This is a genomic window from Paraburkholderia sp. SECH4 (assembly GCF_030511745.1).
GTDB lineage: Bacteria > Pseudomonadota > Gammaproteobacteria > Burkholderiales > Burkholderiaceae > Paraburkholderia > Paraburkholderia madseniana.
On record NZ_JALOCP010000001.1, the window covers coordinates 230687 to 346029 of the forward strand.

Sequence of the window (115343 nt, forward strand, 5' to 3'; positions counted from 1 at the left end):
ATCGAGGCCGCCGGCGCCAGTCACGTAGAGGCGATGATGCAGCGCGTCGAACGTCATGTCATCCGAAATGTCTACGATATCGAGAGACTGTATGACCGAGCCGTTACTCGCGTCCATGACGAACAGCTTGCCGGGGTTACGTGACCCGATGAACAGGCGCCTCGTTTTCGGATCGAATGCCATGGCCGAATTGAGGCTTGGACCGGGAACATGCCAGATACTCGCCAACTTGCGGGTATTCAGATCGATAACGCCGATTTCGTTTTTTTCGCGCATGTTCACGAACAGGCGGTGGGTGGAACGGTCGATGACCATCGCCTTCAGTTGTCCCGCAGGAACATCGATTCTCCCGACGACGGAATCGTGGGCAAGCGAAATCAAGCTGATGTAGGCGTTGCCCTTATGCGATTGCACACCTCCGTTGCCGACGTAGAAAATGCCGCCCGGTCGATCCGCGATGCCGGAATCCGGCTGCGGCTCGAGCGGAACGACTTTCTTGACCTTGAAGGTTTTCGTGTCGACAACCTTGACGTTCGCATCGCCCGCATCCGCTATAAGCAGTTCCTTACCGTCGTTCGCCAATACTATCTTGTGCGGAGCCCTCGCGACCGTCTTTACACTTGCAAGGTGCTGGCCGTCCGGCAATCCGAAAACCTCGATGGACCCATACTTCTCAGCTGACACGTACAGACGGGAATGAGCCAGATCGACTGCAAAGTGGTCGAAGTCGCCGCCGGTGACGTCTGGTAGCGGCGTGGTCGAGAGAACCGCCAGGGGGCTGGCCGACGGTCTTGCTGCAAAGGATATCGACGCAAAGCTGAGGCATGCAAGGGCAAGTAGACGGGCGGTGATCGGCATCATTTTTGTCGGGTAGGTAGGGAGCGGAATTCAAAATGACACGCTACCGCATAGATCCCAACCACACGATAACGAATGGATTACCAACTTGAAATATTGGTCCGCCTTTTGTTCCTTAGCTAAGTCTTAACCAGGAAAATGACAATCCTGTAATCTGCAGGACGGCTTTGGGTAACGAAGTGGCCGTTATGCTGAGAACTAACCTCCCGCGATTAGGCGCGCGCGTACCCACGCGATTCCAGCCTCGCGAGGAGTTCGACGTCTAGCAGATGGAGTGCCCACCCATGGTTTCTCGCCCACTCACACCGCCGTATTGCGTCCGAAGCTTGTCATCCGGCATGCGCCAGGGAACACGATGAACCAGTTGGCGTCGATACGCATCTTCGCCAAAGTCGCGGAGTACCTGAATTTCGCCGAAGCCGCCAAGCAATTGGGTATTTCCAATTCGGTTGTCACGCGCAGTGTCGCGACGCTCGAGGAACACTTAGGCGTTCGGCTAGTCAACCGGACTACGCGGCGCGTATCGTTGACGGTGACAGGCCAACTGTATTGGGAGCGCTGCATCGAGTTACTCAGGCAGCTCGATGACATGGACGAATGTATTGCCTCCGCGGTGGAACAGCCGACCGGTTCGCTGCGGATCGCGGCGTCGTCGCTGTACGCGACTACGGATCTACCGGACGTGCTTGCCGCTTACCGTGCCCAGGAACCCCGCATGAGTTTCGACCTGACAGTGTTCGACAATATGAGCGACGTCGCGGCCAGCGAGTTCGATGTCTGCTTCAGTGCGGAGCGTCACCTGCGTGATTCGTCGCTGGTGTGCCGACCGCTCGCGCAAACACGCGACGTGATTGTTGCAAGCCCAGACTATCTGGCGCGTCGCCCGGCGCCAAGTACGCCGGGTGAACTGGCCTCGCACGACGTGCTCGTCGCGTCGGATGCGCCGAGCCGCTACTGGGAGTTTCGCGACGCCCACGGCACACAACGCGTCGTCGTGCGGCCGATCCTGAACATACAAAGTCCTCAGGTCGTCAAGCGTGCGGTGCAGGCGGGACTCGGAATCGCGCGCTTATCACGTTCGTTCGTGCAGAACGAACTGGCCAACGGCAGCTTGCGTGCGTTGCTCGGCGACGTGACGCTATGCGGCGACGAACGCACTGTGTGGCTGCTGTATTTCGGGCAGCCGCACATGGCGGTTGCCTTGCGCAGTTTCGTCGATTTCGTCGTGGAGCGCTATCGTCTGAAACCGCTCGAAAGCAAGGCCCGAAGCGACGTACGCGTGGGCCCCGCACAACACCAATCGAGCAATACTGAATTGCTGTGGGGCGAGATTTTGTAGGTCCTAAAGTGCGAACACCTGACGTCGGCTGCACCTGGACGCCGCGCGAAAAGCGCGGGCGATGCACCGGCGCGGCGTTCTTACCCACAAGGATCCGCATTGATGAAAAAACTCCTGATTGCCGCGGTTGCCAATACCGCGCTCGGCTGTACGTTTGCCCCTATCAGCGCGATGGCGCAAAGCAGCGTGACGCTTTACGGTCTGATCGACGAGGGCCTGAATTACACCAACAATACCGGCGGCCATTCGAACATACAGATGGAAAGCGGTTTTGCGCAAGGCAGCCGCTGGGGCCTGAAGGGCTCGGAGGATCTGGGCGGTGGAAACAAGGCTATCTTCCAGTTGGAAAACGGATTCGACGTCAACTCAGGCAAGCTCGGGCAGGGCGGCCGGATGTTCGGGCGTCAGGCCTACGTCGGCCTGAGCTCGGCGCAATTCGGCACGCTGACGATGGGCCGGCAATATGACTCCGTCGTCGACTTCCTCGCGCCGCTGACGGCAAACGGCAACTGGGCGGGCTATCTGATGTCGCATCCGTACGATAACGACAACACCGACAACTCCTTCCGTTTGAACAACAGCGTGAAGTACACGAGCAATACGTACGGCGGCTTTACGTTCGGCGGTCTGTACGGCTTCAGCAACCAGGCAGGTGGCTTCGCGAACAATCGGTCTTACAGCCTCGGCGCGCAGTACGTGGGCAGCAATGTGACGGTGGCCGCGGCTTATATGCAGATCAACAATCCGGGCGGCACGACAGGCGGTTCGCTCGCAACCGACGACACCGACTTTTTTGCGGGCCGTCAACAAGTCTGGGGCGCGGGCATTAACTACACGATCGGACCGACGATGCTCGGCTTCGTGTATAGCCATACGAGCCTGAACGACGCGACCGGCTCGGTCTACGTCGGCAACTTCGCGAACACCGCAAGCAGCCTGAAATTCGACAACTTCGAACTCAACGCCAAGTATCAATTGACGAAGGCCGCGTATGTCGGCGCGATGTACAACTACACGATTGCCCATTTCAACAGCAATGCAGGCAATTCAAAGCCGAAATACCAGCAGTTCGGCTTGATGGCGGACTACAACCTGTCAGTGCGCACCGACGTCTATGTGCAGGGCTTGTACCAGCACGCATCGGGTGGCGGCACGGTGTCGGCCCCGTTGAATACCGCGTTTATAACGGGCGCGGATGCACCGTCGTCGAGCGCGAATCAGGTCCTCGCGCGCGTCGGTATCCGGCACGCGTTCTAAGCGCTTGCGCTTTGCGGTCATCGGGCAGTGTTGGCCCGATGACCTTGCGCCACGCATTGCTTCGCTGGATCAGTTCGACGCCGATTCTGCTCTGCACGGCCGAAATGGGCCGCCTGATCGCTACCGCCGGTTCGGTCGCCATAAGATTGGCGCGACGCAAGTTCGACCAAGGTGAAAAGCGGGTCGATCGCCTACTTCCGCGTGATGTGCCCATCGCCTGGCGAGGCCGCCAGCGCGTCAGGCTCAGGAGCCAGCGCCGGAAGCAGCGCTGGCGCACTCGTGAGGAAGGCGCGCACGTGCATCGCAATCACCGCGTCGCTGGGCGTGGTGTTGTCGTTCGAATAAATACGGCGGCGAATCGCAAGGTGGGATACCGCGCCGTGCAGCAACCAACCCACCTCGGTCAGATGAGCCGGATCGGCCGGTACGCCGCGTCCCAATTCGTGCGCCGTCTCAGTGACAATGATCTCAAGCGCATGCGTCACGACGGCATTCGTGTACGTCGGCGCCATTTGCAGATCTTCAAGCGAAGAGTACAGGAACAGGCGAAGCCACTGCCGCGTCAGCAGGGTGTCATAGTACTCGCGATAAAAAGTATTGAGCCTGCTTTCAAGGGGCACACTGCGGTCTTTCAGTTGCACAAACCACATCGCCTTGAAGGTTCCCACAATTTCGCGCTTATAAACTTCGTCGATCAACGCGGCCTTGCTAGGGAAAAGGCTATACAGCAAACGTTGCGACACGCCACAAGCCTCTGCAATCGCGCGAGTCTGCGCGGTCAAGCCGTGCTCGGCGAAATATTCGGCGGCCTTCTCCAGCACGCGCGCCTGACGCTCGGCGCGTGGCAGACGCTGCGGTGCTTTCTTCATCGGCCGCTTGATCGGCGCGCGACCCGCTACGGTCTTGCTGCCCGGCTCTGCAACATCCCTGGGTTTGGCCTTCATAACGCTCCCGTGTCCATCGTTTTTAAAAATAAGTCTTCACATGACGACTTATGGTTTGGTAGAGTATATCGTCCGGGTACGCGGAAAAGTCTCGCCAGCCACCCGGACGCAGCCATTCATTATCTCAGGCTGCCGCGAAGCGAGCCCCAACTTTGATTGCCACCGACCGCAAACGGCTCAATCTGAAGCGTTTGAGGGCCTGTCGCACAGACCGGATTCCGTTTTCCGCCCATGTCTTTGTCAAGCCGCCAGCCGGTCATCATCGCGCTGATCGTCGCCAGTGCCTATTTCATGGAGAATCTGGATGCGACGGTGATCGCAACTACCGCGCTGATCTGCGGCTTTGTCGCTGCAGTCCTGGCCATACGGCATTTCGGACGCGCCGAACATCCCCTGATCGATCTTTCGCCCTGGCGAATTCCGACGTTCCGCGTGACCCTCGACGGCGGTTCGTTATATGTCGTATCGGTTAGCGTCTCACCCTTCCTGTTACCACTGCTGTTCCAGTTGGGCTTCGGGTTGAATGCATTCGCTGCGGGTTTGCTGGTGCTCGCGTACGCGGCCGGCAATCTGGGCATGAAGACCGTCACCACGCCAATAGTGTCTGCGCTGGTGCTGTTCTCGGTCCTCTACTTTATCGGCATAGAACCGGATGCAGGTCGGGAGGTGAGCGGCCATACGCGGACCGCACCGCGATAGCGCGGAATTAAACCGGGTGAATCCGCATGTCCTGATGGGCATAACCGTGGAAGTTGAACAGAGAGATCGTCCGTGCAGGAAAAAAGCGTTACCCCGTCCGCCTCGGTTAGTGTTATGCCAGTAGCTGACGTAGCAGTCCCCCGTAGCGCCTCGCAACAGATGCTGATCCTCGTGGGCATTTGCATCGCCGTGCTCGTGCTGCCGCTGAATTTCGGCGGTGCGGCCGTGTCCGCGCCGGCCATCGGCACCGCCTTGGGAGGCAGCCCAGTGGCGATCAACTGGATTCTCAACGCCTTCATGCTGAGCTTCGGCAGCAGTCTGATGGCCTCTGGAGCGCTTGCCGATCTGTTCGGACGAAAGCGTGTATTCGCCATAGGCGTGGTGCTCTTCGCGTTGACATCACTTGGGATCGCCGCGGCGCCGACTCTGTTGTGGGTCGATTTTCAGCGCGCGCTACAGGGCATTGCCGCCGCGTTGGTCCTGGCCGGCGCGTCGGCAGCGCTCGCACAGGAGTTCGACGGACATGGGCGCGCCCGCGCGTTCAGCATGCTCGGCACCACCTTCGGCATCGGCTTGGCGCTTGGCCCACTACTCGCCGGGTTTCTCACGGAGACGTTCAGTTGGCGTTCGTTCTTCCTCGCGGATGCCGCAATCGGCTTGACCGGATTTGCACTCGGCGTTCCGAAGCTAAGAGAATCGTACGACCCCAATGCCACGGGTCTCGATTGGCCTGGCGCCGCCAGCTTCACCGCCGCGCTGACACTCTTCACATTCGGGCTGTTGCAAGGGCCGGAAAGCGGCTGGAGCAGCCCTCTTATCATTGGACTGTTCTCAGGCGCCGTGGCGATGTTCATCGCGTTCGTCTGGATCGAAAAGCGTGCTTCCCGGCCAATGCTCGACCTGTCGCTGTTTCGCTATCCGCGCTTCGTAGGTGTGCAGGCGCTCCCGCTAGCGACGGCATTTTGTTACGTTACGCTGCTTCTAGTCTTGCCCACGCGATTTATCGGCATTGAAGGACATTCTGCGATCGACGCCGGCTTGATGATGCTTTCGCTATCGGCGCCGATGCTCTTTGTGCCTATCACGGCTGCATTTCTCACGCGATGGATGTCGGCCGGTGTCATTTCAGCGGCCGGCCTCGTCATAGCGGCGGTCGGTATGCTTTGGTTCGGTGGCATCGCGCCTGACGCGCCATCCGGTGCCCTGACGCTTCCGCTGTTCATCATCGGAGTCGGCGCCGGCCTGCCGTGGGGTCTGATGGATGGCTTGTCAGTCAGCGTCGTTCCAAAGGAACGCGCGGGCATGGCAACCGGCATCTTCAGCACGACGCGTGTCGCGGGAGAGGGCATGACGCTCGCAATCGCCGGTGCGATATTGGCGGTCCTCACACGTCTAAGGCTATCCGATGCACTCGCAGCGTTCCCGCCCGTTTCGCGCGATGCCGCCGCGCAAGCCGCCCAGCGCGTGGCAACCGGCGATCTGCCCCATGCCGTCGCTCTTCTGCCCGCGCTGGGGCAGCCCATTCTCGCGCAGGCATACGATGGCGCGTTCCGCATCCTGCTCCACATTCTCGTTGCAATCACACTGGCCTCCGCGCTCGTCGTGCTGGGATTTCTCGGCCGCACGCCAGCCACTGCCAGCCCGACCGATACCGGCCGCACGCTTTTGGGCGGCGAAGGGGCGGTTGACTGAGAACACGTCCGGAGCGAATGGGTGATCTGTCATGCGCCCGCCTCGATCTGTGACGTTTCCTCACAAAGTCAATATTTTTCGTGCATTGTCGTACCTTCGGTCAGGGCGCCTAATCATCCTCGATGAGCATTCCGTAACGCGTAAATCTGGAGGAAGCCATGGATCTCGGGCCGCGCACACCTGCGATTTCCGATCGGTTGATGAAACGGATCGCCTGGCGGCTCGCGCCGCTGATGATTGTGATGTACATCGCGAACCAGCTTGACCGCGCGAACATTGGCTATGCGGCGCTGACCATGAACGCCGAACTCCACATGACGACGGCGCAGTTCGGTTTCGCCGCAAGCCTGTTTTTTCTCGGCTATATTCTGTTCGAAGTGCCGAGCAATCTGTGCATGCATCGGTTTGGCGCGCGGCTGTGGATGACGCGCATTCTGCTGAGTTGGGGTCTGCTCTCCTCGCTGACGAGCTTCGTCCCCGACTCCCGCTGGCTCTATATCGCCCGCTTCTTTCTTGGCGCGTTCGAAGCCGGGCTGTTTCCGGGCATGGTGTATTACCTCACACTGTGGATGCCGGCGCGCAATCGCGTATGGATGATGTCTCTGTTCGTGACGGCAATCCCGCTGACCGGCGTGCTCGGGGCACCGGTGTCCACCTGGCTGATGACGCATGCGAACGTGTTCGGCATCACCGGCTGGCGCGCAATGATTCTGCTGGAGGGGGTCCCCGCTATCATCCTGGCCGGGATTGCCTATTTCTGGCTGACGGACGACCCGTCCCGCTCCCGCTGGCTTTCCGCTGCGGAAAAGAGTGAAATCGCTGCGGCGCTGGCTGCCGAACGGGCCCAGGCGGTGGCCGCCACCTCGCCGTCCAGCGCCTGGAAGGCGCTCGGAAATCCGAAAGTCTGGGCGCTCGGTGTCGTCTACTTCGGCACCAACGCCGGCATCATCGGCTTGCTCTATTTCCTGCCGCAAGTCATCAAAACGTTTGAAAGCACTTTTGGGGTGAAGTACAGCCTCATGGATATCGGGCTGATCACGGCGATTCCATTCGGCGTTGCCGTTGTCGCGACGCTGATCTGGGGCCGTGTGGTTAGCCGCCACCAAGTCGGTGCCCGGCATGTGGCAGGCCCCCTGCTGGTGTGCGCGGCCGCGCTCTCGGTGGCCCTGCTGCTGAAGTCTCCCTACCAGTCGATCATCGCCCTATCGATCGGCTCCGCGGCCTGCTTCTGCAGCATCACGACCTTCTGGCAGTTGCCTAGCCGCATCCTCACCGATCGCGCCGCAGCGGCCGGCATCGCGCTGATCACGAGCATCGGGGTATCGTCAGGATTCTTGCTGCCCTATTTTATCGGTTGGGTGAAGGATACGACCGGCACGTTTGTTCTCGCATTTGTCGGCATTGCCGCGACGATGGTGCTCGCCTCGATCACGGTCACGCTGCTCGAAACCCGCTGGCGAAAAATTGGCCAGCCACAGCTTGCCAGTGAATAAGCGTGGCCAGCGCCTCGCCGTGCCAAGGACTATTATCGATGAATCCATTGCCCATTTCTTTTCGCCAGCAAGGATTCTCGATGCGCCGCGGTGTCCCTAGTCTCAGTGCGCTGCAAGCTTTTGAAGCCGCCGCGCGACATGAAAGTTTTTCGAAAGCTGCGGTCGAGCTATCGCAAACGCATGGTGCTGTCTGCAAAAAGGTCAACGAGCTCGAGGCTCATCTGGGCATCCCCCTGTTCGAGCGGGTACGCCAGCGCCTGGTATTGTCCGCGGCGGGCGCAGAGTACGCGCGGCGAATTCGCGTCCATCTCGACCAGATTCGCCGCGATACGCTCGAGCTGATGCGCCAGCAAAGCGAAGTGAAGATCCAGTTGGCCGTCGGCGTGACGTTCGCGTCTCAATGGCTGATTCCGCGTCTGCATGACTTCTACGAGTTCAACCCGGACCTGCAACTTCACATCATGGGACGCGATCAGCCGACGTTCTTCGACAATTCAAGCTTCGATGCCGCGATCTATTTCGGACAGAGCCTCTGGCCCGCGATGCCAGGACAGCCGCTCGTGAGCGACGACAGGATTCTGGCTGTCTGTGCGCCCGGGTTGATCGGCGGGCGCGAAAGCTTGAGTAGCGAAAGGATCAGCGCGCTGCCTTGGATTCACACCCGCGATCTCCCGCGCGCGTGGCTTGCATGGTCCGAAAGCGCGTCCACGCAGGTCACCGAACATAGTGCGGCGAACCAGCACTACGACATGTTCATCATGGCAATCAACGCCGCGATTTCCGGACTGGGCGTGGCCTTGCTTCCGCGTATCCTGATTGAACGGGAGTTGCGCAGCGGTGCACTCGTCCAGGTGCATCCTCATTCGATCCCGAATCCGGAGACTGTCTACTACTCGTTTCCCGAGCAGAAACGTGACTGGGAGCCGCTTAAACGCTTCGATCAATGGCTATGCGCGGCCGTGCGCGACTATCGTGAAGGCTGCCAACGCGACCGCACGGCAGCCTTCGAAGCAACGCTTGCGCCAAACTGAGGACGTCCAAACGAGGACGTCCGTGTTCACGCGAGTTCACGCAGATCAGGGCTGTCGCGCAGGAGTTGCTGGTAGAGCCCCTGGAAGTTGAGCCATGCGACGTAGTCGGACCCGAGTTGCGCGCGCGTTGCCCGCGCGTCCTCGTCCGATAACGGCTCAATGGGACCTGCCGCCTCGGCCAGCAACTGCACCTGACAGCAACGTTCCATTGCGATGAAGCGGTACGCCGCGGCGTCGACCGATGAACCGACGGTCAGCAGGCCATGATTGAGCAGAACGGCGGCGCGCTTTGTGCCCATCGTCTCCGCGATTCGGCGCCCCTCTTCGGTGGCGAGTACGACTACGTCGCCGCGAAAAAGCACGTGATCGTCATAGAAGAGACAGGCTTCCTGATTGAGCGGAGCAAGGAGCCGTGCGCGCGCTGAAAATGCCCGGCCGGAAGGCGTATGTGTATGGGCTGCTGCAACGACATCGGGATTCGCGCCGTGGATACCGCAGTGAATCGCCGCAGCAGCGGCGTTGACGGGTCCGGTACCATGATAAACGTTGGCCTCCTCGTCGATGCAAACGAGATCGTCGGGATGGATTGACGAAAAATGCTGCGCGTACGGGTTGACCCAAAACCGGTCGTGAAACTCCGGGTCGCGGACCGTGATATGCCCGGCTATGCCTTCGGCCAGCCCGAATCGCGCAAAGATGCGAAATGCCGCTGCGAGTTTGAGCTTGCGATGTTGCCGTTCATCGTCGAAGCTGGCGAATACCGGCGGCTCCGGCAAGCGTCCGCCGATTGGTTTCGGAATCTGCAACTCGCGGACTTCCGCATGGCCCATGACATACTCCTTCGTGCTGGTCGGAGTCTTAATTTTCGTCTGCACAGAGGAGACAGTCCATCGACGATTTGTCACAAGATCGCTTCTTGCGCTCACAACGCGCGGCCAGGTAATTCGACCGTGGTATCCAGATACGCAAGGACGCGTCCGAAGCCGAAGCTTGAAACAGGCGTACGTAAAAATTCAATCGCAAGTGATTCGATAGTCATGCGATACTCGTTATTTGAAAGACCGCACCCGTGTCGGATGCTGTCCAATTAACTGAGGCATGCTGATTAACAAGGCAGGCCAACGATCATGTCAGCCACATCAGGCAACCACAAAATACCTCGCGGCCCCATACTTTCCCCATGGAAACAAATTGCGACGATGCGCTTTGCGCCGACGACAACGCGCAAAAGAAAACCGATGATCTTGCGCGCGACATCATTGAGCAGATCGCCGATAAGTGGACGATCCTGGTGATCGATGCACTTGGGACTGACGGCGAGATGCGTTTTTCGCGCCTACGCGAACACATCGGTGGCGTCAGTCAGAAGATGCTCACGAAGACGTTGCGCCAACTTGAGCGCGACGGCCTGGTTTCACGCCACGTGCATCCGGTGATACCGCCGCGCGTCGACTATCGGCTGACGCCGCTCGGAAGCAGCCTTCTGGACAAAATCTGCGGCATTTGGGATTGGGCCGAAAGTCACATGATCGAAATGGAAGCGGCGCGGCTGCAGTTCGATCGCGGAGAAAAGCTGGCCCCCACCTCGCGGTCACCCGACGGTGTGACGCTTTAGCCGGCAAGGTTGAGATCATGGCCGAGATCGCCGCGGCGTCGGAAGAGCAGAGCATCGGCATCGAACCGAACGACTGCAGCCTCGTGCGCAACATATGACAACAATGATTCAGGCGGTGCGCTTGCGTCGTGCCGGCGGGAGCGTCCATTCACCGCCCTCCTCAACGTGTTCCGTCAGCTTGTCGACGCAGTGAAAAAGCACTCGCTTTTCCTCCGCCGACAGAACGGACATGAGCTGCTCGTCGAAGATCTTGCCGATCCGATCGCACTTGCGGACAATTGTCTTGCCCTTCCTGGTCAAGTGCAGGTTGATGACACGTGCGTCCGTCGTGCCGGTAGAGCGCGTCAGCAAGCCGCGATTGGCTAGCGTGGTGACCAGCTTTGAAACCAGCGTCTTTTCAAGGTATGTCAGCTCGATCAGCGGACCGAGGGAGATACCCGGCTGCATATCGACGAAACGCAGCACGCGCAGGTCGCGCAGGGTGACATCGCATTCGGCTTCGTAGAGGCCAGACGCCACGCCCTTGGCCAACTCGCTTAGTACGTCGAGGCGGAAATTCAAATGCTCCAATCTTGGATACGGCGCCTTCGACATGTTGTTCTCCCATTCACGTACTCTGATTCAGTTGCACACTACAACATTTAAATTTTACGCGTTCCTTGCACGAAACATACCATCGTATAGTAACTCCCCGTACGTGCAGCCAAGCCGGGCGCTTGCCACACGGCACGAGCATGCCGCAATGCGCGCAACGCGGCAAGCGCGCACGATGACTGTGCAGCGAGCGGATCAATGCTGATTAGCCCGTCGCGCCTTCGTCAATCGCCTTGAGCACCAAACCGAAAAATTCGTCGGCATGCGCCGGGTTGAGCCAGCGCACCACCACCGCAAGTTCGCGTTCCGGTTCGATCCAGGTGAACGAACCGCCCGCACCGATTGCGAAATAGCTGGAGGCCGGTACGCTCGGAAAGACACTGCGCTCGTGGTTGAGCCAGACCAGGTAGCCATAGAACGGTGCGATCGCACACGGTGTCAGCATGCGCTCCAGCCACTCGCTGGAGACGATCCGCTCACCGTTGACGCTGCCCTGACCCAGGAAAAATTGGGCCACCTTGATCTGGTCCTGGGCGCTGATCGACAGGCCGCCACCCCAATGCGTGCCGCCCGGAACCGACTGCACGCGCTGCCCGCCCACCTCCACCCAGGCATTGTCGTAGCCGACCCATTGCCAGTTCCCGCTCGCGCCGAGTGGCCGCATGATCGCTTCGCGAAACACCTCTGGCAACGGGCGGCGGAACAGGTGCAGCAGCGCCAGCGAAAACTGGTTAATGCGCACGTCGTTGTATTCCCAGTAGGTGCCAGGAGCCCGTAACGGCCGTCGATCTCCCTTCTTGCCGTCGGGCTCCTTCCCGAATTTCACGTATCGGTAGTGGTCGGCCTCGTCGGGTAAGCCGAAACACACACCTTGCCATTCGCTCGTCTGCTGCAGCAGATGCGCCCAGGTCACGCTCGCGTTGTGCTCGCCGTCAAAGCCGATACCAGGCACGCGCACGTGCACCGGCTCATCGACATTGGGCATCAAGCCGCGATCGTGCGCAACGCCGGCGAGCAGTGCGAGATAGGTCTTGGCGATGCTAAAGGTCAGGTCGGCACGATCAGATTCGCCCCAAGAAGTGAGCGGCCGGCCGGCCCGCGTGATGACGCCGGACACGGGGCCACGCCCATGCACCGGTCCGAGCAGCCGGTTCCAGGGTGGCGGGTCGTCCGGATGTACGCCCCATACGCCATCGACCTCGCGGTCCCAAGGCGTTTCATGATCGATCGCGAATTGCACAGCATGCTGGAGATTGGCAGGTTGCATGAGGGTCCTTTACCGGGCGCAAAACAGCTTGACGAGGTTCACCCAATAACTCGCACCGATCGCAAGCGCGGCATCGTTGAAATCGTAGTGCGGATTGTGGAGCGGTGCTGCCGGCGTCGCCTCATCAACGCCCATCCAGATGTACGCGCCGGGCTTTGCGTGCAGCATGAACGCAAAATCTTCCGAGGCCATCGAAGGCACACAACCTCGCCGCACGCCGGAAGCGCCGACGGTCGCTTCGGCAGCCGCAGCTGCAAGATCGGCTTGAGCGGCAGTGTTGATGGTGGCCGGATACGCGTAGCGATAGTCAAGCGTCGCGTTTGCGCCCAGGGCGCGCGCAATACCCGTGGAGACTTCGCCGATCGACGAGCGGATTCGTTCCTGAACGTCGCTCGAAAAACAGCGCACAGTGCCGCGAATGACCGCACGGTCAGGTAGTACGTTCCACGCCTCGCCACCGTGAATTTGCGTGACGCTAACGACGCCTGACTCCTTCGGGGAAATTCGTCGGCTTATGATCGTCTGCAATGCGGTGACGATCTGGCTAGCGCACACCAGCACGTCGCTCCCCTCCTCCGGCATCGCTGCATGTGAACCCTTGCCGTCGACAACAATTTCGAACGTATCGAACGATGCCATCATCGGACCGTCGTTGATCGCAAAATGTCCGCGTGGGATGCCCGGCCAGTTGTGCAAACCAAACACGGCGTCGCACGCAAAGCGCTCGAAGAGTCCCTCTTCGACCATCATCCTGCCACCGCCCGCCGGACCTTCTTCTGCCGGCTGAAAAATCACATGTACCGTGCCGCGCCAACTGGGGTCGCGGCTCAACGCGACAGCGGCGCCGAGCAGCATTGCAGTGTGGCCGTCATGACCACACGCATGCATCTTGCCTTCATGTTGCGACCGATGCGCGAAGCGATTGGCTTCAGCGATCGGCAGCGCGTCCATGTCGGCACGCAAGCCGATGGCGGGTCCCGCGCTTCGGTTCATGGTGCCCACCACACCGGTTCGTCCGATGCCGCCATGTACCTCGAAGCCATACTGTCGCAATACGCCGGCGACGAGGTCTGCGGTTGCGACCTCCTCGAACGCAGTTTCCGGACAGGCGTGCAGTGCGTGCCGCCACTTCATCATCAGGTCGATCAGGTCGCTATCCATCGGAATTTAATCCCTTTCAGTGAAAAATTGAGGAGACAAGAAAACAGAGAATCGACGAAGCGGTGCAGCATCCGCGCAGATTCGAGTGGGCGAGGTTCCTGGCAAGCTGGCCGTGGCCGATTGCATTACGAGCGCCTGGATGCGCGGGCAAACCACGCGCGGCGCATCGGCTTTAGTGCGGCGATCGCGAGCACAGCGGTACAACTATCCAACGCGATAGCCGTGCCGAACACCGCGTCCCAACCGCCCGTACGCTGGTGGAGTAGCGCGGCCACCGGTCCGCCCAGGATCGAACCGACACCTTGCGCATAAGATAGGCACGCGTAGTTGACGATCGCATGTTTGCTGCCAAAGGTGTCCGTGAGCGTCGAAGGGAAAAGCGAAAAAATCTCGCCCCAGCCGAGAAAGACGACGCCCGACAGCAGCACGAACAACAATGGGTCGTGCCGCAACGTGAGCCACAAGGTCATCGCTATCGCTTCCATTCCGAATGCGACCAGCATCGTGTGCTCGCGCCCGATCAGATCGGAGACCCATCCGAACATCGGCCGCGTCACGCCGTTCGCTATGCGATCAATCGTCAACGCAAGCGGCAAGGCTGCGAGGCCGAACACGGTGACACCCGCCATGCCGAAATCTCGCGTGAAGACTGCCATTTGCGAAGTCACCATCAGGCCGGAGGTCGCCATCATCGACATCATCACAAACATCAGCCAGAACAACGGCGTGCGCAGCATGTTGCCGGGCCGCGTGTCGGGTACAACGGCGGCGGCTCTCTGCGGCCGCCAGTCCGCCATGTAGCCAGGCGGCGGCAGCCTCATGCCGAGCGCGGCAAGTATGCCGATCACGCCGAGGATCACGCCATAGACGGCCAGCGTATGTTGATAGCCGTACCTGGCGATGCTATGGGTGATCGGAAACGTCGTGAGCATCGCGCCCATGCCGAAGCCCGCCATCACTACGCCTATCGCAAAACCGCGACGGTCTGGGAACCAGCGTGCCATCAGCCCGATCGTGCCGACCACGACAATACCTACGCCGATTCCCCCGAGAACGCCATAGCAGAGGTAAACGGACAGCAGAGACTCCGCGCGGCTCGTCAGTACCCAACTGAGCCCCGTGATCGCGCCACCTGCGGCGAGCAACCAGCGCGGCCCAAAGCGCTCGATCAAATAGCCCTCAAGCGGCGACAGAAACGTCTGGCAGACAATGAGAATGGAGAAGGTGACCTGCAGACCCGGCAGCGACACGCCGAGCTGCGCTGTCAGCGGGCGCGTCAGCAAAGTCCAGATGTATTGGGGATTGGACGCGACCATCGCACATACGAGGCCGCACAATAATTGCCACCAGCGGCTGTGTAGTGAGAGTGCAAGCGGCGCGCGGGTGCGGGCGCCGAAATCCTGGGTGCTCATGCTTCAACTCCGTACGAATAAGTGACACGAAATGACCCAGGCCGCGCGCTTCTATGGAGGCTCGACACCACGCTCCTCGACAACGCGCTCAGTACATCGAAGGGTAAGGAAGAGAGAGACGAGACGCAGCCGCGGCATGTCCAGCACGTTAGTCCTCAAGATGCCGGGTGATCGCAGCGGAAATAAATGCGGCATCGTCCAGATTGGCTGTCGGCAGCCCGGCGCGATGCCCCCATATCGACGAAATAGGAAGGAGCCTGGCGTTTGGCATTTGCTCGACCTCGAGACGGTTGTCTTCCACCTGGAAATACAGGTCGGTTTCGCTTGGCATGATCAACGCCTTCGCCGTAATCGCTTTCAGCGCCGCGTGAAAATCGCCGTTATATTTGGAATTGGCTGCGATGTTTGCGTGTTGCCATGTCCATAGTTGAGCCAACAGGTTGTTGCCGTCGCGCTTCAGGAAATTCTGTTCCCACGACATCACCAGATAATCCTCGAGCGAGGAAAAACCGGCCTGCCGCCACGCCTCGTCACGATAAAACGTCTGCGACATCGCCATGGCGGCGTAATTGCGGCCCATGGCCCGCAGACCGCGTTCGGGACGTTCGACGAACGTTCCGTTTTGAAAACCGGGATCCGTCGTCAGGGTCGCGCGCACACCCTCGATGAATACCTGATTGTGCGGCGAGGTCTTTGCCGCGCCGCAGAGCACGACTAGCCGCCTGACCATCTGCGGATACATCGCTGCCCATTGATACGCCTGCAGCCCGCCCATCGACCACCCGCACGCCAGTTGCAAAACTTCGATGCCGAGTTCTTGCGTCAGGAGTTGGTGTTGAATCGCGACGTTATCGGCGATCGTAAGATTCGGCCAGCGGCTTCCGCTAAAGGGCTCAGTTGCGTTGCTGGGCGAGGACGACAGTCCATTGCCGAACAGATTCGGAATAACAACAAAGTACCTGTCGGTGTCCAGCGCCTTGCCCGGACCGACCATCCACTCGATGTCATAGTGGTGCGCGGAAAACGGCGTCATATACAGAATGACATTCGATTTTTCTGCGTTCAACTTTCCGTAGGTTTGATAGGCGAGCCAGGCATCTCTGAACGTGATACTCGATTGCAACACCACGTTTCCGGCATTAAATACAAAATGGTCTTCCATTGGTAGGTATCCTTATTGAATATAGTCGATAGCATGAGTGCCAGCGGCGCCGGCGCCCGTCATACTGCGGGCCGCACCGCGCGGGCGTCCGCTTCGGCGGACATCCCCGTCAACGGCGGGTCGGTGACGATGGACTTGAGCGCGGCGACCGGCTGCAACAGTTTCGTCAGATCGGGTCGCGGGCGCCGCAGCGCTTCATCGTGCCGCCAGGCCGTCTCGAATGCCTGGGCGATGTCGAGCAGGCGACGATCACCGCGAAACGGCCCGACCAGTTGCAGGCCGAACGGCATGCCGGCCTGGTCGAGGCCGCACGGCAGCGACAAAGCCGGATTGGTCGTCAGCGTGATCACATAGGTAAGCGCCAGCCAGCGGTAATAGTTCGCGAGCGGCCGCCCGTTGATCTCGGCCAGATAAGTTTGCGACCATGGAAAGGGCGAAATTGGCGAAGTTGGCGAGACGATCAGGTCGTAATCCTGGAACTTTCCCTGGAAACGGCGAAACAGGCGGGTCTGTTCGGCATGCGCCCAGACCACGTCGGCGAGGGACATTGATTGCCCCATTTCGTAGTTGCTTCGCGTGTTCGGCCCGAGCGAAGCGGGATCGCGCTGGTAGGCATCCTGAAAACCGGCGACGAAGTTCTGCGCGCGGATCACGTCGAAGCAGCGGTCGATTTCACCCACATCGATCTCGAGCGGCTCGCAGACCTTCACGTAGCGGGACAGCCCGGCAATCTTGGCACGGAAGGTCGAGCGCAGCGCTTCGTCGACCTCGCAGACGCCGAAGTCCTCCGTGTAGGCAACGCGCAGCGTGCAGAGGTCGACCCGTTCACGCTGTGCGAAGGCGGAAGGATCAGCATCCTCGCCCAACGGATCGCTAGCGTCGAGACCGACACTCGCCGCCAGCAGCAGGCGTATGTCGGCGATTTCGCGCCCCATCGGGCCGATCACCGAGATCGGCGTCCAGCCAAGCGGTTTGCTGTCGTTCGGCACCAGTCCAGGCGAAGGACGGAAGCCAACCACGCCGCACAGCGCCGCGGGGATACGCAGCGAGCCGCCCATGTCGGAGCCGGTACAAAGCGGCAGCATATCGGTGGCGAGCGCGGCGGCCGAACCGCCCGAGGAACCGCCAGCGTTCATCATTGGATTGAAGGGATTGCCGGTCGCGCCCCACACGACATTACGTGTGTTGGCGCCCGCGCCCATTTCCGGCACATTGGTCTTCGCCGCGACGATCGCGCCCGCAGCGCGCAAGCGGGCCACCATCACGCTATCGCGCTGCGGCACGTTCGAGCGAAACAGCGGCGAGCCATAGGTGGTGAGTAGGCCGGCCGTCTCCTCGAGATCTTTCACGCCAAGCGGCAGGCCATGCAGCAGGCCCAGTGGCTCACCGCGCAACACGGCCTCCTCCGCGCGCTTCGCCTCGGTGCGCGCACGCTCGAAGCAGGTCGCAGCGATCGCATTGACAGCGGGGTTCAGCGCTTCGATCCGCGCGATGCATGCCTCCAGCAATTCGACGGGCGACACCTGCCGGCTACCTATCAGGCGCCGCGCCGCGTCCGCGGAGAGCGAAACCAGTGAGTTGTCCATACTTGCCCTATTCCTTTACTCGTTGTCAAGCGGCGCCGAACGCGAAGCCACGCCCTGGCGCTGCCGCGAGCAAGGCCCGCGTATATTCGTGGCGCGGCGCAAGGAACACGTCCTGGATCGCCCCTTCCTCAACAATCTCGCCGCGCCGCATCACGATGACCCGATCGCAGATCTGGCTGGCCACCCGCAGATCGTGTGTAATGAACAGAATGCCGATCCGCAGACGCTGCTGAATGTCATCCAGCAGTTCGAGAATTTGCGCCTGGACCGAGACGTCGAGTGCGGAGACCGCCTCGTCGGCGATCAACACTTGTGGCTCGCATGCCAGCGCCCGCGCAATCGAGATGCGTTGCCGCTGGCCGCCGGAGAATTCGCTAGGGTAGCGATTCAGCGCATCGGGCCTGAGCCGTACCAGCGTCATGAGTTCTTCAGCACGTTGCCACGCCTGAGCGTACGGCACACCGAAATTCAACGGCCCTTCGACGATCGAGGCACCCACTGTCTGGCGCGGATCCAGCGACCGGTAAGGATCCTGGAACACAACCTGTACGCCGCGCCGGAACGGATATAGCGCGCGGCCGCGCGCTTTGGCCACCGATCGGCCCCCGGCGAAAATATCGCCGGCGCTCGGCTCGATCAGCCGCGCAATGCAGCGCGCGACAGTCGATTTTCCCGAACCGGACTCGCCCACGATACCGACCGTTTCGCCCGGATGCACCGTCAGCGAGACATCACGGGCCGCCCGCACCTCGCGCTTGCGGCTGGGCCAGGAACCCGTCACATACGTCTTCCCGATCCCACGCGCGTCTAGCAGCGGATAGGCTTTCTCCACCGGGGCGCGCGTACGCGGCACCAGCGTGGGGACGGCTGCCAGCAACATACGGGTATAGGGCTCGCGCGGCTGCTGCAACACCTGCAACCTGGCGCCCTGCTCGACCATGTCACCCAACCGCAACACAACGACACGGTCAGCAATTTCGGCGACGACGCCGAAATCGTGGGTGATGAACAGCACGGCTGTTCCGCTCTCAGTCTGCAATTCACGAATCAGCTTGAGAATCTCGGCCTGGGTCGTGACGTCGAGCGCCGTGGTGGGCTCGTCGCAGATCAGCAGCGACGGCTTCAGGATCAGCGCCATTGCAATCACGATGCGCTGGCGCTGTCCACCCGACAACTGATGCGGGTAAGACGCGTAGATACGCTCCGGTTCCGGCAGCCTGACGTGAGCGAATATCTCGAGAATGCGCCGGCGCCTCTCGCCGACGCCGGCACGGCTATGCTGTGCCAGCATCTCGTCGACCTGCGCGCCGCACGTCATGATCGGATTGAGGGCCGTCATCGGCTCCTGGAAAACCATCGCCATCTTTTCGCCACGCAATTGGCGGATGCGGTCCGGGCTTGCTGTGAGCACGTCTTCGCCGAGCAGTTCGATGCTGCCGTCCACCGCCTTGAGCGCCGCCGGCAGCAAGCCCATCACGGCCTGCGCGATCACCGATTTGCCCGAGCCCGACTCGCCCAGCAGGCAGACAATCTCCCCCTGCCGCACGTCGAGCGAGACATGCCGGATCGCATGGGGCCGGTCGGCTCCGGCCGGCAGGGAAATGGTCAGGTTATTCACGGCGAGGACGGTTGTGGCCGGCCCGGCGGCGGAGGGTGCTGCCGTTTTGAAGTCGAAGTCGCGCATCGCGTCAGCCCCCCCGTTTGTTGAATTTCGGATCGAGCGTGTCGCGCAATCCGTCGCCCATGATGTTGACGGCCAGCACCGTCAGCGCCAGGAAAACACCTGGGAACAACACGGTCTGAGGATATTGGTTGAACTGCATGCGGCCGTCGGCCATGACGTTGCCCCACGTCGGAATATCCGGTGGCAGGCCAACGCCGAGAAACGACAGGATCGCTTCCACCAGGATCGCCGACGCGCACACGTAGGTTCCCTGCACGATCAGCGGCGCGATTGCATTCGGCAGAATATGACGCCACAGAATCTTGACGGTCGGCGTGGCCAACGAAATGGCGGCCTCGATGTAGGGTTCCTCGCGAATGCTCAGTACGATCGAGCGCACCAGCCGTGCGACGCGCGGAATTTCGGGAATCGTGATCGCGACGATCACCGTGACCAGCGTCGGCCGCCAGAGCGCCATCAGCGTAATCGCGAACAGGATGCTGGGAATCGCCATCAAGCTGTCCATGGCGCGCATGATGACGTCGTCGAGGCGGCGAAAATACCCCGCCGCCACGCCGACCAGTGCGCCGAAGGTGAGCGCCAGCAGTGCCACCGTGATGCCGACCGACAGGGACACGCGCGCACCATAGGCGACCCGGCTCCAGGTATCCCGGCCGAGACTGTCGGTGCCCATCGGGAAGAAGTGCTGGAACGTCGCGCCTGACAGATCACTGAATTCGGCTGTCGCGCCCGGTAAGAGGTTGGCGCTCGCGGGATCCATCGCGGTCGGGTCGATCGTGCCAAGCCACGGTGCGGCGACGGCTACGAAGACCAGAAGCGCCAGTGCGCCGCATCCCAGGCGCACCGACCAGTTCCGCAGCACGCGGCGCCACAGTGGTGTGCGCGAGCGTATAGCAGGCGCCACCTCCACGTTGGCAAGAATGGCGGCCGGTGCGGCAATGGTCGTCGGATCGTGATCGTCGCTCATGTCCAATCGTCCTTTCACTCAATAGCGGATACGCGGGTCGAGCAGCAGATAGCTCATATCGACCAGCAGGTTGATAAGCACGTAAACAAAGGAAAAGAACAGCGTGATGCCCTGTACCAGCGGGAAGTCGCGCGCCAGTACCGCGTCGACCGTGAGTTGCCCGAGCCCGGGGATCGCGTAGACGGTTTCGGTGACCACCACGCCACCGATCAGCAAGCCGACGCCAATGCCGATTACCGTGACGATCGGTACCGCGGCATTGGCCAGCGCATGGCGAATCAGCACGCGTGCTTCGGAGATACCTTTGGCGCGGGCGGTGCGGATGTAGTCTTCAGTCAGCGCCTCGGCAACCGCAGCGCGCGTCACGCGGGCAATCAGCGCAAGGTAGACGATCGACAGCGTAATGGCGGGCAGGATCAGGTGCGTGAGCCACGGACCGATGCCCGCGCTCAGTGGAGCGTACCCCTGCACCGGCAGCAGCTTCGCATGCAAGGCGACCGCCCATATGAGGATATAGCCGACCACGAACGACGGCACCGAGAATCCCATCACCGAAAGTCCCATCAGCATCCGGTCCAGCCAGCCTCCGTGCCGCGAAGCCGCGATCACGCCGAGCGGCACCGCGAGCAGGAGCGTCATCACCAGTGTCAGGGCGGACAAGGACACGGTCGGTGCGATGCGTTGCGCAATCAACCGGGTAATCGGCTGCTTCATGTAGTACGAGTCGCCAAGGTTGCCCTGCAGCAACTGCCCGGTCCATTTGACGAACTGCACCGGCAGCGGCCGGTCGAGCCCGAGGCTCGCGTGGATCCGCGCGATGTCGGCACTAGTGCCGTTGTCACCAACAAGCGCCGCAGCCGGATCGCCCGGCGTCAGGCGCAGAATCATGAACACGATAAGGGCGACAATGACCAGCACTGGCGCCGTCGACAATACGCGCCGGAAAAGAAAGAAAGCCATGTCGATTACGCTCCAAAGCCGGTTTGTGGATAGACGGGCTCGCGTTGCCCTGCGAGACGGCAGCCGGCCGGCAAACAGCCAGCCGCCGACACGGGTTAGCTCTTGCGAATGTTCCAGAACACGTTGACCGGAGCTGGGACCACGCCGCTGACGACGCCCTTGCGGATCACCGAGTAGAAATCGAAGTCGCCTAAGGGCGCCAGGATGCCGCTCTGGTACGTTTCCAGTTGGATCGCCGCGGCGATCTTCTTGCGCTGCACAGGATCGTTGGTGACGAGGTAATCGTTCTTGAGCTGCTCAATCTTGTCGTCAGTCGCCCAGCCAAACCAGCCCTTTTCGCCATTGCCCGTCAGCGGAGTGAAGAACAATGGATTCATCGTGTCGCCGGGCGCCCATCCGGTAATGAACAGGTTCCAGCCCCCCTTGTCGGCGAGCGCCTTGCTGGTTCGGCGCGTCACGAGCGTAGACCAGTCCATGGCCTGCAGGTCGACATTGAAACCGGCCTGCTTCAACAGTTGCGCCATGACGGGTGGAAACTTGTTGAGTACTGCGTAATCAGACGGATACATCAATACCACCGGCTTGCCATCGTAGCCCGCTTCCTTCAGCAGATTGCGCGCCGCCGCGAACTGAGGCTTGCCGGTGAAATAGGCAGTCTCGGTCGACGCCAACGGCGAATCGCATGGGTAAATCGACGAACACGTCCGGTACAGATCCTTGTTCACCAGTTGGGCACGCATCAACGCTTCCTGGTTGATCGCCATGATTGCCGCCTGGGCAATCTTCGGGTTGTTGAACGGTGGCACGAGATGATTCAGGTGCAGGTCGAAGAGCCCGGCGGGAGTCGGCTTTACCAATTCCAGCTTCGGATTGCCCTTGAACGCGGCGTACTGCTCGGCGGGCATCCATTCGATCATGTCCACTTCACCGTTCGCAATCGCATTGGCCTGCGTCTGTGCGTCCTTGAGCACGATCCATTCGACCCGGTCGACATAAACATGCTTGCCGCCTGCGGTACCGGAAGCCGGCTCAGGCCTCGGCACATAGTTCGGGTTCTTGATGTACACAATTTTCGCGCCCGGGCGATACTCGTCCTGTTTGAAGATGTAGGGGCCGGACCCGGTGTAGTCAGAGATCTGTTGGTCCGCCGGCGTATCGGCGACCCGCTTCGGCATGATGAATGCGGCGCTGCCCGACGGCTTGCCGAGCGCGTCGAGGACCATCGGAAAGGGTTGCCTGAAGGTCATGCGGAAGGACTTGGCATCGACCGCATCGAACGACTGCAGTGCCGCGAACATTCTCTCGCCGAACACGTCGCGCTTGCCCCAGCGCGTGATCGACGCGATAACGTCAGCTGAGGTGACCGGCTTGCCGTCGCTGAACGCGAGCCCCTTGCGCAGCGTGAACGTCCAGGTCTTGCCGTCCGGCGAGCTCGTATACGTGTCCACCATCTCCGGTTGCACCACGCCCTTGGCATCCACGCCGAACAGCGTGTCGTAGATCATGTAGCCGTGGTCGCGCGTGATAAATGCAGTAGTCCAGATCGGATCGAGAATCTTCAGATCCGCTTGCGGCACGATTCGTAACACCTTCGATGCTTCCTGCGCACACGCCGTCGTCGCAGCGCTCGCAATCAGCACCCCAGCCACGCACCGAGCAAACATTCGCTTCAACATGCTGCACCTCATAAGAAGAAATGACACAAAATGATTCCGGCTGCACGCGTGCGTCGGATTAGCGGCCGTGCTCGTTCAGATGCTCCAACCCCGGATATGGCGCCTGCGACAGGTTGATCTCCGATTCAACCGTGCTACATTAATTGCAACTTGCAACAATTGAAATTTACGCATTTATAGGCACGAAGCATGCCATCGCGCGGCAAATCCAGTAGGTATCGGCAAGTCGGGCACTTGCCCGAGCGGCAAGAGCACACTGCAATGCGCGGGACTTGTGCAAGTGCGCGCGAGCACGGTGCATCGCGCAGTGCAAGATCGCTGTCGCACCGATTCCGGGCGCGACAACGGTGCTCCTCGCCGGTGGCGAGTTTTTGCAGGCTATTTGAGGTACGGTTTAAGCCGATATTTTCAACGCACTCGAAAGGAACGCGTCAATGAACTATCCGAGGATCGCTGTCGGTGCATTAGGCGGCACGATATGCATGACCGCCGACAATGCCGACGCTGGCGCGTTGCCACGTCTTTCCGCTCAACAATTGGTGACTGCGGTCCCAGGTCTGGCTGATATCGCGCAGATTCACGCCGAGACGCTTTTGCAGTTACCCAGCCCTTCGCTGAACTTTGCGCATGTGCTGGACAGTCTGGTGTGGGCAGAGTGCATGGTGGCTGCCGGCGCCGCCGGGATCGTGCTGACCCAGGGGACCGACACGCTTGAGGAAACCGCCTTCCTGCTCGATCTTCTGTGGACGCATCCGCAGCCGCTGGTGGTCACAGGCGCGATGCGCACGCCGCTGGCCGCGGGGGCGGATGGGCCCGCCAACATTCTTGCCGCAGTGGCCTGCGCAGCGTACGGCGCCAGTCGCGGGCGCGGTGTAGCCGTAGTCATGAACAACACGATCCACGAGGCGCGCTGGGTGCGCAAAGCGAACTCGATGTCCGTCGAAACTTTCGAGTCACCGGTCGTGGGGCCGGCGGGCATGGTGCTCGAGGGTCTGCCCCAATATTTCCGTCCACCGTCCAGGCGCTATTCGCAGCGCTTTACAAAGCCCGACCTGTCGGTTCGAGTGGCACTCGTGGAAACATGTCTGGGCGAGACGGGTGAGATGCTCGACGCGGTCGCCCACGCGGGATATCACGGGATCGTCATCGCGGCCTACGGTGCAGGTCATGTTTCGGATGACGAAGCACAGCGCATCGAGGCGTTGGTGCCGCGACTGCCGATCGTCGTCTCCAGCCGCACGGGATCGGGATCGACGGCAGCGCGTACTTATGGCTTTTCTGGTTCCGAAATCGACCTGGCCCGCCGCGGTGCGTTGTTTTCCGGGTGGCTCGGGCCACGCAAGGCGCGCCTGCTTCTCTGGCTGCTGCTCGCCACGGGCGCGCCGCGCAACGCATGCGCCACCGCGTTCGAATTCTGGAAGCGTGTCGACGATACCGACTAGACGTTCTGATGTAACCGCGTTGGTACGGCGCCTCAATTCTGGAGGCGGCTCTCGCACCGATTCACAATCCCGAATTTCTTGCAATGGTCTTTCGCCGTCGACCGTTCGCGTTTCGCCCTGAGGCGGTGCGTCGCCGATCTAGTTGTGCCTGATGCACCTTCCTTGCGCGCATTTGCACACTTTCCGAACATGGCAGTGTGCTCACCTCCACTTGAAAATACCCACTTCGCACTTGTATATGGGGCTCTCGCACGATGGCACGCTTTGTGCGAATCGAATCAATATGGATATTTCAATTGTTGTGTTTTGCACCTATATTCCGCCGACAACCGACGAAAACAGCAATTAAGTGCTCCCCAGTCAGACACTTCACAACCGTCAACCAACCGTGTACCGACTCTGCGCGGAGCGGGCACGCAAGCGAAGCGCGAAGTGATTCAAGTTCAGCACGAGGATCAGCATGTCAGTACAACTAGCGTTGCGAAACATTCGAAAATCCTTTTCCAGTAAGCAGGGCTCGGTCGATGTGCTGGGTGGATTGTCGTTCGACATCAACGAACGAGATTTCGTCAGCATCATCGGCCCGTCGGGCTGCGGGAAGACGACCGTGTTCAACGTAATCGCCGGCCTCCTGGAACCCGACAGCGGCGAGATCGTCTATCGAGGGCAGGCGGTCACCGGCTTGCGCGGAAAAGTCGGCTACATGATGCAGCGTGACCTGCTGTTGCCGTGGCGCACCGTATTGCAGAACGTCCTGATTGGGCCCGAGTTGTCCCGCATGCCGGTTGCGCAAGCGCGCGAAATGGCGATGGAATACCTGAACACCTACGGCCTTGCGGGTTTCGAGAACGCCTATCCCCGCATGCTGTCCGGTGGCATGCGCCAGCGCGTCGCACTGATCCGCACCTTGATCAACGACCCCGACATCATCCTGCTCGATGAGCCGTTTTCAGCGCTCGACTATCAGACCCGGTTGTATCTGGAAGGCGTGCTGATGGAAGCGGTCGAGACGTTCCACAAAACGGTCGTGCTGGTCACACACGACATCGACGAAGCAGTCGCGTTGTCCAAGCGTGTGGTGGTGCTAGGCGGCCGGCCTTCGCAAGTCAAAAAGGTCTATGACATCGAGATCGGCGCGCGCACGCCGATCGGTGCGCGCAGCGATTCGAACTTTCCCGGCTACTTTCACGCGCTGTGCGCGGAACTCGATATTCAGACCGAGGTAAAGGCGGCATGAACCATTCCGCATCCGTCAATAACGCGAAAGTCTCCGCGACACGCAGCCAGACGCGTTCAGGCCCCGCGCTGAATACCGGATGGGGGCGCACAGCCCTGCAGCTCGTCGCGGTGATTGCATTCTTTGCGATATGGGAAGGCGCTGCGCGGCTTGGCTGGGTATCGAACTTCCTGGTCGGCTCGCCGACAAAAATCTACGACGCCCTGGCTCGCTCCGCCGAATCAGGCGACCTTTTCGTCGATATCGGCTACACCATGTTCGAAGCCATGCTCGGCTTTCTGTTCGGCACGGCGGTCGGCTCGGTCTGCGGCCTCGCGCTGTGGTATTCGCCGTTCGTGGCGCGACTGATCGAGCCGTTTATCGTCGCGATCAACAGCGTCCCGAAGATCGCTTTCGCCCCGATTGTGATTCTCTGGTTCGGCACCGGGCTCGTTTCGAAAGTCGCGCTGGCGATTTCGCTCACTGCGATCGTCGCGCTGATAGCCGCTTACGAGGCAGCGAAAGAGGCCGATCCTGATCTTCAGGCACTCCTCGTCACGCTTGGCGCGAACAAAAACGATGTGTTCCTGAAAGTCGTTATTCCGTTCACGCTGCCATATGTGATCTCGACATTCCGCATCAACATCGGCTTTGGTCTGGTAGGCGCAGTGGTGGGCGAATTCATTTCGTCGGAGAAAGGGCTTGGCCACATGATCTTTACCGCCTCAAGTCTTTACGACCTGAACACCGTGTGGGCCGGCCTCTTCGTGCTGATGGCGATTGGCTTCGTGTTGTATTTCCTGATCGACCTGGTCGAACGCAAGCTGCTGCCGTGGCGGCAGGTATCGAATGCACCGACGCTACGGGTTTGACGCCGTTGCCACTCGAGGTCGAATTGTTTGCTTTTCGCCCGTCAATCTAACCTTTCTCTGGACCTGAAGATGGCACTCATTGCAAAAAGAATGCTGGCTGCACTGACAACAGCAGTCGCTGTTTCTGCCGTTAGCATCGCAACGCCCGCCTTGGCCGCCGACAAAAAAGCTGTTATTTCGCAGGCTTTTCAGTCGATGCTATATCTGCCGCTCTACGTCGCTATCGACGGCGGCTTCTTTACCAAGGAGGGGCTAGAGGTGACAAAGCAGACCGCGGGCAGTCCGAGCGCGGCATTGTCGGCCGTGTTGTCGGGAAGTGCGGACTTCTCGCTGCATGGTCCCGAATGGACCGCGGTCGCCGCCGAAAAAGGCGCGGATGTCGATGTGATCGCCAACGTTGTGAACGGTGCGGCGGTGTGGATCGTCACCTCGCCGGACAGCAAATTCACCGGCATCAAGGACGTGAAGGGCCAGACGGTCGTGTCGGGTCAGATGCCGACTACCAGCACGTCGCTGTTCTTCAAGTTGCTAAAAGAGAACGGCATGTCGCCAGCCGACGTGAAACTAACCCAGGTACCGCTCGGCTCCGAGATCGGCCCACTGGTTGCAGGCCAGTCCAAGGTTGCGGTGATGTATGAACCCGGCCTTGATCAGGCCGTTGCCAGAGGCATGAAGGTAGTGCTCGGCTTTCCGAAGTTATATGGCGAATACGCATTCTCATCGATCTCGGCGAAAAGGAGCGTGGACCCCGATGTGGCGGCACGGTTCGTGAAAGGTATGGAGCAGGCACTCGTCTTCATGCAGACCAATCCCACGGAAACCCTGGCGATCGCCCGCCGCGAGTTTCCAGGCCTTGATCCGGAGATCGTGAACGCTGCGGTAAAACGCATGCTGAACGAAGGCGTGTATCCCAGGAACGTCGACATCACCCCGCAGGCGCTGACGGTTGCAATGGATACGCAGATCTCACTCGGTAATTTGAAGCAGCAGCCGAATTACAGCACCTTCATCGTGCAGAACTACATTCATCAAGCACTAGCCGCGAAATGAGCCATTCTTCCCCCTCCCCCACCATCCGCGAAATCCGTGACGCGATTCGCGCGGGAACGCGCACCATCGATCAGACTGTGCAACAGGCATTTGATGCGGCGCAACGACTGCAGCCTGAGTTGCAAGCTTTCATCCATCTGCCGGCGGCGCCGATAGTCAATCGCGCCGCTCCCCACGCGCCGCTCGCGGGCGTCCCTGTCGGCATAAAAGACCTGATCGATACGGCCGATATGCCCACCGCGTACGGATCGCCGGCCTACGAAGGGCGCAGGCCCGACAAGGACGCATGGGTGGTCGCCCGTTTGCGCGAAGCCGGTGCCACGGTACTCGGTAAAACGGTCACCACCGAGTTCGCCTGGCGTCAGCCTGGCGCTACGACCAACCCGTGGAATAGCGATCACACGCCTGGCGGCTCGTCGAGCGGCTCGGCTGCCGCCGTTGCGGCAGGCATCGTGCCGCTCGCGCTCGGCACACAGACGTTCGGATCCGTCATCCGTCCCGCCGCGTATTGCGGTGTGGTCGGGGTAAAGCCGAGTTACGGCACGATTGCGCGGACCGGCGTGTTGCCGTTGTCAGGGTCGCTCGATCACCTTGGCGTTTTCACCACCAATGTCGCTGATGCCGTTCATGCGCTATCGATTCTGGCGGGGAGCGATGCGGACGATCCACATGCCTCGCATAACAGTCGCAAGAGGAAAGACCCAGGCGATGCGGCAAAACGGCCACCACGCATCGGCGTGTTGCGCGAGCAGATCGGTGGACCAATCGACAAAGCGCAGCAGCATGTGCTGAATCAACTTGCCCTACGTTTGCGTGCCGATGGTGCGGAAATCGTCGCTGCCGACTTGCCTGCCGAACTGGCCGACGCTGCGCGGCATGCTTCAATCCTGCTCGCAGTTGAAGCCGCATTGACACACGGCGAACTGGTAGACCGTTCGCCGGATCTTGTCAGCGCACCGATCACAGCTCTGGTCGAGGAAGGCCGGGCTGTGCGCGCGACCGAATATGCGAAAGCGAAGGCTGTGCAGGTACAGATGGCGGTTCGCTTCGACCAGTGGCTCACCGAATCAGCGGGACTGGACGCGCTGCTGGTAGCGCCCGCATCGGGCGAGGCGCCCCGCGGGCTTGACTATACGGGCGATGCGGCGTTCTGCACGCCCTGGACCTTCCTCGGCGTGCCGGCGGTGACGTTACCGGTTGGCTTCGGTCCGGAGGGGTTGCCGCTTGGGGTGCAACTGGTCGGTGCGAGTCAGCACGATGCCACGTTGCTGTCGCTTGCCGAGTGGGTGGAAGGGAGAACCGGCTGGAACATCGCAGTTGCTTCCCGCTGATGCCGGCTTCGTTGTGTATAGGAAGTATCACGTGATCATGCGAACCCGTAGCGGCTGAGCGGGTAGCGAAGATCGATTGATTGTTTGAGGAAACATGTCAGCAGAATTTTTAAATCCTGTGCGGGGCATCCGCGGGATGGCGGTCACACCCCATGCACTGGCGTCGCAAAGCGCGCTCGCGATCCTGCGTGACGGCGGCAATGCCATCGAGGCGATGATTGCCGCCGCGGCGACCATCGCAGCGGTGTATCCGCATATGAACAGCATCGGCGGCGACGGCTTCTGGTTGATTTCGCGGCCGGGCGAAGAGCCCGTCGGCATCGAGGCATGTGGAGCGGCGGCATCGGCGGCGACGATCGACGCCTATCGCGCACGCGGCCTGCAATCGATCCCGTTTCGTGGACCGCTGGCGGCGAATACGGTGGCCGGCACCGTGTCCGGTTGGGCGTTGGCGCATCGTTGGTCCACTGACACCCTCGGTGGCAAGCTCCCGGTCGCGCGCCTGCTGGAAGATGCGATCGCCTACGCGGGAGGCGGTATTCCGGTCACGCGCAGCCAGTCCGAATGCGTCGCGCTCAAGCGGCACGAACTCGGATCGGTCGCGGGATTCGCCGAGACGTTTCTGACGGGCGACAACCCGCTGCGCGTGCCGGCTGTCGGCGAGCGTTTTGTGCAGCCACGCCTCGCCGCGACGCTCGAGCGTCTCGCCCACGCGGGTCTCGACGACTTCTACCGGGGCGATCTCGCACGCAGCATCGCGGCCGACCTGCGTGCCCTCGAAAGTCCATTGTCGCTCGCCGACCTCGAACAGCATCGCGCAAGGCTGCGCACGCCGCTGGCACTCACGCATTCGCTTGGCACGATCTACAACATGCCGCCGCCTACACAAGGGCTTGTCTCACTGCAGATTCTCGGTGTGCTCGACCGTGTCTTGCGCGACGATATGGATCCGCTCGGGCCCGAGTACGTCCACGCATGCGTGGAGGCGACCAAGCTCGCGTTCGCCGTCCGCGACAAGCACATCACCGACCCGGATTACATGGACATCGATCCGCAGGCGCTGCTCGCGCCGCCGGTCCTCGACGCGATGGCCGAGCAGATTTCGATGTCGGCGGCGGCCCCGTGGGGCCGCGGTCTCGGACCGGCCGACACAGTATGGCTCGGCGTGATCGACGCCGATGGCGTGGCCGTCAGCTTCATCCAGAGCATTTATCACGAGTTCGGCAGCGGCCTCGTGCTTGCAGATTCGGGCATCAACTGGCAAAACCGCGGCTGTAGCTTCTCGCTCGATCCCTCTGCGCGCAATCCGCTTACGCCGGGGCGACGGCCGTTTCACACGCTGAACCCGGCACTCGCGCGTTTCGATGACGGACGCACGATGGTGTACGGAAACATGGGCGGCGACGGCCAGCCGCAATCGCAAAGCGCCGTGTTTTCGCGGATCGCGCACTTTGGCTGGAATCCGCAAGCCGCTATCGATGCGCCTCGCTGGCTGCTAGGCCGGACTTGGGGGCGATCCAATGAATCACTCAAGCTTGAAGCTCGGTTTCCCGCCGACACGTTCGATGCGCTGCGCCGTCTCGGCCATGACGTCGAGCAGATGCTGCCATACGACGAAGCAATGGGCCACGCCGGCGCAATCGTCCGGCACGGCAACGGATGTCTGGAGGCAGGCTATGACCCGCGCAGCGACGGGGCCGCGGCTGGCTGGTAAGCGCGCCGGCTAAACAGCGGGCGGCCGCGCCGCCTGCACCCTTTTGAATCGACCACCCGCGAGCGTTCGCGCCGACGGCAAGGACGGCGCACGTCCTCCATCTGTTGATATTTCAATCCGAAACGGAGAAGCACTTTGAACACCCGCACGCAATCATTGAAAGGCGCCGCCTCGCCCGTCGCGCAAACAGCCGCGCATACCCGCTGGATCCAGCTCGGACTCGGCCTCATTTGCATGATGACGATTTCGAGTCCGCAATATGTATGGACTCTGATGACGAAGCCGCTCATGGCGAAGCTCGGCATCGCGCTGCCGGAACTGCAAGTGACCTTCTCACTGCTGGTGCTGCTGCAGGCATTTTTCTCACCGTTCCAGGGTGCGCCGATCGACCGTTTCGGGCCGCGCATGCTGATCTCGATTGGTACGTTGCTGGCAGGCGTGAGCTGGGTGTTAGCCTCGTATGCGCACAGTGTGTCGATGCTGTACCTCACGTATGGCTGCATCGGCGGTCTCGGTACCGGCATCGTCTACGTCGGCGTGGTGGGATTCGTGGTTCGCTGGTTCCCCGATCGACGCGGCTTCGCCGCCGGCGTAGCGGCCGCAGGCTACGGCATGGGCGCAATTGTCACCACCTTTCCAATTTCTGCATCACTGGCAACGCACGGTGTCGAATCCACGTTGTGGCTGTACGGCATCATCTTCGCAGTGGTCGGCCTCCTCGCCTCGCAGGGCCTGCGGGTACCGCCTGCGGCGGACAGTATCGGCTCGGCAGTCTCCCGGACAGCGGTCGCGACGCGCGACTTCCGCCCGTCCGAGATGCTCAAGACGCCGCTGTTCTGGCTGATGTTCGTGATGATGACGATGATGTCCACCTCGGGCCTCATGGTCACGTCGCAGATGGCAAGCTTCGCCGCTGACTTCGGCGTCAGCAAGGTACTGGTCTTCGGGCTCGCCGCGTTGCCGCTGGCACTGACGATCGACCGCTTCACGAACGGTCTGACCCGTCCGCTGTTCGGCTGGATATCGGATCGTCTGGGGCGCGAAAACACGATGTGTTTCGCGTTCGCACTGGAAGGTGTGGCGATGGCACTCTGGCTAATGACGCGCGACAACGCGGTCCTGTTCGTCTTGCTGTCCGGCGTGGTGTTCTTCGGCTGGGGCGAAATTTTTTCGCTGTTCCCTTCGACCCTGACCGATACGTTTGGTACCCGATATGCCACCGCCAACTATGGCTGGCTTTACATCTCGTTCGGGATCGGCTCGATCTTCGGCGGCCCGCTGGCCGCGCTGCTGCATCAGCACACCGGCAGCTGGGTGCCGGTGTTCGGCTGCGCGATTGTGCTCGATCTGAGTACCGCCGCGCTTGCCATGTTCGTGTTGAAGCCGGTGCGCGCGCGTTTTGTCGGGGCTCGTGGATAGCGTATCTCTTCGCGCCGAATGACGGCCCTGCGCGACACGGTCGGCACGCTCCGACCTGGCTCGTGGGCAGTCTCGGCGACGATCTCAAGTGCATGTGTAGCGATACCGATCGCATAGGTCGGCGCCATCCTCAAGTCTTCATACGAAGAGTATAAGAAGAGCCGCAGCTACCGGCGCGTCGTAGTACTCGCAATAAAACGTACTGAGCCTCCTTTCAATCGACTATCTGCGGTCTTTCAACTAAAAAAACCGTATTTCCGCTTGACCGCCGACAGAGCCCTCCCGTCCCGTCAAATCGCTTTTTGACATCGTTGGGTTTGACCTTCATGACTCTCCGACCCCCAATAATTATCAGATAAGTCTTCACATGAAGACTTGTGATTTGATAGAGTATATCGTCCGTGGGCGCGATCCGCTGACTCGCCCCAATCCGCTTATCGAGACGTCCTGATCTTCATGGCCGCGTCACGCCAGATTTCTGGAATGGCCCGAGATCCACTCAAGTTACAGGAGCAAGTCTGACCGCGGACGACGCCCCTTCTACAAAACGGCATGTCACAACACCTGAAAACAGTACGACCGCTCGTTATTGCATCGGTCATGGCGTCAATGGCAATGGTCGCTATCGAAGCGACCATTGTGTCTACAGCGATGCCACAGATCGTGACTCAATTGGGCGGGCTGCATCTTTATAGCTGGGTCTTCTCCTCGTTTCTGCTCACGCAGACCGCGATGACGGTCGTATTCGGCAAGCTCGCTGACCTGTACGGTCGTAAGCCCACCATGCTCGTTGGCATCGCGATCTTTCTGGTGGGATCAGTGCTCGCGGGTTTTGCACGGTCCATGCCCGCAATGATCGCGTTTCGAATGATTCAAGGTGTCGGCGCTGGAGCGATCCAGCCTGTTGCGCTCACTATCGTGGGCGACCTGTATCCAGCACGCGAACGAGGGAAAATTCAGGGTTATCTCGCCAGTGTCTGGGCCATCGCTGCGGTCGTCGGACCGATGGCAGGTGGCATTCTCATTCGCGACCTTTCATGGGCCTGGATCTTCTGGATCAATATCCCAATTGGCCTCGCCTCCGCCGCCGGCTTCATCGTCTTTCTACATGAAGAGGAAAGGCGCGAACGCCCTTCGATCGATATCCTCGGTGCAACGCTCTTCGCTGCATGCATCGGCGCTCTCATGGTGGCGCTGACGAATGCCGGGACATTCGTCAGTACTTGGACCATCCTCGAGTTCGCTCTGTTCGTGATATGCGGCGCACTCTTCATTCTCCAGGAGCAACGGGCCGCCGACCCCATGATTTCGTTTTCCTTGTGGGGGCACCGGCCAATCGCGGCCTGCAATGCAGCTACTGTCCTTTCGGGAATGGCGCTAATGGGGCTGACCAGCTTCCTTCCCATGTATGTACAGGGCGTCTTGGGCAGGTCCCCGGTGGTGGCAGGCCTCGCGTTGACTATGATAATGGTCGGTTGGCCAACCGGCGCTACCATTGCAGCACGCTCCTTCCATCGGCTCGGACTGCGGCGCACCCTCATCGGCGGCAGCGTGTTCTTGCCGATTGGCGCCATGGTCTTCGCGGCCCTGACCCCACAGAGCACACCGCTGTTTGCAGGAATCGGCTCGTTGATTATGGGCTTTGGAATGGGAGTAGTTAGCGTGAGCTCGCTTATTCTGATCCAGGAAATCGTCAAGCCGTCGGAACGCGGCAGCGCGACGGCGTCCAACCTCTTCTCCCGTAACCTCGGCAGTACGCTTGGTGCAGCCGTGTTTGGTGCGGTTCTGAATTATGGGCTTGCTCATTCGACCGGCACCGCAGCGGTTACCTCCGATCAGTTGCGACAGCTTCTTGGCTCGGTACCGGCCGACGCTATCGTCAACGCTGCGGTGAGACTTGCGCTCCACCAGTCCCTCCATCTCACGTTCTCTTCCATCCTGATGATATCGATCGGTGCGGTCGTCTCCCTGATGCTTGTACCCACCATCAATCTCGTGCGAAGGAGCGAACCCGCAACCAATTGATACGCAGGCCTGTTCCTCACCCAATCCCCTTTGACCCAGCGCATGATCGTCGTCTGTGCGAACAACAGACCGCTCCCGGCCATCATTTCGACGAGCTCTCGAACGCGGAACCTGTAACGCGCAATGCCACGTGAAAAAGAAACCTGCACGAGGCGTGCACCCGTGATCAGCGATTTCTATCGATTGCCCGGGCCACTTTCGATTATCTGCACTCGGAACCACGCACCTATACTCAATTTCAAGCAGCACGGAACGGGCGCCTGCGGCGTGGCAGATGACCGGTCCATACATCGCCGATGCGCAACGCGCCGGGCGTGTATCTGACATTCAAACAGCGAATCAGGAGAACAGGCATGAGCAGAGCACCTGCAGCGGTCGTGGCGTACGCCCAGCCGAAGACATCAGTTCGCTGGAAGATTTTTCTCATCATGTTGCTGCTGGTCACGGTCAACTACATCGATCGTGCATCCCTGTCCGTCGCAATGCCGATGATCGCAAGCGAGTTCACGCTTACGCCGGTCATGCAAGGCATCATTATGAGTTCGTTCTTCTGGTCGTACACGCTGATGCAGATTCCAGGCGGCATGGCGGTCGACCGCTTCAAGCCGCGCCTGGTCCTCGCGCTGTGCACTTTGCTCTGGGGTGCCTTCCAAGGCCTCGGTGCATTGACGACCAATGCGATGTCCTTGCTCGCTACGAGGCTCGGACTCGGTGTCGCAGAAGCGCCCGTGGCCTCAGCGGGAGGTGCGCTCAATGCAATGTGGCTCACGCAGCATGAGCGGGTCCGTGGCGCATCGCTGATGGATGGCGGCTCGCCGCTCGGCGCAGCGCTTGGATCGGTGCTGATCACCTGGCTGATCGTGGTCGCGCACTCATGGCGAACCGCATTCGCGATCGCCGGCGTCGGCACGATCCTGTGCGGCGTCGGCGCCTGGTACTACATCAAGAATCAACCGCACGAACATCCCGGCGTCAATGAAGCCGAAGCGGAACACATCGAACTATCCCGGCGCAAGGAAGATGAAAAGGAAGCGAAAAACCTGTCAGGCAACTCGCTCGATTTCTTCAGGTATCGCTCAGTGTTGCTGATGTTCGTCGGCTTCATGTGTTGCACGACGCTTTACTACGGCCTGTTGACATGGATGCCCACCTATCTGCAGAAGGTGCAGGGCTTCAATATTCAGCAGATGGGCGGCGCCAGCTTCGTGATCTTCTTCTGCGGGTTTATCGGCGAACTCTGCGGTGCCTATGTTGCCGACAAGTGGCTCGCCAGCGGCGCCGCGCCGAACCGCGTCATGCGCACGATTTTCGGCATCGCCGGCGTGGTTGCCACGATTGCGGTGTTTTCGGTGGCACATGCGACAAGCCCCACGATGGTTGTGATCCTGCTGTCCATCACGCTCTTCTTTCTGCGGTGGGGCGGTCTGTACTGGTCGATCCCCGCGATGCTCGCCTCACGCAACAAGGTGGGCACGCTTGGCGGACTGCTTAACTTCGGCGGGAATATCGGCGGCATGGTGATCCCGATTGCGATCGGCGCAATCGTTCAATTCACCGGCTCCTATTTCCTCGCGCTGATGTGTTTCGCCGCAATGGGCGTCGGCCTGCTGCTCTGTTCGATCGGAATCGACTATGAAACGAAGATTCCGGTCTGAACGATCGTCGCGCCTCGCATGAACAACGTTGCTACTGAGATTGGATAATGGGAATAGCAAAAGTCGAAGACATCATTGGCCAAACCGTCCGGCGCGACATTGGCCGCATGAAGCGGTTCGTTGAAGGTCAGCTGGAAGCGGCCGCGCGTTCGATCATGAGCACGCCGAACGCCCACGTCGGTATCGTGACCGGTTTCTTCATACGCAATGCCGTCCCGCCCTCGCCGGAGACGGACGGACTGGGCGGCATGGCCCACCTGGCCGCCGCACTTTCGAACCTCGGCATACCGGTGACAGTGATCTCGGACGCGCCATGCTGCAAGGCCGTCTGGGCGGTCACCACGGAATTGCCGAAAGACGTGGCGTTCGAGATCACCTCGGTGAGCGCGGCATCGGTCAAGTCGCTGAGAGCCAGGCTAAGCGAGGCCGAACGTCCGATCACGCATATGGTCGCGATCGAGCGGGTGTCGCCCGCGAGCGACGGCAAGCCGCATCGCGAGTACGGCGCGGACATGTCCGACGATACCGCTCCGCTGCACCTTCTGTTCGAGGATCCCGAGTGGCCGCGTCCGTGGGTCACGATCGGCATCGGCGACGGCGGCAATGAAATCGGCATGGGCGTGCTACCCGAGGAAATCGTCCACGACGACATTCCCAACGGCCCGTTGATCAGCGCAGCCATTCCCGCGGACTATCTGATTGTTTCCAGCGTCTCGAACTGGGGCGGCTGGGGATTGGTATCCGCAATGGCGATGGTCGCGCCGCGAGAGGCAGCGGCGCGACTGCTCACCGACTTCACACCGGAGCGCGACCGGGCGTATCTCGCCGCGGCCGTCGACCTCGGGCAGGCGGTTGACGATAGCCGCGTCGACCGCCCCGCGACGCCGAAGATGAGCGTCGACCGGCTGTCGTGGGAACAGCATGCAGAAGTGCTCAGTCAGCTCAGAGCGCACGTCGACGGATACCTCGCAGCGCCGTCGCACGCGTGAGCGCGACGCCCTTTTTATTTCTTAACGTCCCAACCATGTCCGACCTTTCGAGCACCACTCTCCAACGTGCGCCGTCGTGGGCAGTCAGCTTGCCAGATGAATTGCAGACACCGTGTTTCATCGTATCCGAGCGCGGCATCGTCGATAACCTGTATGCGACTGCCCGTGCGTGTGGAGGGGTTGAGCGGCTCATGCCGCATGTGAAGACGCATCGCGCCGGATGGGTCGTCAAGCGGTTGATTCGCGAAGGCGTAACCGCGTTCAAGGCCGCTACCGTGGCGGAAGTGGCGATGGTGCTCGAGGCCGGCGCGAAACACGTCGTCTGGGCGTATCCGACCGTGAACCGCGCTCATATCCGTACCTTGCTCGCGCTGGCGCACGCTCATCCGGACGCACGGGTCGACGCGCTCGTCGACTCGGCGGCTGGCGTAGCCGCGTGGCGTCTCGCGACGAACGGGGCGCCGTTGACCAATCTCGCCCTGCTCATCGATCTGGATGCCGGCATGGGCAGAACTGGCGCGCCGATAGCAGCGGCGACGCTGCAATTGGCCCGCGAACTGGCCACAATCGGCTGCTTTGGAGGATGGCATGTCTACGACGGCCACATCCATGATCTCGACAGTGCCGCACGCCGCACGCGGGTGGCCGCCATCGTGGAGAAAGTGGCGGCGCTGACGCGCGCAGCCGATGCAGACGGACTGTCGACGAAACTCATCGCCGGGGGCAGCTATACGTTCGATCTGTGGCCGCGCACGCTCGCCGACTTCGTATCCCCGGGCAGTTGGACCTATTCGAGCGCTCAACACGACCTGGAGTTGCCCGCGCTCGGCTGGACGCCAAGCGCATATGTACTGGCAACGGTGATTTCACGCAACAGCACAACCGCCACGCTCGATGCGGGCTCGAAGGCCATCTCGCCGGACAAGCCGCTGGCCGAGCGCTTTCGCTGGGACGGCAAGATCGTCATGATGAGCGAAGAGCACGTTGTGGTCGAAGACACCGATCTGGCTGTCGGCGACCGGGTGATGCTGCTGCCGCGCCACGCTTGCACGACTGCCTATCTCTACCCTAGCGCGATGGTGCTTAACACCGAAGGGTCGTGGGAAGTGCGTGAGCAACTCGGGAGCCGTCGCTAGGCCGCGAGACCCGCAGCGGGTAGGCGTCGATTGACGTGATACAACGCGATTTGCCGCGCACGTCATGCGGCAAGTCGGAAAAACGCCACATCAAGGCGATGGGAAAAACATGAACGACAGTGGCACGCGCCGCGCATTGCGTGGTGTCAATCCAACCGACCTCAAACCAGGCGGGCACTATTCTTCAGCGATGGTCGCGGGCGACTTCGTCTTCCTGTCTGGCCAGACGCCGCGCGACGCCGACCGGAAGGTGATCGGCGACTCGATCGAAGAGCAGACCCGTGCGACGCTCGCCAATGTCGAGCGGGTACTGGCCGCCGCCGGCGCCGGACTGGATGACGTCGTCAAGGTCACAGTCTATCTAACCGACTTAACGCTTTTTAGCCGCTTCAACGCACTCTATGCAAGCTGGTTTGCCCAGCACAAACCGGCGCGAACGACGGTGGAAGCCGGTCTGCAGGGTGTGCTCGTGGAGATCGACGTGGTTGCCTACATCGGCACGCGCTGAAGCAGGCGGCGCACCGTACGCACGCACGTTAGAAGCCGTAGAGCCTTGCAGGATTTTCGACGAGGATTCGATGCCGCGTCGATTCGTCAGGTATCCACAGCGTCAGATCGTCCAGCAAGCGGGCGGCGTCCGGCTTGTTATCGGCCGCTTGCGTCGGATGAGGCCAGTCCGATCCCCACAGCATCCTGTCCGCGGCAAGCTGGGCAAACCTGAGCGCGACCCTTCCGGCGTCGGCGTAGACCGGCGCTCCGCTTCGCGACACGAGATAGGGTCCGCTCAATTTGACCCAGGTACGGCCGTTGGCCAGCAGCGCCTCGACCATCCGGAACGCGGCATGCTCCGCGCCGCCCGGTTGCGGAATCTGCCCCATATGATCGATCACGAGCGGCGACGACAGATTAGCAAGCAACTGTCGGTGCGCGAGTAGCTGTGCAGCGGTGGCATTGACCTGAATGTGCCAGCCGAGCGGTTCGATCCGCTTCGAGAGCGGCTCCATCATCGATACCGTGACGCCAACCAGGTATTCGAGGTTAAACCGCAGCCCGCGTACGCCCGTATCGTGAAGACCGGCCAGCTCACCATCCGTCACGGTGACGGGCACGGTCGCGATGCCGCGTGCGGTCTTTCCGAACTGCGACAGGGCATCGAGCAGGCAACGATTGTCGGTTCCATACGTAGACGGTTGAACGACGACATGTCGCTCGACGCCCAGCCTCCGCTGCAGCGCGCGATAGTCGGCGACCGTTGCGTCAGGCGGCTGCAATTGCGCAGACGGATCGACTGGATACCGCGCATCGTAGATATGGTGATGACTGTCGGTCGCCTTCGGCGGAACCGGAAAGCATGGCTGCCCGGTACCGGCGACGCGCGCCCGCTCCTCGAGGAAAGAAGATTCGCCGGATGAGGCCGGCGTAGTCGCGAGGTCGGTCGCCCAGTTGCTGCGGCCAGGGTCTATGCCGTCTTGGGGTCTATCACGGTGGCCTTGCTTCTTTTGCTTCAAACGGCATCTCCTTTAGCCGGCGGGTCGATCGGAGCTACGGACTGCCCTGCTGCAAAATGACCAACGACGCACTACGTTACGGTGCAACGAAAAGAGTGGACCACTATACGCATGCAATTTTTCCGGGAGATAATCAAAGTTAGCGAGACCATCTGATAGAAACCTTCGATCATGCGCATTTCTCTTCAGCAAATTGAGACCTTTTATTGGGTGGCGCGGTTAGGTGGATTTCATGCGGCGGCGCGTCATCAGCACCTCACGCAGCCGACCATTTCGGCACGCATCCAGGAGTTCGAAGAACATCTCGGCGTGCAGCTCTTCACGCGCAGTCGGACCCGCTCCGAACTCACGCTCGCAGGCCGCGATGCGCTCGCCAATGCGGAACAGGTGCTAAAGCTCGCCGAAAAGCTCGAACAGATAGCGAAGCGTACCGACCCCATGTACGGGCTTCTACGGCTCGGCGCGATTGAGTCCATCGCCCACGCGGGGCTTGCAGATCTACTGACGCAACTCAAGACGCGATATCCGCACATGAAGATCGAACTCACGATCGATGTGGGTGTCACACTCGGACGCAAGCTTGGCGCGCACGAACTGGACATAGCGATACTGAACGATTCCACCGATGCGCCTCACGTGGTCGAGACCGCCATCGGCTACACCGATCTGCATTGGGTTGCGTCGCCGCAACTCGTGCCCAACCGCAATGTCGCGCCTCATGATCTTGCGTCGGTACCGATCATCACCGTCTCGCAACCGTCATCGAACCATTCGCTTGTAATGAACTGGTTCCGCAGCGCCGGTTGCAATCCGGACAACATCAGCTCATGCAATTCCCTGACGATGATGTCGCGGCTGGTCGCGGCCGGACATGCGGCGGCCGTGCTGTCGCCCGCAATCATGCTCGCGGAGATCGATGCCGGGCTGATTCACGTGCTGAACACTGAACGGCCGATCACTCAGCAGGGGTTTTTTGTCGCCTATCAGGAAGAGTGTCTTAGCGGCGCGGATACCATCGTGGAGCTGGCAAAAGAGGTGCTCACACGCAGTCGCGTGCTGATTCCGGGGTAGTCGGCGCAAGGGCGCCGTTAAGAATTCAACGCACCGGCAAGCATGAATCAATCGGAGTACACAGTCATGAACGCATCACCGGTGGTGGTATCACGCACCTATGCGATGCCTGAGCGAAGCGATCGTCTGGATTTCTACATACGCGACCAAGCGTCGCGCCCCGCGATTGAAGAGCCGCACAAGCACGAATATTTTCAAATTCAGATCAACCTCGGCGGGGACACCGAACAGCATATTGGCGGAGTGCGCAGGCCCTTTCCTGCGGGTGCGGTCGCCTTTATCCTGCCGCATCGCTTGCATCTGATACCGCACCCCGCGCATTCGCGCTTCATTGTCATCAACTTTACGCAAGCGTTTCTACGCGCCAATACGGACGGAATCGCGGATCCCCTTGACCTCGAGGATGTGTCGATCACGCAGGCTCCCGAACTCGCCCCATTCAGGCTTCAGGAGTACATCGACTTCATTCTGGAGGACGCCGATCTCGCCGAAATCGAGCCGGTTCTGTCACGCATGCTGGAGGTCAATGAGATGCGGCGCTTCGGTTCAACCGCTCTTCTGCGCGGATACCTTCTTCAGCTTATCGGGATCGTATGCCAACGACATGCGGATCAGTTGCTTCGGCTCTCCTCGCGTAATGCCCAAAGACTCGGCCGACGAGACGCTCTGATCCGCGTGGACCGTCATGTCAATGCACATCTCGCGAGCGACGCACTGTCTCTGACCTCTGCCGCCGCCGCTGCGTTTCTATCGCCGAACTACCTTACGCATCTGATCAAGAAGGAGACAGGCAGGACATTTGTCGAGTGGGTGACCGAGCGACGCATCGCACGCGCAAAGGATCTGTTGGCAAACGACAACCGGCGCATCAAGGACATTGCGTTTCTGGTCGGCTATCGCGACGAAGCCTATTTTTCGAGGCGGTTTCGTCAATCAGTCGGTCAATCGCCGAGCGACTTTCGCGACATGCACCGGCGTGCGGTTCAACGAGACGGTGGCGCAACCGCGCGCGAAGGAGCACCGTAAGATCGTCCTGGTGTTCAGCGGATTTGTCCTGCACGGCGCGTTCGCAGGGCGATATCGTCGGTAGGCCAATACTACTCGCGAGGCTTACCATGACCGAATATTCAGTGACACCACCCACGATTACCTCCGTTGCTGTCAGCGGCTCGACGAGCCGCTTTCCCGTGCGCCGCGTGTTCTGTGTCGGGCGTAACTACGCAGAGCATGCGCGCGAAATGGGTGCCAACCCGGACCGGGATCCTCCGTTCTTTTTTTCCAAGCCTGCCGATGCCGTCGTGCCAGCGACCGGCGTGCTTCCGTACCCTCCCCTTACTTCCGACTTGCACCATGAGATTGAACTCGTCATTGCGCTCGGCAGGGAGGGAAAGGCCATCGCCCCCGAAAACGCGCTCGATTTTGTCTGGGGTTATGGAGTCGGAGTCGATCTGACACGCCGGGATCTCCAGGCGACGGCGAAGAAACTGAGCCGTCCGTGGGACTGGGCGAAAGGCTTTGACGCGTCTGCGCCGGTGAGCGAGATCAAACCGGCGTCGGAGTTAGGACATCCGTCCAGCGGACGGATATGGTTGTCCGTGAATGGCGAAGTCCGCCAGCAAGGCGATCTCAGCGAGATGATCTGGCCTGTCGCGGACATCATCAGTTACGTATCTCAGGCCGTGACTGTGAAGCCGGGAGACCTGATTTTCAGCGGAACACCCGCTGGCGTCGGCGCACTCCGCCCAGGCGACAAGGTCGCAGGCGGAGTGGATGGCGTTGCGAACTTCAGTTTCGAGGTGGGCCCGCTAGTCGGTTGAGCCTGCTTTAACGCGACGCAATCGTCCGACGGGGTCCGCCATGCTCAATCGATCCGGAGCGGATCCCCGTCGAATTCGACAAGGCAGCCGAAGCCGCCATGAAACAGCGCTTCACGCGCATCTTCCACCTTTCCCATCGCCTCGATCTCAGCCGCGTGCAGTTCGGCATCGTCTTGCGGCACGAACCCGAGATAGCGCACGTTGGCATTGTCCCAGCGATTGCGCGCGTTATTGGATACGCCATACACGACCGCGAAGTGAAAGTCCGGATAGTCGATACAGCGGCGCGCCACCTGCACCATGTCGCGATGGCTGATCCATGTGAAGAGGTGCCGCGGCGCGGTTGGCCGGTCGTCCGGACGGAACGAGCCGATCCGGATGCATGCAACCGACATGCCATGCTTGTCGGCGTACATCCGGCCAAGCGCCTCGCCGAACACCTTCGAGATGCCGTAGCGGCTATCGGGGCGCGGCTCGACGCTGTTATCGATCATCCGGTCGCGACGATGAAAACCCACTGCATGGTTCGAACTCGCGAACACCACGCGCTTGACGCCCGCTTGCCGCGCCGCTTCGAACACGTTGTAGCATCCCTCGATGTTCATATCACGGATGCGCTCCCAGCGATCCTCGTCAGGAATGCCCGCAAGATGCACGACAACATCGACACCCTTCATGGCCGGCAGAAGATCCTCGAGCCGCGTGATGTCCGCGGTCACGATTTCCTCGCCTGCCTGCGCCTCCGCCTGCGGCGCAATGTCGGCGAGGCGCAGTGCATAGTGGCCCTGGAAACCGGCGCGGAGCACGCGTCCAATGTGACCGGCCGCGCCGGTAATCAGTACTCGAGTCATTGATACCCTCTCTGTGATTCAGGTAAATACGGTTAATCGGTTTCGCCTTTCTGTACGGCGTAGCCGGCCGAGCGGCGGTGATGCGCTTCAAGATATGCATCGCGCGATGGCACCAGGTGCTCCCGGCATAACTTGATCAACGATTCCCGGTCGCCGGTTCGGAGCGCCTCGATCATCTGGTGATGCTCGGCGCGAGCCTTCTCCAGATACTGAGGAAACACGATCGATACCGAACGGATGGCATGCGTACGGCGCTCATACTCGTGAATCGCCTCGGTTAGAACCTGGCTTTCCGACAACGCAAAGAACGCATGGTGAAAGGCCATGTTCGCGCGGAACACACGCCGCAGATCTCCGGCGACGGCTGCTTCGTCGTGCTCCGCCTGTATTGCCGTTAACGCATCGAGCGCTTCGCTAGTGACCGGAAAAACGATGCGCCTCGCCGCGTCTGCTTCCAGCAGTTCGCGTAGCGCATACAGTTCGGTAACCTCGCGCGGCGTAAACGACTTGACCACCGCGCCCACATTCTTGCGGCGCTCCACCAGGCCGCGCCGCTCCACCTCCGCCAGCACCTGGCGTGCGACGTGGCGCTTCAGGTTGAAGCGCTCGCACAGATCGTCTTCCACAAGCCGTTCCCGTGGATGCAGAACGCCAAGGACGATCTGCTCCTCGAGCTCGTCTGAGACGCTGCGCAGCGTCTCGTCGACATTGCGGTCGCGTTCGACCGTCTTCGCAGTGGGTGCATCGGAGCGTTTGGGCTTGGCAGCGTTGCTCATAAAAGGGTCCGCAAAATGATCTAACCCGCGAGCCTATACGAAAATATGACCTTTATCCCTTGTTTCCGCTGCCGGGAACGGTCGCGTTAATCCGGGTAGCTTGCAAAAAGTCAAAGTCGCAGCCCTCGTCGGCCTGAGTGATCGTCGTCAGGAAGAGTTTGCGATACCCACGCTCCTCGGGATCGACCTGGCGGGCCGGCAACGCGGCCAGACGAGCTGCAATTTCCTCGTCGCTGAGGGCAAGTTCGATAGACCGTTCCGCCACGCTCAGGCGAATCCGGTCGCCCGTTTGTACGATCGCAAGCGGACCGCCGATCGCCGCTTCGGGTGTGACGTGCAGGACCACTGTCCCGGACGCCGTGCCGCTCATGCGTCCATCCGAAATGCGCACCATGTCTTTGACACCCAGGCGGCCGAGCTTGCGCGGGATCGGAATGTAGCCCGCTTCCGGCATTCCGGGTGCACCGACCGGACCGATCCGCTTGAGCACGAGTACGTCGTGCGCTTCCACGTCCAGTTCCGGATCGTCGATACGGCGAGCCAGATCCTCCGCGTCCTCGAAGACGACTGCCCGCCCTTCGTGCTCCATCAGGCTGGCGCTTGCCGCTGACTGCTTGATGATCGCGCCGCCCGGCGCGAGATTGCCACGCAACACCGCGATACCGCCTTGCGGAAAGATCGGGCGGTCAAACGGGCGGATTACGTCTTGCGGGAAGCTCGCGGGGGCGAGATCCAGCTCCTCACCGAGCGTACGGCCCGTCACAGTGAGCGCGTCGAGATGCAGCAGGTCTTTCATCTCGCGCATGACCGTGGTCAAGCCGCCGGCGCGATGCAGGTCTTCCATGTAGTGCTGTCCGGACGGTTTCAGATCGACGAGGACCGGCGTCTCGCGCGCCATCCGGTCGAGCTGCTCAAGGTCGATGCGAATCCCGAGCCGGCCCGCAATTGCCGTGAGGTGAATGATGCCGTTGGTCGAGCCGCCGATTGCGAGCAGCACCCGCAACGCATTTTCGATCGCCTTGGGCGTCAGGATGGCCGCCGGACTCAGGTCCCGCCCGATCATCGCCACGGCCTGCGCGCCGGTGCGCTCCGCAATGCGGATGCGATCGGCAGTCACGGCAGGCGCAGACGCGCCACCCGGCAGCATGATGCCCAAGGCTTCCGCAATACAGGCCATCGTGCTGGCCGTTCCCATCACCGAACAGGTCCCGACCGTCGCGACGAGCTGATTGTTGACCGCTTCGATCTCGGCTTCGTCGATCTGGTCGCCGCGAAAACTCGCCCAGAAACGACGGCAGTCCGTACATGCCCCCACCCGTTCACCGCGATGCGAGCCCGTGAGCATGGCGCCCGTCACCAGTTGAATAGCGGGCACGCCCGCCGCCGCCGCACCCATCAACTGGGCCGGGACGGTTTTGTCGCAGCCGCCGATCAGCACCACCGCATCCATCGGCTGGGCCCGGATCATCTCCTCCGTGTCCATCGACATCAGGTTGCGCAGGTACATGCTGGTCGGATGCGAAAAGCTCTCGGCGATCGAAATCGTCGGGAATTCGACAGGCAGCCCGCCAGCCAGCATCACGCCGCGCTTGACCGCCTCGATCAACTGCGGCGCGTTGCCGTGGCATGGGTTGTAGGCACTGCCCGTGTTCGCGATAGCCACGATCGGACGCGACAGCGCGTCGTCGGTATAGCCCGCGCCCTTGATGAACGCCTTGCGCAGAAAAAGCGAGAAACCTTCATCGCCGTAGTTCGTCAGGCCCTGCCGCAAGCCGCTTTTCTTCTCGCCCATTTTCGCTCCAAAATCTTCGATGAGATTATCAATAATCTTGACGGGAATCTTACCGATACTTATAGTCTGTCCGCAAGCGATTCTTTTTTGTGGCGGTCGATGCCGCCTGGCAACTCTCTCTAACAGCATTCCGCCGAGGTCTTCATGAAGCGTGTCGTGGCCTATCGTTCGTTGCCTCCTGCCGTGCTGGGGCTTCTTCGTGAGCACTGTTCCGTCGAGCTGGTCGACGTTTCCTCCGGCGATCTCGCGCCATTCAGGCGCGCCCTGGGCACGGCTCATGGCATGGTCGGCAACAATCTCAAGATAACGCCTGAGATTCTTGATGCGGCGCCCTTGCTTGAGGTCGCGTCCACCATTTCGGCCGGCTTCGATGCGTTCGATGTCCCCGAACTCTCGCGCCGCGGCATCGTTCTGACGAACACGCCTGAAGAAGTCACCGAAACCACTGCTGACCTTGTGTTCAGCCTGATCCTCGCGACCGCCCGGCGCATTTCCGAACTCGCCGACTGGACGCGGCGCGGCCGGTGGACGCGTACTGTCGGCGAGGCGCAATTCGGTGTCGACGTGCATCACAAAACCCTCGGAATCGTCGGGCTTGGGCGCATTGGCAGCGCGGTCGCCAAGCGCGCCGCCCTCGGCTTCGGCATGGACGTGATTTATTCCAATCGCTCCCGCAACCCCGAAGCCGAGGAGCGCTACGGCGCGCAATGGCGGCCGCTTCCCGAACTGCTCGCGACTGCGGATTTCGTCTGCGTGCTCGTTCCGCTATCGCCCGCCACCGAGCGCCTGATCGGCAGCGCCGAGCTCGGGACCATGAAGCCGTCGGCCATTCTCATCAACTGTGCTCGCGGACAGGTCGTCGACGAGGCCGCCCTCATCGCGCATCTCCGTGAAGGCCGCATTCTCGGCGCCGGTCTCGATGTGTTCGAACGCGAACCGGTGTCGCCGGACTCGCTGCTGCTCGAGTTACCGAACGTGGTAGCGGTGCCGCATATCGGTTCCGCTACGCAACAGACGCGCGAGAACATGGCCATGCGTGCGGTGCGCAATCTCATCGACGCACTCGACGGCCAGCTCTCGTCGACCTGTGTCAATCCCGAAGCACGCCAAGCCCGCTTGTCCGCTCAACAGATCGCCAACTGAATGGCGCGAAGCACCCTCTCCCCCATCAAAAGGAACACGCGATGACCTCAGTCAACCGGCCCCGCGGCGTTTACTCGCCCGTGGTCACGCCGTTCACAAACGACCTTCTTCCCGATCACGACCGCTATGTCCGTCATTGCCGATGGCTTATCGAACAGGACGTCGGACTCGCTGTTTTCGGCACCAACTCAGAAGCGAATTCGCTCGCAGTCAGCGAGAAAATGAAGCTGCTCGAAACGCTGGTTGGCGCAGACATTCCGGTGGATCGCCTGATGCCGGGCACCGGCTGCTCGGCACTCACCGACACAGTCGAACTGACACGCCATGCGCTTTCGCTGGGCGTAAACAATGTGCTGACGCTGCCGCCGTTCTTCTACAAGGGTGTCACCGACGAAGGCTTGTTCCGCAGCTATGCGCAGATCATCGAGCGCGTGGGTTCCGACGCACTGCGTATTTATCTGTATCACATCCCGCCCGTGTCCCAGGTGCCGCTCAGCCTCGCGCTCATCGAGCGGCTGTTAGCTGCTTTCCCGGGCGTGATCGCCGGCGTGAAGGACAGCTCGGGCGACTGGAGCAACACGCAGGCGATGCTCGAGCGCTTCCAGCCGCATGGCTTCGATGTGTTCGCCGGCAGCGAGACCTTCCTGCTGGCCACCATGCGCGCGGGCGGCGTCGGCTGCATCACGGCAACCGGAAACGTCAATCCGGCGGCTATCGTGCAGTTGTATCGTCACTGGCAATCGGCCGACGCCGATGCCCGTCAGGCAGCACTGGATGCCACGCGTGCGGTGTTCGCCAAGCTCCCGATGATCCCTGCGCTCAAGGCAGCGATAGGCGTCTATTCGAACGACCCCGAGTGGGGCGTCGTACGTCCTCCTCTCGTCGATCTGACGCCAGTGCAATGCGATGCGCTCGCCGCCGCACTCAGCGAAATCGGCTTTTCGATGCCGGGAATCGAAGTCACCGCCTGATGCCCTGAAGAAACACCCGCCGGCTGCATGCGCAACCGGCGGTCTTTTTCTAGCTATTCATTGCTTCGGCTTCACGCCCAATCGTCCAGCGCGTATTCGTTCAGCGCGGCTTCATCGAAGTCGAATCCGAGGCCTGGACGAGTCGGCACGGTCAGCTTGCCGTCTGCGAACGACAGTTGCGTATCCACCAGCCGACGGAAATTCAGCACCTGATCGTCAGGAAAAAATTCGACATAACGCGCATTGCTCGTCGACGCCACCAGATGCACGTGCAGATCGTGGAACCAGTGCGGGCACATCGTCACGCCCACGGCCGCGGCCGACGCCGCAATCCGCCGCCATTCGCTGATCCCGCCGCATACCGCCGCGTCCGACTGAAGGATCATGGCCGCGCGTTTGTCGAGCAGCTCCTGATGCCGCCAGCGCCCTGCTTCTATCTCACCGGTCGCAACGGTCACCGGCGTGCGCCGGCTCAGTTGCGCATGGCTCTCGATGTCGTCCGGACTGAACGGCTCTTCTATCCAGTACGGGTTGAACGGTTCGTACCGGCGCATGTATTCGAGCGCGGTCGGAACGTCGGCCCAGGCGTTGTTGGCATCGAGCATCAGCAGCACGTCGTCGCCGATCGCTTCTCGTGCTGCCCTGATCCGCGCTTCCTCGCTGCGCGGATCGAGCCGCCCCACTTTCATCTTCACGGCGCGAAACCCCTGTGCCACGTATCCCGCCATCTCCTCGCCGAGACGCTCGGGCGTCTTGCCTTCGAGGTAGTAACCGCCGCTGGCATAGGCCGGCACGGTGGCGCTGCATGTGCCGCCGAGATAGCGGCTCAACGGCAGGCCCGCAGCGCGCGCATTCCGGTCCCACAAGGCGATGTCGATGATGGACAGCGCCCGCATGACCGAGCCGGCACGCCCTTGCAGCAGTGACTCGTCGTACATGGCGCACCAGGAGCCTTCGACATCGAGCGCGGAGCGCCCGCGCAACAGCGGCGCAAACAATTCGCGCACGGCATACGTGACCAGCATGCCGGCGCGGTTGCCGCTGTAGCAAAAGCCGATGCCGTAATGGTCATCGGCTGTTGTGACGCGCACGACCGTGTAGTCGCGGGCAGTGACGAGCCGGGTCGAGAATGCAGTGTGGCGGTCAAGCGGCACGCGGATGGTGCGCGCCTCCACCGAAACGATCCGCGAACGTGTCTGATAATCGGTTTGCTCAGGTTCAACGATGACGTGTTTCATAACAGTAGATCGACTCGAAAAAGATAACGATGCTCACGGGACCGATCGTGCGGCCGCGCGCACCGTCCCGCCTGCGCCGACCTGACGGCTTGCGTGGCAGGACGGAGCTTATGTGGCGGTCGTATGCGTCTCGGCTGTTTCGGCTGTCTCGCCTGCCGCGCGCCGGCCGATGACCAGCAGCATCGCCAGCACGCCGACCAGATCGACCGCCGCGCCGAGCATGAAGCCGCTGCTGTAACCGCCAAAGTACTGGACCGCAAAACCCATCATGGTCGGACCGACGATGCCCGAAATGTTGCTCATCAGGTGAACAAAGCCGCTTACGCCCCCGAGATGCCTGCCTGGCACTAGTTCGTGCATGGTGGCCCAGCACGCTTGCGACGAAGCCGTCAGGAACAGCACGGCGAACGCGACAAGCAGGACTGCGGGCATCACGGAATCGACCATGCTAACGCCCACCAGGGCGAGACCCGACAGCGCGAGCGGCACGATCGCCGAGACCTTGCGCGCCATCAGCTTGTTGCTCATGCGCTTGAAAAATGCGTCGGCGACCAGCCCGCCGCCGAAGTATCCGATTCCGCCGCATGCCCATGGCACCGCGCTCAGAAAGCTCATGTGCTTCATGTCGAGATGCAGCGCGTTGGTGAAATAGCTCGGCATCCACGAGATGAACACGAACAGCGTGTAGTTCACCGCGAACAGGCCGACGCCAAGCGCGAGCGTGCTCGGACGAAACAGGTAGCTGCGCAGCGGTGTGCTTTCGTCGCCGCCTTCTGCCGGGTGTGCCGCGCTGCGGCTCGCTTCGACCATCTCGCGTTCGGCCTCACCGACCCGCGTGCTTTGCGCCGGCTTGTCGGTCGCGAAGATACGCCAGGCGACGATCCACACCAGCCCGAACGCCGCGATGATCACAAACGACGTGCGCCAGCCGTAGGCAATGGCGATCAGCCCGACCACCGGTCCAGCAATCGCGCTGCCTACCGTCTGGCCCGAAAACGTAAAGCCGACCATGGTCGCGGTTTCATGCCGGGGAAACCAATTGGTGATGGTCCGGTTGGTCGTCGAATTCATCGGACCTTCGCCGAAGCCGAACAGCGCCCGTGAGATCAGCAGCGTGCCGAATCCAGTCGCGGCCGCAGTCAACCCGCAGAGAATGGACCACGCCCCCATCGCCCAGGAGAAGACCCGACGCGGTCCATACTTGTCGGCGAGTTGTCCGCCGACGAATGCGAAGATGGAATAGCCGAAGAAAAAACTGCTGAACACGACGCCGAGTTGCGACGGTGAAAGGTTCAGCTCCTTGTTGAGAACAGGCGCGACCACGCCGAGCGCCGCGCGGTCCATGTAATTGATCGCGCCCGCAATAAACAGCAGCAAGGCGACGACGTAGCGATACTTCCCAGTCTTCATGTTGTCTCTATTCCGTGTAATTAACGATACCGAACGTTGCTATCTGGCACTTCTTTCGAGTGCCATCAAGGTGCTACCTGTTGACAAGTCTGGCGGGAAGCTGCGTCAAGATGAGGCATGCGGAGACAATCAGCGACCCCGCAATCAGGAACAGGCTCGAATCGAGTGAGTGCGTGACCGTCTTTAGCCACCCCACAAGCGTGGGGCTTACGAAGCCTGCGAGATTGCCCGTCGAATTGATCAATGCGATGCCGGCGGCCGCACCGGTGCCGCCGAGAAAGGACGTGGGCAGTGCCCAGAACATGGGTAAAGCCGTAATCACGCCCGAAGCAGCAAGCGTCAGGCCAAGCAACGCAATATACGTATTGCTGCCCGCGTAGGCGCACATCACGAAACCTACAGCCGCCATGCATTGCGGCAACACGACGTGCCAGCGGCGTTCACGCGTGCGGTCCGCGTGGCGGCCGACCACAATCATCAGAATCAGGGCGGCAAGATAAGGCACGACAGTGAGCAGGCCGATGGTGAAGGCGTCCGTGATGCCCGAACTCTTTATGATGGTCGGCTGCCAGAAGCCAACGGCATAAGAGCCCATCACGATACCGAACAGAATCGCGCACAAGGTCCAGACTTTGAGCGACGTGAAGACCTCGCGCACGGAACCGTGGCTTTTGGTGCGTGCTTCCGCATCGATTTCCGATGCAATGAAGTCGCGATCCTCAACCGGCAGCCACTTTGCGTCCTTCACCCGGTCGTCGAGGAACCAGAAAATGACGGCTGCCAGGATCAGCGCGGGGACGGCTTCCAGAATGAACAGCCACTGCCAGCCGGCAAGCCCCGCGTTCCCCGCCAGGCGCTGCATGATGAAGCCCGATATCGGGCCGCCGACAATGCCCGCCACCGGATTGCCCGCCATCAGAAAAGCGATCATCTTGCCGCGCCGGTGCGATGGAAACCAGTAGGTGAGATACAGCACCAGTCCCGGGAAAAAGCCCGCTTCGGCCACACCCAGAAAGAAACGCAATACGTAGAACATCGTGGGCGTGGTGACCCACGCGGTCGCGGCCGAGAGCACGGCCCACGTAAGCATGATCCGGGCGATCCAGCGGCGCGCGCCGAGCCGGTGCAGCAGCAAGTTGCTCGGGACCTCGAAGAAGAAATACCCGATGAAAAAGATACCGGCGCCGAAGCCGTACATCGCCTCGCTGAAGTTCAGATCGCTGAGCATCTGGAGCTTGGCGAAGCCCACGTTGACCCGATCCAGATAGGCCACCACGTAGCAGACGAACAGCAAGGGCATGAAGCGCCAGGTCACTCGCGTGTAGATCGAGTTGCTTGCCGCGCTGTCAGGTATGTGTATTGCCGGGGTTTGGGTACTCAAGGGCTGTCTCCGCTAATTTTGTTCGACTAGCTACAGGGCGGCGGTTTTACTTATGGGTGTAAATGGCCGTTCGCCCTCGCGATGCGCTGCGCCACTGCGGACTCAACTCATGATGCCGATCTGCCATGGCACGAATTCGTGATCACCCAGCCCGAGCATTTCGCTTTTTGTGCGCTCGCCCGACGCGGCCGCAAGAATCGCGTCGAAGATTCTCTGGCCCGTACTCTGGACCGACGCAATGCCATCCAGGATTCCGCCGCAGTTCAGATCCATGTCTTCAGTCAGACGGGTGTACATCGGCGTGTTGGTGGCGAGCTTCAGCGATGGCACGGGCTTGGCGCCGAACATCGAACCGCGCCCTGTGGTGAAGGCAATAAGATTTGCGCCGCCTGCAATCTGACCCGTCGCGGAGACGGGGTCGAAGCCGGGCGTGTCCATGAAAACGAGTCCAGGTTGCTTCACCCGCTCGGCGTATCGATACACTTCCATCAGCGGGCCGGTGCCGCCTTTCATCGATGATCCAATCGACTTTTCGAAGATGTTCGCCAGTCCGCCCACCTGATTGCCAGGGCTGACCTGGCCATTGATCTGAACGTCTCGACCGACCGAATACTCGTCTTTCCACCAGCGGATCCGCTCAACGAGCTTCTCGCCGACTTCGCGGCTGACCGCACGCCGCGTGAGCGTATGTTCCACGCCGTAGATCTCGGGTGTTTCGGAGAGGATGGCCGTGCCGCCATGACGGACCAGCAAGTCCATCGCCGCGCCAAGCGAAGGATTGGCGGTGATCGACGAAAAGCCGTCCGAGCCACCGCATTGCAGACCGATCTTCAGGTGGCTTGCGGAAACCGTCGTGCGCTTCGCGCGATTGGCATCGGGTAACAGCGCCTTTACCGCAGCCACGCCGGCCTCGATGGTCCGGCGGGTGCCGCCGCTCTCCTGCATGATGAACGTGTGCAGTCGCGAACCAGCCTCCAGACCTTCCTGATCCATCAGTCCGGCCAGTTGATTGCGCTCGCATCCCAGCCCGACAATCAGCGCTGCGGCGAGATTGGGATGGCGCGCGTAACCCGCCATCGTTCGGCGCAGCAGCGCCATCGGCTCGCCGCTCATCTCCATACCGCAACCGATCGAATGCGTGAACGCAACCACGCCATCTACATTGGGGTAGTCGGCCAGCCGTTCGGGCGTGAACCATTCGGCGATCCTGTGTGCGACCGTGGCCGAACAATTGACTGTCGACAACACGCCGATGTAGTTGCGCGTGGCAACCTCGCCGTTATCGCGCACGATGCCCTGGAACGTGGCGCGCTCGGCTTCGGGCACCATCTCGACGGGCCGATAATCCGCGCCAAATGCGTAGTCGCGGTCGAACTCGCGGAACTCGACGTTATGGCTATGGACCATCGTGCCTGGCGCAATATCCGTCGCGGCGAAACCGATCACCACGTTGTATTTGCGAACCGGCTCGCCTTTTTTGATGGGCGTCGCCGCGATCTTATAGCCTGCGGCCACCTGGCTGCGGCAAACAAAATCTTCGGCTGGAACCGGCGTACCGATCGCGACGTCGATGCGCGCAATCACCACATTGTCAGCGGGATGCAACCGGATCACTGGCCCGGTTGCGCTCTTGCTCGTCACCTCAGTCATCAGGCATTGCCCTTCTAAAAATTTTGCGCCGGGCGGTTAAAAAAAAGAGGGCGAGAGTAATCGCTTTCTTACATAACCACTACGGCCGATGCGCCGCTGCTTGAAACTCAACAATTTCAAGCATCTTATGGCACTTCATTTCCAAATTCAAGAGAAAGCGCTTACTCGATTTCCTTTATACTACCGGTCGCGCCTCCGCATAGGCGGAAATGCCGGGCACCCGAACAGGAGACTGAGATGTGGCAACAAGCTGAGCGATACCCCGACCCCCGGGTGATTTCGCTAGACCCTTCCTTCGATAAATACCGCGTGGCCTTTTCGGCTGTCGAACGGCTGGCTACCGGCTACCGGTGGACCGAAGGTCCGGTATGGTTCGGCGATGGACGCTACCTGCTCTGGAGCGACATTCCGAACAACCAGATGCTGAAATGGGAGGAGGAAACGGGCGTGGTCAGCGTGTTCCGGAAACCTTCCAACTACGCGAACGGCAACACCCGCGACAGGCAGGGGCGACTCGTTACGTGCGAGCACGGCCGCCGCGTCACACGCACCGAGTACGACGGCAGCATCACCGTCCTTCTCGATTCCTTTGAAGGCAAGCCGCTCAACTCCCCCAACGATCTGGTGGTGAAATCGGACGGCTCGATCTGGTTCACTGATCCGCCGATGGGCATTTCTGGGCACTACGAAGGAATCAAGGCGGAGCAGGAACTCCCGCACTCCGTATATCGGATCGATGGCGTGACAGGTATTGCGTCCGTAGTCACGCGCGACTTGAAAGGGCCGAACGGCCTGTGCTTTTCACCCGACGAGAAGCTGCTCTACATCATCGAATCGCGCGGTGTTCCCAACCGGATGATTCACGTTTATGAAATGGACGCGGACGGTCGCGGCATCGGTAAAGGCCGGATGTTCTACGACGCGGGAGTCGGCACAATCGACGGAATGCGCGCGGACATCGACGGTAATTTGTGGTGCGGCTGGGGCATGGGCAATGACGAACTCGATGGCGTCATGGTCATTTCGCCACAAGGAAAGATGATTGGCCGGATCGCCCTGCCCGAGCGCTGCGCGAATTTGTGTTTTGGCGGACGCGCACGTAACCGGCTGTTCATGGCGTCGTCGCAGTCCATTTATGCAGTGCACGTCAACACGCAGGGCGCGCTGGGTGGATAACCCGGTCCGCCGCGAAACGTATCCCGGCCACCGGCATGCGCCGGTGGCGACACTTCACTTCGAAACACAGACTTGATAACCCTGACATGCAAAGCAAACCCGTATTGACCGTTGTAGAAGCTACCCGAATCCTCGAAGCTGCGCGCGCGGAAGCAGAGAAAAACCAGTGGGCAGTCACCATCGCGGTCGTGGATGACGGAGGCCATCTGCTGGCCCTGCTCCGCCTCGACGGCTGTGCGCCGATAGGCGCTTACATCGCGACCGAAAAGGCCCGTACGTCAGCGCTCGGCCGACGTGAATCGAAGCAGTACGAAGACATGATCAACGGCGGTCGAACCGCATTCCTGAGCGCACCGCTGGCCGGTACCCTGGAAGGCGGTGTCCCCGTCATGGTCGACGGGCACGTTGTGGGCGCAGTCGGCGTGTCCGGTGTCAAGCCGGATCAGGATTCGCAAGTGGCCCGAACCGCAGCAAACAGCCTCAACGGCTGATTGATTGATACTTGAAACTGTTGGAGCACATGATGGGTGAAATGATCGAGCGCAACGGGCTGCGTGTTGCGGCTGTTCTGAGCAAATTTGTAGACGACGAGGCGTTGAGCGGGACTGGCATCGACAGCGAAGCCTTCTGGAAAGGCTTCGCTGCCCTCGTCCACGACCTCGCCCCGAAGAACCGCGCGCTGCTCGCAGAACGCGATCGTCTGCAGACGGAGCTGGACCAGTGGCACCGCGCAAATCCGGGGCCGGTGCGCGATCTGAAGGCATACCGCGCATTTCTCGAGGGCATCGGCTATATCGTGCCGGCGAGCGCAGCCGTTAAGGCGACCACCGAGAACGTCGACACCGAAATCGCCGGGCAAGCCGGCCCGCAACTCGTCGTGCCGCTCTCGAACCAGCGCTACGCGCTCAACGCCGCGAATGCGCGCTGGGGCAGCCTGTACGACGCGCTTTACGGCACCGACGCTATCCCCGAAACCGACGGCGCGGAGCGCACCGCTTACTTCAACCCGGTCCGCGGTGAGCGCGTGATCGCGCGCGCCCGCGCATTCCTCGATGAAGCGGCGCCGCTCGCCAACGGCTCGCACGTCGACGCCATCGCGTACCGCGTGGAATGCGCCAAGCTCGCCGTCACGCTCAAGAACGGCTCGTCGGCATTGAAGGTTCCCGCACAGTTCATTGGCTATCAGGGCGACGCAGGCTCCCCTTCCGCCGTCCTGCTCAAGCATCACGGCCTGCACTTCGAGATCCAGATCGACGCAACGGACGCCATCGGCAAGACCGACGCGGCGCGCGTGAAAGACGTGCTGATGGAAGCGGCTGTCTCGACGATTATCGATTGCGAAGACTCGGTTGCCGCCGTCGACGCCGCCGACAAGGTCCAGCTTTACCGCAACTGGACCGGCCTTGCGAAAGGCGATCTGACCGAGCAGGTCACGAAGAACGGGAAGACCTTCACGCGCCGCCTGAACGCCGATCGCAAATACACCGCGCCCGATGGCTCGACCGTGAAACTGCATGGCCGCTCGTTGCTGTTCATCCGCAATGTCGGGCATTTGATGACGAATCCGGCGATCGTCGATCACGACGGTCGCGAGATTCCCGAAGGCATTCTGGATGCCGTGATGACATCGCTGGGCGCGATGCACGACCTGCAAAACAAGCTCAATTCGCGGACCGGATCGATTTACATCGTCAAGCCGAAGATGCACGGCCCGGCCGAAGTCGCGTTCTCCAATGAGCTGTTCGGCCGCGTCGAAGATCTGCTGGGGCTGCCGCGCCATACCATCAAGATGGGCATCATGGACGAGGAGCGCCGCACGAGCGTCAACTTGCAGGCGTGCATTGCGGTGGCATCGGCGCGCGTGGCGTTCATCAATACGGGCTTCCTGGATCGCACCGGCGATGAGATGCACAGCGCAATGGAAGCCGGTCCGATGATGCGCAAGGGCGACATGAAATCGTCGGCGTGGATCGCCGCTTACGAGCGTAATAACGTGCTGGCCGGCTTAAGCTCGGGATTGCGCGGACGCGCGCAGATCGGCAAGGGCATGTGGGCAATGCCCGACCTGATGCACGCAATGCTTGAACAGAAAATCGCGCATCCGAAGGCGGGCGCGAACACGGCTTGGGTGCCGTCGCCGACTGCCGCGACGCTGCACGCGCTGCACTACCATCAAGTTGACGTTCAGGCCGTGCAGCAAGAGTTGGAAAGGACCGGCTACGACAGCGTACGCGATGAACTGCTCGATGGCCTGCTGACGATTCCTGTCGTCGAAAAGGCGCAGTGGTCGGATGAGGAAATCCGCGAGGAAATCGAGAACAACGCGCAAGGGATTCTGGGTTACGTGGTTCGCTGGATCGATCAGGGCGTCGGATGTTCGAAGGTGCCGGATATTCACGATATCGGTTTGATGGAAGACCGCGCGACGCTGCGCATTTCGAGCCAGCACATTGCAAACTGGCTGCGTCACGGGGTGGTGTCGGAAGCGCTGGTGAACGAAACGTTCAAGCGCATGGCGAAGGTGGTGGATGCGCAGAACGCCGACGACCCGCAGTACCAGCCCATGAGCGGTCACCTGGATACATCGCTCGCGTTCAAGGCGGCGAAGGCGCTGGTTTTTGAAGGACGGTCGCAGCCCAGCGGGTATACGGAGCCATTGCTGCACAAGTTCCGACTTGGCGCGAAGTGGTAGGCGCAAATCGCAGTCGAAACCGTGGGCCGCCGACCTAGGTGCTGCGAGGACGCGCCGTCGTACCACGCACAATCAGGTCGGTCGGCACGATGTACTGCGAACTGACGGGCCGTCCTTCGATCCGGGCGAGCAGATACTCGGCGCTGCGCGCGCCGATTTCATCGGCGGCAAGCCGCATGGTCGTCAGCGGCGGCGACGTGAAGCTGGAAAACTCGATGTCGTTGATGCCCGCGATCGACAGGTCGCCCGGCACGTCGATACCCGACTCGCGCGCCTCGGCCAGCGCGCCGATTGCAAGCAGATCGGTGCCGCAGATTACGGCCGTTGGACGCTCGGGACCGTTCATCAGCGCCTTCATCGCCATCTGGCCTTCAATGATCCTATGTGGCATCTCGATCAGATGCTCGTGGCGCAACTGCAGCCCGCGCGACTGCAGCGCCGCGCGCACGCCGATGATGCGATCAGCCGCGCGATCGCTGTGCTGCGTCATCTGGGTAATCATGCCGAAGCGCACGTGCCCGAGTTCGAGCAGATACTCGGCAAGGCGCCGGCCCACTGCGACATTGTCGAACCCGACATAGGGGTGATCGTGATCGACGGTCCAGCCGTTGACGAGCGGAATCTGCTCCTTCTCGATCAGTTCATAAAGCGCGGGCGAGTGGTTACGGCCCACAAGCATCAGACCGGCAATGCCGTCCGCGATAAGCGCGCGCACCTGCTTCAGCTCGTCCTCCTGGTCGTAGTACGAACAGCCAAGCAGCAACGTATAGCCGGCTTCTCCGATGCGCTTTTGCAGCGCGAACACACCAATCGCGAAGTTCTGGTTTTCCAGCGACGGAATCACCGCGCCGATCGTCTTCGAGCGCTGCGACGCCAGCGCGCGTGCCGCCGCGTGCGGCGTGTAGCCGAGGGTCTGCGCGATCTCACGCACGCGGTTCTGCAGTTCGGCCGCTACCGTCGCGTTGCCGTTCAACACGCGCGAAACGGTCGCAGTCGATACGCCCGCTGCGCGTGCCACGTCCATCACGGAAATTGCATTCGATTTGCGACGCGGCGCTCTTTTCTTTGTTTCTGTGGTCAACTTGCACCCTGCCCGATGTCGAGGCGCACCATCGCGCCTTCCCTGTGCCGCATACTATAACGCGGAGCATCGGGAAATGGCGGCCGCCGGGTGCGCACCTGCTCCTGGTCGATCCTCTCCGTGTTTCCGTCGAACGACACGAGACACCCGCAGTCACCGTGAAAGAGCGCCTCGCGCAGATCTTCTGTCTGCCCTGTCGCCATAATCTGCGCGACTTCTCCTTCGACGCGTTTCTCACCGCCGCCCAGTCTGGCGACAATCGCGTCTCAGGCGTCCATCACTGATCCGCCCACGCTGCTGCCCGCCGCGCCGGCGTTCCGCTGCCGAGCGCCTCGATCAGATAATCGACGAACGACGCGATCCGCGATGAGATCGCCGTATTCCGGTAATAGACGGCATGAATCGGCTGCCGCACGTCCTGCGTGTGACGTGTAAGGATCTGCATGAGCCGCCCCGCTTCACGGTCCTGCGTGGTCATGAAATCCGACAGGCAGACGATCCCGTTGCCTTCGAGCGCGAGTTGCCTCAGCGTCTCTCCGCTCGACGACCAGACCGTGGGCTCGATATGGTACGGTTCACCATCGGCGCCGAGCAGCGGCCAGACATTCAGCGATTCCGGCTGGTTGAAGCCGAGCAGTGCGTGCTTGCCGAGATCTTCGATCTTGCGCGGCTGGCCGTTCACCTCGAGATAGTTCGGACTCGCGAGAATGCGCAGCCTGCTGTTGCCGACGAGCCGGCTATGCAGCGTCGAATCCTTCAGCCGTCCGATCCGGATCGCGACGTCGGTGCGCCGCTCGAGCAGATCGATCACGCCCTCGTTGCTGTTGAGTTCCAGCTCCACCTCAGGATAACGCTCGCGGTATCCCTGCACGAGCGGGACAATCACATGCAGCATGAACGGCGACGCCGCGTCGACCCGCAACCGCCCCGACGGTTTCTCGCGCCGCGCCACCATCTGTTCCTCGGCACTTTCCACCGACTCGATGATCGCCCGTGCGTCCTGCAGGAACGCCCGCCCCTCCTCGGTCAATTCGAGCCGGCGCGTGGTCCGGCGCAACAGCGTCGTCTTCAGCTTCTCCTCGAGCCGGCCGAGTGTACGGCTCGCGGCCGACACAGTCAGGTCAAGCTGCTGCGCGGCGGCCGTGATCGACCCGGTGTCGACCACGGCCGCGAAGGTTTGCAATTCGTCCAGCGTGATTTTCATTGTTGATTTCAAATCAAAACAATTTCGTTTATAACCTGGTTTTTCCGCAAAAGTAAAGAGCGCACACTGCGCCAACCGCTCGCTCGATGGCCCCCTGATCAGTTTCCTGTTGCTGCTGATCGCCGCGGCAGGCGTCGCGTTCGTCGTGCTGCAGGTCGCCCGTCAGCGCCGCATGCAGGTAGACGCAAATGCATAGCACAGGCTACCGGAACGCATTCCAATATTTGATTTGAAATCAAATATGTTTGACGGATACAACCGTTTTTCGCATGGATGAAAAACGGCAGAATCCCATCGTCGATTGAGCAGTTCGCATCCAACAACTGGAGAACATCATGAGCACGATTCCCGCATTTGGCCTTGGGACATTCCGCCTGCAAGGTCAGGTCGTCATCGATTCGGTCCGCAACGGCCTTGAACTCGGCTACCGCGCGATCGACACCGCGCAGATCGCGGCGCTCGAGCGCAATGGCCGCGAAGTCAATCCGGACGGCCTCGCGCCGACCTGGGATTGAGATTTTTACGATCGTTCAAGGCTACCTATGCGAATCACTATTCCATCCCGTATCGGATTCGGCACTGCGCCGCTTGGTAACATGTACCGCGCGATTCCCGACGACGAAGCGCTCGCCACCGTCGACGCGGTGTGGCAAAGCGGTATCCGTTACTTCGACGCCGCGCCGCTCTACGGCGCGGGTCTTGCTGAACTGAGGCTCGGCGAAGCGCTCGCGGCCCATCCAAGAGACCAATATGTGCTCGGCACAAAGGTTGGCCGCCTCATTCTCGACGAACACGAATCAACCGCAGAGCGCGATCTAGGTGAGAAAGGCGGATTGTTCGAGTATGGACTCCCTAACAAGATCGTCTACGACTACACGGAAGAAGGTACTTTGCGTTCGATCGAAGCAAGCCTGAAGCGGCTGCGCACCGACCGGCTCGATTACGTGTGGATTCACGATCCCGCTGTCGATTTTCATGGCGACAACTGGCGCGCGGTATTCGAGGAAGCGATGTCCGGCGCCGCAAAAGCGCTGACACGCCTCCGTGACGAAGGCGCCATCAAAGGATGGGGGCTCGGTGTGAATCGAGTGGAGCCGTGTGAACTCGCATTGGAGCGCGCCGATCCGGACGGTTTCCTGATCGCGGGCAGATATACGCTACTGGACCATGAAGCGGCGCTGCGCAAGCTATTACCCGCCTGCGAGACACGCAACCTCGGCATCGTCGTCGGCGGCCCGTACAATTCCGGCTTGCTGGCGGGTGGCACTCACTTCGAATATCAGTTGGCGCCACAAGCGATGATCGATCGTGTAGCGCGCATTAAAGAGGTATGCGCCCGATTCGGTGTGGACATTCGCGCGGCAGCGTTGCAGTTCTCACTTGCCCATCCGGCGGTCGCCGGCATCATCCCCGGCGCCAGCCGTCCGTCTCGCATCGTCGAAAATCAAACACTGATAACCGCTCCCATTCCCGCAGCATTTTGGCAGCAGTTGAAGTCCGCGAATTTGATTGCCGCGCATGCGCCGACGCCCGATGAGGTTGCCCCCGCTCTCTGATCATACGAATGAAGAACGGTCGCTACGGTGTGGCCGTTCCGTTCGCAGCCAGCCTGACATCTCTGCCGTTCGTCCGAGCAGCCGCCCTGACTGGCAGCCATAGTGGGGGCACCGCACCACGATTTTATGAAATCCTGGCAGAGCCTGCAGAAGCCATAATCTCAACTCCGGCTACGCCTTCGTCCGGAAAGCATGGCAGCACGTGCTGCAACCGCGTGGGCCCAACGCAGTGGCCAGCCCCAGCTCGTACTTCATCGGGTGGACAGAAAGCTGAACATCCCTGCTCCTTCTCGTGATTACAAGCTCTTCGTTCCGTGCGCTGCCGGATGGCACCCGGTCATGATCTACCCCGCATGAACTCCCGCACCAGCCGGGAACGGCATGCAAACCTGCCGGCAAACTTCGGATCGTTATCAACGGTGATAGAAGCAGGCAATCCACGAATCTCACTCAAGCGCTGCAATAGGCGAGACACCTGAAATCACGGTCGAGCTTTCTGAAAAATAGAGTCTACCGGGCGCAAGTACGCAGCAGAAAACATTTTGCTTGCCTCTGTCCCTGAAGAGCGTTCAAACCCCTCGATTGGCGCATCGACGATCTGTACGCGCTAGAACGTATAGGCGACGTTCAGGAAGACGTTAAGCGGATTGAGCCGGAGCGTGGATTTGGAAACGATCTGCGTTCCCGTTGCGGTCTGCCCGTATAACGTAAGGTGGGTTTTCACCGGGACGTAGCCAAGAGAGGTTCCGACCGACCAGTGTTTTGTAATCGCGTAATTTGCCCCGACCTCGAATACAGGATTCCACGATGAACTGAGTGTCGCACGTGCCGAGCCGCCTGGACCAAGGCTATCAGTGACAAACTGGCTATTGGTTGTCCGAACCTGGGTGAACCACGTATAGTTCACGCCGAGCCCTATGAACGGACGGAATTTCGATTCGGCTGAAAACAGGTGGTATCGAAGTTCGATGGCGGGCGGCATGGGCCTTGTTGTGCCGAGCTTGCCATACTTCTGCAGCGTCCCGTCGCCAATCAGATTCACCTTCATTGGTAGTCCAAAAAGCAAGGCGACACCCATGTTGTCCGTGACGTAGTACTCAGTGGTAATTCCCACCGTATCGGTTGAGCTCGCATGCGCTCCGCTACCAGATAGCTGCTGATTCACTGCTACCCCGCCAATGCTTTCCACGGTTAGTGGCGTTGCGTCACCCTGCGGCGCAATGTGAAGCCATCCTGTCGACAGCGTTATGCTTCCGGCCGACTGCGCATCGGCATTGTCGATAAGCCCAGCCGAGCAGATGCAAGCCGCCATACCGACCGAACTGATCGCGCGTTTGTAATTCCTCATGCCTCTTCTCCTGTCTCTTTGTCTGGAAATTTTTGTGAATCAGCGTATTTCTGTTCGAATTGCTAAATTGATTGTTGTCCGCCTTTCGCATAGCTACACCCCCGCCTACTCCCATCGCCCTGCACTCTAGTAAGAGTGCATTGCCAGGCGTTCCGTCTCGGGCGGGAACACGCACCACGTACCGTCGCGGTGCCGGAAGAAAAAAAATCCAAGCGGGCCTGTCGGTAGCAGTAGCTCGATACGCACGCACGGTTTCTGATTCGAGCGCGCGCGGCTGAATCGGGTAACCCGAACCGGCGTCGAGAAAGTCGGCCCGAGCCATTTTTCAACCTGCGAACGCAAAGACCTTTCCGATGCAATACTCATCCTCTTTCCCTTCCAAACGAATAGGTATACTAAATTTAATACACTGACAGACATTTCAACGTGGCATCGCGCCGGGTACTTCCGATCAACCTCTAATCCGGTCGCACGACCGAACACGTCCCTTTGAGGTCGTGGCTCGTGTCACGTTGGCCTGCCCTACGCATCTGTTGCTGCCGGGTCCGTCCCCGTCGGTTGCTCCGCCCGTGCTGGCCTCGCGGCGGCCGAGATCGAAAATGCGAACGGAAAGCGTCCGAGCGCGGAAGTCGCCAATGCTTCGAACGCGGGGTCGCCAAGTTCGACGTGAAGTGAAATTCCACGCGAGATGTCATCAATGAGGCTAACGGTTGCATCCTCGACGCCAGCCTCTACGAGGGCCGACTCCAGGGCGTCTGCCATTTCGCGGCGTTTTAGCGCGGGCTTGAAGATCTTGCCGACGCCCGTCAGCGGCATCGCATCCACGATCCGTATCCCCTTTGGCAACGCGGCGCGTTCGTTGATCTCGTGACGCAGAAACTCGGCCAATTCCGCTTCCGTTGCCGTTGTGCCCGGCTTTAGCTGGACATAGGCAACCGGCAACTCGCCCGCGTGCATATCGGGACGGCCTACGGCTGCCGCGATCTGGACTGCGGGATGGCGATGCAGTGGTTCTTCGATTGCCGCAGGGTCGATGTTGTGTCCGCCCCGGATAATCAACTCCTTCTGCCGGCCGGTGAGCCAGAAGTAACCGTCGGGGTCGCACCGTCCGAGATCTCCGGTATTGAGCCAGCGGCCGCCGTCACCACTTTCCATCCAGATGCCACTATTCTGCTCCGGCCGGGTATAGCCAACGAACACGTTTGGCCCGGAGATAACCAGCTGGCCGACCTCATCCGCAACGCAATCTCGTACATACCGGCCGGTTTCATCGACCACCACTGCTTTCATTGCCTGACCGGGCAGACGAAGACCAATCGAACCGACCCTGCGCTCGCCAAGCGGAGGGTTCACGCTGCTAACGCAGGTACCTTCCGTGAGGCCGTAGCCCTCAAGGATTCTTATTCCTGTACGATCCTGGAAAGTGCGAAGTAATTCCACCGGCATGGGGGCGGCGCCACACAGTCCATACTCGAGCGAGCTGATATCGTGCTCGCCAACTGGAACGTCCAGCAGCGATCCGTAGAGTGTCGGGACAGCGCTGAAGAAGTTGATGCGGTAATGCTCGACAATTTCCCAGAAACGCTTTACAACGCCTTCGCCCCGATAGCCTTGCGGTGTGCCGAGCACGACGTGGGCACCACGCGAGAACGCCAGCAGACCTGTCACCATCACGGCGTTCACGTGGAAAAGCGGCAGTCCGCAAAAAATCGCTTTTCCCGGACCAATGCTTTCGCCGAAGAATTGACCCGCGTTCCACGCATTGGCCACTTCGTTGCCGTGCCGTCGAACCGCAATCTTCGGCAGCCCGGTGGTACCGCCCGTGCAAAAGAACGACGACACATCATCCATGCTCAGTCGACGCGTGCTGCTGAGCGCCACCCCGGACTCCCCCGCGATGGCGGTGCTGAAATCGTGGATGCCGACATGCGCAGGAACGGCACCGTGAACGCCGCCAGGCCCATGCAGTTTCGAAGACTCGCCACGTTGAAGCATCCGGGCCGCAAATCCCTTTTCACCCGGCATGCGGTCGGCCGGATTCACGAGCACCAGATGCTGAAGGGAAGGCACCTTGCGCAACACCGCTTGCACCTTTTGCCAGAGGTCAGTTCCGGGCAACGGTGCCAGGGTCACGAGCACGCTCGCACCTGAGGCGTTCAGCAGTTCGCCGATGGCTTCGCCCTCAAGCAGCGGATTGATCGCGCAGACAATCCCGGCGGCTTCCCCGCCCCAGATCACCAAGTGCGTTTCAGGGAGGTTGGGCAGAACGTATGCGACAACCGAGTCGCGGTGTACTCCAAGGCGCGCAAACATGTTTGCGGTTCGCGTGACATCGCGCACGAGTTCACCATACGTCCAGCACTCAGCGTTCCGGTGGTCGTCGGCCGTTGCAAAGAACGAAAGTGCGGGTGCCACTGGATTGATGGCGGCGCCCCGGCAGATCATCTCGTAGGTACTCGACGGAAGATCCGCCAGTTGCCCCTGCGTTTCAATGGCAAGGACATCGTGTACGTTTGCGACGCCTTTCATGCCGCCTGTTCCATAACGACGTTGTGCTGTACGCCCAGATCGATCGAGCGGTCATGGCTGGCGATATGCGCCTCCACGACGTCACCCACGCGCAGATACTGAGGCCTTTCCTCCTGCATCTTCAGGAAAAGCCGCCACTTTTCCGCCTCAGGCAGTTGCGCCGCGGCGCGCTGCTTTTCGGGTGACGGAATAGTCAGCGCACAACCGGAGGGCGTGCCGGTCGCGAGCAGGTCCCCGGCGCGCAGGTCGTGTAGGGCGGAAAGCTCCGTCAAGGTCTCCGCCGGGCCGTAGACGAGGCCCGCCGTGGAGTCATTCTGGCGGACAGTTCCGTTTACCGTCAGCGTCAGCACGAGCTCCTTCAGCTTTGGAATATCCTGTTTCTCCAGGAGGCAAAGGTAAGGGCCGACAGGGCCAAAAGTGCGATAGCTCTTGCCCTTGTAGAACTGCATCTGTGGAATCTGGATATCGCGCGCGGAATAGTCGTTGACGATCACGGCGCCCGCGATGTAGTCATGCAGGTTCCCGTCAGTGACAGTTTCGCGCGACGTAATGTCGCGTTTGAGGACAAGACCGAGTTCGATCTCGTAGTCGAGGAACTGCACCTCGTTTGGCTTAACCACGGGCGAGTCGGCCGGAACGATGCAGCTTGTTGCCTTCGTGAAGATCATATTGAATTTCTTCACATCCGGGTCCATGCCGGACTCGATCATATGCTGGCGATAATTCGCGCCCTGGCAAATGAACTGCTGATTGGCGGTCACGGGCGACAACCATTGCACTTCCGATTCGGGAATCGTCGGACCGCTCAGCACGAACAGCCGTTCGACCGGATTGGCCTCGATAAACTCGGCGGTCGTCTTGAACTCGCCGGGAATCGGCGTGATAGTGCCATTAGCGACCACACCCCACTGGGCGCGGCCATGGTGCAGGTAATGCAGAACGTGAAGTGCCATTTATCGATCTCCGGATTCTATGGAAGGGGTTGGTTCAAGCGAAAAGCTTTGCCAGCATCCGCAGCTTGCTCAGAGTCAGGTCGGGGCTGCGGCGCAGGTTCCTGAAGAGCGCCACGATGCTCGAAAGCGTGAATCTGGGTTTTGTGAAACTGCGCGGCATTGTCGGTCCCCATTGCGCCATCGCCTCACGGCTCACGGCATGAACACCGGTCGGCGCATCGGCCGTAAAGAGATCGCCGTCGCAATAGTGCTCATGCTTGTCGCCCCACGGGTCCTGCCAGTAGTCGAAGATCTGGCTGCCCAGGATATGACGGCCAATTCCCCAAGCGTGCGTCCAGCCCTTCTCGCGCAGGACGCGCTGGCCCATGCCGACCGCGTCGGCATCCACGACTTCGTAGGCACTATGGCTGTAGATGGGCACGAAGCCTTGTGCAAGCGCGAGCGTATGGTGATCGGCCGGCTTGTCGCCGAGATCGAGCCGCATGAACGCGACGACCGGCGAGCCATCGGGAAGTACCTGCACATCGCTCGGGATGAATCCAAAATGCCGCGTATACCATGCGCAGGTTTCCTGGTAGTCGGCGAGTTCGAGCACGACATGTCCGAGCCGGATAACTTCGGGCGCGCACTCGGGCGGTCGCTGCGTCCCGTTAATTCGGACGGCCGCATCCACGGAGTTGAACGGCAATGGCGGCCGATGGGATAGCGTCGAAGCTGGCGCCTGGCCCCATATTGCATCGACGCGAAAGCCAGAAGGATCTGTCAGTCGTACTGTATAGCCGCCGCCTGGCAACTGCGACCGTTCGACCTCAGAGGCGCCGGGCACTTTTGCAAGCGCATCAAGATCGGCCATGTTGTCGACCTGTAGCCCGAAGCCGACGAACATGGATTTCGGCGCCTTTCGGACGACGTAGCAGAAATGCGAAGCACCCGTTCCCCGCAGCAGGACGAGCGCATCAGTGCGCGATACCGTTCGGAGCCCGAAGTCATTGAGAAATTGCTCGGCTTTCTCGAGATCTGGCCGGTCGAATATCAGATAGGCCAATGCCGACGCTTTCGTCGTGGGATCGGGGTGACGGGACGGCTGTACAGTAGTCAGTTTCATGGCAGAACGGAAATCAAACGGTTCGGATAGCGTGTTCGGCTTCCATAGCCGGCGCGCCGACGGGGTTCGTCAGCAAGGCAAGACTCTCGCGCACGATACGGTTCACGTCGGTGGCCGCACCGTCGTGGACGATCGTCTTGTCGGGCCGGACTACGGCAACCCACCCGACGGGCACCAGCCCCGGAAGAAATACGCCTTCAAGGTCTTCCCAACTGTCGAGCGCGGCAAGATGCAGCCGTTGCCCCCGATGGGCAATCTGGACAACGCGCCCCTCGGCACGCGCAAACGCTGCGGCCGTCGCGTGCTCTAGCACAGCCGCCGCATCCACGCCAAACCCGATCAGCGTGAGACCCTGCCCGAGCACGTCGTCGCTCAGACACGTGGTGCCATCGGAACCTCTCACCCAGCCTTGCGCGATGACTGCGCCACGAACAAGCCTGGTCGACGAGCGGCCCTTGGCGAACAGTCCACTGCGAAATGCGTTCTTCGGCTTGATCTGCAGTTCCTCAAATTGCGCGCGCAGGCGCGGCACGAGTCCCGCAAGTCGCATCAACCCATGAGTCAACAGCGCAACCGCGCCACTTCGCGGCATGACGAGCCTACTCATGAATTTTGCAAGGTTGATCATTGCCTTTGCATGCGGGCGCCGCTCCTCGTCATAGGTATCGAGAATCCTTGGGTCGGCACGTCCGTGTACCACCCATGCCAATTTCCAGCAAAGATTGGCGGCGTCCCGAAGGCCTGCTACCAGCCCCTGCCCGACGAATGGAGGCGTGATATGGGCCGCGTCGCCCGCGATGAACACCCGCCCCTTGCTGAATGCGTCAACGGTGCGCGCATGGAAGCGATACACGGCCTTGCGCTCGATGATCATCTCTTCGACGTTGCCCCATGGAGAGAGCAACTCCCGGATGCGTGTCTCGGATTCCATTTCCTCGCGTCGCTCGCCAGGCTGCAGCATGAATTCCCAGCGTTCACGGTGGCCAGGCGCGACCATATGCGGGATTGGCCGACGGTGATCGCAGATGAATTCGATGTGATCGATCGGACGCGGTACGTAGCGGGCATCGACGATCAACCAGTCCTCGGCGAACGTCTTACCTTTGAATTCCTGGCCGATGAGCTGCCTCACCAGCGAACTCGCCCCGTCCGCGCCGACCAGATAGCGGGCACGGACCTCATGAGTGCGCCCGTCCCCGAGGTCCAGCGACGCGAGCACATGGTCCCGTTCCTCCGTGAAGCCCTTCAGTCCGACACCCAGCGCAATATGCGCACAGTCATATGTCTCGAGCCGGGCGCGCAGGCACCGCTCGAGATCCGGCTGGTAGAACGTGACGAGCTTCGGATGGCCATCCAGGCTGCCCAGCGAATTCACGCTGCCGAACAGGCCCAGCATGGGCGACCTCATGCGGACGTACGGTATGGCGATCGTCTCGAAATCGCGCTCGCCAACGCCCGCAAGCTGAAGGATGCGCAGCGCCTCGTTATCCAGTGCGATTGCACGGGGCGCCATGAATACTTCACGCGACTTGTCTACAACCATCACGTTCACACCGTGCCGTGCCAGCAGATTGGCGGTCGCCGCACCGACCGGGCCACACCCGACTATCAGCACCTCTATTGCCTCGGGCAGGTCACGCGTCGGCGGCTGAACCGGGTCCTGCAGGCCGGACGGCCCGGTGGTGTTTATTGCTCCTGTCTCCACTGTCACTCCATCTGTCTATTTGTTTGTCGGGCGTCAACCATGCGCCTTATTGACATTAAAGTCATCGATGACAACTTTGTCAATAGAAACATTCCAATCTATACTTCGATATGAGCAAAGACTGGAACTCGTCATGGCGAACTCTTTAAACCGGCCCGCGCCCAAGCGCTCCACCCGTGCGGACCCCGTTTCTCCGGTCGCCGTTCCCGAGGAGCGCGAGCCGCGCGGAGCGCGCCGCAAGCGCGAGACACGCGCCCGCCTGCTCGACGCGGCCCTCCGGCTAATGGCGGAAAAGGGCATGGAGGGCGTGGCGATCAACGAAATCACTGAGGCCGCCGACACCGGCTATGGCTCGTTCTATAACCACTTCGAGTCGAAAGAAGCCATCTACGCGACGCTCGTCGGCAACGTATTCGAGGAATTCGCCGACATGCTCGATCGCCTCACCGGCGGCCTGTCCGACCCGGCCGAGGTAATTGCCGTCTCGGTGCGCCATACCCTGATGCGTGCGCGGCGCGATCCCGTTTGGGGACGCTTCCTGATACGTGAAGGGTTTTCAGCTCACATCCTGAGCCGTGGGCTGGGCCAGCGGCTGCTGCGGGATATCGGAAACGGCATCGCCGCCAAGCGCTTTGTGGTCGCTGACCCCTTCATCGGCTTTCTTTCGGTGGGCGGCACGGTGCTCGCGGCAATTGCGGCCGAGCTGAATTTCGTCGCGCCGGGCGCGCCGGCGGCAGACCTGCTCGACGAGTTCGGCTTCAGCGGAGAGCATTTCGCCGAGCGTACGGCAGCAACGCTTCTGCAAACACTCGGGCTCAAGCGCACAGAGGCAGAGAAGATTGCAATGCGCGCGTTGCCACTGGTCGAGGCGGAAGTCGACGCGCAATGAGGCGGTTGAAGTCAAGACGCGTTATGGACCGGGATCATCGACGCGACACGAAGAGACAAAGGCCCTCGCCGAATTACGGAAACAAGGTCATTCTCTTGACGTCACGTGCGGCTGATCGGCAGGCAATTCGCCCATCGCCTGGAAGAGTGCGGCGGTATCGCTCATGCGTTGACTCCCGGCGCGGGCGGCGCTAAGCCGTGCGTTGAGAAACCGCTGCTCGCTGGCGTGCTGTGCCGTTGACGGCAGGGAACCCAGGCGGGCGCGCGACGCCGTTTCGTCGAATGCCGCACGGGCTGCCTGTGCCGCTCTTTCGGCAAATGCCAGCGTCTGCGCGTCATTGTCCAGTGCGGCAAGCGAATCGGCGACATCCTGGAATGCCGACAGAACTGTCGACTTGTAGTGCAGAACCGTCGCATCGTAGGTATCAATCGAGGCTCTGCGTTGCGCGAACAACGCCCCACCATGGAAGAGCGGCTGGGACAGGCCCGCACCGATCGCCCAGAGCCCGCCTGCACCTGAGAGCATCGCGGGCCAGCTAAAGCCCCCGCGACCCATCGAGGCCGTCAGTGACAGGCTCGGAAAGAGTTGCGCGGTCGCAGCGCCAACGTCGGCCGCGGCGGCCTTCACGGCGGCATCAGCTGCCTGAATGTCCGGACGCGAACGCAGGAGGTCCGAAGGCACGACGACCGGCACGTGGTCGGGCAACGCCAGGCTGTCGAGGTCGGGAACGGTCGGTGCGTTATCGGGCGTCCGGCCCATCAGTACCGCCAGCGCGTGGACGGCTGTGGCGCGCTGCTGGCGTAAGGCCGGAAGACTCGCCGCGATCGAATCTGCCTCCTGCGTCGAGTTGAGCGCCTGCACGTGCGAAATGGACCCGAGCGCGTACCGTTGCTGATCCTCGTTTGCCGTTTCGCTCGCCACGGCGATGAGCCGTTCGGTGAGCGCGATCTGGCGATCGAGCGCCGCCACATTGATCGCCGTGCCGACGATGTTGGCGGCGAGCGCGCGCCGGGCCGCTTCCAGTTCAAATGCCTGCACATTCACGCGATCGGTAGCCGCCGCGTTGGCGTAACGCGTCGCGCCGAAGAGGTCGAACGTGTAGTGCGCCTGAATCTGCCCGGCGAAGAAGTTATAGCGGACCTCGCTTGGGCCGATGCCGGGCACGACCGGTGAACGCGCACGCTCGACCTGGGCGGCAGCGTCGACCGACGGCAGCGTGGACGAGCCGATTTGCCCGCGCAGTTCTTCTTGCGCGGCGGAGAGCGTCCGCTGCGTGGCCGCAAGCGTCGGGCTGTTGCGCAATCCTTCGTCGACGAGCGCATCGAGCGCGTCGGACCGGTAAAGCCGCCACCATTGCAGAACGGCAGTCGAGCCGATATCGAATTGCTGCGCAACGCCATCCGCCACGACAGTCTTCGACGGCTGCACCTGCGCGCCGTAATGCGTGGGCGAAGGCATCACCGGGGGCTCCCCGCTGGGAGCGAACGAGCAGGCCGTCAGTGCGAGCGCCGTAGCCACGGCGATAACGGATGTCTTATAGGCAAAGTTCATGATGAAATCTCCGTATGCTCGACGACGACCGGTTGCATGCCGCGCTCGTCGCGCCGGATGCTGAAGCACGTCGCATAGAGCGCCGGCAGGAAGAAAATGGTCAGTGCCGTGGCGATCGTGATACCACCCATCAGCGCGGTCGCCATGGGCCCGAAGAACGCGGAACGCAAGAGCGGGATCAAGGCGAGCACGGCGGCTGCGGCCGTCAGCATGATCGGCCTGAAGCGCCTCACGGTTGCACCGATAATCGCGTCGAAGCGCCCATGCCCCGCCGCGATGTCCTGGTCGATCTGGTCGACCAGAATCACGGAGTTGCGCATGATGATGCCGAACATGGCAATCACGCCGAGCAACGCGACGAAACCAAAGGGCTTGCCGAACAGGAGCAGCGCGGCCACGACGCCGATCAGCCCGAGCGGTGCTGTCAGCACGACGATAAACGTCCGCAGGAAACTCTTGAGCTGGATCATGAGCAGCGTCAGCACGGCGATGATCATGAGCGGCATCTCGGCGTTGATCGAGGTCTGGCCTTTCACGCTTTCTTCGACGGAGCCGCCCACCTCGATGCGATAGCCGACCGGCAGCGTGGCTTTTTGCTCCGCGAGCGCGTGCTCGATATCGCGGGTCACGTCGATGCCCTGCGCGTTGCCCCGAATGTCGGCCTGCACGGTGATCGTCGGTTGCCGGTCGCGCTGCCAGATCACCCCATACTCGAGCGTGTTCCGAACGTGTCCGAGGGAACCGAGAGGAACCGGGCCATTCGGCGTCGGGATCGCCAGGCTCATGAGCTGCGCAGGATTGACACGCTCGCTCTTTGGCGCGCGCAGATCGACGTTGATCAGCTTGTCCTGCTCACGGAACTGCGTGACCGTGTAGCCAGAAAGCGTCATGGCCAGGAAGTTCGATACGTCCTCCGACGTCACACCGAGCTGGCGCGCCCGGTTCTGATCGACTTCGAACGAGATCGACCGTTCTGCCGGCTCGTCCCAGTCGAACTGCACATCGCGCGTGCGGAAATCGGCACGGACCTTCTCGGCGACCTCTTCAGCAATGGAGCGCACGGTCGCGATATCGCTGCCGCTCACCCGGAACTTGATCGGGAAACCCACCGGCGGCCCATTCTCGAGCCGCGCCACACGCGTGCGCACGCCGGAGAACTCCCTCCCGAGTTTGGCATCGAGCCAGTGCATCAACTCGTCGCGGTTTTCAACGCTTTTGGCCGTGATCACGAACTGCGCGAAGTTTGGCTGCTGAAGCTGCTGGTCGAGCGGCAGGTAAAAGCGCGGTGCGCCGGTGCCCACAAAGTCCACGAAATGCTCGATCGCAGGCTGGCCGTCGAGCGCCTTTTCCAGGCGCTTCGCTTCACGCAGCGTCGCCTCGAACGAAGCGCCTTCCGGCAGTCGCAGGTCCACGAGCAGCTCTGGCCGCTCCGAGTTCGGGAAGAACTGTTGCGGCACGCGCGTGAAGGCCGCCATCGCGATCGCAAAGAGCACGGCAGTGACGCCGAGCACGGCCCAACGACGGTCGATACACCACGATACCCACCCCGACAGGCGCTGGTAGAAGCCGGTGTTGTAAACCTCGTGCTCGTGATGGTGGCCGCCGCCGTGGCCCTTGCGCTCGGGCAGCATGTGAAAGCCCAGCAACGGGACCAGCACGACAGCCGCGAACCAGGACACGATCAGCGCAATGGCCGACACCTCGAAAATCGAGCGCGTGTATTCCCCCGTGCTCGATTTCGCAAGCGCAATCGGCAGGAACCCCGATACCGTGACGAGGGTACCCGTCAGCATCGGAAAGGCCGTGCTCGTATACGCAAAGGCCGCCGCGCGCGTGCGAGTCCACCCCTGCTCGAGCTTCACGGCCATCGTTTCGACGGCGATAATCGCGTCGTCGACGAGCAGCCCCAGCGCGAGCACGAGCGTGCCAAGGGAGACCTGGTCCAGCCCGATATTGAACACATGCATGCACAGCGCCGTCACGGCGAGCACGATCGGAATCGAGATCACGACGACCATGCCGGTGCGCAGGCCGAGCGAAACGAGGCTTACGACCAGCACGATTGCTACCGCTTCAGCGACCGACCTTACGAACTCGTCCACTGAATGCTTGACCGCGTGAGGCATGCTCGAGACGGGAGCCAGCTTGAGTCCCGCCGGCATGGCCGCCTGCAGTTCGGCGGTTTTAGCGTCGAGCGCCTTGCCGAGGCTGATCACGTCGCCGCCTTTTTGCATCGTCACGCCGACGCCGAGCACCGCCTGCCCCCCGACGCGCATCTGGGTGACGGGCGGATCGTCGTAGCCACGCGTGATCTTTGCGATGTCGCCGAGCCGGAACGTGCGTTTGTTCACGGTGAGGAGCGTGTCCGCAAGCGCCTGCACGTCCTTGAACGCGCCGCTCGGTCGCACGAACACCCGGTCGTCCACCGTCGTAATGGTGCCAACGGGCGTAACGGTATTTTGTGCGTCGATTGCCTGGGCGAGCTGCTGCGGCGTGATAGAGAGCCCCGTCAGCTCTGCATTCGATATCTCGACGAAGATGTGCTGGTCCGGGTCGCCAAAGTAGTCGACCTTGGCGACGCCGGGCACGCGCAGCAGGACCGTGCGCAACTGGTCTGCGTAGTCGTGCAGTTGCGCAGGCGTAAAGCCGTCGCCTTCAAGCGCGTAGATGTTTGTGTAGACGTCACCGAACTCGTCGTTGAAAAACGGTCCAACCGTCCCCTTGGGCAGCGTCGCCGAGATGTCGCCCACTTTCTTGCGCACCTGGTACCAGGTCTCGGGGACCTCCTTGACCGGGGCCGAATCCTTCATGGCGAAGAAGATCATCGACTCGCCGGGCCGTGAGTAGCTCTTGATGTTGTCGACATACGGTGCCGCCTGCAACTGACGGCCGATCCGGTCCGTGATCTGTTCCTGCACCTCGCGGGCAGTCGCGCCCGGCCAGTAAGTTTTGACCACCATGGTCCGGAACGTGAACGGCGGGTCTTCCGACTGGGCAAGCTGCGTATAACCGATCACGCCGAACAGGGTTGCAAGCCCGATCAGAAAGATCACCAACTGCTGATGGCGCAACGCCCACGCGGAGAGATTGAAGCCACCTTCGCCATGTGCCTCGGAGTCGGACGGGGTGACGGTCGCGCTTTCATGCGCGGTTTCACGGTCGCGTGGGTTCATGACGAAAAATCCTCGGGATGCAACGGGGCCACCACCTGCACGTGTTGGTCTGCGCTCACTGCGTGCACGCCCTGCATCACGACGCGGTCGCCGTCGTGCAGGCCGCCGGTGACAGAGACCGTGCGTTCGTCGTAGCGCGCGATGCTGACAGGGCGCAGCTCAAGGGTGTCGCTGCCCGCGTGCACCACCCACACAGCGGGGTCGTCGCCTTTGTGAAAGAGCGCCGTCACAGGCAGCGCGAACGGACGTGCCGTTGCCGCGTCGCTGGCGGCATCGAACGCAACATTCGCCGTCATGCCGAGGCGAACTTCGGGGCTCGGCGCGGCCAGCGTGAGCTTCACGCGCCAGGTGCGGCTTTGCGGGTCGGCGGCGGGCGACACCTCGCGCACGCGCGCCTCGAAGGTCTTACCAGGCAGCGCAGACAGGCTCACGCGCGCATTGCTGCCGACGGTCAATGCGCCAATCGTCCGCTCGGACGCGTCGCAGACAACATCCACGTCTCCCGTCCAGTCGAGGTGATAGACGGCTTGATCTGCCTGAATGTTCTGGCCGGTGTCGGTGTCCTCCGACGTGATGACGCCGTCGTGGTCTGCCGTGAGCGTGGCGTAGCGCAGGTGATCCGTGGCGAGCGCCATCTGGGCGAGCGCCGAATCGCGCTGCGCGAGGGCGGAAGCGTAGGCGTCCTGGGTCTGCTCCATCTGCGCGGGTGCAATCAGGTTTGCCTGCGCCTGAGCTTTATCTCGATCGAGTTGCTGTTTGGCGTACACGAGACGATGTTCGGCGGCGTCGAGCTGCGCTCGCGCGCTGGCCAGGTTGTTGCGCAGGTCGGTAGGGTCGAGCAGCGCAACGGTCTGTCCCGACTTGACGGTATCGCCGATGCGCACCCGCCGTTCGGTGACCTTGCCTCCAATCCTGAACGAAAGAGGCGTCGAATACCGCGCCTGTATCTGAGCCGGCAATGAGGCGCTCGCCGTGCGCCCGTCGGGATGAACCGTGACAGCAACGACGGGCTTGAGCTCGGGAGCGACGGTTTCGCGCTGGTGGCAGGCCGCTAGCAGCATTGCGCCGCAAGCCGCAATCAGAAGACGTCCCCGGAGGGATGGTCGGACGACGGACGGCAGGAAAGGACGCGCAAGCGTCTGCGCGTTAAGACCGGAAAGTTTCACGATGTTCACAAGGCAGGTGATGGTCCAGCAATAAAATGGGCGAGGCATCGGAAGACACGGTGCGTCTGGCAGCATGCTTTGCAAAGTGCGCGAGCACTAGATCCGGCATACCTACAACTTAGTATTCCTACTCGCTTTGTCTGATACAAGCCGCTTGCAACTCTTCGTACTTCGTCATCGCACGCGGCCACTCCCCACGAAACAGCTAGAGAACGAGCGTAAAACATGTCCTCGCCCCCCAGCCCGGCGCTGGTGGATCTGGATGGCAGTGGACGACTCATTTTCAGCGCTGCAACTCCCTGTTCCAGGCACCGTCGCAACTCAATTCGTCTGTCCATGCGGTCGCTGATCCGTTCGCGACAGTGACATTAAACCCATAACTGATTATATTGTCAACTATGACGTGTAAATCTAAAATATGACGATACAGAAATCTGGAACCGAGATGCCTGATACCCCGAACTCCCGTGCAACCCGGCAGCGCAAACAAAAGCTGCCAGCTCCGGCCGAGGCGACCGAAGGGCGGCAGCCGCGCGGCGCCCGCCGCAAGCGGAAGACTCGAACCCGCCTGCTCGACGCTGCGCTCAGGCTAACGGCCGAAAAAGGGATAGGTTCAGTGACCATCAACGACATTACCGAGGCCGCCGACGTCGGTTTCGGCTCCTTCTACAATCACTTCGAGTCGAAGGAAGGGATCTTCGCCGCGCTCGTCGAGTGGGTGTTCGAAGAGTTCGCCGATACGCTTGATCGCCTGGCCAGCGGACTGTCCGACCCGGCCGAAGTGGTCGCTATCTGTGTCCGCCATACGCTGATGCGCGCCCGCCGCGAGCCGGTGTGGGGACAGCTCCTGATCCGCGAGGGTTTTTCGGTGCATGCGCTGAACTGGGGTCTCGGTCAGCGTTTGCTGCGCGATAGTCAAAGTGGCATTTCCGCGAGACGCTTTGTCGTCTCGGACCACTTTCTGTGTCTCATTTCCGTTACGGGCATCATCTTCGCGGCGATCGCCGCTGAAATGCACTTTTCCGCCTCCGTCACACCAGCCGTCCAAGGGCAGAAGCCATCTGGACTCGGAGAACAGCACTTCGCGGAGCGCGCTGCGGCGGTCGTGCTACAGGCACTTGGACTCAAGCGCGTCGAGGCAGAGAGAGTTGCGCGGCTGCCGTTACCGGGTTACCCGGAAATCAAAGTCTGTCGAGCAAAACCGCGGGTTCGCTGATCGGGTGGACAACTTTCAGACTCAGGGCGCGGGTAGAGGGGCGGCGAGACCAAGGGCGAGGCAGCCGTGATCGGGAGAAACGGCGCTGACAACGAAAGACTGGAGAGACGGCTGCCGGATCTTGTGTCGCCCGGCACCGTGGTCTCTTCGCCCCATACCACGGCGCTTCGAACATCAGTCAGCTATGGCCTTTCGCCCTTCGCCTTTGGATTCGTAGCAATCCAGCCGTCCAGCATATCTGCCCACGCCTGGAGCATCGCCCTCCTCTGCTCTGCATACTCCGCCTTGTTGTAGACCGCGCGCACGCCACGCTGTTCGTGAGCGAGGCATTTCTCGATCCAGTCGGTGTTGAACCCTGCTTCGTGCAACAGCGTGCTGGCCGTCCGACGCAGATCGTGCACCGTGAAAGGATCAAAATCTGCCCCGCCGTCGCGTATCAGCTTGACCGTGCGGTCAATGACGCGGTTCAGAGTCGCCGAACTTATTGGGGAGGCCGTCTCATAGCGGCCGGAATGCACGTACGAACTCGCTCCGAAGCATGTCTTGAATGCGACCAGAATGTCCAGAGCCTGTTGACTCAGATAGACAATGTGGGGGAGACCGGCCTTCATCCGTTCCTTCGGAATTGTCCACCTTTAGTCCCCGCGCCTGCACGAAACGATAGACCTGCAGAACGATGTCGCGCGCCCGCACGGCAGGGGCCGCGGCGCCCCTCCCCTTGATCTTCTCGCAGCGCGCCATCAATCGTGCGGGCGTGATCTCTTCCAACTTCAGCCGGCCAAATTCCGACGTGAGATTCCGCTCTTATACCAATTTGCGCATCGCTCGTGTGGAGTCGGCAAGAGCAGTCTCCACAAAGTATTTCTCCGCCCACTTACCAAACGTTAGCACCTCGGTCGCCTCGACCCGTTTCTCGACTTTCGAACGTGAAGGACTCTCTCCGCGCTGGATTGCTCCGTAGACTTGGTCGCGTAGAAGCCGGGCTTCCGGGAGGCTATAGCCATTGCGAATCCGAGTTCGTCTGGCTTGCGTGGCTTCCGTGCTTAAAGTGATGGATCGTAGCGGCCGATAACCAGGGTTTCCCGGCGACCGTTCACCCGGTAGTCCGTACCGGAAGCTCACCGCGCCTGCAGGAATCACTGCTGCATATTGCCCCCGCTGATCGGCAACCTTGTAGATCTTCTTGGCCGGCTTCAGCGCTCGCAACTGCATGTCTGTGAGCATAGGGACTCCTCGAACGTATACCGTCAACCGATACCGTCAGACTGATTTGACGGTATCGGACAAGGCCGTCCGAGGAAGAAATGTCGGTACCGTCACCGATACCGACATTTCCACCAGGTATTGCCCGGATCACAGCAGACCACACCGGACAATAACCTCATCTTTTTTAAAGGAGAAACAGGAAAAACCGGACCTCCCGGAACGACCCGGGAGCACCTTGAATCACTCCCACTCGATCGTCAATCGGTGGCCGGGATCCTTCTGGAGACGGCCTTTCCGCCCAGTCGGGTAGCGACGATACCGTCAGCCATACCGAAAAATCCAGTCGGCAGTTATCGGCTTTGGACAGACTGCATCGGAGAGTCAATGTGCGCTTTCGTTCAAACATTACGAAAACTGGGCATCCGAATACGACTTCTGCGGAGTACCGTCATCGATACCGTCAGCGACCATCCAACGCGATCCAGGCAGAGCTTGAGTAAGGCATGATCCGAGTCGCCCAATATTGCCGGCCTTCGCCAGCACGGGATAGCAGCGCCAGAACGACCTGGCATCCCCGCGCTGTTATCAGCAATGCGAGAAGTGCTTGGCCGTTCCCCGCGAAGACCGGTTTCGATATCGAGCGGCACGCTCGGCACCGCCTCGAGCTCCACGACCAAGCTGTCGGAATCGAACAGCATGAAACCGCGCTCCGGGTCAATCTACACGTCAAGATTACGTTCTCGCGTGGCGTCGTTGTGGACGACGCCGCCGAACAGCTGCGAATTGTGCCGTTCCAATGCGATGCGCGTAATCGAACATTGCACCGTGCGGACGCCGACCAATACATACACAATCAGGAGAGCCAGTCAGGTGCATGGGGCAAGGTTGCATTCTGGGCAATATCATGATTGACGAATAACGTCGCACCTTCAGCCGCCAAAAGCTCTTCGACCCTGTTCATCGACGCAATTGACTGCTGTGCGTCGACATTGAAAGAAGGAACGCATCTGCATTGGAAGTTACGCCGATTGTGAGCAATATCGCCACTCAACACGACTCGCCCGGTCTCGGGAAGATTCAGCAACAGCGAGCAATGGCCAGGGGTGTGGCCGGGCGTGAAAATGATACGGACGGCGCCGTCTCCATAAACGTCGTGGTCGCCCTCGATCAACCTGAGCCTGTTGTTACGCAGCATGCCGTACAGCTCAGGCCTAAATCCGAAAGCGTCAGGATCCGGGCCAAACATGGCTTCATATTCAGCCGTCTGCACGATCCACTCGGCCTTCGTGAACAGCCGACAATTGCCCACATGGTCGTAATGCGCATGCGAAAGCGCCAGCGTACCGATTTCATCAGGCTCAACCCCGATTTCCTGAAGTTGCGACGCGATCGTCTTGCTGATCGTTCCGCGGATACCGTGGGCGATGATCCGGCCTTCCGGCTCGCCGATCAGATCGTCCTGGGTGCCGGTGTCCCATAGCATCCATTGTCCGCGATGGCGGATGAGATACGCATTGCAGCTTAACGTCATCGGCTTGCCGACATTGAATCCGGGAGAGTAAATCGAGGCATCGTCGACCTGCGCTATGCCTGCGTCGAGAACGTACAGTCGCTCGATCGTCGCGTCATGGCTCATGGCTGCCCCGTTCTCAGCGAAGATGAATGGCGAGCTCACCGAGCCCTTCGATCGCGGACACCACTTTGTCGTCCGCTTTAAGCCATTGACGCTCGTCGCGCGGCACCTTTTTCCCCCAGATCACCCCCGGCGGCGTCCCAGTAAACAGAATGTCGCCCGGCTCGATCGTCATGATGCTGGCCACGTAGCGGATGATCTCGCGGCAGTCGAAGATCATTTCGCCGGTGCTGCTGTCCTGCCTGATTTCGCCGTTCACCCAGGTTTGCAACCTCAGGTTGTTCGGGTCCGGCACGCGATCCCGGGTAACGAGCCAGGGGCCCAGCGGAGCAAAACCATCCGACATTTTCCCCGCCGTAAACTGCGTCGTGATGTTCTGCAGACCTCGGGCGCTGAAGTCATTACCGACCGCGTAGCCCGCAACAACGGATAGCGCATTCTCCTTCGACACGTTCTTGCATTTCCGCCCGAACACAATCACGAGTTCCGTCTCGTAGTCGAACTCCTTGTCTACCATAGTAGGCAGTTCAATGTCGCCGTCATGGTGATTGAGTGCGTTCGCAAACTTGCTAAAGATTGGCGGCGCCTTGGGAATGGGCGTTCCCGTCTCCGCCGCATGCGCCTGGTAGTTGAACCCCACGCAGATGATCTTCCGCGGCCGCGTGACAAGGGGAGCGAAAGCAGCCTCACGTACCTCAACCGATTCGATTCCGCCGTCCTGCCGAAGGCGGTTCACGATCGCCGATACGTCGGCAGCACGGTCGTTCTGAAGCAAATCGTCCATATCAGCCGGCGCCGGCAACTCGAAGTTAGCGCCAGCCTGCGTGATATTCACGATCCGGCCGTCGAGCTCGGCGCCGAGGGCAAATGCACCACCGATGCGGAGATTGGCCAACTTCAGGTCGAGCTCCCCTACTTCAAGATTCGGGTTTGCGTTTTCCAATTTGCACTCCTTATGAAAACTGCTAAAGCGGGATGAAGAGATGGCACGACCTGGGCGATCAAAGGAACGAGACACCCGCGAGGCTGGTTCCCGGCACTTTCCGGGATGTGCAAGTAGAATATATCTACGATAGGAGAATGTCAACGGCCACCCTTTCTGGGCGGCCACAGCTTGCCCGACTTACTTGTCGTCGCGCCGGGAGATGACCAGGTAATAGGAGCAATGCTTTCTGGAGCGATTGCTGAAGGCGTGCTCGACCCTGGCCTCGAAGAACAGAGTGTCACCTTCCGACAAGCGAATTTCCTGGCCCGGCAACGAAACGATCAACTCCCCTTCTGCCACTGTCACGTGCTTTTCTGTTCCGCTTCGGTAAGCCGGCATCATGCCTGTGGACACGCCGGCCGGCAGCCAGTGCTGGAGCAACTCGACCTGGCTACCAACCATGGTCGGAGAAAGAATGTGGCGCTCGAAGCCGGTTTCGCTGTCCCGGAAAATATGCCGCTGTTCACGCCGAACTACCGCTACGGCTTGCCGATCCTCGACGCCGCCGGTAAGGAAGCTCAGTGTCGTCTCGAGGGCGTGCGCGATCCGTTTTGCTACCCCGATGGTCGGACTCTTTTCGCCTCGCTCGACCTTTGAAAGCATGGCCCGGCTCACGCCAGATCTCGTCGCCAGCTCTTCGAGTGTCAGCTCGCCGCGCTCCCGCAGCGCGCGCATGCGGCGCCCAAACTCCTGATTTAACTCGTCGTGGTCGCCTGCAGCTTCAGGTGGAAGTTCCATAAGACTGTTCATCTATGACTGTTCATAAGGGGGTCGGCGAGAGTCTAGCGCATCGTCACAAGCTTTTTTGAAAACGCTTGATGGCTCACTTTCTGTCTGCTAGTGTATCTTCCATAGTAGATTGTGTCTACCATGTAAGACGATTTAGGTGGTTTCCGAAGAAATTCGCTGTGCAATGCAATAAAACCATTGTTATCCGGGCCAGCGCCTCGCTACCCAAGCCACGGCTCGAGCCCGAATCAGGAGACGACATGACTCAATCGATCGACGCACTGTTCGAGCAGGACCGTGCGCATTTCATGCATCCGTCCACGCACGCTCACGATCACCAAAGCGGCGCGCTGCCGGGCAAGATCGTGCGCGGCGGCAGCGGCATCCGCATCGAAGATCATGAAGGCCGGCAATACATCGACGCCTTTGCGGGACTTTACTGCGTGAACATCGGCTATGGCCGTACCGAAGTCGCCGACGCCATGTATGAGCAGGCAAAGCAGCTTGCCTATTACCACACCTACGTCGGCCATTCGTCGGACGCAATCATCGAGCTGTCTTCGCGCCTCATGGAGTGGGCGCCGGCCGGCATGAAGAAGGTTTACTACGGCATGTCCGGCTCGGACGCGAACGAAACGCAGATCAAGATCGTCTGGTACTACAACAACGTGCTGGGCCGCCCGAACAAAAAGAAGATCATCTCGCGCGAGCGCGGCTATCACGGCTCGGGCATTGTGACGGGCAGTCTCACGGGCCTGCCGAGCTTCCATCAGCATTTCGATCTACCGATCGAGCGCGTGAAGCACACGGTCTGCCCCCACTGGTATCGCAAGGCGCCCACGGGAATGAATGAGGCCGCGTTCGTATCGTACTGCGTGGACGAACTCGAAAAGCTGATTAAACGTGAAGGTGCCGACACAATCGCAGCCTTCATCGGTGAGCCTGTAATGGGCACCGGCGGGATCTTGCCGCCTCCAGCCGGCTACTGGCCCGCGATCCAGCAGGTGCTGAAAAAGCACGACATTCTCCTGATCTGCGACGAAGTCGTGTGCGGCTTCGGCCGGCTCGGCTCGAAGATGGGTGCGCAGCACTTTGGCATCCAGCCCGACCTCATCACCGTTGCGAAGGGACTCACGAGCGCGTATGCGCCGCTCTCAGGTGTCATCGTGGGCGAAAAGGTCTGGGATGTGATTGCGCGGGGCTCGCAGGAGCACGGACCGATGGGACATGGCTGGACCTATTCCGGGCACCCGGTGTGTGCGGCCGCGGCGCTCGCCAATCTCACGATCATCGAGCGCGAAAAGCTGGTGGAAAACGCCGCGCAAGTTGGCTCTTACTTCGGCGCGCAACTGCGTGAAGCGTTCGGCTCACACCCGCTGGTGGGCGAGGTGCGCAGCACGGGCATGCTGGCTGCGCTGGAATTCATGGCAGACAAGGAGGCGCGCAAGCCCTTCGACCCGGCTCTGAAGATCGGGCCGCGGGTTGCCGCAGCCGCGCTGCAGCGAGGTCTGATCGCGCGCGCCATGCCGCACGGCGACATCCTCGGTTTCGCACCGCCGCTCGTGATGAGCCGCGACGAGGCAGACGAGATCGTTGGCATCGTGAAGCAGGCCGTGGACGAGGTTGCGGAGCGGGCTCTCACAGACGCGGGTTGACCTCGCCGCTTCGCTCCGCATTCTGTTGGTAATTGTCGCGTTGAACGGAGGCAGCTGTGCCGAAGACTCAGGAAGTGATTGTCAGCTTTCGAAGCGTTAGGAAAACTTACGATGGCGAGTCGCTCGTCGTCAAATCGCTCGATCTCGATATCTACCGCGGAGAATTTCTCACCTTGCTCGGACCCTCGGGCTCCGGCAAGACGACCTGCCTGATGATGCTTGCAGGCTTCGAATTTCCTACCGGTGGCGAGATCCACCTCGACGGCAAGCTGCTCAACAACGTCCCCCCTCACAAGCGGGACATTGGCATGGTGTTTCAGAACTATGCGTTGTTTCCGCACCTGACGGTAGGACAGAACGTGGCGTATCCCCTCAGTGTGCGCAAGGTGCCTGCTACCGAACGTGCCGCGCGTGTGAACGAAGCCCTGAGGATGGTACGCATGGAAAGCTTCGAGAAGCGCTATCCGGCACAACTGTCAGGTGGCCAGCAGCAGCGCATCGCGCTCGCACGCGCACTCGTGTCCAAACCCAAGCTCGTGCTCATGGACGAGCCGCTTGGCGCGCTCGACAAGCAACTGCGCGAGCACATGCAGTACGAGCTGAAGTCCCTGCACGCAGAACTCGGCCTGACGTTCGTCTACGTCACACATGATCAGGACGAGGCGCTCACCATGTCAGACCGGGTCGCGGTATTCGACAAAGGCGTCGTGCAGCAGCTCGACACCGTAGACCGTATGTACGAATCGCCATGCAACGAGTTCGTGGCGAACTTCGTCGGCGACAGCAACCGGTTGCGCGGGACGATCGCGTCAGTGGACGGCGAATTTTGCGACTTCCGGCTTGACGACGGAACGCGGCTCGTCGGCCGCAATATCGGCAACGCGGCGGCGGGCGCCTCCGCCATCGCATGCATTCGCCCCGAGCGCATGAACGTAGTGTACGGCAGCGATCGAGCGAACGACGCAGCGGCAAACGCGCTGGCGGGAGAGGCTCGCAGTCTGATCTATTTCGGGGACCACGTGCGGATGCGCTGCGCGTTCAAAGGGCAAGACGAATGTTTCGTCAAGGTACCGATCGGTACCGGTGCACTTGAACGATTTGCACCCGGCGCGCCCGTGACACTCGCATTCGCGCCTGAACATCTGCGCGTTTTTGCGTAGCTGTCTACACGATTTCTACGCTGGCCAGTCCGACACAACGATTCGTTTTCGTCATTGAGGAGAAGGAACCATGATCACTCGAGCAAACTTTGCCGCGCCCTGCACGGTGCTCGCGCTCACGCTGGTGATGTCCGGAGCACCCGCATCCGCTGCGGAACTGACGGTTGTCAACTTCGGAGGCAGTTGGGGGCAAGTGCAGAACATCGCATTCAACGAGCCGTTTGAAAAAGCGACCGGCAACAAGGTCACTGTCGTCGAGTACAACGGCGAGCAGGCCAGGGTGAAGGCCATGGTCGAGGCAAAGCACGTCAACTGGGACGTCGTCGAGGTCGAGTCGGGTGAGCTGAACCGCGGCTGCGATGAGGGCTTGTATGAACAGCTCGACTGGTCGAAGATCGCGAAGAAGTCGGATTTGGTCCCTGAAGCGCCGCAGACCTGCGGGGTCGGCTTCGTTGTGTGGTCGATGGCACTTGCCTATAACGCCGACAAACTCAAGACGGCGCCGACCAGCTGGGCCGATTTCTGGGACATCAAGAAATTCCCCGGCAAGCGCGCAATGCGCAAAGGCGCGCGCTACAACCTCGAATTCGCGCTGATGGCCGACGGGGTTGCACCAAAGGACGTGTACAAGGTGCTCGCCACGAAGACCGGCCAGGATCGTGCGTTCAAGAAGCTCGGCGAGCTGAAACCCTACATCCAGTGGTGGGAGGCGGGTGCGCAGCCGCCGCAGTTCCTCGTCGCCGGTGATGTCGTGATGTCGACCGCGTTCAACGGCCGCATCGACGCCGCACAAAGAGAAGGCCAGAACCTGAAGGTCATGTGGAACGGCAGCATATACGACCTCGACTACTGGGTGATTCCGAAGGGCACGCCGAACAAGGCGCTCGCCGAGCAGTACATTGCGTACACGCTCACGCCCAAATCGCAGGTGGCGTTCACGCAACATATCGCGTATGGCCCGGCAGATGTCGTGGCGCTCAAATCGCTCGACGCCAAGACTCTCGCGAACCTCCCCAACTCGCCGACCAACGCCAAAGACGCAACCCTGCAGGACATCGGCTTCTGGACCGATCACGGCGACGAACTCGAGCAGCGCTTCGCCGCATGGGCCGCGAAGTAAGCGTGCGGATGTTTTTCTGACCCAACCGGCCGCGCGGCGCGCATCGCGTCGTGCGGCATTCCGCCGGGTCGCGGTCCGGCCGGAGAAAAACGTTGAATACGATGACGATCGCCCCTTCCTCGTCGACACTGTCGACGGCCGCGCTCAAGCGCGAACTCCGCTTAGCCGGGGCTCGTAAACGGGCGATGGCGCTCCTCTTGATCGCGCCGCTCGCGATCTTCGTTTTGCTCATCTTCGTCGTGCCGATTGGCGCGCTGCTCACACGCGCGGTGCAGAACCCCGAGATCGCGACGGCGCTGCCGAACACAGTCGCGGCGTTGTCGGGCTGGGACCGTCACGTGCCACCACCCGACGCGGCCTACGCCGCGCTCGCAGCCGACATGACGAAGCTCGCCGGCACCGACGGAATGGGTACGCTCGCGTCGCGTCTGAACCTGGAAATTCCCGGCTTTCGTTCGTTCGTGGCGAAAACGGCGCGCGCGATGCCGCTCAAGGGCAGCAGCGACCAGCCGCTGACGCCCGCGCAGACGCGCGAGAAGCTGATCGAGTTCGATGCGCGCTGGGGCGACGCCACCTACTTGCAGGCGATCGCGAAAAACGGCAGCCAGATCTCGCCGTTCTATCTGCTCGCCGCACTCGACCACAAGCAGGACGGCTTCAGCCATATCGTGCACGCAGATCCCGAGCAGTCGATCTACCTCACAATCTTCGGCCGCACGTTCCTGATCGGCATGGCGGTCACCCTGTTCGCGCTGCTGCTAGGCTATCCGCTCGCGTACTGGGTCTCGCGACTGTCCGAGCGCCGCGCGAATCTCGTGATGATCCTCGTGCTGATTCCCTTCTGGACCTCGGTGCTCGTGCGGGTCGCGGCGTGGATCGTGCTGCTGCAAAACGACGGGCTCGTCAACAAGGCGCTGATCGGCAGCGGGCTGATCGCGCAACCGCTGGCGCTGCTGTTCAACCGCGTCGGCGTGTACATCTCGATGACGCACATCCTGCTGCCATTCATGATCCTGCCACTCTACAGCGTGATGAAGTCGATTCCGCCGACCTACCAGCGCGCGGCCGTATCGCTCGGCAGTCATCCGTTCGCGGCGTTCTGGCGAGTGTACGTGCCGCAGACCTATCCGGGTGTCGCCGCCGGCGCGCTGCTCGCGTTCATTCTCGCGATCGGCTACTACATCACCCCTGCACTGCTCGGCGGCCCGGACGACCAGATGGTCAGCTACTACGTCGCCTACTACACGAACGATACGATCAACTGGGGCATGGCGTGCGCGCTCGGCGGGCTGCTGCTCGCGGCAACGCTGGTGCTGTACGCGGTGTACGGCCGGTTCACGCGCTCAAAACTCAGCCTCAGTTGAGCCGACGATTACGCGAAACAAGGAGAATCTGACCATGAAACTTGCCAGGCCGCTGTTCGCGCCGCATATGTCGTTCGCCGAGCGGGCGTGGTACGTCGCGCTGCGCGTGCTCGTCGTGCTGACGCTGCTGTATCTGATCCTGCCGGTCCTCGCGATCGTGCCGCTGTCGTTCTCGTCGAGCACATTTCTCGTCTATCCGATTCCGGGCTTCTCGATGCGCTGGTACGAGCACCTGATCAGTTCGGACGAGTGGCGGATGGCCGCGAAGAACAGTTTTATCGTCACGCCATCGGCGACCGTCGTCGCGACCGTGCTCGGTACGCTCGCTGCGATCGGCCTCACTAAGGCCGACTTCCACGGCAAAGGTCTGCTGATGGCTGTGCTGCTCTCGCCGATGATCGTGCCGGTCGTCGTGGTCGGCGTCGGCATGTACCTGTTCTTCGCCCCGCTCGGACTCGCGAACACCTATACCGGTCTGATCGCCGCGCATGCGGCGCTCGGCGCCCCGTTCGTCGTCACGACCGTCGCGGCAACACTGCAGGGCTTCAACCATAACCTCGTGCGTGCGAGCCTGTCGCTGGGCGCAAATCCGGTTGAGACGTTCTTCCGCGTCACGCTGCCGGTGATCGCACCTGGTGTGATGTCAGGTGCGCTTTTCGCCTTTGCGACATCGTTTGACGAAGTGGTGGTCACGCTGTTCCTCGCGGGCGCCGACCAGACGACGCTGCCGCGCCAGATGTTCACTGGCATCCGCGAGAACATCAGCCCAACCATCGCTGCGCTGGCGACGATCCTGATCCTGTTCTCGACGAGCCTGCTGCTCGCGCTTGAATGGTTGCGTGGACGTCACGCGAGAAGCGCTGTTGCCTGACATGCAACGACACGGCGACGGCCTGATTGAGTAGCGGGCACCTCCATCGAGAAGTGCCCGACGCGCCGCTGACGCACAGGGCGCGATGCCTAACGGGCTGCGACCGCCTGAATCTCCACGAGCAGGTTGGGTTCCGCCAAGCCGGCGACGATGACCATGGTGGTAGCAGCGGCGTGACCAGCCACTCGCCGCTCGCGCTCCTTTCGATAATGAGGCACGAGGTCCGGCCGGGTGATAAAGCCGTCGACCTTGACCAGATCGGTCACGCCCATACCGGCATCGGCCAGCACCGCCAGTAGATTGTCCCAGGCCAGTTCGATCTGCTTCACGGGGTCATCTGGAACGATGCCATCAGTCGTAACGCCAACCTGGCCCGAGACATACAGCCAGCGCGCGTCAGCCGGCACCGACGCGCCATGGCTGTAGCATGAGAACGGTGGCGCGATTCCAGCTGGGTTATGCAATTGAATAGTCATGGTTAACTCCTTCTGTTCTAGAGATTTCGGTGAAGACAGCTTTTGGGCCCGCTTTGAACCCTTACGACTTGATTTCGATCGAGAGCACGGAACATGCCGAACGCATTCATAAATCAGCAGTCCATAATGCATGTCGCGAAGCGTGAGGAACCAGAAAGCAATCTGACTCCCAGGTCATACCCAAACGAAACGATTGCCAGCCGAACGCCCTTGGCGCGTCGTCAGAGACGCAGGGTGCTCGAATTTGTAGAATATATCTACTATTGAAGAAATGTCAATGATGAAGGAAACAATTCAGGCGGTCGGTTTGCCCCTTTTCCCGCTCGATCAACCCGAGCCGCCATAAGGGTTTCGCCAACCACAACGACAACTTTTTAAGTACAACCGTCGCTCGCTCTACTGGGCCGTCCGGTGGATGGTCGGCATGGGACGCTCGACGAGGGAGCGAACCACCTTCAATGAATAGCAATCCTTATTACTTGCGGGTCAAAATTCTGCAAATTTGACGAGGGTCCCGAGCACCTGCGCAATCCGTGCCTCCCAGCGTCATCGACGTAGCAACTGTCGAGTGCCTATCACACTGTTCCAGATGCCATCGCAGATACCAATAATCCCTCTGACGGCATCAAGCACCTCTGTGGAGACTGTCCGCGAATACCGTCAGAAATACCGCCAAATTGCGCTCGCGGAACCCAGAAAAGACAAGATGGAATAAAAAATCTCCAAATTTTCAACAGGTTACTAACCGACCCTGCCCAATTTAGAATTGGGCGAGCGTTATTTATCGGACATCGTAACCCGTTGATTTAAAACAGAATTACCCCTACTCCCACTCGATTGTCAATCCGACGCTGGAGCCTTGTGTGGACGGCGTTTCCGCCGCTCATGTGACGTCGATACCGTCAGTGGTACCGGATATTCCTGTCGGCACCCAACGGCTTTCAATCGACTGCATCGGACGATTGATGCCGTTTTTTCCGCAGAATCGCCATAACGAGGCATGTCAATACGATTGTTGGCCGCGATACCGTCATCGATACCGTCAGGCTCCGTCCAATGCGATCCTCGTTCGGACGATCGGCCCATGCCCAACGATTAACAGCGTTTTACCCGTCAGCGCGAGCGTTTGATATTCCGTAACCCATGGATTACAATCCGAGCATGACGAAGCTGATCATTACGGCCGAATTTGACAGTTGGTTATCGCGCGTGCGGGACCGCCAGGCGGCGATGGCGATCGTCGGTCGGCTCAGCCGGGCACGGCTAGGCAACCTTGGACATTGGCGTGCCGTAGGCGACGGCATCTCGGAAATGAAGATCGATGTGGGCAAAGGCTACCGTGTCTATTTCAAGCAGCGTGGCGATGTGCTGGTGATCATCTTATGCGGTGGCGACAAGTCCACGCAGGCCGCAGACATCAAGCGCGCCAAGGTCATCGCGAAAGATTTGGAGTTTTGACATGAAAGTCAGCGAGTTGATGGAGTTCGACGCGTCGAAGTACCTGAAAGATGAAAACGACTACCGGCTGTATCTCGCCCAAGCGTTTGAAGGCGGGGATCCGGTTGAGATTCAGGCAGCACTTGGTGACGTTGCCAAGGCACGTGGTATGACGGCACTCGCACGCGAGTCGGGTATCGCGCGTGAAGCGTTGTACCGCGCGCTCTCCAACAAAGGAAATGCCGAGTTCGCGACGATCATGAAGGTGATCGTCGCGATGGGGTTGCACCTCACGCTGGCAAAGACCAAAGCAGTGCCAAAGGCGGCCGCAAAAGCCAAAACCGCGACGAAGGCCGTAGTGGCAAAGAAAGCACGGCCAGTCGCGAAACGCGCTGGCAGCGCGAGCTCAAAAGGCCGTACTCGTCCTAGCAGTGCGGTACACGCCTGACATCGAATCCGTCAGCGGCTCACGATCCGCCGAATGGGCCTCACGGGCCTGTTTTGCTTCAGATAGACCGCGTAGAACCTATGTTCCTCGCACCCGCCACAAGCGCCAAAGCCTCGAGGTCATAGAGAGTGCCGACGCTGCAGCAAACGCTTGAGGACTTCTGATCAGCGCATGTTGCAGAAGGTGAATCTAGTTCACGCAAGGCTAGTTGCAAGACGTGGCCATGCTCAGCATACGGGCCATCTAACGCCTGTGGTTGCTCCTGCAATCGCTGGAGTAACGCCTTCAACTCATAGAAGTAGGAGGCGCCCGCGGTTGAACGGATGCAATAGCCGGAACCAGGGCTCCGTACTTGCCGCGCTGATCGGAAGTGATCAAACCGACAACCTTCCTTGCGAACACGACCGGCATGCAACAGCACCTTTAAGAAGCCGGACGCCAGTGCAAACGGTCCGTTCGGTATCGAGCGTCGCCCTTTACTGGCCAAATTTCGGATTGGGCGCCCGAGTCCGTTCGCGTCCACTTTAGCGTTGTGCCAGTCGCACAAGCGATACGCGAGCGTACGCATCCGCTCTGTCGCCGAGTACAAACAGACGCTAGCGCGCGGATCTAGCGGGTGGCCAACGAGTTGTCATTTTCAATACGCAAATCGTAGTAAATTTCCCCGAACCACTTAAACAACACAGCGCGCAATAAAAGCATGAAAGAAATCAAACCCATCGCCAGCGCAAATCCTTTCAACGTTGTTCGCTCAATCCCCACATTCCAGATCCCGCCGAATAAGATCATAGTGAGAGACGATGTTGAGAATGATCCAATTTTTACTTCGAGATATGTGGCATTTCTCAGCGGAAAGACAAACGTTCACTATACCCGCATGTCGATATCGCGCATCCGACGTGGATTTTGGCGATCAGCGAAAAGCGAATTTGAATTGATAGAAGAAACCATCAGAAATAATGATGTCGATTCGATCAACGATCTGATTACATCAGGAATCCGTCTTTCCTTGCATATATACGAAAATCCCAACAAAAACGATGATTTTTCGTACGTATGCGCCGACGACACTCCGATTCATGTCGCATACGAGGAACTCGGAATTTCTGTTGTCCCTGTTGTGCTTATGGGCAAGCCGCGCGACCTAGAAGAATCCGCCATCACTATACGATCGATTCCACGGGGCGATAAGGACTACATTAGCTTGATCGAGGGAGCGACTCCAGTTCGTCTTAACGGATTTCATAATTTTCTCAAATCTGAGGAAATTTCATTGTCAGATGCTCTTTCCAAACTAGAGATCGAGGTGGAGAAGACAAAGAATGATTTGAGGGTTTTTCACAAACCCGCAAGAGACGCGAATCACTACCATCATTCATTGCACTCTGTTTTGGTTCGCGCAAAAGAGCATGTGGAGTCTATCAGGCTGCTTGTCGACAACGGAAAACTGATGGTTGCTACAAGCTTACTACGCCCGCTTCATGAGTTGGCACTAACATTTTACATCGATTGGTTGATGCCAATGCACATGTACCAATATTTACAATTGGCGTCGGTTATGTCGTCGGATAAATGGGACGTCGAGTGTGAGAAAAGGAGAAAGCGGAACGTCTCTGAAGGGGTTCTTAAAGCTGATGCGAACAGAATCAAGATCGCGCATCTCAAGGCATTCAGATTTTGTAGTGTCGTCGCGGAAAAGGCCAGGATATTTCCACTCGGCGAAGAATATCACAAGAGTATCTATTCTTTCCTGTCTGACATGGTCCATCACGACTTCAGTATGACTGCTCGCTACATAGACACGTTGGATCATGGAGATAACATGGTATTCAACGAAAATGTGGAACACACTATACGACATGTTGCACATGCGACGATCTCGTGCATCCTCAGTCGCATTCGGTCCGACATTGGGAGCGCCGCAGGAGCTTAACGCGGACGATTAAGTGAGAAATTGATACGCCCGCTCGTGACGTATGTCAAATCGCGAGCTTCTTCGAGCCTATTCCGGGGTAGCACGCCTTGGGATGCTAGCAGAGAGCTAGCAGGACAGGCGCTTCATAGCAAACAACCCCGCGACCTCAGCCGGTCTTAACTTGGGTTCCTTTCCGCGACCGCTAGAGATAGCAGAGAACCTCTGGGAAGACTTCTGAAATCGCTCTCATCACGATGCCCATCGGTACGCCCATCTGCGCTTTGTGTCGCCACCAAGACTGCCTGCGCGAAGAGCATGAAACAATGGACCGCCCACCAGAGAAACGAATGCATCTTGTCAGCCCGTCGTTCGTTCGCTGCCATGAACCGCCGTCGCGGACGGTTAACTCTTGCAAGCCCAATAAATGACCATGTTTTACCCGTAGGGTGTCATCGGCTTTAAGTGAGTCCATTATCAGAGCGTGTTTAAATGACTGTAGTTGACGCAATGAAATTTCAAAGACTCGGCGCGAGTGATACCGCAATCATCCGGCACTGGCGCATGGCTCAACTGGACTGAACCAAGCATATCAAGGAAGCGATTTGCATCGATGAGTTCGATCGGCATAATGCCTTCCGAACTTCTCTGTGCTGCACGAACTGCGCCTCTACGAAAGCGAGAAGACGATACAAATATGCCGCTCGTGAAGTTCCCCATTATCAACGCCCCGAGGAATGCCCTAATTTGCTCCACTTCCACTGATCTTCTTTGTCTTTTTACCTGGACACCTATCCTTGCCCCAGAACCATCATGTAACACGACGTCAACTCCTCCGTCGTTTGAATAAGCCGTTGCAGCCGCTTCGTAACCAAAATCGCTGAAGACACTTGCAACGGTCAACTCAAAGAGCCGCGGATGGGTAGACGTTCTGGCTTCGAATTTGCGCATCAAATAACGCCGCACTTCTTGAAGGGGCAAGTTAATATCGTTGAGCGCCAAGTCCTGCAAAACCGACATCGAGGCCAAGGTCACTGCCCAATGCTGCCATTGCATCGCGGGTAGTACCGCTCGATCTTCGGCGATCCACCAACCGCAATAAGGGCAAATGTGCAGACATACCTTTCTCTCGACAATGTCACCGCGTAGCACTGCGTGAGGGTGGTCAGGGGGCGGACCGGGAAATTCTGGATCTCTTATGGCCTCTTCGTGAATAGACGCAAAGTCCTCAAACGATACGCTCCAATGGTCAAGGTCATAGTGATCGTCCATTACGTGGCCGCAATAAACACAACGAACCTCATCCTCGTCCTCGATGCGATACCTCCACATGGGAAGTTCGCAACGCATGAGCGACGGCGGAATGTTTGATTGAACATGTTGCCTTGCCATGCTCATAGAAATTTCCCCACAAGTTGCAGACCACTAAATGTAGGCAAAAAACTCGATCAATCGCACGACGCTGAGAGTAAGGCCGGCGGCCTGGCTTCTGGCTACATCCCCTGCGCAAGCGAGCCTGCGGCCGGATTCGCCGAAGGTGCCTCCCCACAGCCTGCCGATGCCTCGTCCATTCCATAGCCGAAAATCTAACCGCACGGCACACTCGCGCAATCGGCTACTTTTCCGCGCCGAGCTAACAAGGTCCCCTATGCCCGTAACAAGCGATCGCCACCTCCGCTCACCGCCCGTTGATTGCAACAATCATGAAGAAAAAGAATGGTGCCGAGCAGACATCGTGACATGAAACCCCGTCACGGTCGACAACCTTGGACTGGGTTGTTTCAAGCTTGAAATTGGAAGTGCAAGCTTGGTGCACAATCTATCGAATTCCCGTGGTTAGGACGATCATGCACCGTCACCAACCACGAGATCTCTCCAGATGTCCAGGATCTACTCGCAGGATAGCGTCCCAGGTTGAAATAGAACGTCGTACGAAAATCCTGTTGCCGGCGCAGTAACGAGCCCCGGCGATAAGCGGGCGACGCACCATCCGTTTAACTAACCTTTCGTGGCGCAAACTTCGATGGTGGAATTCAAATGGCTAACGCCGCATTTGAATTAAGTCTTACAAATCACGGTATATCGGGGCAATACCCGAGCGAGATGTAAGTAGTTGGATGGGAGTATTTCCCTCCTCACTCCCACTCAATCGTAGCCGGCGGCTTCCCCGAGATGTCATAAACCACCCGGTTAATCCCACGCACTTCATTAATGATGCGGTTCGACACATGCCCCAGCAACTCGTGCGGCAGATGCGCCCAATGCGCGGTCATGAAGTCCAGCGTCTGCACAGCGCGTAGCGCAACCACATACTCGTAAGTCCGCCCGTCACCCATCACGCCCACGCTCTTCACCGGCAGGAACACCGCAAAAGCCTGGCTCGTCAGGTCGTACCATGACTTGCCGGTTTCCTTGTCGATAAACGTGCGCAGCGTCTCGATGAAAATCGCGTCCGCGCGACGCAGCAGATCGGCGAAATCGCGGCGCACTTCGCCGAGAATCCGCACGCCCAGACCCGGGCCCGGGAACGGGTGGCGATACACCATCGCCGGCGGCAAACCGAGCTTCACGCCGAGTTCGCGCACTTCGTCCTTGAACAGTTCGCGCAGCGGTTCGAGCAGCTTCAGATTCAGCGTCTCGGGCAGGCCGCCCACGTTGTGGTGGCTCTTGATGGTCTGGGTCGCCTTCTTGCCCTTGCCGGCCGATTCGATCACGTCCGGATAGATCGTGCCTTGCGCGAGCCACTTTGCGTCGGTCAGCTTGTTGGCTTCGGTCTGGAACACTTCGACGAATTCCGCGCCGATGATCTTGCGCTTCGCTTCCGGATCGGTCACACCGGCCAGCTTCGACAGGAACACTTCGCTCGCGTCGACGTGGATCACCTTGACGCCGAGGTTCTCAGCGAACGTTGCCATCACCTGCTCGGCTTCGTTCAAACGCAGGAGGCCGTGATCGACGAACACGCAGGTCAGTTGATCGCCGATCGCGCGATGCAGCAGCGCCGCCGCCACCGACGAATCCACACCACCCGACAGACCCAGAATCACGTGCTCTTTGCCGACCTGCTCGCGAATCTTCGCGACGGCTTCGTCGATGTAATGGCCCATTTCCCAGTCGGGATTCGCACCGCAAATCTGCAGCACGAAACGTTCGAGCATCGCGCGGCCTTGCACGGTATGCGTCACTTCCGGGTGCCATTGCAGGCCGTAGAAATGGCGCGCTTCGTCGGCCATTGCCGCGATCGGGCACGATTCCGTCGAGGCCATCAACTGGAAGCCGGGCGGCATTTCGAGGACCTTGTCGCCGTGGCTCATCCACACCTTCAGCATGCCGTGACCTTCCGGCGTGGTGAAGTCGCTGATGCCTTCGAGCAGGCTCGTATGGTTGCGCGCGCGCACTTCGGCGTAGCCGAACTCACGCAGGTGGCCGATATCGACCTTGCCACCGAGCTGCTCGGCCATCGCCTGCATGCCATAGCAAATGCCCAGCACGGGCACGCCGAGTTCGAACACCGCTTGCGGCACGCGCGGCGTATCCGTTTCGGTGACCGAGCTCGGACCGCCGGAAAGGATCACGCCCTTCGGCGCGAAATCGCGAATGAACGACGCATCGACGTCGTACGGATGAATTTCCGAATACACGTTGGCCTCGCGAACGCGACGTGCAATCAGTTGGGTGACTTGCGAACCGAAGTCGAGGATCAGGATCTTGTCATGCATGGCAGCGGACGGAGTCAAAAGTGAACGGATACGGGATACCGCGCTTGAAGCGCGGCGTTGAATTCAAAGCAGTCCACGTGGGGACAATCGAGCATGAAGCGTGACGATAAAGCGCGGTAGACCGTTCAGCATCGCAGGCACTTGCTTGCGGCGCGTGCGAACGGAATCCGGTAGCTTCGGCAGGCGTTCTGGCGCTTGGCGCGTCAGCCATGAAACGGCGGCCGGGGCGCACCAGGTGCGTCGGCAGCGGCGTTACGGGCATCGTCGCGCGCAGTTGCAGCCTCGGCGCGTGCGGCGCGTTCAGAGGCCGTCAGACCCGGTTCGTCGACCGATGGGTAGACCGGCGCAGCGGAAACGGGACTCACGGGCCGTGTGACCGGCACAACGGGCTCGACGACCGGCTCGGCGCGATAGACCGGCTCCGCCGTCACGCGACCGGAGTCGCGCCTGTTGGCAGCGTCTTTGGCGACATCTTTCGCGGCCTGCTTGTCGGCGCGCTCAGCGGCTGCGGCTTCAACCAGCCGCACCTTTTCACGCCGCCGCACCGCGCCCGACAGGCGCACACCACCCAGGCCGACCACCAGCAGCACCACACCGGTCAGCACCGCAATGATCTGCCCGAAGCCGGTCAGCGCCGGCGTATGCAGCCCGAGCAGCCAGACCAGCATCAGCACGCCGGTCAACCAGTTCACATGGCCAACGACCTTGGCGACCGTCGACGTGAGCGAACCGTCGATCGACGCGTGCAAAGCAAGCCACGCGAGCCCGATCAGCGCCACGCCAAACCCCTGCCCGACCAGAGCCGGCTGGGTTTGCACCAAGAGCAGCGCGTTGTACAACGAAGTCCAGGGCGTCAGCAGAAACAGCAGGCCGAACGCAAGCAGCAACAACGCATCGAGGATGAGTACAGCGCGCAGCAATGGCTTCATTGGCGTTTAGTCCACGTGGTAGTTGGGCGCTTCCTTGGTGATCTGCACGTCATGCACATGCGATTCGCGCAAGCCCGCGCCCGTGATCTGCACGAACTCGGCCTTGTCGTTCATCTCCGCGATCGTGCGGCAACCGCAGTAGCCCATGCTGGCGCGCACGCCGCCAATCAACTGGAACAGGATCGCGTTGACCGAGCCCTTGTAGGCGACGCGGCCTTCGATACCTTCCGGCACCAGCTTGTCGATGTTCGCGGAGTTGTCCTGGAAGTAGCGGTCTGCCGCGCCGTCTTTCATCGCGCCGACCGAGCCCATGCCACGGTACGACTTGTACTGGCGGCCCTGGAACAGGAACACGTCGCCCGGCGCTTCTTCGGTGCCGGCGAACATGCTGCCCATCATCACGGAATTCGCGCCGGCGGCCAGCGCCTTGCTGACGTCTCCCGAAAAACGCACGCCGCCGTCGGCGATGACCGGCACGCCCGTGCCCTTCAGCGCTTCCGACACGTTCGAGATCGCGGTGACTTGCGGCACGCCCACACCGGCGACGATACGCGTCGTGCAGATCGAGCCCGGGCCGATACCGACCTTCACGCCGTCTGCGCCGTATTCGACAAGCGCCTTGGCTGCCGCAGCGGTAGCGATGTTGCCGCCGATCACTTCGACATGCGGGAACTTCTGCTTGACCCACTTGACGCGCTCGAGCACGCCCTTGCTGTGGCCGTGCGCCGTGTCGACGACGATCACGTCCACACCCGCCTGCACCAGCAACTCGACGCGTTCTTCGTTGTCTTCGCCCACGCCGACCGCCGCGCCTGCGCGCAGCTTGCCGTGTTCGTCTTTACACGCGTCCGGGTGTTCGGTTTGCTTGGTGATGTCTTTAACCGTCATCAGGCCGCGCAGTTCGAATGCGTCGTTGATGACCAGCACGCGTTCGAGGCGATGGCTGTGCATCAGCGCCTTGGCTTCGGCGAGCGGCGTGCCTTCCTTGACCGTGACGAGGCGCTCGCGCGGCGTCATGATGTTGCGCACCGGCTCGTCCAGACGCTCTTCGAAGCGCAAGTCACGATTCGTGACGATACCGATCAGTTGCGAACCTTCGACGACCGGGAAGCCCGAAATGCCATGCTGGCGTGACAGCGCGATGACGTCGCGCACCTTCATTTGCGGCGGCACGGTGATCGGATCGCGCACGACGCCCGATTCGAAGCGCTTGACCTTGGCAACTTCACGCGCCTGTTCGGCCGGCGTGAGATTCTTGTGGATGATGCCCACGCCACCCATTTGCGCCATCGCGATCGCGAGACGGGCTTCGGTGACGGTGTCCATGGCGGCGGACACGAGCGGCATATTCAGGGAGATGTTGCGGGTCAGCCGGGTCTTGAGGCTGGTGTCGCGCGGCAGAACATCGGAGAAAGCCGGGACGAGGAGCACGTCATCGAACGTGAGTGCTGTTTGGATCAGACGCATGGCAAATCCTATAGGCGCAAAAGCGAATTATACGCGATACCTCCCTGGTTTTCACTGCACTAACAGCAGCTTAGCGAATTTCAGGGGATTTTTCTCGTGACTTTGCACCCTTCGATTTCGCTTCCACGTTCGCCTCGAGTTCGATCCGGTTTCGTTTGCGCGTTCGGGCGCATGGACGCCGCACCGGGTTCGGGAATGGGTATTTCGGGGCGCTTGCGCGCCGCCGGGCCGGCGCTCGGAAGTTAAAAGGCGCCTGAACACGCCGGATAAAACTGGCGGAATGCAGAATCAAACAAGACGCCCTGCCCGTCGAACGGCTATTCTGCCGACCATTCCAGTTTTCTTGCAGGGGCAGTCGATGCAGCGCGGTGTGGCATATGGAGTAATGGCCGGGGCCTTATGGGGCATGGTGTTTCTGGTGCCGCGCGTGCTGCCCGATTTCTCGCCGCTGTTGCTGAGCGCCGGCCGCTACACGATGTACGGCATCGTCTCGCTGGCCGCCGCGCTGCCGATGGCGCGCTCGCTCGTCAAACGACTGACCCGCGAGGATCTCGGCGCGCTGGTCAAACTGGCGCTGGCCGGCAACCTGCTCTACTACCTGCTGCTGACCGCGGCTGTCCATATGATCGGCATCGCGCCGGCTTCGCTCATCGTCGGCGTCCTGCCGGTCACGGTGACGCTGCTCGGCCGGCGCGATCATGGCGCCGTGCCGCTCGCCCGCCTCGTATGGCCGCTTTCGCTGGTGGTGGCCGGCATCGCCTGCATCAACATCGACGTCTTCACGGTAACGGACAGCACGCCTGTCAGTATCGCGACGAAGCTCCTCGGCCTCGGCTGCGCGGTCGGCGCGCTCGCCTGCTGGACCTGGTTCGCGGTCGAAAACGCCCGCTATCTGCAGCGTCAGACGCATTTCAGCGGCAACGAGTGGTCAGTGCTGTGGGGTGTCGTGACCGGCGTGCTCGGCGCGGGATTGTGGCTGGTGGTCGCCGTCATGCCGTCTGGCAGCTTGCAGGGGCCGCTCGGCGACGAGCGCTGGCACACCTTCTGGATGCTGAATCTGGGCCTCGCCGTCGGCGCGTCGTGGCTCGGCAACGGGCTGTGGAATGCCGCGTCAAAACGGCTGCCGCTCACGCTGTCCGGCCAGATGATCGTGTTCGAGACGCTTTTCGCGCTGCTCTACGCGTTTATCTACGACCAGCGCCTGCCGCGCCCGCTGGAAACGGCGGCGATCCTGCTGCTGGTGGGCGGAGTGTGCTGGTCGGTGCGCCAGCATGCGGACGACGATACGTCCGGGGCGGCATCGATTGAGGAGAAGGCGCAGCCTTCGGTGCATTGAGACGATTGAGACGGAGCACCCTCGGCGCTGCCCCGCCACAGCTACGAGGCGTAGCCTAGCGCGAATCCTTGTTCAGCCAGCGGCGCCCTTCGATCGAACCCGCCTTGCGGGTCTTCTCGACGCGCCGTTGGCGCGACAGCTTCGGATCCACCAGCAGCGGCCGGTAAATCTCGACACGATCGTGGTCGGCGAGCACCGTATCCAATGGCTTGAGCTTGCCGAACACACCGACCTTCTGCATGCTCAGATCGATCTGCGGATAACGCTGCAAGATGCCGCTCGCGTCTATCGCCTGCTGCAGCGTGGCGCCTTCCGGCAAGTCCACGGCAATCAGCGCCTGCTCATTGGCAAGCGCGTAGCAGACTTCAATCGACAAGCGCGCGCTCATGCCTTACCGTAGCGCTGATCGGCGCGCTTCACGAACGATTCGACGAAGGTGTTGGCAATGTGGCTGAACACCGGCCCAATGATCTTCTCGAGGATGATGTTGGTGAATTCGTAGTGCAACGCGAATTCGATCTTGCAGGCGTCGGCCCGCAGCGGCGTGAAACGCCAGAAGCCGGTGAATTTGCGAAACGGACCGTCCGCGAACTCCATATCGATGCGCGTGGGCCGCTCCATGCTGTTGTGCGTGGCGAAATGCTGCTTGATGCCCTTGAAGTTGATGTCGATCTTCGCCTCCATGCCGGTTTCGTCCTGGCGGCGGATTTCGACTCCCCCGCACCAAGGCAGGAAGTTGGGGTAATCGGCGACGTCGGTGACGAGGTCGAACATCTGTTCCGCCGAATGGCGGATCAACACGGTTTTCTGGACATCTGCCATAAATTGAACAGCGCGTGGCAAGGGTGGACAAGCGCCGCGGGCTTTCCTTGCCCCGCTTTGCTAAAATCGTGATTTTAAACGAGTTGGGCACTTTCCATTCATGAGCATCATTGACAACAGAAAAGCCTTCTACGACTACTCGGTCGAAGAACGCTACGAAGCGGGGCTCGTGCTCGAAGGATGGGAGGTCAAAGCCTTGCGCGCCGGCCGTGGCCAGATCAAGGAAGGCTACGTGGTCATCAAGAATAACGAACTGTTCCTAATCGGCACGCACATCAGCCCGCTGCCCGAAGCCTCGACCCACATCAATCCGGACCCGGTGCGCACGCGCAAGCTGCTGCTGCACGCCGAAGAAATCAGCAAACTGATCGGCAAGGTCGAGCAGCGCGGTTATACGCTCGTGCCGTTGAACTTTCATTACAAGGGCGGTCGCGTCAAATGCGAGATCGGCCTCGCCAAGGGTAAGAAGCAACACGACAAGCGCGAAACCGAGAAGAAGCGCGACTGGGAACGCGAGAAGGCGCGCCTGATGCGCTCGCCGTCGTAAAACTGAGATTCACCGAAAAATGGCCCGCAAATTTGCGGGCCATTTTCATTCGGCAAGGAAGAACGTCAATCAGCGCGCCTCGGCCGCGCCCTTCACCTTGTTCACAATGGTCAGCGCCGACGCGATCATCGAACTCATATCCGCCAGGTTACCCGGCACGATCAACGTGGTGCCCTGCTTCGCCAGGTTGCCGAATGCATTCACATACTGCTCGGCCACTTTCAGGTTCACCGCTTCCATCCCGCCGTTCGACTGGATGGCCGCAGCGATCTTTTGAATCGCCTGTGAGTTAGCCTCAGCCACCGCCAGAATCGCCGCGGCCTGACCCTGCGCCTGATTGATCGCCGCCTGCCGCTCGCCTTCGGACTTCTGGATCGACGCCTCGCGCCCGCCCGAGGCGATATTGATCTGTTCCTGCTTACGCCCTTCGGACGCCGCGATCAGCGCGCGCTTCTCGCGCTCAGCAGTGATCTGCGCCTGCATGGCGTGAAGAATTTCCTTGGGCGGCGTCAGGTCCTTGATCTCGTAGCGCAGCACCTTGACGCCCCAGTTCGACGCCGCTTCATCGAGCGACGACACGATGCTGTGGTTGATGAAGTCGCGCTCTTCAAACGTCTTGTCGAGTTCGAGTTTGCCGATCACGGAACGCAGCGTGGTTTGCGACAACTGCGTAATCGCGAACACGAAGTTGCTCGACCCGTACGACGCCTTCATGGGATCGGTGACCTGGAAATACAGCACGCCATCCACCTGCAGTTGCGTGTTGTCGCGCGTAATACACACCTGGCTCGGCACTTCGAGCGGGATCTCTTTGAGAATGTGCTTGTACGCGATCCGGTCGACGAACGGAAACGCGAAGCTCAGGCCCGGCGTCAGCGTGCGGTGATAGCGGCCGAGCCGCTCCAGCACCCACGCATGCTGCTGCGGCACGATCTTGAGCGTCTGCGCCGCCAGCACGATCACGATAAGCAGAAGCACCGCCCCGACAATGGTTGAATCCATGACTGACCTCCGGTCCGTAGTTCGAATAGTTATGCATGGCGCTATGCGCGCATTGGTGCGCGCTCAGGCCACGGTTGCCTTGGTTTTCGCCGGCCGGCTCGCCACGACGACGAGGCAACTGCCACGCATCTCGGCGATCTCATAGAGCTGCGCATCTTCGGGTTCACCAGCAGCCAGTTCGACGTCCCATGCAGCCCCGCGGTAATTGACGCGCGCCCGGCGCTCGTGCCACGCCGGCACATTCAACGTCTGGCCGATGTCGAGATTGACGTCCGGGTTTTTTGACGCCTCCTTACGCGTTCTGCGGCCAAAGCGCGAGCGCCTCAGCAACAGGACTGCCGCCAGCGCTACGAAGGCCGCAATCGCAAACTGCAGGTCGGCGGCGGCGCCCGCAATACGGGCAATGGCTGCCGCTACACAACCCAACGCGATCATGAGCAAATAGAAAGTGCCGCTGATCAACTCCAGCGCGACAAGCACACCCGCCCCGATCCACCAGAACAATCCACCTGGCGCCACGTCGACCTCCACAAAGCAAAACACCCCGGATCTACCGGGGTGTTTATAGCACGAAGCGGGTGCATTTTATCGGACGGTGCCGCACGCTTTTACGTGCTTTTGACGTAGCGCACCACCCTTTATGCAAACTGCTTATCGGGCACCTGCCCCGCGCTTATTTATTTCGCTTTTTTACTTCACTTACTTCGCCGACGACTTCGCCAACTTCTGCCACGTCTCGACGATCGAGTCCGGGTTCAGCGAGATCGACTTGATGCCCTCATCGGTCAGCCATTGCGCAAAGTCCGGATGATCCGAAGGGCCCTGGCCGCAGATACCGACGTACTTGTTCAGGCGCAGGCACGTATCGATCGCGCGCTTCAACAGGAACTTGACGGCCGGATCGCGTTCGTCGAAATCGACTGCCAGCAGTTCCATGCCCGAGTCGCGGTCGAGGCCGAGCGTGAGCTGCGTCAGGTCGTTCGAACCGATCGAGAAGCCGTCGAAGAATTGCAGGAATTCTTCGGCGAGAATCGCGTTCGACGGCACTTCGCACATCATGATCAGGCGCAAGCCCTTCTCGCCGCGCTTCAGGCCGAACTTCTCCAGCAGCCCGACCACGCGTTCCGCCTGCTTCAGCGTACGCACGAACGGCACCATGATCTCGACGTTGTCGAGGCCCATCTCCTCACGCACCTTCTTCAGCGCGATGCATTCCATCTGGAACGCTTCGGCGAAGTCGTCAGCGATGTAGCGCGATGCGCCACGGAAGCCCAGCATCGGGTTTTCTTCGTCCGGCTCGTAACGCGAACCGCCGATCAGCTTCTTGTACTCGTTCGACTTGAAGTCCGACAGACGCACGATCACGGGCTTCGGATAGAACGCCGCTGCGATCGTTGCGATGCCTTCGGTCAGCTTGTCGACGTAGAACGCGCGCGGCGATGCATGGCCACGTGCCACGCTTTCCACGGCCTTCTTCAGGTCCTGATCGATGTTCGGGTACTCGAGAATCGCCTTCGGGTGAACGCCGATGTTGTTGTTGATGATGAACTCGAGCCGCGCCAGACCCACACCTGCGTTCGGCAGTTGCGAGAAGTCGAAAGCCAGTTGCGGATTGCCGACGTTCATCATGATCTTCACCGGAATCGGCGGCAGTTCGCCGCGCTGCACTTCGGTGATTTCGGTTTCGAGCAGACCGTCATAGATCTTGCCTTCATCGCCTTCCGCGCAGGACACGGTCACCAGCGCGCCGTCCTTCAGCAGGTCGGTCGCGTCGCCGCAGCCGACCACCGCCGGCACGCCCAGCTCACGCGCGATAATTGCCGCGTGGCAGGTACGGCCGCCACGGTTCGTGACGATCGCGGATGCGCGCTTCATGACCGGCTCCCAGTTCGGGTCGGTCATGTCGGCCACCAGCACGTCGCCCGGCTGCACACGGTCCATTTCCGACGGATCGTGAATCACGCGCACCGGACCCGCACCGATCTTCTGGCCGATCGCGCGGCCGGTAGTCAGCACGTTCGATTGGCCCTTCAGCTTGAAACGTTGCTCGGCCTTGCCCGCAGCCTGGCTCTTCACCGTTTCCGGGCGCGCCTGCAGGATGAAGATCTTGCCGTCGCGGCCGTCCTTGCCCCACTCGATGTCCATCGGACGCTCGTAGTGCTTTTCAATGATGACGGCGTATTTCGCGAGCTCGATCACGTCTTCGTCGGTGATCGAGAAACGGTTGCGCTGCTCGTGCGCGACGTCGACGGTCTTCACGCGGCCTTCTTCGCCCGCCTTGGTGAATTCCATCTTGATCAGCTTCGAGCCGATCGAGCGGCGGATGATCGGGTACTTGCCTTGTGCGAGCGTGGTCTTGAAGACGTAGAACTCGTCCGGATTCACGGCGCCTTGCACGACCGTTTCGCCCAGCCCGTAGCTCGACGTGATGAAGACGGCGTCCTTGAAGCCCGATTCCGTGTCCAGCGTGAACATCACGCCTGCCGCACCGACGTCCGAGCGCACCATGCGCTGCACACCAGCCGACAACGCGACTTCAGCGTGGGTGAAGCCCTTGTGGACGCGATAGGAGATTGCACGGTCGTTGTACAGCGACGCGAACACGTGCTTCATGCGATCGAGCACCTCGTCGATACCGACCACGTTGAGGTAGCTTTCCTGCTGACCCGCGAACGATGCGTCCGGCAAGTCTTCTGCCGTTGCCGACGAACGCACGGCAAACGACAACTCTTCAGGCGAGCTGTTTTGCAGGGTGTCGAAACCTGCGCGGATATCCGCTTCGAGACGCGGCTGCATCGGGGCGTCGACGATCCATTGACGGATCTCCTTGCCCGCTTCGGCGAGCGCTTTCACGTCGTCGACGTCGAGCGTTTCGAGACGTTTGGCGATGCGTTCAGTCAGGTTGTTGTGATGCAGGAAGTCACGGAAAGCCAGCGCCGTGGTGGCGAAGCCAGTCGGCACGCGCACGCCGGCTTCGGCGAGCTGACTGATCATCTCGCCAAGCGACGCATTCTTGCCGCCGACAATCTCCACATCGGTCATCCGCAACTGCTCGAACGGAACTACATACGCCTCTTCCTTTGCGACGGTAACTGCGTTAGTCATACAAGCCCCTAAGTGTGAAAGAAATTCACGGCTGTGCAAGTGGGCTTGAACGCGAGACGCCCATTGGAAGCGTGACCTCGCGTCTTGCACAACCTGTTGGAGAAGCAATCGCTGCAAATGGCCGCGAAGGCTGAAAAGCGCCGGATGCACGACGTAGAAAGCGGTTGGACGAAATTACCGATCGATCCGCCCCAATCTCTCAATTTGCCGCAAGTTACCGGCGCAAAGCGTGGCGTTGACCGACCGTTCGCGGTGAGTTAGACGCCAATCGCCTGCAATTGCTTATCCAACAGGTTGCCGCTATTCTACCGTGCCGACTCTCAAAATGTGACAGTCGGACGAGAATTGCGCCTCGAATCGCGCCCCGGACCGGCTGACGGGCTCTTGCGAGGCTCTCGCGAGGCCCCACCGCCATCCGGACGCAATTGCGGTGCCCACGGCGCGCTGACATGACGCCGCTGCAATCTCCGGTTAGCCACCGTGCAGCGACATCCATGCAGCGATGTTTCATTCGAGCGCTTTTTCCCGCTCACGTTCCCCAGCCCCACTGATGCCGCCCACCGTATTCATCGTCTCCGACGGTACCGGGATCACTGCCGAAACCTTCGCGCATTCGATCCTCTCCCAGTTCGACCAGAAATTCCGCCTGGTTCGCGTGCCCTTCGTCGACTCGACGGAAAAAGCCTACGCCACGCTAGAAAAGATCAACGAAGCGATCCAGCAGGACGGCCGCCGCCCGATCGTCTTTACGACGCTGGTGGACAGCGCCTCGAATCAGATCGTCAAAGGCTCGAATGCGCTCGTGCTGGACATGTTTCAGACCTTCGTGGAGCCGCTCGAGCAGGAACTGGAGCTCAAGTCGAGCCACGCGATGGGTCGCGGCCACCAGAACGCCGATACCGAGGAATACAAGAACCGGATCGAAGCGATCAACTTCTCGCTCGCCCACGACGACGGTCAATCGAACCGCAATCTGGCCGATGCCGATGTGATTCTGGTCGGCGTGTCGCGCAGCGGCAAGACACCGACGAGCCTGTATCTGGCCATGCAGTACGGCGTGAAAGCGGCCAACTATCCGTTGATTCCGGAAGACTTCGAGCGCGGCAAGCTGCCTACGCCGCTATTGGCGCATCGGCAGAAGATGTTTGGTTTATCGATCGATCCGCAGCGGCTGTCGGAGATCCGTAACGAGCGCCGCCCGGGCAGCAAGTACGCCGCGCCGGAAAATTGCCGCTACGAGATCAACGAGGCGGAAGCGATGATGCGGCGCGAAGGCGTCAAGTGGTTGTCGTCGACGCATAAGTCGATCGAAGAAATCGCGACGACGATCCTGCAGGAGATCAAGCTGGACCGGCCGGTTTATTGAGCGGCGCCTGTTTTGCGGGCGTGCGTGGTGCTGAGGTGATCGCGGAGGTCGCCTCAGACCAGCAGTCAGTGCAATGTCACGCGCGGCGCTGCTGGCGGCACTGTTCGAACACGCAGATAGCCGCGGCGGCGGCCACATTGAGCGATTCCATGCCGCCCGGCTGAGGAATCGTCACCCGCAACGAAACCGCATCGCGCCAGGTCTGCGATACGCCCGCCCCTTCGTTGCCGAACACCCACGCGAGCGGCCCGCTTAGATCGCAGTCGTAAATCGCCTCGGCACCGTGCGAATCCGTAATGACGATGGGCACAGCCAGGCGCTCGATCAATACCTGCGCCTCGACATCCTCGTGGATTTGCAACAGGAAATGCGCGCCCATGCCCGAGCGCAATACCTTCGACGACCACGCGTACGCGGTGCCCGGCGCACAAAACACCTGCTGAATACCGGCGGCCGCCGCGCTCCGTAGAATCGAACCGACGTTGCCGGCATCCTGCACGCCATCGAGTACGAGGCAGGTTTCTCCGACATTCTCCGGCAGCGGCGTATCGAGCTTTTCGACCAGCAGCAGAATCCCGACACCGTGCACGACGTTCGACACCTGGCCGAACAATGCATCGGGCAGCGTGACGATACGGTGCTCGTCGATGCGCGACACGATGGCCTGCGCTTCGTCGTGGCGCAACGCGCCCTCGGTAACGATGCACATTTCCGGCTGCCCGGCGACGTCGAGATACGCGCTCGCGAGATGGAACCCTTCGAGCAACGCGTGGCCACTGCGACGCTGCTGATGCGTCGAGCCGGCCAGTGCCTTGAGGCGCTTGTAGAGCGGATTGTCCCGCGAGGTGATGGCTTTCACAGGCAGCGAAGACAGTGAGAATGAGGAAAGAATGGGCGACGCGCCGGACAACGCGCAGCGCTTACGCGCCGCTGCGTTCGCCGAAGGCGTCGTCGTCGAGCATGGCATTCGTGAGCGTTCGAGACACGACGATCACGTCGCCCGCCGGCTGCTTCAAAGCCGTGCCGAAACGCTGATGCGCTTCACGCACCGGTGCGAACGAGCGCCGATGATGCTCGCAGGGCCCATGTTCGCGCAGCGCCGCGAGATGCTGCGGCGTGCCGTAGCCGGCATGCGCGTTAAAACCGTAGACCGGATAGGCTTGATGCAGTTCGAGCAGCATCCGGTCACGCGTGACCTTGGCAAGAATCGACGCCGCCGAAATGCTTTTGACCAAGGCATCACCGCCGATCACGGCTTCGCTGCGAACGCTCAGCGTTGGGCAGCGATTGCCGTCGATTTTCACGAGCGTCGGCACGACCGAAAGGCCTTCGACCGCCCGCTTCATCGCCAGCATGGTGGCGTGCAGGATGTTCAGCGTATCGATTTCTTCGACGCTAGCGGACGCGATGCAGTACGCAAGTGCCCGGTCGACGATCTTGTCGTAGAGTTCGTCGCGCTTTTTCGCGGTGAGCGCTTTCGAATCGTCGAGGCCGCGGATCATCGGCTTCGACGGATCGAAAATCACCGCCGCAGCGACCACCGGGCCAGCCAGCGGCCCGCGCCCGGCTTCGTCGACGCCGCAGACGATGTCATCCGGCGTTTCAAAGTCCAGACCGACCTGCCGCGTTGCCGCGCCTGCAACAGCCGCGGCCTTGCGGCGTGGAGCGCGAGCGGTGGTCACGGCCGAGCCTTCCGCTTTTCGACGACGCTCGCCACGACTTCCGCTGCACGCTGCGCGGTGTTCTGCTTCAGCACGTGATGCATCTCCGTGAAGATTTCCGTCAGCGTGCGCCGGTTGGCCTCGTCGCGCAACTGTTTCAGCGTCGCTTCGGCGAGCGCCTGGGGCGTCGCGAAGTGCTGCAGAATTTCCGGCACGACGAAACGCCCCGCCAGAATGTTCGGCAAGCCAACATACGGCAGATAGCCTTGGCGTCGCATGATCTGGCCGGTCAGCCAGGGCACCTTGTACGAGATCACCATCGGCTTTTTCAGCAGCGCGGCTTCCAGCGTCACCGTGCCGCTCTTGACGAGGATCGCATCGGCCGCCGTCATCGCGATTTGCGCCTGGCCGTCGGTAATGGTCAGCGCGAGACCAGGATGCGCATCGACCAGCGGCCGTAGCATTTCGCGCAATGCGGGCGTGGCCGCCGGCATCACGAAACGCAAACTGGGCTCCTGGTGCTGCATCATTTCCATCGCGGCAAAGAACGTCGGACCGATCAGATCGATCTCCGAGCGCCGGCTGCCCGGCAGCACCGCGATGATCGGACCGCTTTCGGCAAGGCCGAGCGTGCGGCGCGCGCCAAGCGTGTCGGGTACCAGAGGAATTTCGTCGGCGAGCGGATGGCCCACGTACGAAGCCGCGATGCCGGCCTTTTCCAGCAGCGCCGTTTCGAACGGGAACACGCACAGCATGTGGTCGACCGCTTTGGCGATCTTTTTGATGCGCCCACCTCGCCACGCCCAGATCGACGGGCAAACGAAGTGAACGGTCGGAATACCCGCGTCGCGCAACGGATGCTCGAGTCCGAAGTTGAAATCGGGCGCGTCCACGCCGACGAACACCGACGGCGGCTCGGCCAGCAGTTGGCGCTTCAGTTCGTTGCGGATGCCGAGGATTTCTGGAATATGCCGCAGTGCTTCGACATAGCCGCGCACCGTCAGCTTCTCCATTGGCCAGTGGGCGTCGAAACCCGTGGCGATCATGCGCGGGCCGCCGATCCCGTAATACTGGGTACCGGCGGGCAGACGGCTCGCGAGGCCGTCGAGCAGCGACGCCGCCAGCAGGTCGCCGGACGGCTCGCCTGCCACCATCGCGACGCGCAGGGGACTCGGGTTCAAAGCCATCGGTTAGCGGATGATGCCGCGTTGCGACGCTTCGACAAACGCGAGCAGCGTTTGTACCGGCGCATCGCCATCGCCACCCGCGGATGCGAGTTCGCGCAACTGCAGCTTCGCTTCTTCAAGCGACAGGCCGTTCTTGTACAGCAAGCGGTACGCCGAGCGCAGCGCCGAGATCGCGTCTGCGGAGAAACCACGGCGGCGCAGACCTTCGACATTGATACCGTGAGGCTCGGCCTTGTTGCCGGCAGCGATCACGAACGGCGGGATGTCCTGCACGAGCGCCGAAGCACCGCCCAGCATCGAATGCTCGCCGATGCGCACGAACTGATGCACGCCCGACATGCCGCCGATAATCGCATGGTCGCCAATCGTCACGTGGCCGGCCATCTGCGCATTGCTCGACAGAATCACGTTGTTGCCGACGTGGCAGTCGTGCCCGATGTGCACGTAGGCCATGATCCAGTTGTCGTCGCCCAGCGTAGTGACGCCCGCGTCCTGCATCGTGCCGGTGTGGATCGTGGTGAATTCACGGATCGTGTTGCGATTGCCGATCACGAGCCGGGTCGGCTCGTCTTTGTACTTCATGTCCTGCGGACGGCCGCCGACCGATGCATAGTGGCCGATGCGGTTGTCTTCGCCGATCGTGGTGTGACCTTCGATCACGCTGTGCGAACCGACCGTGCTCCGTGCGCCGATCGTCACATGTGCGCCGATGACGGCATACGGTCCGATTTCGACGGATTCGTCGACTTGTGCGCCCGGTTCGACGATCGCAGTGGGATGAATCCTGCTCATGCGTCCTCGCTTCTGATTCTGTTGCGTTGTCTGGATGGGCGTAGCCGGAGTTCGCAGCGCTCGGGAAAAGCCGCTGACCGTCGTCCGGACACCGGCTTCAAGCGTCTTTGTCCGTGTGCCGCACCGCGCACATCAGATCGGCTTCCGCCGCTACGGCTCCATCCACTTCGGCGCGCGCCTTGAACTTCCAGATGCCGCGCATATGACGCTCGAACGTGCAGTTCAGGATCAGCTGATCGCCCGGTTCCACCACGCGCTTGAAACGCGCGTTGTCGATGCCCACGAACAGATACAGCGTGTTCGACGGATCGCTCGGCTCTTCCGAAAACGTCAGCAGGGCTGCCGTTTGCGCGAGCGCTTCGAGGATCAGCACGCCGGGCATCACCGGACGGGTCGGAAAGTGACCCTGGAAATACGGCTCATTGATCGACACGTTCTTCAACGCTTTGATGCTCTTATGCGGCTCGAGTTCGAGCACCCGGTCGACCAGCAGGATCGGGTAACGATGGGGCAGCAGCGTGAGAATCTTATGAATGTCGAGATTGATTTTTTCGGTGCTCATGGTGTTTCTACTCACGCATTGACTGCGCGATGATGACTGCGGATGCTGGTGCAGGTGGGTTGGTAACGCGTGCTGCCGGCGCTTGTCGAAACCAGGCGGCCATGCCACCCGGTCACGGCAACCGACTTTGCTTCCTGATGCTTGCCCGCTATTTTACGCGGTACCGGCCGGTTGGCCCGCGGATTGTTGTGCGGGTTGACCCGCAGGTCAGCGCGATACTTCTCAGGCTTCGTCGCCCGCGGAATTGCTTGCCGCGCCGGCTGGCTTGCCTGCCGAAGCGGCATTTTCGAGCGCCTTGATACGATCGCGAAGTTTGTCGATGTTACGCAGCAAAGCGGCACTCTTGTTCCAGTCGGCATGGTTCACAGCCGGGAATGCGCTTGTGTACAGGCCAGGCTTCAGCAAGGACTTCGAGACGCCCGACTTCGCCGTGACGATCACATAGTCAGCCAGCGTGACGTGTCCGGCGATCCCAACCGCGCCGCCGATCATGCAATGACGGCCGATCGTGGTGCTGCCTGCAATGCCCGCACAGCCGGCGATCACGGTGTAAGCGCCGACCTTGCAGTTGTGGCCGATCTGCACGAGGTTGTCGATTTTCACGCACTCCTCGATGATCGTGTCGGCCATGGCGCCGCGGTCGATGGTGGTGTTCGCACCGATTTCGACGTCCGCCGCGATCGACACACCGCCGACCTGCGGAATTTTCACCCAACTGCCGGTACGCGCATCGCCTTCACCGACGAAATCCGGCGCGAAGCCAAAACCGTCCGAACCGATCACCGCGCCGGCGTGCACAATCACGCGCTCGCCGAGCTTGCAGCCGTAATACACCGCGACGTTCGGATACAGATGCGAGCCCGCACCGATTCGCGTGCCGCGGCCGATCACCACGTTGGCGTCCAGACGCACGTTTTCGCCGATCACCGCGCCCGCTTCCACCGTGACGTGCGGACCGATCACCGCGCTCGCGGCAATCTGGGCCGACGGGTCGATCGTCGCGCTCGGATGCACACCGGGCACGGCCTTGGGCGCTGCCATGTCGATGAATGTCTGCGCGACGCGCGCGAAGTAAGCGTACGGATTCGGCGTGACGATGAAGTTACGGCCTGTAAGGGAGCTGAGTTTCGAGAGGTCGTCGGCATTGATCAACACCGCGCCCGCACGGGTCGTCTCGACCTGCGACAGGTACTTCGGATTGGCGAGGAACGCCAGTTGGTCCGGGCCTGCCTGGTCGAGCGGCGCCAGACTGCCGACGCGCTGCGAACCTTCTCCGACTACTTCACCGCCGAACTGCTGGACGATGTCCTCAAGCGTAAATGCCATGCCTATCCTCTGTCTCCGATCCCATGCGAGATGATTGCTGCACAATCAGTCCAACTTGTCAGTTCTACGACCCTGCGCTGCAACCCGGCCGGTGCCCGGCGCGCGCGTTCAGTTGCCCGATGCCGCCAGTGCCTTGAGCACCTGATCGGTAATGTCGATGCGCGGGCTCACGTACACCGCTTCCTGAACGATCAGGTCGTAATGCTGTTGCTCAGCGATCTGCTTGATCACCTTGTTGGCCCGGTCGAGCACCGCCGCCAGCTCTTCGTTGCGGCGCTGGTTCAGGTCCTCGCGAAACTCGCGTTGCTTGCGCTGAAAGTCCGTATCCAACTGTGACAGATCGCGCTGCTTCTGCGCGCGATCGGCGGCCGACATCGACGCACCGTTCTTGTCGAGCGAGTCGGACATCGACTTCAGCTTCTGCGCCATATCGGCCAGGTCCTTGTCGCGCTTGGCGAACTCCGCCTCGAGCTTGACCTGTGCAGCCTTCGCGGCAGCCGATTCGCGCAGGATACGGTCCGAATTCACCGCAGCGATCCTGGCTTCCTGGGCGTGCGCGACCCCCGCTACGCCGACACCCAGCGTCATTGCCAGCGCCAGCGCGCAAGCCACACGTTTCGAAAACATACCGGTTCGCAAAGTCATCCTCTCGATACTGTAGTTTGGCCGGGCCCACCGCCGGAAGCCACCCGTAAAGGCCCGGGTCGCCCTCCGCCGGATCAGAATGCCGTCCCGATCTGGAACTGGAACTTCTGATACTGGTCGCCGGTGTGCTTAGTGAGCGGGAAGCCCAAGCTGAGCTTGAGCGGGCCAATCGGCGAGATCCACGCAAGACCGACACCGTAGCCGTAACGCAGGCCGTTCGCGCCGATGCTGTTACCTTCCGTACCCCAGACGTTACCGCCGTCGAGGAACGTGAAGACACGCAGCGTGCGGTCGTAGCCCGTACCCGGCAGCGGGAACGTCAACTCGATGTTACCCACCAGCAGCTTCGAGCCGCCGATCGGGTCGTTCGTCTTCGCATCGCGCGGACCCAGCGAACTCGGCTCGTAGCCCCGCACCGAACCGATACCGCCCGCGTAGTAGTTCTTGAAAATCGGATATGGCTTGCCGCCGAGACCGTTACCGTAACCGCCCTGGAAGTTGAAGCCCAGCACGAACCCGCGCGAGAACGAATAATAGTACTGCGCGTTGATGTCGGCCTTGTAGTACTGCGTGCCGCCGATCGGCGTGCCGTATTCGGCGTTCGCCTGCGTGAAGTAGCCGCGGCTCGGCACCAGTGCGCTGTCACGCGCGTCGCGCGACCAACCCACCGTGATCGGCACGTTATTCGACACACGGCCGAAGGCGGCTACGTAGTCCTTGTAGCTCTGCGGCGTGTTCGCGTCGACGTCCAGCTGGTTTTGCTCGAGGCCGGCGCCGAAATACACCGTATCGACTTCGGAGAACGGAATACCGAACTTCAGGTCACCACCGATCGTGACGATCTTGAAGCTCGAATCCGTCGAGTAGTACAGCGGCTGGTACGTACGGTAGTAGACGTCGGTAATCCGCTTGATGCCGTCGACCGTGAAATACGGGTCGACCTGCGTAACCGTCAAGGTACGGTACGTCTTGGCGGTATTCACGTTCACCGAGAGACTCGTACCCGAACCGAACACGTTGTCCTGCGACACGCCGGCCGAGAGCACCACCTTGTCCGTCGACGAGAAGCCCGCGCCCAACGTGATCGCGCCGGTCGGCTTTTCAGCCACCTTGACGTCCACATCGACCTGGTCCGGCGTGCCTTCCACCGGCACCGTGGTCACGTCCACGTCCGTGAAGTAGCCGAGACGGTTGATCCGGTCTTTCGACAGCGCGAGGCGGTTCGAATCGAACCACGAGCTTTCGAGCTGGCGCATTTCGCGGCGCACCACTTCGTCGCGAGTGCGCGTGTTGCCGACCACGTTGATGCGGCGCACGTACACGCGGCGGCTCGGGTCCACTTGCAGCGTCAGGTCGACCTTGTGGTGTTCCTGATCGATCTGCGGCTGCGCGTTGACAGTAGCGAACGCATAGCCATATTCGCCGAGCTTGTCGACGATCGCCTTGGTGGTGGCTTGCAGCTTTTCAGCCGAGAAACGGTCGCCTGGTTTGATCTTGATGAGCTTGTTCAGCTCCGGCTCGCGGTCGAGCAGGTTACCAGCCAGCTTGATGCTGTTGATCGTGTACGGCTCGCCTTCGTGCAGCGTGACCGTCAGATACATGTCCTTCTTGTCCGGCGAGATCGACACCTGGGTCGAGTCGATGTTGAACTCAAGGTAGCCGCGATTCAGGTAATACGAGCGGACGTTTTCGAGGTCGCCGGTGAGCTTGTCTTTCGCGTACAGGTCGTTCTTCGTGTACCACGAGAACCAGTTCGGCGTGGACAACTGCATTTCGTCGCGCAGCGTACCCGTGCTGAACGCCTTGTTGCCGATGAAGTTGATCTGGCGGATCTTCGCGCTCGGACCTTCAGCCACCGAGAACAGCACCGACACGCGGTTGCGGTCGATCGGCGTGATCGTCGTGGTGACTTCGGCGGCATAGTAGCCACGCGTCAGGTACTGGCGCTTCAGTTCCTGCTCAGCCTTGTCGACAAGTGCCTTGTCGTAGTAACGGCCTTGCGACAAACCGACCGCGCGCAGCGCCTTGGTCAGGTTTTCCTTGTCGAACTCGTGAATGCCGGCGAAGTCGATCGTGCCGATGGCCGGACGTTCCAGCACCTGGACGATGACGACACTGCCTTCCGTCGCGATCTTGACGTCATTGAAGAAGCCCGTGGCGTACAGCGCGCGAATGGCTTCGGAAGCCTTGTCGTCGCTAAAGGTGTCGCCTTGCTTGATGGGCAGGTACGCGAACACGGTACCGGGTTCGACGCGTTGCAATCCCTCGATCCGGATGTCTTGCACCACGAAGGGCGTCGTTGCGTGAGCAACCAGCCCATGCGCGGCAAACGCCGCGGCTATAACCGTCTTTGGAACAAAGCGATGAGGTTTAAACAACGTGCTTCCCCAGTGTGTATAGCTGCATCAGGTCGGGCGGTCGCCATCGTGAACGCCGCCAGACACTTTAAAAATGGATTAAACGAGCCAGATCGTTGAACAGCGCAATCGCCGACAACGCGACGATGCAGGCGAGACCCGCCCTCTGAAAAACGAGTTGCCAGCGATCGGAGACAACTTTGCCGGTTACAGCTTCAACCAAATAATATAACAGATGACCCCCGTCCAATACCGGAATTGGTAACAGGTTCAGTACGCCGAGGCTAATACTGACAAGGGCCAGGAACGACAGGAATGCAGAAGGA

The 115343-nt window shown here is 60.7% G+C and carries 96 protein-coding genes and 2 pseudogenes (2 of these 98 running past the window's edge); 42 read left to right on the forward strand and 56 right to left on the reverse strand.

The genetic code is table 11. The features are described from left to right. Positions 1 to 861, reverse strand: partial view of a YncE family protein gene (locus M0D67_RS00985; protein WP_154567988.1) — the 5' portion only. The gene continues 165 nt to the left of window position 1, outside the view; the window shows 861 of its 1026 coding nt (coding positions 1-861); it begins with the start codon at positions 859 to 861; the stop codon falls past the left edge of the window. A gap of 271 nt (positions 862 to 1132) precedes the next feature. Between M0D67_RS00985 and M0D67_RS00990 the strand changes: the two genes are divergently transcribed. Further along, entirely contained in the window at positions 1133 to 2197 is a 1065-nt protein-coding gene (locus tag M0D67_RS00990) for a LysR family transcriptional regulator (protein ID WP_233464932.1), read from the forward strand. Between the two features lie 102 nt (positions 2198 to 2299). Further along, the gene (locus M0D67_RS00995; protein ID WP_154562022.1) at positions 2300 to 3454 is read left to right on the forward strand and encodes a porin; all 1155 of its coding nucleotides are present in this window, start codon (positions 2300 to 2302) and stop codon (positions 3452 to 3454) included. Positions 3455 to 3645: 191 nt separating this feature from the next. Here the strand turns inward: M0D67_RS00995 and M0D67_RS01000 are convergent, their stop codons facing one another. Beyond that, the gene (locus M0D67_RS01000; RefSeq protein WP_154562020.1) at positions 3646 to 4398 is read right to left on the reverse strand and encodes a TetR/AcrR family transcriptional regulator; all 753 of its coding nucleotides are present in this window, start codon (positions 4396 to 4398) and stop codon (positions 3646 to 3648) included. 231 nt (positions 4399 to 4629) lie between these two features. On the opposite strand from M0D67_RS01000, the gene M0D67_RS01005 reads away from it, so the two are divergent. From M0D67_RS01005 to M0D67_RS01020, 4 genes are all read left to right on the forward strand, one after another. After that, positions 4630 to 5097: a hypothetical protein gene (locus M0D67_RS01005; RefSeq protein WP_233468778.1), complete on the forward strand. Its 468-nt coding sequence runs from the start codon at positions 4630 to 4632 to the stop codon at positions 5095 to 5097. Between the two features lie 114 nt (positions 5098 to 5211). After that, positions 5212 to 6789 (forward strand): MFS transporter, encoded by a 1578-nt coding sequence (locus M0D67_RS01010; RefSeq protein WP_171926017.1) that lies wholly within the window; start codon positions 5212 to 5214, stop codon positions 6787 to 6789. Between the two features lie 158 nt (positions 6790 to 6947). Next, a complete protein-coding gene (locus tag M0D67_RS01015; RefSeq protein ID WP_154562016.1) occupies positions 6948 to 8282 on the forward strand; it encodes an MFS transporter in 1335 nt (444 codons plus the stop codon). A gap of 38 nt (positions 8283 to 8320) precedes the next feature. Continuing rightward, the gene (locus M0D67_RS01020) at positions 8321 to 9313 is read left to right on the forward strand and encodes a LysR substrate-binding domain-containing protein (RefSeq protein WP_154562014.1); all 993 of its coding nucleotides are present in this window, start codon (positions 8321 to 8323) and stop codon (positions 9311 to 9313) included. 26 nt (positions 9314 to 9339) lie between these two features. On the opposite strand, the gene M0D67_RS01025 is transcribed toward M0D67_RS01020, so the two are convergent. After that, positions 9340 to 10143, reverse strand: a complete 804-nt coding sequence (locus tag M0D67_RS01025; protein ID WP_154562012.1) for a class II aldolase/adducin family protein — start codon at positions 10141 to 10143, stop codon at positions 9340 to 9342. A gap of 350 nt (positions 10144 to 10493) precedes the next feature. Here M0D67_RS01025 and M0D67_RS01030 point away from each other — a divergent pair, with 350 nt between their 5' ends. Next, on the forward strand, positions 10494 to 10928 hold the full coding sequence (locus tag M0D67_RS01030; protein ID WP_154562010.1) for a helix-turn-helix domain-containing protein: 435 nt from the start codon (positions 10494 to 10496) through the stop codon (positions 10926 to 10928). A 108-nt stretch (positions 10929 to 11036) separates the two neighbouring features. On the opposite strand, the gene M0D67_RS01035 is transcribed toward M0D67_RS01030, so the two are convergent. The 10 genes from M0D67_RS01035 to M0D67_RS01080 all read right to left on the reverse strand — a co-directional run bounded on the left by M0D67_RS01035 (position 11037) and on the right by M0D67_RS01080 (position 23397). After that, a complete protein-coding gene (locus M0D67_RS01035; protein WP_154562008.1) occupies positions 11037 to 11522 on the reverse strand; it encodes a MarR family winged helix-turn-helix transcriptional regulator in 486 nt (161 codons plus the stop codon). Between the two features lie 205 nt (positions 11523 to 11727). Beyond that, positions 11728 to 12789 (reverse strand): serine hydrolase, encoded by a 1062-nt coding sequence (locus M0D67_RS01040; RefSeq protein WP_154562006.1) that lies wholly within the window; start codon positions 12787 to 12789, stop codon positions 11728 to 11730. A 9-nt stretch (positions 12790 to 12798) separates the two neighbouring features. After that, positions 12799 to 13950, reverse strand: coding sequence for a M20 aminoacylase family protein (locus tag M0D67_RS01045; protein ID WP_154562004.1), 1152 nt, complete (start codon positions 13948 to 13950; stop codon positions 12799 to 12801). A 125-nt stretch (positions 13951 to 14075) separates the two neighbouring features. Continuing rightward, entirely contained in the window at positions 14076 to 15362 is a 1287-nt protein-coding gene (oxlT, locus tag M0D67_RS01050; protein WP_154562002.1) for an oxalate/formate MFS antiporter, read from the reverse strand. Between the two features lie 148 nt (positions 15363 to 15510). Continuing rightward, positions 15511 to 16524, reverse strand: a complete 1014-nt coding sequence (locus M0D67_RS01055; RefSeq protein WP_154562000.1) for an alpha/beta fold hydrolase — start codon at positions 16522 to 16524, stop codon at positions 15511 to 15513. Between the two features lie 59 nt (positions 16525 to 16583). Further along, positions 16584 to 18110 (reverse strand): amidase, encoded by a 1527-nt coding sequence (locus tag M0D67_RS01060; RefSeq protein ID WP_154561998.1) that lies wholly within the window; start codon positions 18108 to 18110, stop codon positions 16584 to 16586. Between the two features lie 25 nt (positions 18111 to 18135). After that, on the reverse strand, positions 18136 to 19794 hold the full coding sequence (locus M0D67_RS01065; RefSeq protein ID WP_171926016.1) for an ABC transporter ATP-binding protein: 1659 nt from the start codon (positions 19792 to 19794) through the stop codon (positions 18136 to 18138). Between the two features lie 4 nt (positions 19795 to 19798). Then, a complete protein-coding gene (locus M0D67_RS01070) occupies positions 19799 to 20761 on the reverse strand; it encodes an ABC transporter permease (protein WP_154561994.1) in 963 nt (320 codons plus the stop codon). Between the two features lie 18 nt (positions 20762 to 20779). Then, positions 20780 to 21721: an ABC transporter permease gene (locus tag M0D67_RS01075; protein WP_154561992.1), complete on the reverse strand. Its 942-nt coding sequence runs from the start codon at positions 21719 to 21721 to the stop codon at positions 20780 to 20782. A 95-nt stretch (positions 21722 to 21816) separates the two neighbouring features. Continuing rightward, positions 21817 to 23397, reverse strand: coding sequence for an ABC transporter substrate-binding protein (locus M0D67_RS01080; protein WP_154561990.1), 1581 nt, complete (start codon positions 23395 to 23397; stop codon positions 21817 to 21819). Positions 23398 to 23831: 434 nt separating this feature from the next. On the opposite strand from M0D67_RS01080, the gene M0D67_RS01085 reads away from it, so the two are divergent. The 12 genes from M0D67_RS01085 to M0D67_RS01140 all read left to right on the forward strand — a co-directional run bounded on the left by M0D67_RS01085 (position 23832) and on the right by M0D67_RS01140 (position 38754). Then, entirely contained in the window at positions 23832 to 24839 is a 1008-nt protein-coding gene (locus M0D67_RS01085) for an asparaginase (RefSeq protein ID WP_154561988.1), read from the forward strand. Positions 24840 to 25299: 460 nt separating this feature from the next. Beyond that, the gene (locus tag M0D67_RS01090) at positions 25300 to 26076 is read left to right on the forward strand and encodes an ABC transporter ATP-binding protein (RefSeq protein ID WP_154561986.1); all 777 of its coding nucleotides are present in this window, start codon (positions 25300 to 25302) and stop codon (positions 26074 to 26076) included. Beyond that, the gene (locus tag M0D67_RS01095; protein ID WP_154561984.1) at positions 26073 to 26927 is read left to right on the forward strand and encodes an ABC transporter permease; all 855 of its coding nucleotides are present in this window, start codon (positions 26073 to 26075) and stop codon (positions 26925 to 26927) included. Before M0D67_RS01090 ends, M0D67_RS01095 begins: the two co-directional genes overlap by 4 nt. Positions 26928 to 26996: 69 nt before the next feature. After that, complete coding sequence (locus M0D67_RS01100) at positions 26997 to 27977, forward strand: ABC transporter substrate-binding protein (RefSeq protein ID WP_154561982.1); 981 nt, start codon at positions 26997 to 26999, stop codon at positions 27975 to 27977. Continuing rightward, complete coding sequence (locus M0D67_RS01105; RefSeq protein WP_171926015.1) at positions 27974 to 29308, forward strand: amidase; 1335 nt, start codon at positions 27974 to 27976, stop codon at positions 29306 to 29308. Before M0D67_RS01100 ends, M0D67_RS01105 begins: the two co-directional genes overlap by 4 nt. A gap of 94 nt (positions 29309 to 29402) precedes the next feature. Continuing rightward, positions 29403 to 31022 (forward strand): gamma-glutamyltransferase family protein, encoded by a 1620-nt coding sequence (locus M0D67_RS01110; RefSeq protein ID WP_233464930.1) that lies wholly within the window; start codon positions 29403 to 29405, stop codon positions 31020 to 31022. 135 nt (positions 31023 to 31157) lie between these two features. After that, positions 31158 to 32441, forward strand: coding sequence for an oxalate/formate MFS antiporter (gene oxlT / locus M0D67_RS01115; protein ID WP_266236897.1), 1284 nt, complete (start codon positions 31158 to 31160; stop codon positions 32439 to 32441). 552 nt (positions 32442 to 32993) lie between these two features. After that, entirely contained in the window at positions 32994 to 34466 is a 1473-nt protein-coding gene (locus M0D67_RS01120) for an MDR family MFS transporter (RefSeq protein ID WP_154561976.1), read from the forward strand. Positions 34467 to 34819: 353 nt separating this feature from the next. Further along, positions 34820 to 36121: an MFS transporter gene (locus tag M0D67_RS01125; RefSeq protein WP_154561974.1), complete on the forward strand. Its 1302-nt coding sequence runs from the start codon at positions 34820 to 34822 to the stop codon at positions 36119 to 36121. Between the two features lie 47 nt (positions 36122 to 36168). Continuing rightward, entirely contained in the window at positions 36169 to 37110 is a 942-nt protein-coding gene (locus M0D67_RS01130; protein WP_154561972.1) for a glutamate cyclase domain-containing protein, read from the forward strand. Between the two features lie 35 nt (positions 37111 to 37145). After that, entirely contained in the window at positions 37146 to 38246 is a 1101-nt protein-coding gene (locus M0D67_RS01135) for an alanine racemase (RefSeq protein WP_154561970.1), read from the forward strand. A 109-nt stretch (positions 38247 to 38355) separates the two neighbouring features. Continuing rightward, positions 38356 to 38754 carry a RidA family protein gene (locus tag M0D67_RS01140; protein ID WP_171926013.1) on the forward strand — a complete coding sequence of 133 codons (399 nt, stop codon included), beginning with the start codon at positions 38356 to 38358 and terminating at the stop codon, positions 38752 to 38754. Positions 38755 to 38782: 28 nt separating this feature from the next. On the opposite strand, the gene M0D67_RS01145 is transcribed toward M0D67_RS01140, so the two are convergent. Then, on the reverse strand, positions 38783 to 39754 hold the full coding sequence (locus tag M0D67_RS01145; protein WP_154561966.1) for an amidohydrolase: 972 nt from the start codon (positions 39752 to 39754) through the stop codon (positions 38783 to 38785). Positions 39755 to 39925: 171 nt separating this feature from the next. Here M0D67_RS01145 and M0D67_RS01150 point away from each other — a divergent pair, with 171 nt between their 5' ends. The 3 genes from M0D67_RS01150 to M0D67_RS01160 all read left to right on the forward strand — a co-directional run bounded on the left by M0D67_RS01150 (position 39926) and on the right by M0D67_RS01160 (position 42642). Next, entirely contained in the window at positions 39926 to 40825 is a 900-nt protein-coding gene (locus tag M0D67_RS01150; RefSeq protein WP_154561964.1) for a LysR family transcriptional regulator, read from the forward strand. A gap of 66 nt (positions 40826 to 40891) precedes the next feature. After that, complete coding sequence (locus tag M0D67_RS01155; RefSeq protein WP_233464929.1) at positions 40892 to 41851, forward strand: helix-turn-helix domain-containing protein; 960 nt, start codon at positions 40892 to 40894, stop codon at positions 41849 to 41851. Between the two features lie 89 nt (positions 41852 to 41940). After that, positions 41941 to 42642, forward strand: a complete 702-nt coding sequence (locus M0D67_RS01160; RefSeq protein ID WP_154561962.1) for a fumarylacetoacetate hydrolase family protein — start codon at positions 41941 to 41943, stop codon at positions 42640 to 42642. A 44-nt stretch (positions 42643 to 42686) separates the two neighbouring features. On the opposite strand, the gene M0D67_RS01165 is transcribed toward M0D67_RS01160, so the two are convergent. The 3 genes from M0D67_RS01165 to M0D67_RS01175 are packed head-to-tail and all read right to left on the reverse strand — an operon-like array spanning position 42687 to position 46061. After that, complete coding sequence (locus M0D67_RS01165) at positions 42687 to 43493, reverse strand: NAD(P)-dependent oxidoreductase (RefSeq protein WP_154561960.1); 807 nt, start codon at positions 43491 to 43493, stop codon at positions 42687 to 42689. 32 nt (positions 43494 to 43525) lie between these two features. Then, positions 43526 to 44269, reverse strand: coding sequence for a GntR family transcriptional regulator (locus M0D67_RS01170; RefSeq protein ID WP_154561958.1), 744 nt, complete (start codon positions 44267 to 44269; stop codon positions 43526 to 43528). A gap of 52 nt (positions 44270 to 44321) precedes the next feature. Then, positions 44322 to 46061, reverse strand: coding sequence for an IlvD/Edd family dehydratase (locus M0D67_RS01175; protein WP_154561956.1), 1740 nt, complete (start codon positions 46059 to 46061; stop codon positions 44322 to 44324). 144 nt (positions 46062 to 46205) lie between these two features. Between M0D67_RS01175 and M0D67_RS01180 the strand changes: the two genes are divergently transcribed. Then, the gene (locus M0D67_RS01180; RefSeq protein WP_266236904.1) at positions 46206 to 47204 is read left to right on the forward strand and encodes a D-glycerate dehydrogenase; all 999 of its coding nucleotides are present in this window, start codon (positions 46206 to 46208) and stop codon (positions 47202 to 47204) included. 41 nt (positions 47205 to 47245) lie between these two features. Continuing rightward, a complete protein-coding gene (locus M0D67_RS01185) occupies positions 47246 to 48175 on the forward strand; it encodes a dihydrodipicolinate synthase family protein (protein ID WP_154561952.1) in 930 nt (309 codons plus the stop codon). A 71-nt stretch (positions 48176 to 48246) separates the two neighbouring features. Here the strand turns inward: M0D67_RS01185 and M0D67_RS01190 are convergent, their stop codons facing one another. The 4 genes from M0D67_RS01190 to M0D67_RS01205 all read right to left on the reverse strand — a co-directional run bounded on the left by M0D67_RS01190 (position 48247) and on the right by M0D67_RS01205 (position 53854). Beyond that, the gene (locus M0D67_RS01190; RefSeq protein ID WP_154561928.1) at positions 48247 to 49413 is read right to left on the reverse strand and encodes a mandelate racemase/muconate lactonizing enzyme family protein; all 1167 of its coding nucleotides are present in this window, start codon (positions 49411 to 49413) and stop codon (positions 48247 to 48249) included. A gap of 108 nt (positions 49414 to 49521) precedes the next feature. Further along, complete coding sequence (locus M0D67_RS01195) at positions 49522 to 50823, reverse strand: MFS transporter (protein ID WP_154561926.1); 1302 nt, start codon at positions 50821 to 50823, stop codon at positions 49522 to 49524. A gap of 73 nt (positions 50824 to 50896) precedes the next feature. Next, positions 50897 to 52204, reverse strand: coding sequence for an MFS transporter (locus M0D67_RS01200; RefSeq protein WP_233464928.1), 1308 nt, complete (start codon positions 52202 to 52204; stop codon positions 50897 to 50899). Positions 52205 to 52306: 102 nt separating this feature from the next. Beyond that, positions 52307 to 53854, reverse strand: a complete 1548-nt coding sequence (locus M0D67_RS01205) for a UxaA family hydrolase (RefSeq protein ID WP_171926012.1) — start codon at positions 53852 to 53854, stop codon at positions 52307 to 52309. Positions 53855 to 54091: 237 nt separating this feature from the next. Here M0D67_RS01205 and M0D67_RS01210 point away from each other — a divergent pair, with 237 nt between their 5' ends. From M0D67_RS01210 to M0D67_RS01220, 3 genes are all read left to right on the forward strand, one after another. Then, positions 54092 to 55030, forward strand: coding sequence for an SMP-30/gluconolactonase/LRE family protein (locus M0D67_RS01210; protein ID WP_154561922.1), 939 nt, complete (start codon positions 54092 to 54094; stop codon positions 55028 to 55030). A gap of 86 nt (positions 55031 to 55116) precedes the next feature. After that, positions 55117 to 55521 carry a heme-binding protein gene (locus M0D67_RS01215; RefSeq protein WP_154561920.1) on the forward strand — a complete coding sequence of 135 codons (405 nt, stop codon included), beginning with the start codon at positions 55117 to 55119 and terminating at the stop codon, positions 55519 to 55521. 32 nt (positions 55522 to 55553) lie between these two features. Further along, positions 55554 to 57722 (forward strand): malate synthase G, encoded by a 2169-nt coding sequence (locus tag M0D67_RS01220; RefSeq protein ID WP_266237190.1) that lies wholly within the window; start codon positions 55554 to 55556, stop codon positions 57720 to 57722. 34 nt (positions 57723 to 57756) lie between these two features. On the opposite strand, the gene M0D67_RS01225 is transcribed toward M0D67_RS01220, so the two are convergent. Both M0D67_RS01225 and M0D67_RS01230 read right to left on the reverse strand, forming a co-directional pair. Continuing rightward, on the reverse strand, positions 57757 to 58746 hold the full coding sequence (locus M0D67_RS01225) for a LacI family DNA-binding transcriptional regulator (RefSeq protein ID WP_154561916.1): 990 nt from the start codon (positions 58744 to 58746) through the stop codon (positions 57757 to 57759). Between the two features lie 334 nt (positions 58747 to 59080). Next, the gene (locus M0D67_RS01230; RefSeq protein WP_154561914.1) at positions 59081 to 60007 is read right to left on the reverse strand and encodes a LysR family transcriptional regulator; all 927 of its coding nucleotides are present in this window, start codon (positions 60005 to 60007) and stop codon (positions 59081 to 59083) included. Positions 60008 to 60342: 335 nt separating this feature from the next. Here M0D67_RS01230 and dkgB point away from each other — a divergent pair. Together dkgB and M0D67_RS01240 are read left to right on the forward strand one after the other, a co-directional pair. Then, positions 60343 to 60459 (forward strand): annotated as a pseudogene (dkgB, locus tag M0D67_RS01235) (2,5-didehydrogluconate reductase DkgB); the annotation flags it as partial. Between the two features lie 90 nt (positions 60460 to 60549). Continuing rightward, a complete protein-coding gene (locus tag M0D67_RS01240) occupies positions 60550 to 61563 on the forward strand; it encodes an aldo/keto reductase (protein ID WP_154561912.1) in 1014 nt (337 codons plus the stop codon). 607 nt (positions 61564 to 62170) lie between these two features. On the opposite strand, the gene M0D67_RS01245 is transcribed toward M0D67_RS01240, so the two are convergent. The 5 genes from M0D67_RS01245 to M0D67_RS01270 all read right to left on the reverse strand — a co-directional run bounded on the left by M0D67_RS01245 (position 62171) and on the right by M0D67_RS01270 (position 69188). After that, the gene (locus M0D67_RS01245) at positions 62171 to 62911 is read right to left on the reverse strand and encodes an OmpW family protein (protein ID WP_154561910.1); all 741 of its coding nucleotides are present in this window, start codon (positions 62909 to 62911) and stop codon (positions 62171 to 62173) included. A gap of 522 nt (positions 62912 to 63433) precedes the next feature. After that, complete coding sequence (locus M0D67_RS01255) at positions 63434 to 65440, reverse strand: acyl-CoA synthetase (RefSeq protein WP_154561908.1); 2007 nt, start codon at positions 65438 to 65440, stop codon at positions 63434 to 63436. After that, the gene (locus M0D67_RS01260; RefSeq protein ID WP_154561906.1) at positions 65437 to 66393 is read right to left on the reverse strand and encodes a fumarylacetoacetate hydrolase family protein; all 957 of its coding nucleotides are present in this window, start codon (positions 66391 to 66393) and stop codon (positions 65437 to 65439) included. Before M0D67_RS01260 ends, M0D67_RS01255 begins: the two co-directional genes overlap by 4 nt. A gap of 34 nt (positions 66394 to 66427) precedes the next feature. Continuing rightward, entirely contained in the window at positions 66428 to 67498 is a 1071-nt protein-coding gene (locus M0D67_RS01265; RefSeq protein WP_154561904.1) for a VOC family protein, read from the reverse strand. A gap of 13 nt (positions 67499 to 67511) precedes the next feature. Next, the gene (locus tag M0D67_RS01270) at positions 67512 to 69188 is read right to left on the reverse strand and encodes a bifunctional 3-(3-hydroxy-phenyl)propionate/3-hydroxycinnamic acid hydroxylase (protein ID WP_266237192.1); all 1677 of its coding nucleotides are present in this window, start codon (positions 69186 to 69188) and stop codon (positions 67512 to 67514) included. A 148-nt stretch (positions 69189 to 69336) separates the two neighbouring features. Here M0D67_RS01270 and M0D67_RS01275 point away from each other — a divergent pair, with 148 nt between their 5' ends. Then, on the forward strand, positions 69337 to 70092 hold the full coding sequence (locus M0D67_RS01275; RefSeq protein WP_154561902.1) for a TetR/AcrR family transcriptional regulator: 756 nt from the start codon (positions 69337 to 69339) through the stop codon (positions 70090 to 70092). 87 nt (positions 70093 to 70179) lie between these two features. On the opposite strand, the gene M0D67_RS01280 is transcribed toward M0D67_RS01275, so the two are convergent. Genes M0D67_RS01280 through M0D67_RS01290 form a run of 3 tightly spaced genes read right to left on the reverse strand, consistent with a single transcriptional unit; the run spans position 70180 to position 75877 of the window. Next, positions 70180 to 71643, reverse strand: coding sequence for an efflux transporter outer membrane subunit (locus M0D67_RS01280; protein ID WP_266236916.1), 1464 nt, complete (start codon positions 71641 to 71643; stop codon positions 70180 to 70182). Continuing rightward, entirely contained in the window at positions 71640 to 74816 is a 3177-nt protein-coding gene (locus M0D67_RS01285) for an efflux RND transporter permease subunit (RefSeq protein ID WP_266236918.1), read from the reverse strand. Before M0D67_RS01285 ends, M0D67_RS01280 begins: the two co-directional genes overlap by 4 nt. Further along, entirely contained in the window at positions 74813 to 75877 is a 1065-nt protein-coding gene (locus M0D67_RS01290; RefSeq protein WP_266236920.1) for an efflux RND transporter periplasmic adaptor subunit, read from the reverse strand. Before M0D67_RS01290 ends, M0D67_RS01285 begins: the two co-directional genes overlap by 4 nt. A 550-nt stretch (positions 75878 to 76427) precedes the next feature. Between M0D67_RS01290 and M0D67_RS01295 the strand changes: the two genes are divergently transcribed. Next, positions 76428 to 77198 carry a TetR/AcrR family transcriptional regulator gene (locus tag M0D67_RS01295; protein WP_154561895.1) on the forward strand — a complete coding sequence of 257 codons (771 nt, stop codon included), beginning with the start codon at positions 76428 to 76430 and terminating at the stop codon, positions 77196 to 77198. Between the two features lie 182 nt (positions 77199 to 77380). On the opposite strand, the gene M0D67_RS42040 is transcribed toward M0D67_RS01295, so the two are convergent. The 6 genes from M0D67_RS42040 to M0D67_RS01320 all read right to left on the reverse strand — a co-directional run bounded on the left by M0D67_RS42040 (position 77381) and on the right by M0D67_RS01320 (position 81760). Next, positions 77381 to 77809 carry a site-specific integrase gene (locus M0D67_RS42040; protein ID WP_323138095.1) on the reverse strand — a complete coding sequence of 143 codons (429 nt, stop codon included), beginning with the start codon at positions 77807 to 77809 and terminating at the stop codon, positions 77381 to 77383. A 193-nt stretch (positions 77810 to 78002) separates the two neighbouring features. Then, positions 78003 to 78422 carry an integrase arm-type DNA-binding domain-containing protein gene (locus M0D67_RS42045; protein ID WP_323138096.1) on the reverse strand — a complete coding sequence of 140 codons (420 nt, stop codon included), beginning with the start codon at positions 78420 to 78422 and terminating at the stop codon, positions 78003 to 78005. Between the two features lie 380 nt (positions 78423 to 78802). After that, the gene (locus M0D67_RS01305) at positions 78803 to 79102 is read right to left on the reverse strand and encodes a hypothetical protein (RefSeq protein ID WP_266236922.1); all 300 of its coding nucleotides are present in this window, start codon (positions 79100 to 79102) and stop codon (positions 78803 to 78805) included. A 155-nt stretch (positions 79103 to 79257) separates the two neighbouring features. After that, positions 79258 to 80040 carry an N-acyl homoserine lactonase family protein gene (locus M0D67_RS01310; RefSeq protein ID WP_171926006.1) on the reverse strand — a complete coding sequence of 261 codons (783 nt, stop codon included), beginning with the start codon at positions 80038 to 80040 and terminating at the stop codon, positions 79258 to 79260. 13 nt (positions 80041 to 80053) lie between these two features. Further along, the gene (locus tag M0D67_RS01315) at positions 80054 to 80980 is read right to left on the reverse strand and encodes a fumarylacetoacetate hydrolase family protein (protein ID WP_154561891.1); all 927 of its coding nucleotides are present in this window, start codon (positions 80978 to 80980) and stop codon (positions 80054 to 80056) included. Between the two features lie 180 nt (positions 80981 to 81160). Next, complete coding sequence (locus tag M0D67_RS01320; RefSeq protein ID WP_233464926.1) at positions 81161 to 81760, reverse strand: helix-turn-helix domain-containing protein; 600 nt, start codon at positions 81758 to 81760, stop codon at positions 81161 to 81163. 251 nt (positions 81761 to 82011) lie between these two features. Here M0D67_RS01320 and M0D67_RS01325 point away from each other — a divergent pair, with 251 nt between their 5' ends. The 5 genes from M0D67_RS01325 to M0D67_RS01345 all read left to right on the forward strand — a co-directional run bounded on the left by M0D67_RS01325 (position 82012) and on the right by M0D67_RS01345 (position 87921). Further along, the gene (locus tag M0D67_RS01325; protein ID WP_154561887.1) at positions 82012 to 83406 is read left to right on the forward strand and encodes an aspartate aminotransferase family protein; all 1395 of its coding nucleotides are present in this window, start codon (positions 82012 to 82014) and stop codon (positions 83404 to 83406) included. A gap of 56 nt (positions 83407 to 83462) precedes the next feature. Then, positions 83463 to 84566: an ABC transporter ATP-binding protein gene (locus tag M0D67_RS01330; protein ID WP_233464925.1), complete on the forward strand. Its 1104-nt coding sequence runs from the start codon at positions 83463 to 83465 to the stop codon at positions 84564 to 84566. 70 nt (positions 84567 to 84636) lie between these two features. After that, a complete protein-coding gene (locus M0D67_RS01335) occupies positions 84637 to 85686 on the forward strand; it encodes an ABC transporter substrate-binding protein (RefSeq protein ID WP_154561885.1) in 1050 nt (349 codons plus the stop codon). A gap of 101 nt (positions 85687 to 85787) precedes the next feature. Beyond that, positions 85788 to 87050 (forward strand): ABC transporter permease, encoded by a 1263-nt coding sequence (locus M0D67_RS01340; RefSeq protein ID WP_171926034.1) that lies wholly within the window; start codon positions 85788 to 85790, stop codon positions 87048 to 87050. Positions 87051 to 87084: 34 nt separating this feature from the next. Then, on the forward strand, positions 87085 to 87921 hold the full coding sequence (locus M0D67_RS01345; RefSeq protein ID WP_171926005.1) for an ABC transporter permease: 837 nt from the start codon (positions 87085 to 87087) through the stop codon (positions 87919 to 87921). 89 nt (positions 87922 to 88010) lie between these two features. Here M0D67_RS01345 and M0D67_RS01350 read toward each other — a convergent pair whose 3' ends face one another. Further along, the gene (locus M0D67_RS01350; protein ID WP_166618308.1) at positions 88011 to 88397 is read right to left on the reverse strand and encodes a RidA family protein; all 387 of its coding nucleotides are present in this window, start codon (positions 88395 to 88397) and stop codon (positions 88011 to 88013) included. Positions 88398 to 89558: 1161 nt separating this feature from the next. Between M0D67_RS01350 and M0D67_RS01355 the strand changes: the two genes are divergently transcribed. The 3 genes and pseudogenes from M0D67_RS01355 to M0D67_RS01365 all read left to right on the forward strand — a co-directional run bounded on the left by M0D67_RS01355 (position 89559) and on the right by M0D67_RS01365 (position 92215). Beyond that, positions 89559 to 89855, forward strand: coding sequence for a type II toxin-antitoxin system RelE/ParE family toxin (locus M0D67_RS01355; RefSeq protein ID WP_166618309.1), 297 nt, complete (start codon positions 89559 to 89561; stop codon positions 89853 to 89855). Position 89856: 1 nt separating this feature from the next. Further along, positions 89857 to 90135 (forward strand): annotated as a pseudogene (locus M0D67_RS01360) (addiction module antidote protein); the annotation flags it as partial. A gap of 847 nt (positions 90136 to 90982) precedes the next feature. Beyond that, positions 90983 to 92215, forward strand: a complete 1233-nt coding sequence (locus M0D67_RS01365; RefSeq protein ID WP_266236931.1) for a hypothetical protein — start codon at positions 90983 to 90985, stop codon at positions 92213 to 92215. Between the two features lie 456 nt (positions 92216 to 92671). Here M0D67_RS01365 and M0D67_RS01370 read toward each other — a convergent pair whose 3' ends face one another. The 4 genes from M0D67_RS01370 to guaB form a co-directional block, all read right to left on the reverse strand. Beyond that, positions 92672 to 93592 (reverse strand): restriction endonuclease, encoded by a 921-nt coding sequence (locus M0D67_RS01370; protein ID WP_266236933.1) that lies wholly within the window; start codon positions 93590 to 93592, stop codon positions 92672 to 92674. 737 nt (positions 93593 to 94329) lie between these two features. Then, on the reverse strand, positions 94330 to 95913 hold the full coding sequence (guaA, locus tag M0D67_RS01375; RefSeq protein WP_154565991.1) for a glutamine-hydrolyzing GMP synthase: 1584 nt from the start codon (positions 95911 to 95913) through the stop codon (positions 94330 to 94332). Between the two features lie 203 nt (positions 95914 to 96116). After that, complete coding sequence (locus M0D67_RS01380) at positions 96117 to 96842, reverse strand: hypothetical protein (protein ID WP_171926002.1); 726 nt, start codon at positions 96840 to 96842, stop codon at positions 96117 to 96119. Positions 96843 to 96848: 6 nt separating this feature from the next. After that, positions 96849 to 98309 (reverse strand): IMP dehydrogenase, encoded by a 1461-nt coding sequence (guaB, locus tag M0D67_RS01385; protein ID WP_054035195.1) that lies wholly within the window; start codon positions 98307 to 98309, stop codon positions 96849 to 96851. Positions 98310 to 98667: 358 nt separating this feature from the next. Between guaB and M0D67_RS01390 the strand changes: the two genes are divergently transcribed. Then, the gene (locus M0D67_RS01390; RefSeq protein WP_171926001.1) at positions 98668 to 99645 is read left to right on the forward strand and encodes a DMT family transporter; all 978 of its coding nucleotides are present in this window, start codon (positions 98668 to 98670) and stop codon (positions 99643 to 99645) included. Positions 99646 to 99700: 55 nt separating this feature from the next. Here the strand turns inward: M0D67_RS01390 and M0D67_RS01395 are convergent, their stop codons facing one another. Further along, positions 99701 to 100033 (reverse strand): RnfH family protein, encoded by a 333-nt coding sequence (locus M0D67_RS01395; RefSeq protein ID WP_154565993.1) that lies wholly within the window; start codon positions 100031 to 100033, stop codon positions 99701 to 99703. Beyond that, positions 100030 to 100467 (reverse strand): type II toxin-antitoxin system RatA family toxin, encoded by a 438-nt coding sequence (locus M0D67_RS01400; RefSeq protein WP_063496516.1) that lies wholly within the window; start codon positions 100465 to 100467, stop codon positions 100030 to 100032. Before M0D67_RS01400 ends, M0D67_RS01395 begins: the two co-directional genes overlap by 4 nt. 100 nt (positions 100468 to 100567) lie before the next feature. On the opposite strand from M0D67_RS01400, the gene smpB reads away from it, so the two are divergent. Then, positions 100568 to 101014, forward strand: a complete 447-nt coding sequence (smpB, locus tag M0D67_RS01405) for an SsrA-binding protein SmpB (RefSeq protein ID WP_054035193.1) — start codon at positions 100568 to 100570, stop codon at positions 101012 to 101014. Between the two features lie 69 nt (positions 101015 to 101083). Here the strand turns inward: smpB and M0D67_RS01410 are convergent, their stop codons facing one another. The 3 genes from M0D67_RS01410 to ppsA all read right to left on the reverse strand — a co-directional run bounded on the left by M0D67_RS01410 (position 101084) and on the right by ppsA (position 105121). Then, a complete protein-coding gene (locus tag M0D67_RS01410; protein ID WP_154565994.1) occupies positions 101084 to 102016 on the reverse strand; it encodes an SPFH domain-containing protein in 933 nt (310 codons plus the stop codon). A gap of 63 nt (positions 102017 to 102079) precedes the next feature. Next, positions 102080 to 102535 carry an NfeD family protein gene (locus tag M0D67_RS01415; protein ID WP_168435947.1) on the reverse strand — a complete coding sequence of 152 codons (456 nt, stop codon included), beginning with the start codon at positions 102533 to 102535 and terminating at the stop codon, positions 102080 to 102082. Between the two features lie 180 nt (positions 102536 to 102715). Next, positions 102716 to 105121, reverse strand: coding sequence for a phosphoenolpyruvate synthase (ppsA, locus tag M0D67_RS01420; RefSeq protein WP_171926000.1), 2406 nt, complete (start codon positions 105119 to 105121; stop codon positions 102716 to 102718). A 550-nt stretch (positions 105122 to 105671) separates the two neighbouring features. Here ppsA and M0D67_RS01425 point away from each other — a divergent pair. Continuing rightward, positions 105672 to 106487, forward strand: a complete 816-nt coding sequence (locus tag M0D67_RS01425) for a pyruvate, water dikinase regulatory protein (protein WP_154565996.1) — start codon at positions 105672 to 105674, stop codon at positions 106485 to 106487. Positions 106488 to 106563: 76 nt separating this feature from the next. Here M0D67_RS01425 and M0D67_RS01430 read toward each other — a convergent pair whose 3' ends face one another. From M0D67_RS01430 to rseP, 9 genes are all read right to left on the reverse strand, one after another. Continuing rightward, complete coding sequence (locus M0D67_RS01430) at positions 106564 to 107346, reverse strand: RNA methyltransferase (RefSeq protein WP_168435949.1); 783 nt, start codon at positions 107344 to 107346, stop codon at positions 106564 to 106566. Positions 107347 to 107407: 61 nt separating this feature from the next. Continuing rightward, positions 107408 to 108169, reverse strand: a complete 762-nt coding sequence (gene rnhB, locus M0D67_RS01435) for a ribonuclease HII (RefSeq protein WP_168435948.1) — start codon at positions 108167 to 108169, stop codon at positions 107408 to 107410. Continuing rightward, positions 108166 to 109335, reverse strand: coding sequence for a lipid-A-disaccharide synthase (gene lpxB / locus M0D67_RS01440; protein WP_171925999.1), 1170 nt, complete (start codon positions 109333 to 109335; stop codon positions 108166 to 108168). The genes rnhB and lpxB overlap by 4 nt, the downstream gene beginning before the upstream one ends. Positions 109336 to 109338: 3 nt before the next feature. Next, positions 109339 to 110127, reverse strand: a complete 789-nt coding sequence (gene lpxA / locus M0D67_RS01445; protein WP_154565998.1) for an acyl-ACP--UDP-N-acetylglucosamine O-acyltransferase — start codon at positions 110125 to 110127, stop codon at positions 109339 to 109341. A 97-nt stretch (positions 110128 to 110224) separates the two neighbouring features. Continuing rightward, positions 110225 to 110689: a 3-hydroxyacyl-ACP dehydratase FabZ gene (gene fabZ / locus M0D67_RS01450; protein WP_020065638.1), complete on the reverse strand. Its 465-nt coding sequence runs from the start codon at positions 110687 to 110689 to the stop codon at positions 110225 to 110227. 222 nt (positions 110690 to 110911) lie between these two features. Continuing rightward, a complete protein-coding gene (gene lpxD / locus M0D67_RS01455; protein WP_154565999.1) occupies positions 110912 to 112015 on the reverse strand; it encodes a UDP-3-O-(3-hydroxymyristoyl)glucosamine N-acyltransferase in 1104 nt (367 codons plus the stop codon). A gap of 108 nt (positions 112016 to 112123) precedes the next feature. Continuing rightward, on the reverse strand, positions 112124 to 112660 hold the full coding sequence (locus M0D67_RS01460) for an OmpH family outer membrane protein (protein WP_171925998.1): 537 nt from the start codon (positions 112658 to 112660) through the stop codon (positions 112124 to 112126). A gap of 74 nt (positions 112661 to 112734) precedes the next feature. Beyond that, positions 112735 to 115038, reverse strand: a complete 2304-nt coding sequence (gene bamA, locus M0D67_RS01465) for an outer membrane protein assembly factor BamA (protein WP_154566000.1) — start codon at positions 115036 to 115038, stop codon at positions 112735 to 112737. A gap of 67 nt (positions 115039 to 115105) precedes the next feature. After that, positions 115106 to 115343, reverse strand: the 3' portion of a protein-coding gene (rseP, locus tag M0D67_RS01470; protein WP_154566001.1) for an RIP metalloprotease RseP. 1148 nt of this gene lie beyond the right edge of the window; 238 of the gene's 1386 nt are visible here — the last part of the coding sequence; its start codon lies off the right edge, out of view; the stop codon is at positions 115106 to 115108.

Bases quoted from the DNA above. Each gene is read 5' to 3' on its own strand.
- M0D67_RS00995 (WP_154562022.1), top strand. From the start codon at position 2,300: ATGAAAAAACTCCTGATTGCCGCGGTTGCCAATACCGCGCTCGGCTGT.
- M0D67_RS01000 (WP_154562020.1), bottom strand. From the start codon at position 4,398: ATGAAGGCCAAACCCAGGGATGTTGCAGAGCCGGGCAGCAAGACCGTA.
- M0D67_RS01005 (WP_233468778.1), top strand. From the start codon at position 4,630: ATGTCTTTGTCAAGCCGCCAGCCGGTCATCATCGCGCTGATCGTCGCC.
- M0D67_RS01010 (WP_171926017.1), top strand. From the start codon at position 5,212: ATGCCAGTAGCTGACGTAGCAGTCCCCCGTAGCGCCTCGCAACAGATG.
- M0D67_RS01015 (WP_154562016.1), top strand. From the start codon at position 6,948: ATGGATCTCGGGCCGCGCACACCTGCGATTTCCGATCGGTTGATGAAA.
- M0D67_RS01020 (WP_154562014.1), top strand. From the start codon at position 8,321: ATGAATCCATTGCCCATTTCTTTTCGCCAGCAAGGATTCTCGATGCGC.
- M0D67_RS01025 (WP_154562012.1), bottom strand. From the start codon at position 10,143: ATGGGCCATGCGGAAGTCCGCGAGTTGCAGATTCCGAAACCAATCGGC.
- M0D67_RS01030 (WP_154562010.1), top strand. From the start codon at position 10,494: ATGGAAACAAATTGCGACGATGCGCTTTGCGCCGACGACAACGCGCAA.
- M0D67_RS01035 (WP_154562008.1), bottom strand. From the start codon at position 11,522: ATGTCGAAGGCGCCGTATCCAAGATTGGAGCATTTGAATTTCCGCCTC.
- M0D67_RS01040 (WP_154562006.1), bottom strand. From the start codon at position 12,789: ATGCAACCTGCCAATCTCCAGCATGCTGTGCAATTCGCGATCGATCAT.
- M0D67_RS01045 (WP_154562004.1), bottom strand. From the start codon at position 13,950: ATGGATAGCGACCTGATCGACCTGATGATGAAGTGGCGGCACGCACTG.
- oxlT (WP_154562002.1), bottom strand. From the start codon at position 15,362: ATGAGCACCCAGGATTTCGGCGCCCGCACCCGCGCGCCGCTTGCACTC.
- M0D67_RS01055 (WP_154562000.1), bottom strand. From the start codon at position 16,524: ATGGAAGACCATTTTGTATTTAATGCCGGAAACGTGGTGTTGCAATCG.
- M0D67_RS01060 (WP_154561998.1), bottom strand. From the start codon at position 18,110: ATGGACAACTCACTGGTTTCGCTCTCCGCGGACGCGGCGCGGCGCCTG.
- M0D67_RS01065 (WP_171926016.1), bottom strand. From the start codon at position 19,794: ATGCGCGACTTCGACTTCAAAACGGCAGCACCCTCCGCCGCCGGGCCG.
- M0D67_RS01070 (WP_154561994.1), bottom strand. From the start codon at position 20,761: ATGAGCGACGATCACGATCCGACGACCATTGCCGCACCGGCCGCCATT.
- M0D67_RS01075 (WP_154561992.1), bottom strand. From the start codon at position 21,721: ATGGCTTTCTTTCTTTTCCGGCGCGTATTGTCGACGGCGCCAGTGCTG.
- M0D67_RS01080 (WP_154561990.1), bottom strand. From the start codon at position 23,397: ATGTTGAAGCGAATGTTTGCTCGGTGCGTGGCTGGGGTGCTGATTGCG.
- M0D67_RS01085 (WP_154561988.1), top strand. From the start codon at position 23,832: ATGAACTATCCGAGGATCGCTGTCGGTGCATTAGGCGGCACGATATGC.
- M0D67_RS01090 (WP_154561986.1), top strand. From the start codon at position 25,300: ATGTCAGTACAACTAGCGTTGCGAAACATTCGAAAATCCTTTTCCAGT.
- M0D67_RS01095 (WP_154561984.1), top strand. From the start codon at position 26,073: ATGAACCATTCCGCATCCGTCAATAACGCGAAAGTCTCCGCGACACGC.
- M0D67_RS01100 (WP_154561982.1), top strand. From the start codon at position 26,997: ATGGCACTCATTGCAAAAAGAATGCTGGCTGCACTGACAACAGCAGTC.
- M0D67_RS01105 (WP_171926015.1), top strand. From the start codon at position 27,974: ATGAGCCATTCTTCCCCCTCCCCCACCATCCGCGAAATCCGTGACGCG.
- M0D67_RS01110 (WP_233464930.1), top strand. From the start codon at position 29,403: ATGTCAGCAGAATTTTTAAATCCTGTGCGGGGCATCCGCGGGATGGCG.
- M0D67_RS01120 (WP_154561976.1), top strand. From the start codon at position 32,994: ATGTCACAACACCTGAAAACAGTACGACCGCTCGTTATTGCATCGGTC.
- M0D67_RS01125 (WP_154561974.1), top strand. From the start codon at position 34,820: ATGAGCAGAGCACCTGCAGCGGTCGTGGCGTACGCCCAGCCGAAGACA.
- M0D67_RS01130 (WP_154561972.1), top strand. From the start codon at position 36,169: ATGGGAATAGCAAAAGTCGAAGACATCATTGGCCAAACCGTCCGGCGC.
- M0D67_RS01135 (WP_154561970.1), top strand. From the start codon at position 37,146: ATGTCCGACCTTTCGAGCACCACTCTCCAACGTGCGCCGTCGTGGGCA.
- M0D67_RS01140 (WP_171926013.1), top strand. From the start codon at position 38,356: ATGAACGACAGTGGCACGCGCCGCGCATTGCGTGGTGTCAATCCAACC.
- M0D67_RS01150 (WP_154561964.1), top strand. From the start codon at position 39,926: ATGCGCATTTCTCTTCAGCAAATTGAGACCTTTTATTGGGTGGCGCGG.
- M0D67_RS01155 (WP_233464929.1), top strand. From the start codon at position 40,892: ATGAACGCATCACCGGTGGTGGTATCACGCACCTATGCGATGCCTGAG.
- M0D67_RS01160 (WP_154561962.1), top strand. From the start codon at position 41,941: ATGACCGAATATTCAGTGACACCACCCACGATTACCTCCGTTGCTGTC.
- M0D67_RS01165 (WP_154561960.1), bottom strand. From the start codon at position 43,493: ATGACTCGAGTACTGATTACCGGCGCGGCCGGTCACATTGGACGCGTG.
- M0D67_RS01170 (WP_154561958.1), bottom strand. From the start codon at position 44,269: ATGAGCAACGCTGCCAAGCCCAAACGCTCCGATGCACCCACTGCGAAG.
- M0D67_RS01175 (WP_154561956.1), bottom strand. From the start codon at position 46,061: ATGGGCGAGAAGAAAAGCGGCTTGCGGCAGGGCCTGACGAACTACGGC.
- M0D67_RS01180 (WP_266236904.1), top strand. From the start codon at position 46,206: ATGAAGCGTGTCGTGGCCTATCGTTCGTTGCCTCCTGCCGTGCTGGGG.
- M0D67_RS01185 (WP_154561952.1), top strand. From the start codon at position 47,246: ATGACCTCAGTCAACCGGCCCCGCGGCGTTTACTCGCCCGTGGTCACG.
- M0D67_RS01190 (WP_154561928.1), bottom strand. From the start codon at position 49,413: ATGAAACACGTCATCGTTGAACCTGAGCAAACCGATTATCAGACACGT.
- M0D67_RS01195 (WP_154561926.1), bottom strand. From the start codon at position 50,823: ATGAAGACTGGGAAGTATCGCTACGTCGTCGCCTTGCTGCTGTTTATT.
- M0D67_RS01205 (WP_171926012.1), bottom strand. From the start codon at position 53,854: ATGACTGAGGTGACGAGCAAGAGCGCAACCGGGCCAGTGATCCGGTTG.
- M0D67_RS01210 (WP_154561922.1), top strand. From the start codon at position 54,092: ATGTGGCAACAAGCTGAGCGATACCCCGACCCCCGGGTGATTTCGCTA.
- M0D67_RS01215 (WP_154561920.1), top strand. From the start codon at position 55,117: ATGCAAAGCAAACCCGTATTGACCGTTGTAGAAGCTACCCGAATCCTC.
- M0D67_RS01220 (WP_266237190.1), top strand. From the start codon at position 55,554: ATGGGTGAAATGATCGAGCGCAACGGGCTGCGTGTTGCGGCTGTTCTG.
- M0D67_RS01225 (WP_154561916.1), bottom strand. From the start codon at position 58,746: ATGGACGTGGCACGCGCAGCGGGCGTATCGACTGCGACCGTTTCGCGC.
- M0D67_RS01230 (WP_154561914.1), bottom strand. From the start codon at position 60,007: ATGAAAATCACGCTGGACGAATTGCAAACCTTCGCGGCCGTGGTCGAC.
- M0D67_RS01240 (WP_154561912.1), top strand. From the start codon at position 60,550: ATGCGAATCACTATTCCATCCCGTATCGGATTCGGCACTGCGCCGCTT.
- M0D67_RS01245 (WP_154561910.1), bottom strand. From the start codon at position 62,911: ATGAGGAATTACAAACGCGCGATCAGTTCGGTCGGTATGGCGGCTTGC.
- M0D67_RS01255 (WP_154561908.1), bottom strand. From the start codon at position 65,440: ATGAAAGGCGTCGCAAACGTACACGATGTCCTTGCCATTGAAACGCAG.
- M0D67_RS01260 (WP_154561906.1), bottom strand. From the start codon at position 66,393: ATGGCACTTCACGTTCTGCATTACCTGCACCATGGCCGCGCCCAGTGG.
- M0D67_RS01265 (WP_154561904.1), bottom strand. From the start codon at position 67,498: ATGAAACTGACTACTGTACAGCCGTCCCGTCACCCCGATCCCACGACG.
- M0D67_RS01275 (WP_154561902.1), top strand. From the start codon at position 69,337: ATGGCGAACTCTTTAAACCGGCCCGCGCCCAAGCGCTCCACCCGTGCG.
- M0D67_RS01280 (WP_266236916.1), bottom strand. From the start codon at position 71,643: ATGAACTTTGCCTATAAGACATCCGTTATCGCCGTGGCTACGGCGCTC.
- M0D67_RS01285 (WP_266236918.1), bottom strand. From the start codon at position 74,816: ATGAACCCACGCGACCGTGAAACCGCGCATGAAAGCGCGACCGTCACC.
- M0D67_RS01290 (WP_266236920.1), bottom strand. From the start codon at position 75,877: ATGCTGCTAGCGGCCTGCCACCAGCGCGAAACCGTCGCTCCCGAGCTC.
- M0D67_RS01295 (WP_154561895.1), top strand. From the start codon at position 76,428: ATGCCTGATACCCCGAACTCCCGTGCAACCCGGCAGCGCAAACAAAAG.
- M0D67_RS42040 (WP_323138095.1), bottom strand. From the start codon at position 77,809: ATGAAGGCCGGTCTCCCCCACATTGTCTATCTGAGTCAACAGGCTCTG.
- M0D67_RS42045 (WP_323138096.1), bottom strand. From the start codon at position 78,422: ATGCTCACAGACATGCAGTTGCGAGCGCTGAAGCCGGCCAAGAAGATC.
- M0D67_RS01305 (WP_266236922.1), bottom strand. From the start codon at position 79,102: ATGCTGTTCGATTCCGACAGCTTGGTCGTGGAGCTCGAGGCGGTGCCG.
- M0D67_RS01310 (WP_171926006.1), bottom strand. From the start codon at position 80,040: ATGAGCCATGACGCGACGATCGAGCGACTGTACGTTCTCGACGCAGGC.
- M0D67_RS01320 (WP_233464926.1), bottom strand. From the start codon at position 81,760: ATGGAACTTCCACCTGAAGCTGCAGGCGACCACGACGAGTTAAATCAG.
- M0D67_RS01325 (WP_154561887.1), top strand. From the start codon at position 82,012: ATGACTCAATCGATCGACGCACTGTTCGAGCAGGACCGTGCGCATTTC.
- M0D67_RS01335 (WP_154561885.1), top strand. From the start codon at position 84,637: ATGATCACTCGAGCAAACTTTGCCGCGCCCTGCACGGTGCTCGCGCTC.
- M0D67_RS01340 (WP_171926034.1), top strand. From the start codon at position 85,788: ATGACGATCGCCCCTTCCTCGTCGACACTGTCGACGGCCGCGCTCAAG.
- M0D67_RS01345 (WP_171926005.1), top strand. From the start codon at position 87,085: ATGAAACTTGCCAGGCCGCTGTTCGCGCCGCATATGTCGTTCGCCGAG.
- M0D67_RS01350 (WP_166618308.1), bottom strand. From the start codon at position 88,397: ATGACTATTCAATTGCATAACCCAGCTGGAATCGCGCCACCGTTCTCA.
- M0D67_RS01355 (WP_166618309.1), top strand. From the start codon at position 89,559: ATGACGAAGCTGATCATTACGGCCGAATTTGACAGTTGGTTATCGCGC.
- M0D67_RS01365 (WP_266236931.1), top strand. From the start codon at position 90,983: ATGAAAGAAATCAAACCCATCGCCAGCGCAAATCCTTTCAACGTTGTT.
- M0D67_RS01370 (WP_266236933.1), bottom strand. From the start codon at position 93,592: ATGAGCATGGCAAGGCAACATGTTCAATCAAACATTCCGCCGTCGCTC.
- guaA (WP_154565991.1), bottom strand. From the start codon at position 95,913: ATGCATGACAAGATCCTGATCCTCGACTTCGGTTCGCAAGTCACCCAA.
- M0D67_RS01380 (WP_171926002.1), bottom strand. From the start codon at position 96,842: ATGAAGCCATTGCTGCGCGCTGTACTCATCCTCGATGCGTTGTTGCTG.
- guaB (WP_054035195.1), bottom strand. From the start codon at position 98,309: ATGCGTCTGATCCAAACAGCACTCACGTTCGATGACGTGCTCCTCGTC.
- M0D67_RS01390 (WP_171926001.1), top strand. From the start codon at position 98,668: ATGCAGCGCGGTGTGGCATATGGAGTAATGGCCGGGGCCTTATGGGGC.
- M0D67_RS01395 (WP_154565993.1), bottom strand. From the start codon at position 100,033: ATGAGCGCGCGCTTGTCGATTGAAGTCTGCTACGCGCTTGCCAATGAG.
- M0D67_RS01400 (WP_063496516.1), bottom strand. From the start codon at position 100,467: ATGGCAGATGTCCAGAAAACCGTGTTGATCCGCCATTCGGCGGAACAG.
- smpB (WP_054035193.1), top strand. From the start codon at position 100,568: ATGAGCATCATTGACAACAGAAAAGCCTTCTACGACTACTCGGTCGAA.
- M0D67_RS01410 (WP_154565994.1), bottom strand. From the start codon at position 102,016: ATGGATTCAACCATTGTCGGGGCGGTGCTTCTGCTTATCGTGATCGTG.
- ppsA (WP_171926000.1), bottom strand. From the start codon at position 105,121: ATGACTAACGCAGTTACCGTCGCAAAGGAAGAGGCGTATGTAGTTCCG.
- M0D67_RS01425 (WP_154565996.1), top strand. From the start codon at position 105,672: ATGCCGCCCACCGTATTCATCGTCTCCGACGGTACCGGGATCACTGCC.
- lpxB (WP_171925999.1), bottom strand. From the start codon at position 109,335: ATGGCTTTGAACCCGAGTCCCCTGCGCGTCGCGATGGTGGCAGGCGAG.
- lpxA (WP_154565998.1), bottom strand. From the start codon at position 110,127: ATGAGCAGGATTCATCCCACTGCGATCGTCGAACCGGGCGCACAAGTC.
- fabZ (WP_020065638.1), bottom strand. From the start codon at position 110,689: ATGAGCACCGAAAAAATCAATCTCGACATTCATAAGATTCTCACGCTG.
- lpxD (WP_154565999.1), bottom strand. From the start codon at position 112,015: ATGGCATTTACGCTTGAGGACATCGTCCAGCAGTTCGGCGGTGAAGTA.
- M0D67_RS01460 (WP_171925998.1), bottom strand. From the start codon at position 112,660: ATGACTTTGCGAACCGGTATGTTTTCGAAACGTGTGGCTTGCGCGCTG.